Origin of the sequence: Sphingobacterium sp. SRCM116780, from assembly GCF_021442025.1 — a bacterium.
In the GTDB taxonomy this organism is placed as follows: Bacteria; Bacteroidota; Bacteroidia; order Sphingobacteriales; family Sphingobacteriaceae; genus Sphingobacterium.
This window is the reverse complement of sequence record NZ_CP090446.1, coordinates 3,978,675-4,094,017: the sequence shown is the minus strand read 5'-3', so window position 1 is coordinate 4,094,017 and position 115,343 is coordinate 3,978,675. Positions and strand designations below refer to the sequence as shown.

Below are 115,343 nucleotides of genomic sequence, written 5' to 3'. Positions count from 1 at the left end.
CCCAACCTTTGTTTAACCATAATTTTGCATCAGCATACAATTCATCATATTGGCTTGATCCCTGGATACTTGCCGGATAACCAGGTTTCCATATACCAAAGGGGCTGATTCCAAACTTGACAAAGTTCTTTTCTGCTTTAATTTCTTTATAAATACGTTCAATAAAGGTATTTACACTATTTCTTCTCCAATCTGCGCGACCGAGCGTACCTCCATTTCTTTTATATTCGTTCCAACTATCACTATCCGGAAAATCTTGTCCTGCGTTATATTCTGCATAAGGATAGAAATAATCATCAAAATGAACGCCATCAATATTATAACGTTTTACAATATCCATCACGACACGGGCAGCATGATCTTGAGTAGCTTGTTTCGAGGGGTCAAACCAATAGTACCCTTGCTTCAATTTAACGACAGCATTCGGCATCTTTTTCACTATAGATGCATCTGTCACTTTTCCTCCTCCTGTATGGTGGGCACGATATGGATTCAACCAAACATGTAACTCAATACCTCTTTTATGCGCTTCTTCAACCCAAAACTCCAAAGGATCATAATATGGGTTGGGAGCCTTTCCTTCTTCCCCTGTCAAAAAATAAGACCAAGGTTCCAAATCACTTTTATATAATGCATCTCCCGAAGGACGAACTTGAAGAATAGCGGCATTAAAATTATTTGATTTCAGAAAATCTAAAATCTGAATCGCTTCTTGCTTCTGTTCATCAGTAGTCAAGAAATTTTTACTTGGCCAATTGATATTGACAACAGAAGAAATCCACGCAGCACGAAATTCCCGTTGTACTTCAGGTAAATTGACAACAACTTCTTTCTTCTCTTCTACTTTCTTTTCCTCTACTTTTTTCTCTTGAATAGTTGGTTTTACTTTCTCCCGCTGAGGCTTATCTTTTGGGGATGACTTTTCAGCCTCAATAGCAGTTGTGACAGTTACTTGATCTTGTTTCTTATTCTTTTTGGAAGAACATGAAAATAAGAATAAAGCAATTGTTAATAGTAATAAGTGATATCTCATCTCAAATGTTAGTGTGTTGTTTCAAAATAAGCTACAAATGTACGTATTAAGATTTTGTAAGTACAATTTTTTACGTTGACATTAACTTACCTTTAACAACCACGTGTTGCAGTTCAAAGTCATCCGAAAATACCAGGATATTCGCGATACTATTTTTATTCAGATTTCCAATATCTTTTCGTTTCAATAAACGTGCAGGGTATGTAGTCGCCATACGTATGGCCTCCGCCAAAGGAATATCAACATGTTGCACGGCGTTCTTGACTGCTTCTAGCAAAGAAATAGCAGCTCCTGAAATCGTACCATCTGGCAACGAATAGTAACCATTGTTAAGCACATGCTGATAGATCCCCTCTGAACAAGCAGCAACCGCATCGGTAATGAGAAACAAACGTTCTCCCATTTGTTTTTTCGCTATTTTAACAGCTTCAAAATCGACATGATGGCCATCTGCAATAATACTCGCACAAGCAGTAGGATGATTAAAAATTGCTCCTACCATCCCTACTCCACGATGATGTAAGGGAGACATGGCATTAAACAAATGCGTGCTTGTCGGAATACCTTGATCAAAGCCTTTTGTTCCTTGTTCAAATGTTGCATCGCTATGCCCCGCACTCAATAATAATTGATAAGACTGAAGATATTTCAATACATCATCATCGATGCATTCTGGAGCGATGGTCATCATTTTCACTACGGTATTCTTTTCTCCCAACAATTCTGTAATGTTTTCTTTCGTTGGTTTTACAATCAAATCAGCTGGATGTGCTCCACGTTTCTTTGGGTTTAGAAAGGGGCCTTCTAAATGCAAACCTAAAAAAGCGTCATGTTTAAAATCAGTCGCAACTTGAATAGCTTCTTTAAAAACGTCAAACGTATTGGTTGCCAAAGTCATCATATATGAGGTGGTACCTTTTCGTACTAATTGATCAGAAATTCGTTGCAGTGATGCTTTCGTCAATTGTGCTGAAAACAAATCAGAACCATCTCCATACAATTGTAAATCAATTAAACCAGGGCAAATATTTGCTCCTTTGACATCTATTTGTTCATAATCAGATGGAATATTCTCCCGATTTACAGTATCTACTATTATTCCATCTTGTAAAAGCAGCGCACTATTTTCAGTGACAGCATAATCTGAAAAAATTTTCCCACCGATCAAAGCGATTTTATTCATTGTTTTCAATTTTTTGATTGTTTAAAGATAATCATTGCGATTATCAATTTACTAATGTAACTTAGTTCCATGTACTTTTTTAGAAAAAGCGATCCCAATCGGCCAATCAACGGCAATCTAAAAGCTATGCATATTATCAATGCTATAGCCATCATCGTTTTTATTTTAGCGCTGATCTACAAAATTTTCTTAGCATCCTAAACATTATATTATGTCTCAAAAAACAATCTTAAATACAGAAAAAGCTCCTGCAGCAATTGGTCCTTACAACCAAGCGATCAAAGCCGATAAAACATTATATGTATCTGGACAAATTCCTTTAGTTCCAGAAACTATGGAACTTATTACAACAGGTGTTGTGGATGAAGCGCATCAGGTTTTGAAAAATGTGGAGGCAATTCTAAAAAATGCGGGGTATGCTTTCGAAGATGTTGTTAAAGCTTCTATATTCTTAAGCAGCATGGATGATTTTGCTGCTGTTAACGAAGTATATGCCCAATATTTTACAACTGTTCAACCTGCGCGTGAATGTGTAGCTGTAAAAACACTTCCTAAAAATGTCAACGTTGAAATATCTGTAATTGCTTGGAAAGCATAATGGAAAAAGAAAAACAAGATACTGAAAGCCGCGGAAAGTATTTCTTAGCGGCTTTTTTAGCACCCTTTATTTGGGGATTTATGTCTATTTCCGTCCGATGGATACAAAACTATCCATCGGAAGATATCTTGTACTTTAGAATCTTAACAGCATTACTTGTATTGTGGATCTATATTTTTCTATTTCGCAGAAAAGTTTTACACCAAGATATCTTACATTATAAAAGCTCCTCAAAGAAAGAACAATCAAAACAGTTGACATGGATCCTTTTAGCTTCTGCACTGATCTTTGTCAATTGGTTTACCTATATCTATGCGATCAATCATGTGAGTATCCAGTCGGCAGCGCTCGCCTATTTAACGTGTCCGTTGATTACAGCTGTTGCTGCATTTTTCTTGCTTCATGAAAAACTAAACAGAACACAAATTATAGCCCTATTAATGGCTTTAGTAAGTGTGCTTATACTAGCAAAAGGTTCCTTAAACGATGTACTTTGGGCGATTGGTATTGCCACGTCTTATGCTTTTTACCTAATCGTACAACGAGTATCAACAGGATTTGACAAATTAAATCAATTAGCCATCCAACTGAGTATCTGCTCTGTTTTTGTTATTTCAAAATTGATTTATAATCATCATGCCATCCCCACAGCTCCACAGTTTTGGTATACGATACTTTTGATTGCTGTTTTATTTACCATCATCCCCTTATTTTTAAGCATGTATGCTCTGACAGAAATTTCTTCAACGACAGCAGGAGTATTGCTATATACCAATCCAATCATTGCATTCACATTAGCCGTCACCTACTTTGGAGAAACGGTCCCTACTTACAAATACATGGGCTACCTGCTTATTCTAGTTGCGATTATTATTTTTAATATTCACAACGTAAAAATATTTTCCAAAAACTTAAAGACTTTGTAGCATTCAGCTTTAAAGACACGTCTAATTATTCGACAATCAATCAACTAAACCGAATAATGATGAAAATTTGGAAAACTTTAAGCCTACTGATCCTTTTCTTAACAGTTTTTTCCTGTAATAAAGAGCACTTGACGTCCACGGAGTTGGGTGAATTGGCCAGCAAAAAAAGACAAGAAATTCAAAACCTAATTGCAAAAAAAACGGCTACAAATGTAGACGAATGGTATGTAAAAAAAGCTCCGAACTATTGGTGTGGAAACAGTTATTTTCCAATGCATAAATCTTTGGAGAAAGATTTCGATAAACTTTGGAAGGAGTACCACAATCTTGTTTCACAGGAAGTTGATGCTGGCATCAAGGAAGGAATTATTTATGAACCTTGCGAATATTTTTTTTGGTATCAAGAAGAACCTATTCGCTTGATTATTGAAAATAACGTTGCAAAACTGATTTTGGCATCCGATTTAAGTGTTGAAGAAAGCCAAAGCATGTTACCTGAATTAGAAAAAAAGATACAGACCTACAACAATAATCTCCAATGCACAGGAACAGAAAAGTGGGAGACAACAGGATTAATAGACGGCTGTAACAGAACATTTCTATTATACCAACCTGATAAAGATTATTCTGAAATAAAGAAAATAGTAGGTCTTTATAATGCTTTGAATATGAATATCTTCAACAAACTACAAACGTCCTGTGGTAACCAAGCAAATATGCAAATAGAAACTATTACCTGTGAAAATAATAAACCTGTCATCCATTATAAAAAATAGTAACTCTTGTTGACAGATCTCGGATCATTGATGTAACAGATCATGAAACAAGAACCAAAAAGCCTGGTCAAATAAAATGATCAGGCTTTTTTTACTCAAGAAGATCAAGGGATATAAATATCAAAGTAAAAGTCTTTACGAGTAAGAGCGATCAAGTGGGAAAGAATCTTTTCTAAATAAACTGTTCGTTGAAAAAATAGATTAATTTAAGTCCCAAATCGTACAAATTGATTGAACAATACGACTATTTTGCTAAAATTTTCAGCAAATTCCTTAAATTAGCAAAGTAGAAGAATGGCTGATTTAAGTTTAATAACTCCAATAGAATATCTGAAGGGTGTAGGTCCTCAGAAAGCTGATGTAATCAAAAAAGAATTGCAGATTTTTACTATTGGAGATCTGTTAACTTATTACCCTTTTCGATATATCGATCGTACTGTGTTTCACAAGATAAGACAGTTGCATGCAGATATGCATTCCGCTCAAATACTGGGGCGATTGATCAGTATTAAAGAAGTTGGTGAGAAAAGAGCAAAACGTTTAGTAGGACAGTTTAAAGACGAAACTGGCAGTATAGAACTGGTGTGGTTTCAATCGGTCACTTGGTTGCAGAAATCTTTGAAAGTTGGATCGGCTTATATCATATATGGAAAGCCGTCTGAGTTCAATGGTCAAATATCGATCACCCATCCTGAAATGGAATTGTATAATTCTCAGGTAAAAAACCTTGGGAATATGACTTTGCAACCAGTGTATTCTTCAACAGAAAAGCTCAAGAAGTTCAATTTAGATTCAAAAGGTATACAAAAACTCCAGCAAGCAGCTTTAGAAACGGTCTCTCGTCAGATTTCGGAACAGATGCCTGCTTATTTGTTGGAAAAATATAGCTTAATTGGGCTCTCAAAAGCAACTGTTGCCATTCATTTTCCTCAACATCAAGATGAATTGGCACAAGCGATTAAACGAATTAAATTTGATGAATTATTTTACATTCAGCTCAAATTACTTCGTAACAAGCAATTAAATACACAAAAATTTAAGGGACAGATCTTTTCTAAAGTTGGAGACAAATTCAATACATTCTTCAACGAACGAATTCCTTTCCCACTGACCAATGCACAAAAACGTGTGGTGAAAGAAATCCGACAAGATACGGTAACAGGTGCACAGATGAATCGTTTGGTACAAGGTGATGTTGGTTCTGGAAAAACTGTAGTCGCCTTATTGAGTATGCTCTTAGCGATAGATAATGGTTTCCAGGCTTGTATGATGGCTCCCACAGAAATTTTAGCTAACCAACATTTTACCGGGCTAAAAGAGTTATTGGGAGAAGATATCTGTACGATTAAATTATTGACGGGGTCAACTTCGACCAAACAACGCCGTATCATCCATGAGGAATTGGAAAATGGCACACTAGACATTTTAATTGGTACACATGCTTTAATCGAGGATAAAGTACAATTTAAAAATCTAGGATTTGTTGTTATTGATGAACAACATCGATTTGGCGTAGAGCAGCGTGCAAAGTTATGGCGGAAAAACAGTATTCCTCCACACATGCTGGTCATGACTGCCACACCAATACCTCGTACGTTGGCGATGACGATGTATGGTGATTTGGATATTTCGGTTATTGATGAACTTCCTGCAGGTAGGAAACCTATCAAAACGGTACATTTCTTTGAAAGTTCTCGTTTACGTATGTTTGGTTTAATGCGAGAAGAAATCGCCAAAGGAAGACAGGTTTATGTGGTATTCCCCCTGATTAAAGAAAGTGAAAAGCTGGATTTATTATATTTAGAAGCAGGACTGGAGAACCTTCAACGTGAATTTCCTCTTCCAGAATATAAAATCAGTATCGTGCATGGAAAAATGCCTGTTAAAGATAAAGATTTTGAGATGCAACGATTTGTGAAGCATGAAACACAGATTATGGTCGCGACAACTGTTATTGAGGTGGGTGTCAATGTTCCCAATGCTTCTGTGATGATCATTGAAAATTCAGAGCGATTTGGCTTATCTCAGCTTCATCAGTTACGAGGTCGTGTAGGAAGAGGTGCAGAACAATCCTTCTGTATCTTGATGTCTGGAAATAAATTGAGCAAAGAAGGACGATTAAGATTGAATACCATGGTAAGAACGAATGATGGATTCGAAATTGCGGAAGTAGATTTACAACTTCGCGGTCCTGGAGATATCTCAGGTACACAGCAATCGGGCGTACTTGATTTAAAGCTTGTCAATCTGGCTACAGATCAACAGTTATTGACGGAAGCACGCAATGCTGTGATCCAAATCTTTAAAGAAGATCCTCAAATGTCGGATGAACACCATATTTTACTCCGTCAATATCTTGCCCGTAGATCTGATGGCATCGCTTGGGATAAAATTTCTTAATTATTTGATGTAAATAATCAATATGCTACATTTTGGCGATACTTTTTGACCAGACGTTTATCCCAGTAGAAAATAAGGGGATCAGCTTTACAAGTAAAACAATTAAACTAAAAACGATTATCTTTGTATTATTGTTATTGAGTCATATACGAACGAAATGATATCGTTTTACTGACGATTGCCAAAACATTCGGTTGGCATAAGCTAAATTTAATACTCAATACTCATCTTTAATAGTAAACAATGGCAAAAATCAAAATATACGATACTGCAATAAAACCAGAAACAGCAATTCTTGTGAGTGTTATTCCGCAAGGGCTTGCTGAAACAAAAGCACATGAGTATTTAGAAGAACTAGAATTTCTAGTCCAAACAGCAGGGGGAATAACAAAAGGAATCTTTACACAAAAACTAGCTTATCCAGATCGCGCAACTTTTGTTGGAAGCGGTAAATTGGAAGAGATTCAGGCATTTGTCATCGCGGAAGAAATTGACATGGTGGTTTTTGATGACGAGTTGTCTCCTTCTCAACTGCGGAATATCGAACGTGAATTAAAGGTTAAAATATTAGACCGCTCTAATTTGATATTGGATATTTTCGCTAGTCATGCAAAAACGGCACAAGCGAAAACTCAGGTTGAATTAGCACAATTACAATATCTTTTACCTCGACTGACCAGAATGTGGACTCACTTGGAACGTCAACGAGGTGGTATCGGTATGCGTGGTCCTGGTGAAAGTCAAATTGAAACAGATAGACGAATTATTTTAAATAAAATCAGTGTTTTCAAAGATCGTCTGGAGTCGATAGATAAACAAAATGAAACGCAACGTAAAAATCGTGGTGACATGATTCGGGTAGCCTTGGTCGGTTATACCAACGTGGGTAAATCAACCATCATGAATATGATTTCCAAATCGGATGTGTTGATTGAAAACAAGCTTTTCGCCACCTTGGATACAACCGTACGTAAAGTTGTCATCGACAATTTACCGTTCTTGCTATCGGATACCGTTGGATTTATCCGTAAGCTACCGCATCATTTAGTAGAATGTTTTAAATCGACATTGGATGAAGTACGTGAAGCAGATGTGCTGATTCATGTTGTTGATATTTCACATCCTAATTTTGAAGATCACATCCAAGCGGTAAACGAAACTTTAAAAGATATAGATGCATTGGATAAGCCAGTCATCACTGTTTTTAATAAAATTGATTCTTTTGTACCGACGATGGAAGAGGGAGAAGAAGGTGAAAAAATAATTACTTTAGAAGATTTTGAAAATAGTTGGATGGCGAAAAATGCTGATCCTGCGATCTTTATTTCCGCAACAAACAAAACGAATTTGGAAGAATTCAAGCAAAAATTATATGAAATCATTGTAGAGATGCACAATGTCCGCTATCCTTATAATAATTTATTATACTAAATAAAATCTATCGGATTCCAAAAAGAGATTTTGAACGATATCCGATTCAACATCGACTGTTGTTCAGTAGTTAAAAACAACTATTTTTAAGCAGAACGCGCTATTAACATGCAAAATAAAAAAGTAACATTTATTGATTGGGGATTAATTGATTATCAGGAAGCTTGGGATAAACAAGAGGAGGTTTTCAATAAAACTTTAAGCGTAAAGCATGAAAATCGTGTGAACGATACAAGCTTACCAACAGAAAATTTTTTAATTTTCAATGAACATCCGCATGTCTATACCTTAGGGAAATCTGGAAAACCCGAGCATCTTTTGTTAGATGAACAGGCATTGAAAGAAAAAGAGGCTACCTATTACAAAATTAATCGTGGTGGTGACATCACGTATCATGGACCTGGTCAGATCGTTGGTTATCCTATATTGGATTTGGATAATTTCTTTACAGATATCCACCTCTATTTGCGTACACTAGAAGAGGCTGTTATCCTTACCCTACAGGATTATGGAATCGAAGCGGGTCGCTATCCTGGTTATACAGGCGTATGGTTAGACGCTGATAACGATAAAGCAAGAAAGATATGTGCTATGGGTGTACGCGCTAGCCGCTGGGTGACCATGCATGGTTTTGCCTTCAATGTGAACACGGATTTAAGTTATTTTAACCATATTGTTCCATGTGGAATAGATGATAAGGATGTGGCTTCTATGGAAAAAGAGCTTGGATACAAGCTTGATATAGAGGAAGTAAAAAACAAACTCAAGACACATATTGCAGATTTGTTTGGAATGGAATTGGTTTAAAAAGTAAAAGGACTTATGTGATAAGTCCTTTTACTTTTTAAACTAATCTATTTACTATAGACATTTCTCCTATTTTATATTTTATCGCCTTACTTTACAATAATCTCATCAGTACTTCAGCTAACAAAAATACATGGTCTGAAATCGTGCTGGTTTTCCATTCTCAAATGTGATGATGAACAGACCTGCATCTCCATTTTGAAAGTGATAAACATGAGGATCAGCAGTCCAATCTACGGACAACAAAGTTCCAAAATGATTTACAAAATCAACTTCATTATAATCCGCATCGATTCGTTCTTCTCCAATAGCGAATACTTCTCCATTGGCGAACGACATCTTGTGAACTTCTCCCAACACTTTTCCTTGTTGGTTTTCTTCAAAGGCAACAATCATATTTGGAGATTGATAAAAGTACTGAGGTGCCCATCCGCATTCTTGTAAACCAGAAATATCTTTTACTTTTTGCAACCCCAGTTGCTGCACCTGAGCCTCCGAAATCTTCCCATCAAAGAGCTGAATTCCTTTCCATTCGAAATGTAAATTTAAGGCGACCAACTGCTCCATATACACGCTATCATCGGGTCTGTTTGAGAATTTATTCGCTAAGCGCATTTCAAGTTCGATATCAACTTTCGGATCCTTTACTCCCGCATTTGCGTAAGATTCTTTCCAGAAAGCCAATCCTTGTTTCAAGTATTTAGTTTCATTCCACGCCATTTCTCGCAAGCGTCCCGCAAGTATCAGTTCTTGTTGTTGATCCTTACCTTTGATCTTCAGATAATCTTTCCTTAACCCCTCATAAGTCAGCTCTTGCCCTAAAAATTTAGCCTGTATGAATGCTGGATCTTCATGAAAATGATCTCCTATATATACCCACCCATCTTGATATAAAGGAATATAATCCACACAGATTATTTCATTGAGACGAAGCTTACGAATAGCTTTTCCGGAAGTACTTGGAGCACAGCGTACACGCAACTCAGCAACCTGCACAAATAAATGCGGACATTGTGCACCCTGAGAACCTCGATAGAAATATTGGGCGGGCTCACCAGGACTACGTTTTCCAAACATGGCTCGTTGTAATGGTTGTTTTTCGATATACCCGATATCTCCATTGCTGACTTGAACCCTGTAATGTGTTTTCGTAGAATCTAATACATAGACAGGAGCTTCAGTGGCATATATGCCCAACTGATCCATTTTATCGTTTGCTGTTCGATACAGATATCCCCATTGAGAGGTGTAACTCGGCCTTGCTCCTGCTGGCTGAGCCATACTCTGATGCGTAAAGCAGATGGACACCACGTAAATGAGATAATATAATTTTCGCAGCATATCGATTATAATTTGGTGTTTATCAAAAATTTATCTATACCGTTCAACTATCAAATCAAACACAATTCATATCAATTTGCATGAGATCTTAGCATGATCATTATTTATACCTCATTCTCGATTTAAGTATCCATTATTTGTTTTCCATCAATATAATTTGTTTTTCCAAGGCACGTATGGTTTTCTCTTGTGACCGAACGGTCTGTTCTAAGGCAGAAACTACTTTATACAAAGCATCAATAGCTGTTACTTCTCCTCTATCTGAAAAAGCTATTTCTGTATAAGGGTCCAATAACGGGTCTTTAACAGTTCCAATAGCATCTTTATACATTTCTCCCTCTCCTATTAATAGCCAAATGGGATTTATGTCTTTATATTTAGATAAAATAATAACCACCGTATCTGAGCTGAGTGCTGAGTTTTTTTGTATTCCTTTAAAATTGGCATAAGAAAGTCCTAATTCCTCAAAAAAAGTCATTCTATTTATCCCTTTACTTTCTGCTATTAATAATACCCGCTCTTTAATGTTAGACATTTTATTATCTTTTTATTTGTATAAGATAAAAATATATCTTATATTTGATTAACAATTATAAAAAACTAGCCTTTACCAGAGGCTTATAAACTTAATGATTATGAAAAATACACAAAAGAAACTAAAAGCGAAACAATTTCGCCACTTAAGTAAGGATATCATCAAAAATCCGATGATTTACATTGACGAATATTTTCGGCATCAAAACTCAATTATTACCTGGCAGAATGATATTAATCTCTTTGTCAACGCAGGGGCCTATCCGGCCATGAGCTGTTCGAACCTGGTCGGAAATGGTTATCACTGTAAAGAAATGATTCGTCAAATCGAAGTTGCCTATGTTATTTTTAAACAGTGTCGAATAGCGAAACAGGTAAATCCATTACAGCTGTTTGAGACGCAAGCTGATTACTGCAATTATATCGAAAATCTCGAGTTCACTTGCAACGGGAAAAGAGACCCACAGTATTTAATCAGTAAATTCTTTTCTTTTCAATCTCTTCGGGAATGGTATGAAACCATGGATGATCTGATGTCTTACCTGACCGTCAACACATCAAATGAAGAAGACAAATTTGGGGATAGCATAGTTGTTATTCGAGAGCTGTTAATTCGTCTAGGCTTTGCATTATCCTACATCTATGAAGATGATGGTCTCTTCACGAAGATGCCTTCTTATTTAAAAGCAGAACCTGATGAAGTTCCTGATGAAGAAATGTCATGCAGCCAATTGAGCGAGATGTAAGGCAATTAGACCGATGAATATCAACCAAAGATGAACAAAAGGATTGCACAGGCAAATCATGCTCCATGTGTTCTTCAAAAGAAACATACCATAAATGAAGTGAATTTGAACAATCAATTATCCTATATCCCTATCGTTATGAAAAAGAACAATAAAAAACTGAAAGTAAAGTCTTTTAGATATTTGAACAAAGAGGATCTCAAAAATCCTAAACTATATTTAGACCTTTTTTATCAAAAAATAACGCTAAATCATTGGCAAGAAAAAATATATGTTTTTCTTACCAATGGTTCGGTTCAAAACCGTTATCCGATACATGATCCATTCTTCATCCACAAGAATCTCATTAAACATATTGAAATTGCATATGTTCTTTATGAGAAAAATATATTGCCAAAAGAAGCGACTCGACTTATTGAGTATATTTTTGAGGTGCAATGTATAGCGTACTGGATTGAGCAATTTGATGAATTGCTCAAGAATGAGACCGACAGATATTATCTGCACGATGTCGATAATTATAATCCTTATTTGATCAACTATATTGAGTTATTGCATCATCTAGCATTATATTTATACTTATTCCTTCAAGATAAAGAAGATGAATTCCAATTCCCTTATTATATTCTTCCTGTTGATAAGTTAACCGAAGAAGAATTGAATCTTGGCAATTACCATCAAAGGGTGTATGCTTTAAAAGAATCTATTGTTCAAGCTCCTATACCTTTCTATAATAAAGAGAAAGTTGAACTTCCTGAGTGGCTTGCCCCTCAACCTTACGATATCAGTGCTGTAAGGGATTTCTTTCAAATTGATGATTTTGAAGGCTGGAGAAATGGTCTTTGGCAATGGTATCAAAGTGTCATAAACGCAGATGTCTTTTGGTCAGCCCATCATCCGGATAAAGCTTTTTCTGCGGCAAGCCTACTTCATGACTATGCGTGCATCTACGCTCTTTTGGAGATGTATCGATCACAATCCATTACTCGTCACTCTTCTACCTATACGTTTGAAGATTTGCACCCGCGATCAATTTTAAAAGAACAGCCTTCATTGATGATTATGCATGAAGATAGCATCATAATTATGCACTATGTAGATGAGGGAGATATGGAGGATCCTTTATCAGAAATTATTACCTGTGTCAATGAATACAGTAAGGTTGAATGGGATGAAATCCTGTATGAATGGCTTTCTTATGGATTATCATCCAACGGTGTTACAGATGAGCGCTATGCTAAACATGGAACACGGATTTATCAGCTATTGGTAAAAATAATAGAACTCAGTTACATTCTTGCCTACAAAGACGAAATAGCACGTACACATACAGCAGCAAAACTTGAATCAACTATTCTGGAAATGTAAATAAAAGTTAATCTGTATACCCATAAATGATAATAGCCAACAGTATAAACATGAAATATGTGATGAGATGGATTGGATTTCAGGCACTCTAAATCCAATCCACCTCGTCATTAGTAACTGGAAGTATGGGTGGTTTTAAATCATCCAGTCGCTCTTCTGCAAAAGAACAAAGTTGACCATCACGAATCAATAAAGCATCCATTATTTCAGCAGTCATCAATGAACTATTGTAAGATAGAAATTCTTCTTGACCATCGGCTGATAACAACCATGTTTGTAATGTTCCTACACATAACAACAGCACGTCTGCTTTATTTTTTGTTGAAAAAACAACCGAACGGGATGGCATATTATCCCCTTGTTGTAAGAGTAAATCTTTGCTGGAATTAAATTCGATCGTATTTTCACTATCAATCGCTACTTGAAAACAGTGCATTTTCATGATGATCTTACTTATACGTGAAGGGAATTTATTAAAGTCATGAATCAAAATAGGCGGTATAGCAATCCTCACCTCGCCTTTTTGGGCATCAAAATATATCGTAGGATAATTTAAAAAGAAGCTCTGCCAATTACTTTTTTTTGAAAAACGAAACCCTTTTAATGGTGAAACACTCCCATATCCCAATCGCAACTGTCCTAACATATGCTCTTGGTCATTTCGAATAGTCTGGTAAACCACCTTTTTGAAGCGAGAAAAAGTATCTGATTTACAAGACTCCCTTTGTAGAGACTTGAACACTTTATAAATACTGCTAGCCAATTTAGCGCTATAGGCAAAATCATTAGCGGTCAATTTACTGTTTTCACTCAGATTATAATCCTTTCCTTTTTTTCTATAGGGGTTTTTAGGTTTTGCGAAGTTGAACATAGGTTTTTATTATTGGCTTTCAATAAAAATACTGTATTTATTAGATAAAAACAACCTTGAAAATTTATCTAACAAGTTCTTGAACGCAGTACGCGAGGTATACCAAAGTCCTTTCAACTCCATAAAAGTCCTTGAAAGTCCATAGAAGTCCCAACATTGTTCGATCGACATCCGATATATAGGGCATACAATTGGGTAACACCTTCGAGTCTGGTTCGACTACGCTTCGACAATAGGTCGAACAGTAATTATCCTATGCTTCTATCCCCCATCTCTTATAAATACTTATTTTGCTGTCGTGCTATATAGGTGATATTCTTGATTCATGTTCTATCCATCGTCAGATTGTCCAATATGGGTTCTTCTCGAAGAAACGCTTTTACAACGCCTTTACCCTGCTTAGTCCCTACTTGATCCCTACATATATTCAAGATTCACTCTACTTTAATGTGAATTTGATGGAGATCCATTAGAAATGGATTTATCAGATAGATCAACATTCTATCTAAGAAAGATTTTAAAGGGCAACAGCATGTACACGATTACCTCTATACATGAAAAAATAATCAAAGATTATTAATCAAAAATTCTGTTTAAACAAAATGAGCCTGATATTTTATCAGGCTCATTTTGTTTAAACTTTTAACTGCATTCAACATTTGGGATAATCCCAAAGCTGTTGCTCTATTTAATTCACTCTCGTAACTTGTGGTACAATCACATCGATTTGATATGTTCCTCCAACAAATGCTTGAAAAGAAAATCTCGCATTACAAGAATAGGTATTATAAGGCAATCCTAAACTATCATCAAATTTTACATACTTCGCTGGTATGCGGTAGTAGTAATTAAATCCATTTCCTAAAGAAACCAATGGAAATGGTACTACCCCATATGTAAACTCCATACGATCATCAAAAAGTGTAGTTGTTAATGAATAATCCTGCATAGTTTGTAAAAAACCTCCCGCTGTTCCAGCATTTGGTCTCCTACCTACTTCACCAGCTTTGGGATTAAAGGGCACACCATTTTTATCTACAATTCTTACAATTATTTTATTCTCTTTCGAGTCCAAAGCCGTCACTTTGATATGACTCGCATTGCTAGGAATTGATTTTGTGGTTGTTTCTGCTCCAACTTTCATGGCTGTTGTAGATCGAACAGCTGGAATATCGAAAAATGGTGCGTCAACTAGTTTGAATTCACCAATTTTAGGATAAATTTTTGTACCAGCACTATTTTTGATTTCCAAATCAAATAAATAACTTCCTGATGGCAATTGTAACGTATTTTGATTTGACTCTACAGCACCTGATAATTTATTAATCGCCAATGGTACCATTACTGTATCTTTTCTTTTGGCATCGATTTGTTCAATTGTTTTATCCACTTTTGAATCGTACAGTTGTGTCCATATTTTTATTGGATATGTTTTTTGAAAAATATCAGTTACATCTTTTCCCGTCTCTTTTTCGTAAATTTTCAATAATTTATATTCCGTTGGCTTAGAAGATCCTGCAGGATTAATCGCAGTAGAAACTTCAGCTCTACCCTTTTTAATCTCCATAGGTAATACTTCATAACGAATGATATCACTTAGATTTCCTTCAGGCAGCTTTTTACATGCCGTCACTGCTAATATTCCAATAGCTAGTGTATATAGTAAACTCTTTTTCATTTTGATTATCTATAAAAGAATAAAACATGACTGTTACTTAAAACATGTACCACTCCTGTTGTTGTCTGTGCGTTAGAAGTTTGAACCAAAGTGCGACTACCCACTGGTGGAACAATAGTAGTAACATCAAAGTCATTGTCAATAGGTTTAAATAAATAAGTGAACATGACTACTCTTGGAATAACATTTGAATTTGGGTTATATCCCAAATTTGGATCTCTTGTCTCTTCATAAGAAGCAATAAATTCGCCACCCTTGGCATTTTTATATTTTTTTCCTTTTTCTGTCAAACTACTATTGAGAATACCTTCTTTCGCGATATAAATATCCAATGAATCTGCGAACTTATTGAGTTCGTATTTCATGATCGAATCCACTGTCCACATTTTGTTCGGGTCTATTTTTTGGATGGCAGCTGTTCTTCTTTGCACATAATTATACACATCGTAATCTGTTGGTGCGAAAAAAGTAATACCTGGCGCATTGATCTTTTCCTTAACTCCAGCTTTATCAATCAGCATTAACACGGTATCAAACACCCCATATTTATTACTTTTCATCCAATCGTAGGTGGTCATATTGATTTTTGGATTATGCAGTTCTCCACCAACAAAGTATCCATCCTTTTTACAAGAGCTAATGGCGATAACTATTCCCACTAGGAGAAATATATTTAAAACTATCTTTTTCATAATTATCATGTATTAATGATTCATCCAATACGGATTTTGCGTTAACGATTCATTCTGAGGCAATAAAGTACGCATATTCAATGGCCAGTAATATCCTTGTTTAGATAATCTTTCATCATCATAATAGCTAGAATATTCATCCAATTGTTTAAATAAATTCATACGAATCAAATCAAATTGAATCGTCCCCTCTCCAATCAGCTCTCTTCTTCTTTCTTTAAAAATCTCTATAAAGAGATCATTTCCAGAAAGTACAGTATCAGTTAAACCTGCTCTATTTCTAATCATATTGAGATCATCCAATGCGAGAACCTCTTTTCCATTTTTAAACTCAGCCTCGGCACGTAATAAAATAAGATCTGCTAATCGCATCAACACCAAATTATTACTCACAGCATATAAGCTTTTATCATTTGGATTGTATTTCTCCACTCGATCATATTTCCGTATAACTCTCTGTAGATCATTATCTGGAAATGGTGCTGTTATGGAATCAAAACGTACAGATCCATCTTTAAAGTCTGATTCTAAAAATTCAGGATCTATTTCCCAAATAGAGCCAATTCCTTTGCCTTCAACATTTGTACTAGTCAAAAAGACATTAAAAAAATCCGTTGTCCACTCTCTACCAGTTTCGCTATACAACATATTCAATTCGAAAATAGATTCTTTTGAATCTCCTTGCCAGATTTTTCTATAATCTTTGATATCTTCGAGTGCATATCCTCCTTTTAATGCTTCTGCTATGTATTTCTCTGTATTGATATAATCATGTTCCCATGCATAAATTTCGGCTAATAAGGCATTCGCAGCTCCTTTAGATGCAAAACTCTTCACAGATCCTTGACCCAAATTTGTAGCAGCAAAGGCTAAATCTGCCTTACAGAATGCCAATGTTTCCGTTTGAGGACTTCTTGCCATATCTGGGATATTTTGAGGATCCTTGAAGGTTTCTTTTACTAATAATACATCACCCCAGACGCGTTGCATATAAAAGTAAGTATAGGCGCGTAGAAATTTTGCATTAGCGATATATTGATTTTTTTCGTCTTCTCCATTATCAAATAAGCTGACATCCATCGCAGTCGTATGCTCAATAATTAAATTACATTGATTGATAATTTTGTAAAACCGTGTCCAATCCCATAAACTAGGCTCCAAATAAGGTGCATAACTAAACTTAAAACCACCAGACTTTGATAGCGAAGCATAATTCCAATAATCACCACCGGCTTTTAATACGCCTGATGCAATATCACCAAAAATAAAATAAGACCGTTCATTACGAACTGCATCACGCAACAAGGCGTATGCTCCTAAAGTTGCTTTTTCTACATTCGCTCCATCTGTCCAAAAGACCTCATCATAAGTACTGTTTTCTGGAGACAGATTTAGATATTTTGTACAGGAAGACCCGAGCAATAGTACTCCAGAGATTCCTATAACAGATAATATATGTTTAATTTTCATTTTTCAAAATTTTAAAAGTTAACTTCTAGACCAATGGTATATTTCTTAGGAAGTGGGTATGCTCCACCACTATACTCACCTTGTGGTGATACCAATTCTGCATCTGGAACAGAGGCTTTCTGAAATGTATGAACATTGTCTAACATGGCATAAAAACGGATAACACGAGCGCCAATTTTCATACGATCAACAATCTTCTTTGGAACAATGTAGCCCATCGAAATTGTTTTGATCTTAAAATATGATCCATTTTCATTAAACATTGTACTGAATGGCAAAAATTGATAAAAATATCCTCCATATGGCGCTATTGATGGAAAACCTGCTTGATAATTAGGATCTTTTGCTTTTTCAGGTGTCCAATAATCCACACCTTCCAAATCAGGTAAGCGATTATTAGTAAAACTGTAAATATTACCTCCAATCGTGTTAAATTGATTACTTTTCAAGTTGTTGATGATATCTCTTCCCAAAGTGAACGTATTCAATATACTGATTGAAAAGTTTTTATAAATAAATTCATTGTATAATCCGCCTGTAAATTTTGGATTTGGATTACCCGTTAATACTAAATCTCCATCTGCTGCTCCTTTATCTTCATCACTCCAAACATCCCAATCTTGATTCACATCATTCCAAATTGGATAACCTGGTTTTACAATATTATTCCCTTTAAAATAAGTGAGTGGCTTACCTGTCACTGGATTAACTGGAATTTGACCTTGATTTGAATATACCCCTTGATACTGCATTTGCGCCCACTGATAAATCGGACTTCCTACAGTATACATGAGTTGTTGATTATAATCTCTTGAATCTGCATAAAAACTACGATCACCAAAAGGTAATGAGCCTATACGATTTCTATTATATGTCAAGTTGAAATTTGTATTCCATTGCAATTTACTTTCTTTTGAAAGGTTGTGTGTAGCAATTGTCAAATCAAATCCTTCATTATAGATCGTCATTGGAACATTGAAAGATAGTTTGGTATATCCGGTGTAATACGGAAATGGAAATGCCATTATCGGATCTTTGGTTATTTTTCGATAGGCATCAAATGTAATATTTAATCGGTTATCAAAAGTAAATAAATCGAAACCAATATTGGTTTGTTCTGATTTATTCCAAGTCAATGTATTTAATGTCAACGGCTTTCTAAACGATGGATAAGAAAATGTTCCACCATTATACGTATCTGAAGATAAATTCCAAATATTAAAAGGTGCATAAAAATCTGTTGGCAAAGTTCCTGATAATCCCCAGCTACCTCTTAGTTTGAGTAGATTAATCCAAGAAGTATTTTTTAGAAAATTTTCATCAGAAACTATCCAAGCTGCAGATACTGCGGGAAAATAGCCCCATTTGGTATCCTTACCAAAACGAGACGAAGCATCGGCTCTCCAAGATGCATTAATAATATATTTTGATTTATAATCATAAGAAACCTGTCCCATATAAGACAATAGACCTGACTCAAGTAAATTAGAGTTTGCATATAAATCTTTTTGTGCAACCCCTTGTATCACATGGATATCATCTGTAGGCAGATTATAACCTGTTATAGAATCTGATTGTTGTTTATCATACTGAAACGATTGAATTGCCGTTAATATAAGATTATGCTTTTCATTAAAGGTCTTCGTATAATTTAAAATATTTGCCACATTATAGGTATACGCATTTCGACCATAAGAACCAGCGAAACTTTGTCCATTATTTAACTCTTTGGGTTGAAATTGCGTACGCTTATCTAGATTCACCTGAGCAGAAGCTTCAAGAGAATACTGTAAACCTTTGATAATATCTACATATGTTTTTGAAAAAATATTGATATTATCCGTTTGATTATCATCTTTTAATTTATCGTATTGACCATAATAAAAATCATAATCAGATTTACCCAAACCAACAAATGATGATGGCATTGCCCCTTGATTTATCGGTACAATTTGATTAATTCCTCTTCCCAAACCACGTTTTCTATTGATTCGAGCAGTAGAGATCATAAAATCTGATTTTATGATTGGTGATAAAGTAAAACCAAAGTTTCCTCTTAACGAATAACGTTTAAAACCCGTATTTCTAACGACACCATCTTCATTATAGTAACCTGCCGAAACACGATAATTTACCGATTCATTCCCTCCAGAGATGCTTGCATCAGCATTATCAATACTTCCTGAAGTATAAAACAAATCTTGCCAGTCGGTTGCATTATTATAGCTACCATTTAAACTATCGGTCAGAGGCTGTGTAATAGTCCCCATCTGAGACCATGAAGCATATTGAGATAGAATATCCATTTTAGTCCGACGCTCTGTAGCACCCCCTAAAGTACGTTGCAATTGAGGGCGTTCTGTGATACCTTTATAGTAAGAAGCACGAATTTGTGGCTTACCAGATCTACCTTGCTTTGTTTTGATCACAATAACCCCATTGGCACCACGAGATCCCCAAACTGCCGTCCCTGCAGCATCTTTTTGGATAACAATGCTCTCAATATCATTTACATTAATACCTGCAACATAGTTTGTTCCAGTTGCCCCGGAATTGGCTAAATCGGTAACAGATAGAGGCATACCATCAATAATATACAAAGGTGAACTCATCGTATTGGCTAAATCAATTTCTGAATTCAAATCAGGAGAAATGGTCGAGTTACCTCTGACTGTAAACGTATTACGTGCTCCAGGTTCACCTGTAAAATTTTGAATGTTAACACCTGCCACACGCCCTTGTAGCAAACTTTCAAAACTTGGAGCAGGTAAATCTTCAATGGTCTTTCCTGAAATAACCTGCACTGCACCTGTTGATTTTTTAGCTGACTGCTTTTGATAACCAACAACAACAACTTCATTTAATGAAGAGTTATCGGTCACAAGAACAACCGAAATGCCTTTCTCTGATTGAACTTGTTGTTCTTTCGTTTTAAATCCAATACCACGAATCACGAGAGTGGTTGGTATTTTTTGCACTTTCAGTGAAAAGCTTCCCTCACTATTAGTAGCTGCCTGGTTATTAGTTCCCTTTTCAGAAACCGTAATTCCAGGTAATGTTCCCCCTTTATCATCTTTAACTGTTCCAGTAATGGTCGTTACTTGTGCGAACAATAAATTGCATGACGTTAAAAAGAGGAGAATAATTGGTAAAATTCTCTTCATAATGATTAATTTAGTTTGTGAAATCCGATGTTAAGTTACAGATCCTGAATTGGTAACACAAATTTAACTTACACTAAAATTACCTTTTAGGTAAATTATTTAACGATAAAAAAGCGCAAACGTTTGTCTTAATTTAATGCAAACGTTTGTCAATCGAATAAAATATAATCTAAAATAATAGTGAGAAAATTATAAATAAGGTGAGTTTGTTTTAAATCAATATTAAAAGTTCATGATCAGGTAATTCGAAAATAATATGATGAAGATTAGGTATAAATCTATTTCTACCCTATAGTTTCTATTCATTATTTGCACATATTCCTTAATTTTTTGAATAGCAAACTCTTTAAACTATCCTTTTCGTGTTGAATAGTGCTTTTCTAGATATTCTTGTAATACAAGTGCATGGGTATGTTGTTCATCTTTAGCCGCATAGACTAAGGTGATTACTGGATATTCTTCCCATTTATCTACATAACTGGCTAAATGATCATTTTGAATAAGTTCCTTTTCATATTGTGCCTTAAACACTTCCCAATGTTCTGGGATATGGCAATATGCTACTCTTATTGGGGTGGATGGTGTAATTTCTTTGGCCCATTCATCAATATTTGCTCTTTCTTTGGTTATACCTCTTGGCCATAATCTGTCTACAAGTACGCGATAACCATCCTGCTCACTAGCACTTTCGTATATTCGTTTAATTTTTATCTGTGGTTGCATACTTTAAATTAAGAAAAAATGATGCAAAATAATAATGACCATCTGATTAAAATTAGTTTCCCTTGATTTTTCCTTATTCGGAACACACATTCTTCAGCACTGATCATAATTTCTTATCATAACACATTTACCTTTGATTTAGACAGGGGCTCTTTAGTAACGATATGATTAGATCTTGAAGATGTATAAGGTAGATTGAATTCATGATCCACAGAAGTGAATTCATATCCGTAAAGAATAGCATTGATCAATAATACAGAAAGATCGATCGTCTGGCTAAAAAGAATTTATTCTTGCAGCAATATCTTGTTCTGGAATACATTTACTTTCTTGCGAAAGTAAGTCGGCCATGCTGAACAGTTCCGTTTCTTTATACCGTGTCGCTACAGAGAGTATAATCTGCTGACAATGTGGCTCAAAAGCTGCGTGAACAAGTTCTACGGTATTATTTTCACCAGAAAGATGGGTTAATACTAAGTGTTTTAATCGTGATGAACGATGTGTATTGAATAATTCTAATGCAATTGTATTGGAAAGATGCCCCCAACCACTACTGATTCTATTTTTTAAAAAATAAGAGTATCGTCCATTTCGCAACATTTCTTCATCGTAATTCGATTCTAAAAGCAGTACATCTGCATGCTTAATAACATGTTGTACATTTTTACAAGGACGACCAATATCTGTTAATACGGCAATGTTATGGGAACCGTCTGAAACTAGAAAACTACAGGGTTCTTTTGCATCATGGTATTTCGGAATTCCATAAATTCGTAATGTTCCTATTTCCGTTACCGCATCAGGAGCAATGATATGAACCAGATGAGGGGGTAAATGCAATCGTGTTCCTTCATAGCTTCCTTTGGTGATATAAACAGGGATATTATACTTTTTGACAAAAACAGATAGTCCTCGGATGTGATCAGTATGTTCGTGTGTGATGAAAACAGCTTTTATCTGTGTGGGTAATATGCCTACATTATCCATGCGGAGATGAATATGTTTACTATTTATCCCTGCATCTATTAAAATAGCCGAATCTCCTTTGGAGATGTAATAACAATTTCCATTACTGCCTGAGGCAATGGCACAATATTTCATCACTATATTATGTAACTAAACTAACATTCTGGTAAACTTAATGGGATATTCACGGCTAATCCGCCATCCGCAGTTTCCTTATATTTCACATTCATATCCAGGGCTGTCTCCCACATGGTTTTAACGACAGTATCTAGACTTACTTTGGCTTTATCTGGATTTGACTGTAAGGCTAATTGAGCGGCTGTGATTGCTTTAATAGCGCCCATTGTGTTCCGTTCAATACAAGGGATTTGAACTAATCCTCCAATTGGGTCACAAGTCAGTCCAAGATGATGTTCCATTGCGATTTCTGCGGCCATTAATACCTGACGCTGTGATCCTCCTAAGCATTCTGTTAAAGCACCAGCGGCCATTGCAGAGGAAACACCAATCTCCGCTTGACAGCCACCCATTGCTGCGGAAATGGTTGCTCCTTTCTTAAATATTGAACCTATTTCGGATGCGGTTAGGATAAATTGGATAATCTTGTCCTCGGAATATCCTTTATGAAATGTAATAAAATATTGTAATACGGCTGGAATCACTCCAGAAGCTCCGTTTGTAGGGGCAGTGACAACTCTTCCAAATGAGGCATTCTCTTCGTTTACCGCTAATGCAAAACAACTTACCCAATCTAAAATATATGGAAAGCTTTCTCCTCCAGTTTGTATTGCGGCTATCCAACTTTCATAATCCTGATAGGGACGATCTTTAAGCAATTTTTTATTCAGTTTAGCGGCTCTTCTTTCGACATTTAATCCTCCAGGAAGCGTTCCCGCAGTATGACATCCTCGATAAATACATTCATAGATTGTTTTATAAATATTCAAGATTCCTGCCCGTGTCTCTTCTTCTTCACGCCATGCGTGCTCATTCTCCAGTACAAGCTCTGATATTTTTAATCCAGTTTTTCGACACCAATGCAATAGATCTTGTGCTGTTTCCACAGGAAATGGCAAATCAACCTCTGTAGAGATATTTCCTTCATCGTTTTCCTGAACAACAAACCCCCCACCTATGGAGTAATAGGTTTCACTCACGGCTTTGCCATCGTTCAAAAATGCCTGAAAAGTAACTGCATTAGGATGGAATGGTAAGCTTTGACTATACAGAAATAACAAGTCTTCTTGGTATGAAAAAGGAATCTTATTTGTTCCTGCTAATCGCAATGTACCTACTGTTTTGATATGTTCCACTTTTGGTGTCACTAAATTGACGTCAAACGTAACAGGATCATCACCACTTAGGCCCAATAGAATGGCAATATCTGTTCCGTGCCCTGTACCTGTCTTCGCTAAGGAACCATATAGTAAAATTTTGACTGATTCTACCTTATCTAGTACCGCTTTATCTTGCAATACTTTTGTAAATTGCTGTGCAGCGCGCCAAGGTCCTAAGGTATGTGAACTCGATGGTCCAATACCAATTTTAAACATATCAAAAACGGAAATTTGCTCTTTGCTCATTTTATAGAAACCTGTATTGAAAAATAATGTTTTGGCATAGTCCAAAAACAACGCAATTTACAGAATATTAAACAACAACAAAGTTCTTACAAAGATTTAATACTTTATCAATAAAGCTTATTTATCTTTGTCAACTTATCATTAAACAAATGAGATTTAAATACGTTCTGCACTTACTTCAACTATTTTTTTTAATAGCGTTAATACCCCTACTTTCGTATGCTCAGTCTAGTCCAAAAAGAGAAATCAGAGGTGTTTGGATTACGACAATTGGTAATATTGATTGGCCTACTTCTGCTTCTGGAACAAATGTTGCAAAACAAAAGCAAGAACTTATCCATATCTTAGATGAACATAAAAGATCTGGAATCAATACGATTCTTTTTCAGATCCGACCTGCCGCAGACGCGTTTTATGCCAAAGGAAGAGAGTCTTGGAGTCGATATTTAACAGGGAAACAAGGAAAAGCACCAGAGCCATTTTATGATCCTTTGGATTTTATTATAGAAGAATGCCACAAGAGAGGAATGGAACTCCATGCCTGGATAAATCCTTATCGGGCGTCAACGACGTTAAATCCAAATCATTTTGCGGAAGATCACATTACTAAAAAAAAGCCAGAATGGTTTTTCACCTATGCGGGTAAAAAATTATTCAATCCTGGGATTCCTGAAGTACGTCAGTATATCATCGATGTCGTCATGGATGTGGTGAACAATTATGATATTGATGGGGTTCATTTTGATGATTATTTCTATCCTTATCCGGACAGTAGAAACACAGCTATTCCAGATCGCATTACTTTTGGTCAGTATGCTAATAATTTTTCCAATATCGATGATTGGCGAAGAAATAATGTTGATGTGTTGATCCGTGATTTAGGTGTTGCTATAAAAGCAAAGAAACCTTACATCAAATATGGTGTTAGTCCATGTGGTATTTGGGACAATAAAGATGAGAATATAGAGGGTTCAAATACGCATGGATTAAGTGGTTATCGTACGCTATTTGCTGATGGTGTTAAATGGGTTAAGGAAGGATGGATTGATTATATCAATCCTCAGATATATTTTCCTTTTCAAAACCGTGCCGCAGCATATGAAGTTTTAGTGGATTGGTGGCAGCACCATACCTATGGTAGACATTTTTATATTGGTCATGGTGCTTACCGTGTCAATGAAAAGAAATCTGGTTGGACAGATCGCAGTCAGATACCTCGTCAAATTCGCTTTTTACGTGAACAAAAAAATGTGCAGGGAAGTATTTTCTTTAGTTCAAACTCTTTAACGGACAACCTTGCAGGTCTACAGGATTCTTTAAAATACAATTTATATCGTTATCCATCTTTACCTCCCACCATGTCTTGGATTGATAGCATTCCTCCTCATGCTCCATTTGGCTTACAATTAAAAGTTTCGGATAATAAAAAAATAAATTTCTTAGTCTGGCAAAAACCAGATCGGGCAGCGGATGGTCAATCGGCTTATGGTTATCTTATCTATCGCTTTAAAGAGGGAGAGAAAGTGGACTTGAATAATACAAGTAAGATTATTTATATCACGTACAACGAAGATGATTTACAATATTCAGATAATGATTTAACACCACATGAAGAATACTATTATTTTGTCACGGCATTGGATCGGATGAAAAATGAAAGTGAACCTTCTAATATCCGTAGTACAACAAATCAATCATAACTCTTTGCAAGTTGTTTCTGATTAAAAAAGATCATTTACGGTAATAAAAAAGATCCGATGGAGAAATCTCTATCGGATCTTTTTTATTATTTCAATAAAGCATTTCGATACGTATCTGTGATTGGAGGTAATTGAATTTCTTGTCCTTCTTTTTTCAACGAATCTGCAAATGCATTGGTGCTTGCTATTGCTTTCAAATAGGAAAAAACAACTGCATCTGAAACATGAATTTCTTTTCCATCTTTGACATTCACGCTATATTGGTTATCAATCAAGTTGACTTGACCAAAAAAACGATAGGCCGCCGCTTTTAACAGTCCTAGGTCATGCTGAGACAGTTCTTCTATTCGGGCACCTGCTGGCAATTGGACATCAATAAATTCATTGCTCTTCGCTAAACTATCGATCGGTTTTTCTAATGGAATAGCAGCTAAAGCGGATAGATTAAGAACAGGGACTCCTGCTTCTTGTTTATTTTGGCAACTGATCAAAAGAATCACTGCCATTATCATAGATAAGAAAGTACGCATCTCGCAATATTAAAAATAAAATGGGCTTGCAACGAATTGAAAAGCCCATTTTATAATATCCTTACATTGTTATTACTTTAATAACTCGGCTAATTTTGCTTCCAATGCTTCACCACGAAGATTAGAACCTATAATTTTTCCTGTTGGGTCAATCAAAAAGTTTTGAGGAATACCACGTACTTCATACAAAGCTACTGGAGCTGATTTCCATCCTTGTAAATCTGACACATGTGGCCATTGACCTAATTGATCATCAGCAATCGCTTTCATCCAAGCATCTTTCTTACCTGGATTATCCAAAGACACACCTAATACGGTAAAGTTTTTGTCTTTATACTTGTTAAACGCAGCAACTACATTTGGGTTTTCATGACGACATGGTCCACACCAGCTCGCCCAAAAATCTAATAGTACATACTTTCCTTTTAAAGAGGATAACGCTAGTTGGTTTCCAGCTGTATCAGGTAATGAAAAATCAGGAGCCATAGAACCAGTTGCTACTGCTTTCAATTTCTCAATTCTACTTGCTAGATCCTTTCCTTTTTTACTGTTTTTTATTTCGGCAGATAAAGCTTGGTAGCCAGGAATTACTACTGTATTTACATTATCAGCATCTAGCTTATCCGATAACAAGTCCAATGTAATAAAACTTGACTTATTATCTTTAATAAACTGATCATCTGCCTGATTCTGTTTTACAGAAATTTCTTCTGCTTCCTTCTGTAATCTGCCGATAAACGCTTGATCTTTTCTTTGTTCTTCACTTGCCTCTGCATAACGCTTATTTAGACCTGCATACGCCGTTGAAAACGGTTTCACTGCAGTTTGATATTTTGCAAAATCATTATTGAGCGCATTTCCAGAAATAACAGCATTTTTCATTTCATCATTCGATTCCACCTTAATAACACCGTTAGACAAATATACTTGGGTCAAATCTGGATTTTGAATTTCTTTAATAGATGTACCATCTGCAGAAAGAATTAAATAACCTTTTACGGGTTCTGAAACTGTACCATTAAATTTAAATTTTCCGCCAGCTACTGTAGTCGAATCAATTTTACGAGCATTATTCTCTACATACTGCATAAAAACTTTTGCTTTATCAGGTGCTCCTTTGATATTTCCTGTTATCGTGAAACTTTCTTGTGCAAAAATTACCGCGGGGATAAAGCTTAACCCAAATAATATTCCTTTTTTCATTTTCATTGTTTTATATTTTTATTTTTCAAGATAGATCAAAAATTTTACCAACGTCCGCTTGCTCCTCCTCCTCCGAAGCCGCCTCCACCAAAACCGCCGAACCCACCTCCGCTATCACCACCGAAGCCTCCTCCAGAACCTCCTCGGCCTAAGCCATTGAGTAATGTCCACCACAATAGATCAGAACTTCCTCTACCATTCATCACTTTTCCACCTCCATTTCCACCTCCACCTCTCCGCGAGAGGATAATAACAACAATTACAATAATAATGATCAGAAAGATTTTAGAACTTCCTCCTTGACCACTTGGTTGTTCAGGATCGGCTTTATATTCTCCTTTTGTGTAAGAAATCAACGCATTCGTTGCGGCATCAACACCCGTATAATAATCGCTCGCTCGAAAAGCTGGTTTTATTTCATTTTCAATAATACGGTGCGCGATCGCATCAGGAATAGCACCTTCTATACCATAACCTGTCTGAATGGTCACAGCACGATCTCCAATTGCTGCAAGAAGCAGAATACCACTATTGTATTTTTTATTTCCTACACCCCATTTTTGAGCAAGTCGAACAGCATAATCGCTGATGTCATATGATCCTGTTGAATTCATTAAAACAACAGCAATTTGTATTGAGGTAGAATCTTCAAAAGCCAATAATTTCTGTTCCAATTGACTCACCTGACTTGCTGACAATGTATTTGTATAATCATTGACTAAGCGATTAGGAGTCGTAGGGAAATCCTGTGCAAACAAACTAGCCATACTAAAAAGTATCGCTATCATTGTCATTGCAGCTATACGAATGGCTGAAAATCTAATTTTGGTCAAAGACCTGTATTCTCTTTGTTTATTCATTTTTAATTATCGCCAAAAACAATATCATTCGGTAACTCATTAATATCATCATGCTGTCTTGGATAAAACTTGGCTAGTTGTTCTGCCGCATGCTCAATGCCTTTGGTTAAGCCTGTTACAAACTGTCCATTTCTAAACTCCTGAACCATGATTTCTTTGGTTGACTCCCAAAAGTCATCCGCTACACGTTTATTTATACCCGCATCACCAATGATGGAGAATTTATGATCTTCAGAGGCTAAGTAAATCAATACACCATTTCGTAAAGCTGTTTGATGCATTCCTAGTTTTTCAAAATAATGGGTTGCTCGTTCAAAGACTTCCCCAGGACAATGTTTTTCAATCACAACTCGGATCTCTCCTGATGTTCTATTTTCGGCAACACTAATGGCATGAACGACCTTTTCCTGTTCTTCCGATGAAAATGCTTCCATAAATTATAGATGTTTTAAATAAAAAAAGATGAATGTGTGCACAAGATAAGCCCATCATTCATCTTCTCTAGTAAGCTAATATTTTTAGAAAGATACCGTTGGCGCTTTATCTGCACCAGCTTGTGCAGTAAAAGTTCCCTTTGCTTTAAAGCCAAACATACCTGCCATCAAGTTATTTGGGAAGCTACGTACTGTTGTATTAAACTCTTGTACGGCTTCATTATAAGCTCTACGTTCTGTGGTAATTCTATTTTCTGTACCTTCCAATTGCGCTTGCAATTCCAAAAAGTTTTGATTTGCTTTCAAATCAGGGTAAGCCTCTACAGTTGCCATCAATTTACTTAATGAACCTGAAAACTGATCTTGTACTTTTTGATACTGAGCAATTGTTTCATCTGTCAAATTGGTTGGATCTACGGTAATTGAGGTTGCTTTCGCTCGTGCTTCTACTACTGCAGTCAATGTACTTTCTTCGTGTTTTGCTGCACCTTTAACAGTATTCACCAAGTTTGGTACTAAATCAGCACGTCTTTGATAAGCATTTTCGACTTGAGCCCATTTACCTTTTACATTTTCATCTTGTGATACCATATTGTTGTATCCACATGAGCTAAAAGAAAGTGCAACCATTAAACCAAATAATGCGACTAATAATCTTTTCATTTTTTTGTTGAATTAATATTTTTCCAAATAAACTTTAATGGGTATCTTACTACAAAGCACATACCATATTCATACGAATATAAGAATAATTTTGAGGCTCTAAACCTATATAACTAAAATATTATCATAGATATCTGTAACTTTGCAACGTTTTGGGATAAAAACCCAGCACAGTTATTATGCAGAAAGAAATTGAAATCGCTATCTCTCCAGAAAGAATTGAAGATAGTTCCTATATTCTCCATCTAGGTTCCAAAGGTCTCCAGATTAAGCTCGATCGTATCAAAGGATTCAAAATTCGTAAACGATCTATTGACGCCCGTAGTAAACATGTTGTTTTTCGTGCACGTGTAATTTTTTATATTGACGAGGAACCACTTACTGAAATCTTCAATACAAATTTTCAGTATGTCCACAACAGTCGACCTGTAATCATTATTGGTGCTGGTCCTGCGGGATTATTTGCAGCCATCCAGTGTATTGAAAAAGGATTAAAACCAATCATCATCGAACGGGGAAAGCGTGTACAAGATCGTCGTCGTGATTTAGCAAAATTAAACCGTGAAGGTATTGTTGATGAAGATTCAAATTATTGTTTTGGAGAAGGCGGTGCTGGAACTTATTCTGATGGCAAATTGTTTACGCGTTCTAATAAACGAGGTGACGTAGACAAGGTCTTGAAATTATTTGTCGCGCATGGTGCCAATGAAGATATCCTTGTCAATGCTCGCCCTCATATTGGTACCAATAAATTACCTCATATTATTGAAGCTATTCGTGAAAATATCATTAAATATGGCGGTGAAGTTCTTTTTGATGAGCGTGTTGTTGATATTACAACAGACAAAAATCAAGTATCAGGTGTTTTACTTGCTAGTGGTGAGCAAGTAAAATCAAATCACGTTATTGTCGCTACAGGTCACTCTGCGCGTGATATCTTTACATTATTTCATAAAAATAAGTGGCTTATTGAGGCCAAGGCTTTTGCATTAGGTGTACGCATTGAACATCCACAATCAATTATTGATCAAGCGCAATATCATTGTGAAATCTGCAGCGAGCATTTACCACCTGCCTATTATAGTTTAGTGGAGCAGGTAAATGGTCGAGGTGTATTTTCTTTCTGTATGTGTCCAGGAGGTGTCATTGCTCCTTGTGCAACAGCTAAGAACGAAATCGTTGTCAATGGTTGGTCGCCTTCAAAACGGAATAATCCACATGCCAATTCGGGTACCGTTATTCAAATTAATTTGGAAGATGTTCCTGGTTCAGATAGCAATCCCTTTGCGATGTTAAACTTCCAACAGGAAATAGAAAAACGAGCATTTGAAGCTGGTGGTGGTCATCTTGTAGCTCCAGCGCAACGGATGATTGACTTCGTGGAGGGACGCATCTCCAAAGACCTTCCAGAGAATTCGTATAAACCTGGTACAATATCAGCTGATCTAACACAAATACTCCCTAAATTCGTATACGAAGCCCTTCGCGGCGCTTTACCTGTTTTTGGAAAAAAGATGAAAGGTTATTATACCAATGATGCTATTTTAGTGGCTGTAGAATCACGGACTTCTTCCCCTATTCGTATACCCCGAGATAAGGACACTTTACAACATCCTGAAATCAAAGGCCTTTATCCTTGTGGGGAGGGCGCTGGATATGCTGGCGGAATTATTTCTGCAGCTATCGATGGGATGAATTGTGCTGATGCAATCAATTAAATTGATAAAAATATAAATTTGGTCTTGCAATAATTCAAAGAAAGCGCTATTTTTGTAAGACCAATGCGAAAGTAGCTCAGTTGGTAGAGCACAACCTTGCCAAGGTTGGGGTCGCGAGTTCGAATCTCGTCTTTCGCTCTAAATAAAGCTTCCAAATTTGGAAGCTTTATTTATTTTCGCTCACCCCTTCTTGCCCAATTTCATAACAGCAGGTGTTAGGAAGGATAGGATTCCGACTACTACCATCAATAGACCTGCTATCACAAACGCATTGGCAACTCCTATTACATCTGCAATAAAACCAGTAAAAAGAAGACCAATCACACTAGGCAAAATGGCTAGACTAAAATAAAGCGAAAAAACTCGTCCTAACATTTGTGGGGGAACTTCTTCTTGTATTGTTGTCATAAAACACGCGGAAAATAAAGACATCGATATCCCTCCAATGGCAGTAACAATAACGAAAGGTATAAACCAGGTTGCCGGAAACCATCCTGATAATGCAAATGTCAATCCTAACATGATGTGCATCGCATTGATCAGAATTACTTTGGAAAATTGTACTTTAAATGCACTTAGCAAACCTCCCCCAACTAACATACCTACTCCCCAAATGATCTCGATGATGCTCATTTCCCATTTCCCTCCATTAAAATGACCGATGGTCAATAAGGGAAACATAATGGCAATTGGCATAACACAAAAGGTCGCAACCATGGCATAAAAAAACAATATGCTCAACCCTCGATTATCATAGATTGCTTTCATCCCCTGTTTCAGATCTTCCCATACCTGTGCAAAAGATAATTCTGAAGTGATGGTTAAATGAGGGATATGCACAAATAGCAGGGTAGTAATAGCCACTATTGCACCTATTACATCTAAATAAAGAACTTGAGAGATCGAGAAATAAGTAATCGCTAAGGTTCCTAATGCTGGTCCTGCAATACTACTGACTGATTGAAGCATTTGATTGATTCCTGATACGCGTAAAAGTTTATCTTCGGGTACCATAAGAGGAGCTATGGCCTGCATTGCAGGTGAGTGAAATGCCGATCCGATGGAGCGACAGGTCAACAATAAATAAATCAAGAACAGATTACCGCCCTCTTGTTTAAAGATAAAAGTCATCAACAAGGTACATAATGCAATAAATGCATCTGCAAAAATCATCACCTTTTTTCGATCCCATCGATCAATAAAGACACCAACAAAGGGTCCAATAAGTGCTTGTGGCAATAATCCTGCTATGCCAGCTAATGCCAGTACTTCCGCTGATTTGTGCGTTAAACTCAACCAGATGATCACAGCAAAGTTAACCGCAGAACTTGTTAATAGGGACACAAATTGCCCTATCCAAATGTATATATAGGTTTGAAACCAATTTTTATTCTCCATAAAATTAAACTATAAAAATACAACAGTAAACGAGCTTGTCGTTCACAAAAAAATAACTACCTTAATAGATGAAAGGATTCAAGGCCTAAAATTGTATCGATAAGGAAATGCATAGTGGCACAAAAGTAGAAAAAATCATTCAATTTTAACTTGTAAACTAACGCTATTATCAATCTCTTAACAATGAAAATTTTCAAAAGCAAACGAGATCTCTTGATGGATCTGCTCACAATTGTACCCATAATTCTTGTTGTCGTTATGATTCTTGTCTTTCTTGTACAAGATAGCGCAATATCCTCTCAGGATTTATTAGTATTGGGACTATCCATCATCCTCATTGCTTTATTATTATTCCCAAGACCGAAATATATCATTGAAGGTGACTATTTTCGGTATCGAGCAGGAATCTTTAGAGGGAAAATTGCTATTGCTAACATGCATAAAATTGAAGTTGGTAAGACGTTATGGGTGGGTTTTAAACCTGCAACGGCACGAAAGGGACTAATCATTCACTATAAAAAATATAAAGAAATTTACATTAGCCCCAGCAGCAATGAAGAATTTGTTAAGGAACTTTTAAAGCTAAATCCAGCGATTGTATTGATTACAACTTAAGGTTTACTCATCTAATCAAGCTTGAAAATCAGCAGTTTTTTCTTTCTTCACTTTGATTTCAATCGTCATACGCAAAGCGATTTCTAGCTATAGGTGGATTCGATTACAATTAAAAATAAATAAGAAATTTTGCATACATGGAAACCACGGATCAAGACCAAAAGTTGTGGATCTGTTTAAATTTTAGGCATACAAGCGAGTCAATCTAAATAGGAAAAAATCGATATTTCTTACCCCACGCAACTTTGCTCTAAAGGCTTTAATTTTAGCATTGAAAGACTCTGCTGAGGCATTGGTCGATCGATTGTCAAAGTAGTTTAAGATGGTTCTGTAATGATTTTGGATTGTTCTGGAGATCGTATTGAATGAACGGAACCCACTTACACGGACCTTTTCATGCCACTTGGCCAGTCGGGTCATACCATATAATTTATCTGTAGTGTTTTGGTAGATATTACTCAGTTCAATACTCAGATTATAGGCTCTTTTTAGATCTGGATAATATTCAAAAAGCAGCTCTGCCCGTTGTTTTTGTCGTTCCGTCCATAAGGTTGCCCTTTTATATAATACGTAGCGACTCCTGGCCAGCAATTGTTTTAGCGTATCCCCATTTTCTAATAACAGTGGTTCATAGGTTTTCTTTAGCCGTTTACATTTCTCTATCGCCTGGTTCTCTTGATCAAGTGCCTGCCAACGGTATTTAATACGCATCTCCTGAAGGGCTTCAACCGCTAATCGCTGTACATGGAACCTATCGGTTACACGGGTGGCATAAGGGAATGACCTACGTACGATCTGCTCCATACTCCCTGACATATCAAGAGTGGCTTCAGCTACCTTATTACGCTTGGTTTGAGGAATTCTGGCCAATACCGCAATTACATCGTCGGCTTTTGTACCCGCTACGATAGCCACAATAGCTTTCTTTTTCCCCTTTGCGGCTTTATTGGTAACTAGGGTATAGAGTTCCCCATGAGATAAACTGGTCTCATCAATGGAGAGCTTAGAACCTAGATTCTCTGGAAACAAAAGATACTTTTTAGCATGTATTTTTTGATCCCAGTTTGTGAAACCACTTAGAAAATCTTTGTAACTGCGCCGTAATTTACGCCCATTGACACCATAGAATTCCGCAATGGTTTCAATGCTATTGGGGCTCGTATCGATTGACCTCTTTTAAAAAATCCGCGAATTCCTGTGTCATTCGTGTTCCCCTGGCAACTAAAGCCCAGTCCCGATAAACCACTTTTCCAGTAGTTTCATTAAACCACCTGCGCCGTTTTATATTCAGCATCACCCGCTGTCCCCGAAGTGGAAAATCCTGAACGTGAGCATCCTTAAAAAAACCTTTAGAAATTAGTTTCTCTCCCTGGTATTCTTCAGGAATAATATTTATTTCTTCTAGAGAGGTGTAGGACATCTTCTATTTCATGGATCGCAATCATAGTAAAATGGTCAACGATGAAATTAGGTAAGATGTATTTTACTAAATCGGAAAAGGGCAACGACATAACGGATTCTATTATTCCCCAAAAGTAACATTTTAATCACCGCCCCACAACTTTTGGTCTTGATCCGAAACCACCTTTTGGAAAGGGATCAAAATAAAAGCGTTTGAATTGGAGTTCAAACGCTTTCTTATTTATTATTGAACAATTTTAAACTATTTGCTCTTTAAGCTTTCGGAAGCTAACTCTTCAACATAAGTACGAACAGTCTCATTGGAGAAACGATTTGTCACATCAAATGCAAATGCGTGTACCAATAAAATACGAGCAGATTCTTCGCCAATACCCCTTGCTCTTAAATAGAACAAAGCATCATTATCGAATTGTCCAATGGTACAACCGTGAGAACATTTAACATCATCGGCAAAGATTTCCAGCTGTGGTTTTGTATATACAGCTGATTTATCTGAAATCAACATGTTATTGTTCTGTTGGAAAGCATTTGTTTTTTGTGCATCCTCTCGAACAAATATCTTACCGTTGAAAACAGCTATAGATTCATCTTGGGTAATATTTTTATACCATTCGTAAGACTCACAATGTGGCTTTAGATGATCTACTACGGTGTGATTATCAACCAACTGCTTTCCACCAGTCAAATTAATACCATAAAGATGACTTTCCACATTTTCAGCATCAAGACGTACATTGATATTATTTCTGATGAAAGACGCTCCTGGAAAATTACAGTTATAATTATTATATAAACTGTATTTTTCTTGATAAACCTCTGTATGATTAAAATAGTTGCTTGCTGGTTCTGCTATTTGCAAATAGTAATGTTGAACTTTTGCATTTTCTTTTACGACGATCTCCGATACTTTATTTTGAATATTTTTGGCAGAACCTTCAACAGTCATATAAGTTTCGATAATTTCGACCTCTGCATTTGCTTCAACAACAATCAAATTACGTGTTTGCGAAAAGAAATCTTCCTGACCTGTCGCTACGTGAATAATTTGAATAGGTTTTGATAGGATCGTGTTTTTCGCTAAAGCAATAAAAACACCATTTGTATAACCTGAGGTATTTAGAGCAACGAAAGGGTTATCTGTTTTATCTGCATATTGTGCAAAATGAGCTTGAAAAGCAGGCTCTTCAACAGCATCTTCCATTGTTTTCACAATAAGGCCTTTTTCATCATCTAATGACGCAAATGAAAGCATGTACTGTCCGTTCACTAATACAATACGATGTGCATCCAAATTTGGAATCTCACCAGCACTAAAATCTAACCCATCAATATCCACATCCGAATTCAACACATAGGATTGATCGATAAGTTTATAGATATTGGTATATTTCCATTCTTCATCTTTCACTGTTGGAAAGCCAACTGCTGAAAAGCGATCAAAAGCTTGTTGACGGATAGCCGACAAAAAAGCAGGCCCTGCTACTTTCTCTTGAAAACTGCTCAACACTTGTTGAAGTAATGATTCTGAAACTAATGTATTCATTTTATTTTTTATTCAAATCGCTTTAAAAACCTTGATCTTTAGCAAGAAAAGGTAAATTATGCGTTTTGTGCGTCTAACTCTTTTAACCAATCGTAACCTTTTTCTTCCAATTCTAAAGCTAATTCTTTAGGTCCAGATTTTACAATACGTCCATTGTATAATACGTGAACTACGTCAGGTATGATATAGTCTAAAAGACGTTGATAGTGGGTGATTACGACAAATGCATTATTTTGAGAACGCAATTGATTCACACCATTCGCCACAATACGTAATGCATCAATATCTAATCCAGAATCTGTTTCATCCAAAATAGATAATTTAGGATTTAACATCGCTAATTGAAATATTTCATTACGTTTTTTCTCTCCTCCAGAGAATCCTTCATTGAGTGAGCGATTGGCCAAATTAGCAGAAAACTCGACTAATTTTTGTTTCTCTTTCACCATTTTCAAAAATTCCTTCGCTTCCATTGGAGGTAAGCCTTTATATTCACGAATATCGTTCACTGCTGTTTTCAAGAAGTTAATATTCGATACTCCAGGAATTTCAATCGGATACTGAAAAGCTAAAAATAAACCTTCACGAGCACGATCTTCTGGAGATAATTCCAATAGATCAACATTGTCCAATAAAGCTTCTCCTTCTGTCACTTCGTATGCATCACGTCCTGCTAAAACATTTCCTAATGTACTTTTTCCAGCACCATTTGGTCCCATGATTGCATGTACTTCTCCTGCTTTGACTTCAAGATTTAAACCTTTTAAAATTTGTTTACCGTCTACAGACGCGTGTAAATTTTTTATACTTAACATTTCTTTATTCGTATTGTGTATTGAGTGCGGAGATATAAACTATCGAATACTCCTCAACTATTTTTTATATCTATCCTACTGAGCCTTCTAATGAAATCGCTAACAATTTCTGTGCTTCTACCGCAAACTCCATTGGCAATTGATTTAATACTTCTTTCGCATATCCATTGACAATAAGTCCCACTGCTTTTTCTGAATCGATACCTCGTTGATTCAAATAGAAGACTTGGTCTTCCCCAATTTTCGAAGTCGTTGCTTCATGCTCTAACTTAGAGGTCTTGTTCCGATTTTCGATATAAGGGAATGTATGTGCTCCACAACGATCTCCAATTAATAGGGAATCACATTGTGTAAAGTTTCTTGCATTGTCAGCATTAGGACCAATTTTCACCAACCCTCTATAACTGTTATGACTCTTACCTGCTGATATACCTTTTGAAATGATTTTTGATTTGGTGTTTTTGCCAAGGTGAATCATTTTCGTTCCAGTATCGGCAACTTGCATATTACGTGTCATCGCGACTGAATAAAATTCACCGACAGAATTATCACCTTTCAAGATTACACCTGGATATTTCCAAGTAATGGCAGATCCTGTTTCTACTTGTGTCCACGAAATCTTGCTATTATCTCCTTTGCAAATACCACGTTTTGTAACGAAATTGTAAATACCACCTTTACCGTCTTTATCCCCTGGATACCAGTTTTGAACAGTAGAATATTTTATTTCAGCATCTTTTTGAGCGATCAATTCAACCACTGCAGCATGTAACTGATTTTCATCACGCATTGGGGCTGTACAACCTTCTAAATAGGAAACGTAGGCACCTTCGTCTGCAATAATTAGCGTCCGTTCAAACTGACCTGTATTTTGAGCATTGATCCGAAAATAAGTAGACAATTCCATTGGGCAACGAACACCTTTAGGAATGTAGACAAAAGATCCATCAGAGAATACTGCTGAATTTAAAGCAGCATAGATATTGTCGGTTTGAGGAACTACTGTTCCTAAATATTCTTTTATTAATTCTGGATGTTCTTGAACAGCTTCACCAAAAGAACAGAAAATAACGCCTTGTTCTTTTAGTTTCTCCCGGAAAGTAGTTTTTACAGATACAGAATCAAATACAGCATCTACAGCAACGACACCTGCCAAAATCTTTTGCTCATCAAGTGGGATACCTAATTTTGCAAAAGTAGAAAGTAGTTCAGGATCTACCTCATCCAAGCTATTTAATTGTGGCTTTGCCTTTGGGGCTGCATAATAGGAAATGCTTTGAAAATCAATTTCAGGGTTTTTGAAGTTTTGCCATTTCGGCATCTTTAACGTCAAAAAATGACGGAATGCTTTTAATCTCCACTCTAATAACCATTCTGGTTCATTCTTTTTTGCCGAAATAAATCGCACAGTATCTTCAGTAAGACCTATTGGTGCAAATTCCATTTCAATGTCTGTCGTGAACCCGTATTTATATTCTTCGAGCTCCAGCTCTTTTAGTAAATCGTCGTCTTTAGTACTCATAGTTCGCTCTCACGGTTTAAAAAATTGCTCTTGGTTAAAACCACAATCTTCTGAATGACAAAGTTACGATTTACAAGCCAATAAAACATTATTTTTGGGACGATCAACGCTCATTTTAATAAAAAAAGTGACTAAAGTCACTTTATGTGCATCCTAGGCTTTATGAACAACTCTTTTTTTACAAACAAATGATTTTCAATAATAAAAATCTATAATTAATCAATCAACATATAAACAACAACTATATAAAGAATAAAAAATCAAAAACATATATAATTACCAAATTTAATTTGGAACAAATATGTATATTTACAGAATGTCACTAAAAAAAATAGTTGAATATGCCTTTTTTGCCAGATAAAACAGATCTAAAAATCTTAAAGTTATTACAAGAAAACGGACGGATTACTAATCTTCAATTAGCGTCGAGTATTGGTCTATCGCCCGCGCCAACTTTGGAACGGGTAAGGAAACTCGAAAATTCGGGGTTTATTAAAAGTTATCATGCTTTTGTCGATGAAGAGAAATTGGGCCTTGGTATCAAATCCTTCATTCAAATATCGTTAGATTTTCATACGCATAATGCTATTCCTGAATTTGTAGCTGCTGTCAAGATGATTCCTGAAGTTACGGAATGTCATCACGTAACAGGTAATTGTGATTTTATGCTTAAGGTATATGTTAAAGATATCAAAGCATACGAAGGTGTTATCATGGAGAAGATTTCCAAGATCCCTTTTGTCAAGACTTTTCAAACCATGATGATTATGTCTACTAGTAAAAAAGAACCTATTATTCCGTTGGAATATTAATAATCAAAAGAGCTGTACAAATTAAATTGTACAGCTCTTTTATCATCTTTTCGACTTTTGTATATAATATACATTCCATTGATTGATCATCGCATCAAGTTAATTTCCACTCTAATAAACCTTTATTTTTCCATCCTTTGGTTTCCTACCAATAGTTCACATACAGCTTTCCAAAGCTATCCTTTCACGTTCCTAAAAGTGCCTTGAACAAAATATATTTATTATCTTTGGGTCTCAACTTATGATAAATAATGCTCAACCATATAACGATTTCGCATTCATCCTTTCTTGGCCAGATGCCACAATAAGAGGAGATGAAAAATGGATGATGTTCTTTAAAAAAATAGGCATTGTTAAAAATTTGAACTTTAAAGTTGGACATACAGGGATTGTTATCGTATCAGCAACGTCAGGTGAGTTATTGTATTATGATTTTGGGCGATATATTTCTCCAAGAGGATATGGGCGAGCGCGATCAAAAGATTCTGACCCTTTATTGGAAATCAAGTTCAAAGCGACATTCAAAGATAACAATGTTTCAAATATTGAAGCGATAGTGGCTCATTTCGAGACCATGAAACCAGCTATGCAAGGGAATGGTGAGCTCTACTTCTCTATCGTAAAAAGGATAAATTTTGGTCAAGCAAAATCATTTGCAGACAAATGGGTATATAAAGGTTCATATCCTTATGGGGCAGTTGCAAAAGGGAACAATAATTGCTCTCGATTTATCACTAGACTTCTTTTTGCTTCTTCTGCCCATTTTCGGTGGACACATCCGATTAATTTCCCTGAAACAATTAAAGTGAGCCCCATCAGCAACGTCATCAACTCTGCTGAAAATAAAATGATTTACAGTTATTCTCCTCAACATGGATTACAAAATTTCAAAATGTCGAGGATGCAATCCCTTTTATTTTTAATCAAAAAATTAAGTGAAAATGTCTATCATAAACAAGCTGCATTATTACCTGAAGATATTAGCATTGGTGGCATGGTACAGAAACACAAACCTTCTCATATTCCCGAAAGCTCCCAGTATCTCGGAGGTGTTGGGGAGGGTGCCTGGTTTGACTTATCTCTACTAAAAAATAATCAGCTGCTCATACAGCGATTTACGATAACTGGATTTTTTGAATATGCCGTTATTGGTGAACCTGAAGAAACACTTCACCCTACTGCGGGTATAAACATTACCTATGATAGCCATCTTTTGGTGACTCATATTATCCAGAATAACAAAAAGATAAAAGTCTGTCATCTTCAACATATTTCTGTTGAAGATTTGAAATCTTTACTCACATCGGAAATGATTGCTTAAATCAATTTCCATTCAATTGGTTTTTTACCATGCTTCTCTAAAAACGCATTTGCTTTAGAGAAATGCTGACATCCAAAAAAACCTCGATAAACAGACAATGGTGATGGATGCACAGCAGTCAGAATTAAATGTTTTTTACTATCAATTAAAGCTGCCTTTCTCTGTGCATATGCACCCCATAACATAAAAACTACCGCCTCCTTCTTCTTTGAAATAGCTTGGATTATCTGATCAGTAAATTGCTCCCAACCTCTTTTTTGATGGGAGCCTGCCTGATAAGCGCTGACCGTTAGCGTCGCATTTAGCAACAGAACTCCTTGGTTAGCCCAAGATGTTAAATCTCCAGAAGTAGGGGTCTGAAAATGAGGAATATCCGTTTCTAGTTCTTTAAATATATTTTTTAATGATGGTGGTTGAGCAATACCTTGTGGCACCGAAAATGATAATCCATGTGCCTGTCCATCGCCATGATAAGGGTCTTGTCCCAAAATAACCACTTTCAACGACTCTAAACTCGTCTGTTTAAAAGCATTAAATACTAGATCTCTTGGAGGAAACACTTTTCCTCGAGCTCTTTCTTGCTGTACAAAATTAGATAAATCAACCATGTAAGATTGATGTAAGAGTGGAGCCAAAATTGGTTCCCAAGATTTGTCAAATTGCTTTCCCATATTTCTAATATACAATTTTACAAAATAACCACTAAAACAAGTTGCTTAACCGCACAATTTAACAGATATTTGCAAAATTAAACTCGATATACATTTACATTAAATATAGACTTATGTCAAATCTTGTAAGAATTATTATTAGCAGTGCGCTATTAATTGGAACGGTCGCTTTGTTTTGGTTCGGCCAATGGGGATGGGGTATTTTAGGAATATTCTTGACAATAATTGGTTTTTTGACTGTATTTTTTCATGAGTACATGCTTTTAGCCCAATGGTTTTTACGCAAACAAGACATGCCAAAGGCTGAGAAATGGTTAAATAAGATCACGAATTACGAAAAGCAATTAATTCCTGCTCAATATGGATATTACAACATGTTGATTGGATTGATTGAATCGCAACGTGCTCCTATGCAAGCCGAAAAGTACTTCAAAAAAGCATTGACATTAGGCCTTCATATGGATCATAATATTGCTTTGGCAAAATTAAGTTTAGCAGGTATTGCTATGGCAAAACGAAACAAACGCGAAGCAGAGAAATATTTACAGGAAGCTAAAAAGGCCGATAAGAACAAATTATTAGCTGATCAGATTAAAATGATGAAAGATCAGATGGGTATGATGGATCGTCAACAGATTCGTTATAGCCGATAAGCTAAAGAAAAAAGATATAGAAACGGCTGTTCAATTATAATTGAACAGCCGTTTCTATATAATGTCCTTCTTCCTCGCTATCTTCAAAGACAAGTATCAATTCCTTTGGTTTTCCTTTTTCTTTCACCCAATCTGAAACGGTCATTTTCAGAATAACAGGTTCATCCATTTTCATCAGATAATTGATATAGTTTTGTTTATCTTGTGATTTCACCAAGACTTTATCCAAGCCAATAGTGGAAAAAAAATACTGACTCCCTTTACTATCGACAATCTTCGTTCCATAGGTGTTCAGTTTTAGTTCTCGCCCATTTCTGGTATAAGAAATCAAAAACAATTCAACTAACGCAGTTTTTGTTTTGGGGTCAACTTGTACAGTTTTTACATCGATCTGAACATCGTCAACAACCAACAGTTCTTTTTCACTCTTATCCGATTGTGCATACACGTGATTTCCAGCAACCATGCCAGCACAAATGATAAGGATGGTATTGATAATTTTTCTCATTTTTAAAACTAAAAAAAGCTATGTAATTTTTACATAGCCAGTATTGTTAAATTCTATTTTTGATTAGCGTAATCGATCGGCAGATTTAATCAATTTCTCGTCTTTACGTATTGCACCTAATGCTAAGGATAAAAAAATAATGGAAATAGGCAATAAAAAGAAACCTACACCAATCGTTCCTGCGCCTAAAAACTGATTAACCGTGGCTAAGTGACCACTTGCGCTTGTATATAACCAAACTGCAAGTAAAATAATTAAAACAATACTTAGAAAAATCAACTTAATTTGTGTCTTCCGATTTTTAAATTTAAAAATCGTGTAAAGTGGTAATAATCCAATAACAACAGTTGCAATTATTTGTAAGATATATGAAATACCGCTTTCATGAGTTGGCAGACCTGCAGATGTTCCATAAACACCTGTGACTTTTACATCTTTGCCAAGACCTACCAAATCATTATAATGAACATATGGGAACAGAAATAAACCAAACAATAATAGTCCAGCTACGAGTAGATAAATAGTTTGAATACGTTGAATCATTTTTTAATAAATTGATTGGTTACAAACTTATATAAATTTGCTTGTAAACACAATATAATTGCTTTGGAATCTATTTAGATATTATACATGTATAATCATTAAATATGAAATAATCGCCCTATGATATATTATTCTTTTTGAACAGACAAATTGATAATCAAGCAAAAGTCTCGTGTAAATAACAATTTATGCTCACTTTTGTTTCCCTAATTTTTACTTTTGCTGTATGTTATATATTTGTGGCGCTACCGCACATGCAAAAATTGCTATTGAAACTGCTGAGGAACTCCAAATCGAAATCGCAGGACTTATTGATAAATCATTATTGATTGAAGACGTATTTAATTACCAAGTGAACTTACAACATGAAGTAAAAAATGAACTTGAACGTTTCTTCATTGCTATTCATGATACAGGATTACGGGAAAGAATTGTTTTAGAGAACCAAAATTGGACTTATCTTTCCTTAATACATCCTAAAGCTATTGTTTCTAAAAGGGCAGAAATTGGTCATGGAACCATCATCTTGCCTGGTGCATACATAGCACCGGATGTACAAATAGGGAATCATTGTATCATCGCTAGTAATGCTGTGATTACCAGTAATAGCGTCATTGAAGATTTTGTCAATATAGGTCCCAATAGTAGTATTGGAAGCAACGTGTTAATTGGAAAAGGCTCAGAAATTAGTGGAAATATTAACATTCCAGCTGAGGAAACGATCATGCGAGATAGCTCTATAGAAACTGCTTATTGTTAAATTGCATACTTCATAATTTCAATAGTTATCTCCAAAGGATTGAGATAACTATTGAAATCATATTCCTACAGAGTGAAATTGGAGATCGTATAGTTTCTTATAATATCCGTCAATATTTAACAATTCATGATGGGTACCCATTTCCATAATCTCTCCTTTTTCCAACACAATGATCTTATCAGCTTTTTGAATTGTAGATAATCGATGTGCAATGACAATGGCTGTTCTACCTACCATCAGGTTATCTATGGCATGTTGAATCAGTTCCTCTGTTTCAGTATCCACAGAAGATGTTGCTTCGTCTAATATCAAGATTCGAGGATCGTGTACCAGGGCGCGTATGAAAGAAATTAATTGTGCTTGACCTGAAGACAAAGTGGCTCCACGCTCTTGCACTTGATAGTCATAACCTCCAGGTAATCGCATAATAAAATCATGTGCTCCAACCTGTTTTGCTGCTGCAATAATCGATTCGCGTGTAATACTGTCATCGTGCAAATCTATATTATGTAAGATAGAATCTGAAAACAGGAAAACATCTTGAAGTACGGTTGCTATTGTATTTCGAAGAAAATTCAATTCATATTCCCGAATATCGACACCATCCAATAAGATTTGACCTTTGTTAATTTCATAAAAGCGACTCAGAATATTAATTGTGGAAGATTTCCCAGCACCTGTAGCTCCCACTAGCGCTAATGTTTCTCCAGGAGCGACTTTAAAATTAACATCTTTCAATACCCAGTTTTCATCATTGTAAGCGAACCAAACATTTTTAAACTCGATTTCTCCTCGAATATGATTTGACTTCAACGTTCCCGAATTTGGCGTATGCTCATCTGTATCCAGCACTTCAAATATTCGCTCTGCACTAACCATTCCCATTTGAAGTGTATTAAATTTATCGATCAGCTCTCGAATTGGGCGAAAGATCATATTGATATACATAATAAATGCTACCACAACACCTGGAGAGATGACATCGCTTAAAATTTGTTTGGAACCAAACCACACCAACAATCCCAAAGCAATCGCCATGATAATTTCCAATACGGGGAAGAATATAGAGAAGTACCAGTTGGCACGAATATTCGCATTTCGATGATGTGCATTAATTTCTTTAAATTTATTCATCTCCTGCTCCTCGCGGGCAAAGTATTTGATAATTCCCATTCCAGAGATATGTTCCTGAAGGAAAGTATTCAAATTAGAAACCCATTTTCGAACATCTTGAAAAGCAGATTTCATTGCTTCCTTGAAGATGTAGGTCGCAGCAATCATGAGGGGCATTGGAATCAACACAATTAACGTCAATTTCCAATCGGTATAAAACATCACACCTAGAATTACCACCAGTTGCAATAAATCGCCAATAATTTGGATCAAACCTTCAGAAAAAATATTGGATATTGTCTCCAAATCCGAAATCGTACGGGTGATCAATTTGCCCAAAGCTGTCTTATCAAAATACTTCAATCGCAAACTGGTTATATGATTGAAAATTTCGATTCGAATATCGCGGATCACCGACTGCCCTAATGTATTTGTCATCAAGGTGTGATAATAGCGTACGGATGTCTGTATCATCACCAATACAACCATCAGGATAAACATATAATTTAATCCTTTCGTGTTGAATTGTAAAATATATTTATCTAATGTATATTGAATCAACATCGGTAATGCTGGTGCAACTGCGGCCAATAAAATGGTCAATATAACCGACATCCAAAAGATGGCTCCATACGGTTTCATGTACTTCATCATTCGACGCAATAGATTTACGTCATATGTTTTTCCTACTATTTTCTCTTGACTCACTTTTTCTAATTTACAAGGTAAGGATAAGCCACTTCTGTTAAATACAATCCTTGTGCAGGAACAGATGTTCCAGCCATTGACCGATTTTGACTTGCGATGACTTCTTCCATAAATGAAATTGGTTTTCCTTTTATTCCGATTTCTAACAAGGTTCCAACTACTGCTCGTACCATATTACGCAAAAAACGATCAGCTGTAATATGAAAAACAAGTTTACCTTTTTCCTCCCACACCCACTCCGCTCTTGTTATCGTACAGATATTCGTAAACACTTGTGTATTCGATTTACTAAAGCAGCTAAAATCTTGTTTTCCCAGCAAAAACTCAGCTGCCTTATTCATCTTTTCTACATCAGGAATGTCCCTTAAATAGGATGAATAAGCGTAAATAAACGGATCTTTTTCGAAATGAAGATGATATTCATAAGAACGACGTACCGCGTCAAAACGGGCATGTGCATCAGCATGAACAGGAAAAATAGATTTAACAGCAATATCATGGGGTAACAAACCATTTAAAGCATGTAAAAAACGATCTGGCTTCTCCAATATGCCAGAAAAATCACTATCAAAATGAACGAATAACTGTTTAGCATGTACACCTGCATCGGTTCTTCCGGCTCCAATTGTTTCAATTGGTACTCGCAACAAAATTTCTAATGCTTGATTTAACTTCTCTTGTACAGAAACTGCATTATTTTGAATTTGCCATCCATGATAGTTCTTTCCAAAATAAGCTATTTCTATAAAAAATCTAATTTTCTCCATTTTCAAAAACAAAGGTATGAATTAGCGAGAAGATACAAGAATATTTGGGTTGTAGAACTGCTAAATGAAAGTCAAAAAAATAAACGTACAACGGATGAAAGCGAAATCATTCGATGATATACTCGATCATTAAAATGAAATAAATTCTGTAACGTTCTACCGTTTGTTATACTCACTCAGCAATAAATTAAACAGAAACAATTTAAAACTAAAAGATATAAATATGTTAAAGAGCATCCAATTGACAAAATCACTCTTACAAGCATAATCTGATACAGATATAACGGAAATGCCTCTATGAAATCCATAGAGGCATTCTTGTTATGCAAGCCAATACTAAAAAGAGAAAGAAACGTGTGTCATTACACGGTTTCCTGCTTCTACACGATGATTGCCTAAATTTTGATTTATTGGAGCTTGCCAATTGGCTCCAAATGAAACTTTACCTACATTAACTTCTGCTCCTAAAATAGCAGATGTCATATATCCTCCAGATTGTGCTACATCAAACTGACCACTTGCCAAATCTTTTGCAGCATTTTCATAACGAACACCTGCATTTGGTGCTATTCTTAACTTTTCGTTCAACAGAAATTTGTAATAAAACAACATATTTCCTGTAAATTTATTACCATACAAATAATCATCTGAATTTGTTGTATTTATTTTGTAGGAAGCATTCACATTCATACCCAAATCCATCAAACGCGCATCATAAGCTAAGTTTGCTGTAAAATCTGTACTTCCAGTTCCTAGCTGAAAGTTATTCGGTTGATCTGTATTGGAAATATCTCGTTCCGTGACATCATATTTTCCTGTTGGAAGTTTGACACCAGCTCCAGCCCATAAGGAATGCGCGAACAAGCGATTGTTGGAAGTCTGATGAGTTGATTCAAAAACTTTGTAATAACCCATTACAGCGATATCTCCTAATCCACTTTTACTTGTTTTTTCATCCATCCCAACGGCTTCCCTGCTATTAAAATTATACGGTAAAAATGCCATCACACGAAAACGAGTGCCGATCTGAAAAGCTCCCCATAATTCGGCTATATGAAACTTTTCATCTTCGGTTAATGCAGTTCGTTCACCTTGAGGTCCCAAATGACTTTGAAGACTATTGTACTGATAACGCAATCCTATAAATCGTTTATTAAATTCAGGTAGTATACCCATATAGTAGCTCCCAACACCACATCCACAGATATCGCAAGCTTGACTAGAAAATCCCATTAGCAGTATGCTAAAGAGTATCATTATTTTTAATTTCATGGTATTTTTTTATTAATTCAAATTGAACCCAACAGCTGTGGGTCCTGATAACAGCTCATTCTTAACAAAAGAAGCATCATTTAATGTCGCTAAAAAAGCAAGTAGATCTACTTTATTCTGTTCCGTCATTGTGATACCTCTCGTTCCGTCGGACTGTTTCAATATTGGATCTAAATTTTCCGTTGGTAGAACTTGGAAACGATAATGATCTAAAACTGCACTTAATGTATAGATACTACCATCGTGCATATAAGGAGCAGAATAAGCAAGATTGCGCAGACTTGGTACTTTAAATTTATATTTATCCTTTGGATTCAAGGTAATCGCATACCTTCCCACATCCCCAGCTAAATTAGGACCTAATCCGTTATCGTGCATTTGCCGATCTGTAAACAACGGTTCAGTATGACAGGCACTGCACTTATCTTTAAAAAATATATAACCTCGCTTCTCCTCCTCGGTAAAGGTCACTCCTTGTTCACCACGCATCACCTGATCATATTTACTATTGTCACTGACAGCCATCAACATAAATTGAGATAAAGCTTGGGACAGACGAGCTGATGTAATATCAGCTGTCCCAAATGCCTTTTTAAAGAGTTCAGCATAATGGCTCGTTGCTTGCAATTTTTTAATAACATTCGGCATCTTTTCATCCATTTCTACTGGATTTTCGATGGGAACAACTGAGACAAGATCTAAGTTAAATACACCACCATCCCAGAAAAACTCTTTAGACCAAGCTAAATTCATAATGGGAATAGAATTGCGAATACCTACTAAATCATCTATTCCATGACTCACATCGTGTCCATGATGTGTAAAACTAGCTGTCTGAATATGACAACTTGCACAAGCAATTGTATTATTACGTGACAATAGGGGATCGTGAAACAATCGCTTTCCTAATTCAAATCCTGCTTCTGTAATTGGATTACTCTCAAAAGCATATATCGGTTCAGGAAAATGAATTGGTTTTTCAAATCCTAAAAACTTTAAAACCTCAGGTTTCACCTCTCCTGATTTCTGACAGGCATAGACAAGTGTAAGAAGTAATCCGAAAACAACTAATTTTTTCATCCTCTGCAGTTATTCTTCAGAACCACTTTTCTCTCCATTTTCTGTATGGTCATGTTTAAACATACCCGCATAGTTTTGAGCAATGGTAGCTGTAAATGGATCAAACATCAGATTAGGATGTTCTTTTATTTTAACAGTAGTTTTTCCATCAAACACTTTCATTAAATCCACAAACAAGTGGATATTACTTCGATATCCCGAACGTACCTGCGCAATACCTGCTGTCTTTAAGTCGAGCGTTACAGTCTTCAAATTATTGATTGTAGGTGTATTCATTCCTCCAAAACCACCAATATGGTATTTAAACTGTTGTTTGCCTGTTGGATCTTCTGTCGTCGTCAATACCGAGGAATTTCCTTCCAGTTTAAAGAAAATATAACCACTATTCCAACCCCAGTACATACCAGCACCTTCACTATCACCAACTGTAGGATCCAAAACACCTGTACGTTTTTCAAGTCCCATTGTATTACGTAAACTATCTACTCCCAAAACAAAAGAAACCTGTGTATAATCTCCTTCTGGAACACTAATATTTGCGTGTTTAGAAGCTGCTACATCTGCTCGAATAAGGAAATAACTACTATCAACAGGATCTTGAGGCACACGATATATGGATCCATCTGCTTTTGTTAACTGAATATTACTAATATAATATTGTACTCTAGAAATGGTAAAGGATTCTCCAGAGGCATTTTTATAGGGTTTTGTCGTATTGTTGAGTACCAACTTATTTCCTCCTACAAGGTTGTCAAATTCGATAGAAAAATCTCCTTTTTTCGTTGCATCTGGAACTAATGCATCCGATTTACTACAAGACGTGAAAATAAATAGTACAGAAAGAATAAAAAAGAGGTATTTTATAATGTTAAATTTCATGTTTTTAATTTTTTTATTGAATAAAAGTTATGAATCAATGAGCATAATGGTACTCATGTCCCACCTTTTAGAGGTAAAACCAGTCTTTATGCTGAAAAAAGGGGTATTAAGAAACAGGAAATTTAGGGGGTATTTTTAATTTTCGTAAGAATAAGAAAGAATAATCATTCAAGTAAGGATAGTCTTCCCTATCCCACTCTGTCTCTTCATCAAACCAATCTGTAAGCAGTAAATTTGGCAATAAAATCTGAGGCAATTGAACTAATCTCTCTGTAGTTTTATCCGGTTCTTGTTTATCTTCCAGCATTTTCATCTTCTTCATCAATATACATTGTCCATTACAGTGCATAGCGGGTTGAAACCTATTTTCACAAAGATTTTGGGCAATGTAGGATTGATTCGCTTCAAACCAAGCCAACATACCTAAACTAGCCATACATTGAAAGGTAAGGCTGAGCAGCATAAAAAAAATAATGGTGCGCTGAAATCTAATCAAATACATAACAACAGAATTGGGGCTATCTCGCTCGATAAACCATCCAATGATGAATGAAACAAATGGTATTAAAAGCGTCTTTGACGCTGAGAAGAGATATTAAGAGAGTGGGGGTCTCAGCAGATTATTGGAAAAAGAAAATTGATAGAGGTTCGTCCATTCAAGAATAGACTCTTTTCTTAACAGCAAACTTGGTGTCAAAAAATCAAGTTTTAAAATTTCTTGCCAATAAGAAACCATAGCAAATCCTTGAAATTTTGTATCTGAGGTTTTAGATTCATGTTCCATGATCTTCTTCATTTTTTTCATCAGCACACACTGTCCATGACAAGAAGAAGCCATTGCATTGAAACGATTTTCACATTGTGTTTTGGCAATATAATCTCGATTTGCCTGAAAAGCAGTCCATACAAACAAACCTGTCATCGATTGCAGCAGCAAAACGGGTACGATAAGTAGTATAAACAGTTTCTGTTTCATCAATTATTGAAAATCTATTGACAAATATACACATAATCGTGTAAGGGCAACATGATAAATAAAAAAATTGATCTATAGCCATTGGAAAATATATAGCAATAAAAAGCCTTTACTCGTGTTCGAGTAAAGGCTTTTCTCTTTTGATCTAACAAATTATAGCTTAGTAACCGTTAGGATTGCCTTACTATTTCCTTGACTTAGATCTACTGTCAAGATATAGGTACTACCTGTAGTGAGCATTTTACCAGAGACTATTCCTAGATTGCCTCCATCTCGCCCATTGGTTCCATCACCAATAAAAATTAAATCACTATTAGTACTGATACTTGTTCCTCCGAACTCTCCACCCCAACCTTTTTGATGGAAAAACTTAAAGTTGATATTATCAGCATTGATCGATTCACCTGCTTTTACTGTTATTTGATATTTTTTATTACCAATCGGCATCATACATAATGCTTTATCTGTATTCCATCCGACTTGATTCGTGGCTACACTTGGCTTACCAATACCTTCTCCGATTATCCAAACAGCACCCGTTCCATCGGCGTTTAAGGTTGCTAGATCTGAACCATTCATCGCTTCCATAACGAAATACTTTAATTTAAGATCTGTGGTAATCCGATACTTTCCACTTATACCATTGAAACTGAGACTTCCATCAGATTTTCTTGTGAAATAGTCTGGATCGATCCACCAATCTTTCAGATTTTCGATACCATCAACAGTTACAGTAGCATCCTTTGTCATGTCTAACTCTGCGTTGAAATGATCATCATCGATACGAGTCGACAAAGTTCCATTAACATAGATGTTAATAAATGGCGATGCTTCATAAGTCAGCGTATTAAATTGTATGCTATAGATCCCTGAAGTTAAATTAGAAAACGGTATTTCTGTAGTAGAACCCACATTAATCACATTATTTACCCATCCAAAGTTCATCTCATTACCCAGTGCACCTACTTTAGGTGCTTGGATATAACCTTTTATAGAAGATGGAAAATTTTCTGTTGCAGCATATTTATTTGGTCCAATCTTCTCCATTTTATAAGACTTAGATGCTGTTACTAAGTTCAAATATGGAAAATCAGGTCTACTCAAATCAATTTCATGGGCTTGCTCTGTCGTCTTTTGACTAATATTCTGTAAGATAAATTTAATTGTAGCTTTACCATCTGGAATATTTTTATAAAAAGGAACGAATATTTTGCCGCTATAATCTCCATTTTCTTTTGTTCGGATTACTGTTTCTGCAACTTGATCATCTGTGAAAAACAATTGTACTTTTACAGTAGATAACGCAATTTCCGAATCCGAAACATGAACTTGAAAAGCCAGACTATCGCCAAAGTGAGCAGATGAAACATTTGACTTTAATTCTATTTGGGGATCACCGACTTGATATACATATTTTTCATCCTTTTTGCACGAATACAATGCTGTGATTGCAGCAGTTCCAAGAAGGAGATTTAAAATAAGTCTTTTCATAATTTTAAATATTAATTAGTCCAACGATAAGAAACAACCGATTTTGCTGGCACTTCGTAGCTAAAATGATTCTTTTTATCACTTAATGTGATCTTTCTGTTCTCATTGGCATCATTTAATAAGACAACTGCATATGAACCATCTGTATTCTGAAATGCTGTGTAAACCAATCCTTCTGCTGTATAACCACTTGCTCCAATACGAAGGGCTCCAGGTTTGACTACGGATGAAAGATGTCCTATAATGTAGTAATGAGAGTTCCGTGTAATACTTTTAAAATTAGCTTTATTAATATCTACGGCTCCATAGCAGGTTTGACAACCTCCCTCCCGATTCGGACCTTTATCTGTATCTAACATTAAATTCCAAACAATAACGGCTTTACTCCAATTATTGACTGTTCCTAAGGCCACTTCGCGCATATCTTCCATTAATCTTGTTTCCAAATTACGACCGTCGTTCCATTCACCAATGGATGTTTCTGTAAATACAAGGTCTTTATCTGGACGTTGATTATGAATATCCAATAGTTCTGATCTATTCCCGCCGTAATTATGGAATGCGGCTCCTGTAATAAAAGATGCTGCTCCTGCATCATTATAGATTTTTACAGGATAATCATTTTGGTCGGCAACATCATCATAATTATAATTATGATCGAATGCGTAAATTTTTGTTTCTAAAGACGCTGATCTCAATTGTGGGCCTAATGCTTGTTTGATAAAAGCTTGTTGTTCCTGCCAAGTCATATACATCGACGCGGAATTTCCTCGGTTTAACGGTTCATTTTGAATGGTAATCGCTGATACATTGATTCCCTCTTTTTTCATTGCTTGTAACCATTGTACGAAGTACCATCCGTATTCTTGGTAATATTTAGGATTCAATTGACCGCTTGTCCAGGAATCAAATGGTTTTAAATCTGTCAGATTATTCACTTTCATCCATTTTGGAGCCGTCCATGGTGATCCCAAGATCTTGATCGATGGATTGATAGCTAATATCTCTTTCAATACTGGAAGGATATATTGTTTTTCTTCCGATTGCAATCCAAAGTTTTCTTTACCCTCTTTATCCCAACATGTATACTCACTTAATGAAAAGTCAGAACAGCCAATAGCGATTCGAATATAGCTCATGCCCATACCATTTTGATCAGAAAAGGTCTCTGTCAAAAATTTTGTACGATCTTCTTGACTCATTTTCATCAGATTATAACAGGTAGAACCAGTGATTGCTGCCCCAAAACCGTCCATGGTTTGAAATTTCTGTGTAGGATCTAGGGTTATCGTATTGGGTGACATATTAAATTTCGTACTGAAATCCACAAATCCTTTGCTGAAATCTTGTGAACGATTATTCGTTGTTGTATAAATCGTCACGTCCCCTTTATCTTTTGTTGAATTTGTTGATGAGGGCGTATAGCTATCGCGGTTACAAGATGTTGCTGTTACCAAACAAGACAACAAAAGTGCATATATCATAGTTTTATTATTATTGCGTTTCATAAAATTCAAATTAATTAGTAGCCTGGATTTTGAACCAAGTTTGGATTCTGATCGATTTTAGCTTGTGGTACTGGTAGTCGATATGAATATTGATTGAACGGATATACTTGAGTCTTTCTACCCGAATCTTTCGCATAAACAGCATTCATAACGGACTCCACTTTATCCAAACGAACTAAATCAAACCAGCGCTGTCCTTCAAAAGCTAACTCCAGACGGCGTTCTTTTAAATAGGCCTCAAAGAGTGCGTCTTTATTTCCACGTATCGCTACGTTTAGTTTCGGTAGATTTACCCTTGTTCGAATCTTATCGATGATATCCGCTGCAGCTGAAAGATTAGATCCTTGTTGAATCAACGCTTCTGCTTTCAATAACAGAATATCTGCATAACGTAATTTGATGATGCTGCTCATACCTGAACGAAGCTTGAACATAAACGGATAATGATTTGCAGGATAATAATTGCTCCATGTCGTCGTATAATAGACAATGGATTGATCCATCCGAATCTGATCTCCTTCATTGGTATAGGTTTGAATCAAATCTCTAGAAGGTGTCACCCACTTCGCCCAAGTAAAGTTGTTGTCGTAGTTGGACAAATCGCGACCGAACATCCAAGTTGCCCAGTTACCTGAACCAGGCATAAACTGTGCTTCCAAAATAGATTCTTTTGTATTACGTTGCGCCAAATCTGTATTTGCCGCATTAAGCGCATATAAGTCTGCATAATTTGTGTTCAAATCAAATCCATCAGCAGCTAATGCATCTGCATATTGAATTACTTTGTTATAGTCTCTAATCGGTTTTTCTGCATACACTTTTGCCAACATAGCACGTGCGACTGATTTAGTGAACAAGGTTTTATTTGCCACATTGTTATTTGGTGCATCCGCTAAAGCATCCAATAGATCCTTTTCGATTTGTTTATATGCCTCCTCTTCCGTGGCTTGTTTTGGAAAATATTGTGGATAAACCTCTTCCACATTTTCTGCTGTAATATCTCCTGCAGCAGTTGTAATCACAGGAATAGAACCAAAAATCCGCACCATATCAAACATAGCCAATGCTCTAAAGATTTTTCCTTGTGCTTTATATAGCTTAATATCTGCATCACTGACGGATTTATCCGCTACACTATCAACATTAATAATTAAGCGGTTCGCACGTGCTATATCTTCCAAGTAACGACCCCAATCACGATCGACAACAGAGTTAGAACCTTCAATCGAGTTATTTTCAAAAGGAAGAACCTCTGCACCCGTTGTTCCTGCATAGGAATTATCCGCATGTGAGTCACCAATCAACAATAAATCTAAGTGCCAATGTTCTTGACGGTCGCGCATTTGTTGATAAATACCTGTCAAGAAATTATCAACTTCACTTTTATTCTTAAAGACAATTTGAGAACCAGTCTCCGTTATACCTTGCGATTCATCTGAATAACCGTCAAGTGGATCTCTATTTAGTGAGCAAGAAGAAACTAACAAAGCAATTCCCAGAAAGCGGAAAAATGAATTTTTATATATTCTTTTCATGATTATTCAATTAAAATTCTACATTAACACCAACCACAAACGATCTACTCTGTGGATAAGTTCCCCAATCTATTCCTTGTACACGTCCCGAATTTCCATATTGATTCACTTCAGGATCCATACCTGAATATTTCGTCCAAGTCAAGAGATTACTAGCGGAGAAATAAGGTTGTATTTTTTGGATTCCAATATGCTTCAACCGTTCAGGAGCTATAGAATAACCGAGTGAAATATTTTTTACTCGCAGATAACTTCCATCTTCCACAAAGTAGGTCGAGTTTTTCATATCGAATCCTGCTTTCGGTACATTTGTAATCTGTCCTGGTACTTTCCAACGATCAAGAACGACAGTTGTTTGATTTCGGCCATCGTACATGCCTTCTGTTTCCATACGGCTTGCATTAAAGATGTCATTACCATAGGTACCTTGGATAAATATGCTTAAATCAAAATTTTTCCAAGAGAAATTATTAGTCATCCCATAAGTAAATTTTGGATTCGGATCACCGATATATGTTCTATCAGAAGATGAAATTTTATCATCTCCATTTAAATCTCGGTACATCAATTGCCCTGTTTCTGGATTAACACCATCGCTGATATATCCAAAGAATCCCCCTAGCGCACGCCCTGGTTCATTTCTAACAGCATAATCATGCACATTATCATTGGTCATTGCATCATTATAAAGTTGACTTAATACCAATTTATCTAAACGATTTTTATTAAATGAGATATTAAAATCCGTGTTCCAAGTCAAGTTTCCTCTTAAATTTTTCGAACCAAGGGTAATTTCAAATCCCTTATTCGTCATTTCCCCTTCGTTACGTTTAATTACACTCGCTGCCGCTGATCCTGCAGGAAGAGTAACTTCCATTAACATATTAGTTGTTTTTTTATGGTAGTAATCCAATGTTAATGTCAATCTATTTTGAAAAGCAGCTATATCTACCCCGACGTTTGCTTGTGTCGTTGTTTCCCAAGTCAAATCTGTCGCTCTTAATGTGGTTGGTTGTGTAATATTTGGAATAGCATTCTCTTGTCCAACTTTAAACCATTCGATGCGTTCGATACCATTAAAAGCCAAATAAGAATAATCCCCTAATCCTGATTGATTACCTGTTTGTCCCCAACCCCCTCTTATTTTCAAATCATTAATCCAGTCCAGATCTTTCATAAAATCTTCTGAGGAAAGTCTCCATGCTGCTGAAACAGAAGGGAAATAGCCCCAACGATCGTTTGGATTTAATTTAGAAGAACCATCAGCACGCATATTGGCCGTTATTAAATATTTACCATCATAATTATACATGGCACGTGCGAAGTAAGACATAATTCCCCAATTTGAACCACCAGATCCCGTGCCATCCCATGCAATCCTATTGGCCGCATTCAATGTCTGAATAATACCATTCGCATAATGAGACCCGTTTATATAACTATTTGTATATTTTGAATCTGTCCAAGACGAACCTGCCATTGCTTCTATATTATGCTTACCAAAGTTCTTATTGTAAGTCAAGACATTATCCCAAGTCAATACAGTATTCATATTACGAATATCGGATGCCTCACCATATTGATTTCTACCCCAAGCCGTTGTCAAAGGATCTAAGAAAGTCGTTAATAGGCCATTCCTTCTATCCAAACTAAAAGAAGACTTTAAATTCAAATTGGGCATAAAAGTGATCAATGCACTTCCTGATGCCAATAGTCTATTTTCACGGTTGTTGTTATATTTTGTTCTAGCCAAATTCTCTATTGGACTTGTAATATTATTGATCCCATAGAAATTATTATAATAACGATCTGGATTAGTTTGATCCCAAATAGGAGCATAGGTTGGCGTGGTGATAACCGAAGTAACAACGCCCCCTCTATTAGAACCTAAGCCAGAAGTGATACCGTTGTCGTTGTAATCCGAATACGTAATATTTGCATTTACTTTTAACCATTTACGGAGTTGATTATCAATATTTGCTTTAAAATTATACTTCTTGAAAAATGCACCTTTTAACGTCCCTTTATCATAGGTATATCCCCCTGATAAATAATACCTTAATTTTTCAGTACCATCAGAAATCGTCAATTGATAGTTTTGTTGAACCCCTGTTTTATATGTTTCTTTAAACCAATCTGTTTGATCGGTCAATCCAACAGGCAAGTTGATCATACCAATCTCGTTTTGAAGATCTCGATATTGATCCGTATTCAGCACTTCTACTGTATTATTAACAATATTCGACGTTACTTGAGCTCCAAATGTAATTTTTCCCTCGCCAACTTTTCCCGTTTTAGTCGTAATCAAAACAACTCCATTAGCACCTCTTGAACCATAAATAGCAGCAGAAGAAGCATCCTTGAGAATTTGAATATCTGTTATATCATTGGGTGTCAAAAACTTAATATTATCGACAGGTATTCCATCTACTACATATAAAGGATCATTACTACCATTAAATGAAGTTGTTCCACGGACACGAATTGCCATTTCTGCGCCAGGAGCACCATTAGGTTGTATGACCGCAACACCCGCAGCTTTCCCTTGGATCGCCTGACCAACATTGACAATGGGTCTTTTCTCCAAGTCTTTCGTCGATACGGAAGATATAGCCGTTGTCACATCTTTTCGTTTGACAGAACCATAACCGATTACAACCACATCTTCCAAGACATTAGTTGAAGCACTTAACTGCACTGTTAAATTCGATTGACTGGCCTGCACCTCTTTTGTTTCATAACCTACGTAGGTCAATAACAAAATACTTCCCGATGGAACGGAGATCTGAAAGTGTCCATCTTCCTTAGAAGACACACCGTTTGTTGTTCCTTTTTGAACAATCGTAACTCCTCCCAAGGGTTTCTGATCTTGCGCATCTAATACGCGTCCATTGATCTGTACTTGACCTTGAGCGAAGGATGAACTAATCATCGCCAAGAAACAAGTTACCCAAATAAAAAGAGTTGCTTTCTTAGTAAAGAAAATCATATGAATTTATAAAAATTGGTTATTATAATTTAGTTTGAGAGTTACTCAAAATAGCAATAGAGTTCCCTGCTCCATTACTATACCAAAGCTACTAGAACCCTGAGCAGTATGAAAGTGGTTAAGTTTAAAAAGTACTGGATTATTTTTTTAAAACAATGACTATCAGCAAATTGAAAAACAATTAAGTGTCTAAAAAGTACTAGTTTTACGCTTAAGAACGGTCAATTACAGCAATTTGGCGAACACGATCCTCAAAATCATCTCGATTTCCGATTGCTTTATTACGTACTTTGGTGCGATAATTATAAACTGTGCGAAGTGAATAACGTAAGAAACTAGCGATCTTCACACTGTCTATAATCCCCAGTCGAATCAATGCAAAGATGCGTAGTTCGGTATTTAAGAATTCTCCTTTTTTGGGTAAAATTTGTTCATCACTTAATAAGAGTTCATTAAAATCAGAAACAAATGAAGGGTATAGATTTAAAAAAATACGATCAAAATTAATATACAGTTGTTGCACTTCTCTTTCCACCATTTGTGTGGATTTTAATTGTTCCTTAATAGCATCCCATTGTTGATTACTTGCTTTCTTTAAAAGTGCTTTTCGAATATCTTCCATTTTGTCAATATAATTAGAGCAGAGATCAAAAAACTGAGCGATATACTCTTCCTTAATATGGTTGGACTCCGAAAGTTGGGTGTTTTTATAATTGATTTCTTCATTCAATTTCCTCAAATTGCTATTGGTTATTGAAAGTTCCTCGCGAATCTTTCTCAATCTTTGCACTTGTCTGAAGATAATGACCAATCCCATGATTAATACGAGGGATAAAAAGCTGATGACGACAAGCATTACTTGTAGTTGCTTATTTTGGGTATTAATTTTTTTCTGATAGGCAGCATTGATAATTGGATAAAAAGAAGTCCCTTCTACAATACGATAGCGAACATTGCAGCCCATGGCATCATCAATTGCTTTTTCAATAAACTTAAATGCATGATCAAAATCACGTAGCTCATAATACGTTAAGGCTAAATCTTGCAAAGAAGCATTATCGCGATTAGCGATTTCGATATCGGCGATGCCCGAACGCGCAAAATAATATCGTTGCGCAAGGATATTTTTTTCTTGTTTGTATATCAAACCAATAAAATAAGCAATCAACGCTGTTTGTTCCTTATCTTCTCTATTTTCAGCCCACATCGCTTCGAATAATTTTTTAGCTTCTTCCCGTTGTCCTTTAAATAGCGTTTTGATGGCAAAAGTATTTTTATATTCCGCTGATGTAGGATCGAGTACCAACAGCAATGAATCGCGATAACGTTCACTCGCCTGATAATATTCCTGATGGTTATTACTTTGTCCATAATGACTATAGAAAGCACTATAGGTATCGTAATATTTAGGCAATAATGTTCGAGGTAAAGCAGTTGGTTTCAGTTGTTTCAATAAATCTGATGCTTCAATATATCGTCCTATAGTCGAATAAATCCAAGCTAAATCTAAATGAATAACGATACGAACAGAATCAGGTTCGGACAATGCCAACTGTTTACAAAAGGTAATATAACGCAGGGCTGAATCGGATTGAAATTTCTTATAGTTTTTAAATATTTCGTAATTCTTTTGAAGATACAAACGTGCATCTTTCTGTACCAAATTTGCCTCTTGCTTGAGTTGCACAATTCTATCTTCTCTTTTTTTTATGTAGAGATCCTGATTTTCCATTACATAATCAAGCTTTCTATATACGTCGGAGCTATCGCCCAAGTCTTGAGCAAATCCATCCAAAACAAGAAAAAATAGAGATAATATAGCAATTAAACGTTTTACCATTGTCCAAAATATTCACACAGTGCAAGGATAAATATATAGATATTTTACTTAAAACGCATAAAAAAGCGAGTGGACAAGATCTTGTCCACTCGCTTTTTTATGCCTGTAGAAAGTTAAACCGTAATGAAACTGTGTTTCAATCGAAAAATAAACCAAAGGTTACCAACCCACATTTTGAATTAAATTTTCATTTTTTAATACTTCATTATTTGGAATTGGAAATAAATAATCCCTCTTTTTGAATATTCGTGTTTCAATAAGTGTCCGTTTAAAGAAATCATTACCGTCTGCATTGAGATTCATTCCATAGATAGGCCCATTGTCTGTACCTTCTGCAATTTTCCAACGACGCGTATCAAAATAACGAACATTTTCAAAGGCTAGTTCCACGCGACGTTCTTTTCGGATGGCTTCACGCATAGCAACTTGTCCTGCAGGAAGAGGCACATTTCCTTCACCGTAACCTGGTATTCCAGCTCGTTTACGAATCAGGTTAACATATTTCAAAATATCTGCATTGTCTGGGGATGATTCATTTAGTGCCTCAGCATAATCCAAATAGATATTTGCCAATCGCAATAATAGTGCTCCTCTTGCATTATCATTAGATGAAACATTCTTTCTAACAGTATATCCAGTTGGTGTCACATCTGAAGCACTCTGCGAGCGTCCAGAATTTCCGCTGTAATTAAACAAAGAAATTATGGGTGAGCTGCTGTTGGCTTGATTCAACCAATAGCTACCACTATAGGTGATCCCAACATAAAAGCGAGGTTCTCGATTGACATACATCTTGAATGTTGTTCTTTCTGTAACATCATAAGGAGCTTTATAGTTGGCAAATCCAACTTCCGAATATTCGGAGTTAGCATCTGTAGTTGGTAAACCATTCTGCATAAAATAAGCATCTACAATACCCTGTGTTGCTCCTAGTGCACCACCACCTTGGGCAGCAGAAGGAAAACCTACGTGTTTAGGTGTACGATCATACTGTGTATTATTATCACTATTCGAACGGGCAAAAATCCACTCCTGATTCCAATCTACTGTCATCACGTTCCGACAGGATAGATAAGCTGCTACAAATGGATCCGCATTCGTCACCTGATACAGGTTATAATAAGTAGGTACAAATTCATCTATAAAAGCTTTTGCAGCTGCAGCTGCAGCTGTCCACTTTTGTTTATCTGCGGTAGCACTAAATAAAGCTGTACCATCGGGGTTTTTAATCGCCGAAAACTCCGAGTTCCCATTAAACAATGGACTTGCTTTCAACAATAAGGCTTCGGCTTTATAGGCTTTGACAACTCCTTTTGTAATTCGTCCATATTCACTATTACTTGGGGTATAAGGCAATTCTTTGTAGGCTTCATCCAACTCTGACACAATATAATCTATACAGGCATCAAAAGGAGTTCTTGCAAGTTTAAGATCAGCAATAGGGGCATTGATATCCAATACCTGTTCTCCTATAAGTGGTACAGCACCGTATGTTCTTACTAGATAATAATAGTATAGGGCTCGAAGCGCTCTTGCCTCCGCTTTGTAAGTTGATTTCATAACCGAAGTCACTTCAACAGGATTCGCGTTATCGATATTTTGAATAAAGTATGATGCATTGCGAATACCCTCATAATAATTATTCCAAAATCCAGCAACGACTCCATCAGTATTACTCCATACACTTGAAGTCATGTTATTTGCATAATTAAAATCCCAAGTATATTTTGCTTCATCAGAAGCGGCTGTCCAAGGACCTCCATTCGCGTAATTTGTGAATCGTTGTACCAGCTCATTGGGAATGGTGCTATAGATATTGGCTAGAAATTTATCCGTATTTGCTTTGGATTTAAATATATCTTCTACTGTAATCACATCGTCTGGAACTTGATCCAAATAATTTTTGCAGCCATTTAAAGATGTTAGCGACAATGTAGCCATTAACATCCAACTGAATTTATTTATTTTCATTTTCGTAAGATTAAAAGTTAAAATGTTGCTTGTACTCCCATTGAAATTGTTCTCACATTTGGATAACGGGTTCCATTACCTGTATTCAATTCAGGATCCCAAAGCTTAAATTTGCTCCAATATAATAGGTTGACACCTTGTACGTATATGCGTGCACTCTTAACACTTAATTTCTGCAAGAAATCCTTTTTAAAATTATAACCAACGTCCAAGGTCTTTAAACGTAGGAAATCCACATCTTTCACCCACCATGTAGAACTAACTGCATTATTTTTATTTGCAGCATTTCCGTAAGCCAAACGAGGATAAAATGGATTTTGAAGTGGGTTTTCTTCTGTCCAACGATCTTCAGCGATAGTAAAAAGATTACTTCTCTCTGCCCCAGTACTATTATTAAAAGGGATAATACCATCGCCACCAATTAGACGTTCTGCCCCAGATGTTCCCTGGAAAAATCCGCCAAAGTAAAACTGCTTATAGGAAACATTGATACCAAAGCCAAAGACAGAATTTGGTACATCCCCATTACCAATCCAGCTGACATCATTTGCATCAACCAAGCCATCCGCATTTAAATCTTTATAACGAATATCTCCTACGCGTTGTGCCCCCAAAGCACTTTGATCAGCATGATTTTTGATATCATCAGCCGATTGAAACAAACCATCCGCTTGATATCCATAGATGCCAAGTACATTCTTACCACGTCTCTCCATATATGGATAAGGTTGTTTTGGCTGATCATTCTCCAAAATTTGATCTTTATTGTAGGTATAAGTAGCTCTAACGTCCAAGAAAACATTCCCTATTGGAAAAGGACTTAACTCTAATGTACCATCCACACCTTTGTTTTGTATAATACCTAAGTTGGCCCAAGGATTATTTGTCAATCCCACGTAATCAGGAAGCGATGCTCTTTGAAGAAACACACCAGATCTTTTTTCTTTAAAAAAATCTACTGTTAAAGACAATTTATTTTTTAAGGTTTTGATTTCAATACCTAAATTCTGTTTGTGAGATTCTGCCCATTGTACATTGGTCCCATAATCGGTGATTGCAGTACCTCCATAGCCTGTATTGTTAGAACCATTTCCAAAAGTATAACCGCCTGCTCCTGTATTCACCAAGGTTAGATAACCAAAGCGACGCGTACCACCATTACTACCATCCCCTACTTTACCATCTGAATAGCGTAATTTTAAAAAGTTAATGCTATTTTTCATCGGTTCAAAAAATTTCTCATTGGAAACTAACCAACCGACTCCAAAAGAAGGAAAGAATCCGAATTTCATTCCAGGAGCAAAGTTCTCAGAACCATTGTAACCAAAATTACTCTCTACAAAGTATCGATCATCATAGGAATAAGTAACACGTCCAGCCATTCCCATATTACGGAAAGAAAGTGAGGAAGTGACATCATTTGCAAAGGCTTCTACAATCTCACGCTGGTTGTACAATAACATCGCTGATAATTGATGCTTTTCTCCTATTAGCGTATTATAATTCAGAGCTGCTTCTGTATAAAATTGTCTATTGGAATTATTCGATTTAGAGAAGGCAAGGTCATCAGCTCCCTGCGAAATAATATTAAGAATAGGATTTCCTTGATCATCATATGGAAACAGTCGATTTATTAGATAGGTACTTCTATTTCGTGTACGATTAATAGTATGCTCATTCCAAATATCAAAAGAATATAAGGCCGAAAAATTCAAGCCTTTTGCCCAAAAACCAAGATCTTGTGTCAATCGAGCGTTTGACATCACTTGATTATTAAAAATATTTTGATAACCTGTTTGTGTTATTTGTCCGTATGGATTTGGTTGAGCTCCTGCAGAACTAACTCCTGGCACAAAATTACCTGGATACATTGCTGGATATAAAACTGGATTGGTTTGCATAACATTTCCAAAAGCTTCTTCAGGTTTTACTCCAGGGTAGTTGATATTTCCAATATTACCTTGAATTCCTAATTCAAACTTCGTTGTTGTCGTCCAATTCATCGAAATATTAGAAGTAAAGTTATAGCGTTTATATCGAGTAGTAGCATCGTATTTTTGTAAATCGTCTGTCCGCAACAAACTAGATTCGTCATAATAGGCTCCAGACACATAGTAACTGGCAAAATCCGATCCTCCTCTGGCACTAAAATTTGCACGACGATTACTTGCCGAATTTTTAAAGAGCTGATCCATCCAGTTCACATTCGGATACAAATAGGGATCTTCTCCCAATATAGTATTGTTGATATAATTATTTGAATATTCCTTTTGCATTCCAGTTGCCAGTCGTGCTTCATTCCGTAACAACATATAGGTCACCCCATCAGTCAATTCTGGTTTTTTTGTGAACGACGTATAACCTTGGTTATAGTTAAACATCAATGTCGGTTTGCCAGATATCCCTTTTTTAGTGCTAATTAAAATTACGCCGTTTGCTCCCGCAACTCCATAAACGGCTGTAGCAGCTGCATCTTTCAAAATAGTCAATGAAGAAATATCTTCCGGATCAAGACCATTTATATCCCTTCCTTGTACCCCATCAACCACGATCAATGGTCCTGTATTGCCTGACATACTTGAAATCCCGCGAATCCACAGATCGGCACCATCAGCCCCAGGAAGTCCAGAACGTTGAACCCCTACAAGTCCTGATATACGTCCCGCTAACATGGTGCTTAGATTAGCTACCGGAAGTTTCAGATCTTCAACATTCACACTGGATTGGGCTCCTACTACCGAAATTTTCTTTTGCTGACCATAACCTACCACAACTACCTCATTAATTCCATTACTCGTTGCTTTTAAAACAACATTTAAGGTAATTGCATTGTTAATCACAACGCGATAGGCTTCGTATCCCACGTTTGTAACTGCTATAGAATCTCCTCGACTTGCTAATATTTCAAATTGACCCTTGTCATTCGAAACTGTAGATCCTTGTGTAGTTAAATTAGTCACAGTTACAGCTGTGAGATTCACATTCATCTCGTCTTTCACAATGCCCTTTACTAACACTTGACCTGTTTGCGCATGGAGTTCATGTACCATAAAACAGGTACAAAAAACTAGAAAGGCAATCATGCTTCCAATTATCTTTTTCATTATCATAATCGTTTTAAAGGTTAGCACTTTTTTGAGGATCAGAGATCAATCGCCATTCGGCTAATTGAAACAAACCAGATCCTCCAGCAATTGCTTTAATATTCAGTTTGTAAAATTTGTATTTTGCTGTATTGGAGAGATCAAAACGAATCTTGTAATCTCTATCTGGAAAGGTATATCCCGTTCTACTGTCCAATGTTGTCCAATTTTCCCCATCGTTGGAACCAACAAGATCCCAATCTTTAGGATCCCGCCCTGGTGCATCATTTGCAGAGGCTAATACATAAGAAGTCACAGCAATCCCGCCAGGGAAAGTTAATTGCAGAAAAAGATCATTGTAAAAGGGATTGATTAGAAATTTTGTAGCATAGTCATCATCGACAACTTTAGGAGAGCCTTCACCAGCAGAAACACCTCCACCGTTTTCATGATTAACAGATAGTTTACCATAGATGGTAATATCCATTTCAGCTTCTTTTTCTGGAGGTAAGAGTTCATAGTGCTTGACCTCCGTTTTCTTGCATGCACTAAAAGACAACATAATGCCAACAAAGAGCAAAAATTGTCTAGATTTGGTTAGTTTATTCATAACTGGCTATTTAGTTTACTAAAACGAATTAGTATTCTAATATAGAGAAGCCAGTGTCAAAAACTTGTTAACCAATTGTTAACGTATATTTTTTTCCAATTAAGATTTGATCAATCGGATAATAAAACCAACCTTATAAACTGTTTCAATCTTCAATTGGGAGGAGCCCAACAAGATTTTCCTTATTTTAGAAATAAAGACATCTAAACTTCTTCCCATAAAATAATCACTTTCTCCCCACAATTTAGTCAGTATCTCCTCACGCATCAGTACACGATCCAAGTTCTGCATTAAATATTTCCAAAGTTCAAATTCGCGATTAGTTAGGCGAATCGTCTTTCCTTCACCTATCATCAGTTCCATCGTATTACAATACAACGTTACATCTGCGACATGCAATTGTTCGATTTTCTTTTCACGTCCACGAGCCAGAATGTTATTCATCCGCCACAAGAGTTCCTCGGTATCAAAAGGTTTGGTTATATAATCTTCAGCTCCCAATTTAAGTCCTGCAATACAACTGTCTTTTGTATTACGTGCTGTAAGAAATAAAAAACGAAAATCAGGCTTGATTAGCTTTAGTTGCTTGATCAACTCAAAACCATCTAAAGAAGGTAATTGCACATCAACAAGTAACAGGTCGAAGATTTGGGTCTTACATAGATCTAAGGCTTTGATACCATCATCAACTAGATTAACTTTAAAACCGTTCCGCTCTAGACACCATTGGACTTCAGGTCCTAGATCTTGGTCATCTTCAATTAACAAAATTTTTCCTTCCATTTTACTTTAGAATAGGTATGGTAATCTTAAAAATTGTTCCCTTATCTATTTCACTTTCCAAATTTAACTTCCACTTATGTACTTCAATAATTTTATGTACAAAGTATAAGCCAAGTCCCAGTCCAGTTGTTGAGGTCATCTGTTCTCCTCTTTGAAATTTTTTATAGATTCGTTTGCGATCACTCTTTTTTATACCATGCCCATTATCATGAATCTCAATTTCCAAAAACTTATCGGAATTTTGCATAACCAATACAGCCACTTTCTTTTGTTCCTGTACATTATGTTTCAATCCATTTTCTACTAAATTTGTGATTAGCGTAGTCAACATAAAATGGTCGTAATACGCACAGTGTGTTGTGATATTATCATCAAAACGAAATGAAATAACAGCTTGATTTTTCCACTTCACTTGCAGATCCAATAAGATATTATAGAGGTCAGTAATTAAAAAATGTTTAGCAAACTGTGCTGCTTGAGGATCAAAAGAAGAAACTTCCAAAGCTTGATTGATCAATTTGTCCAATCTTTGTACTTGCCTATTTATGACATCAAAACTACGATAACCACCAGTCCACTGGTTATCTTCAAGATCAGTTCTCAGATTTTTAGTCGATACTTTTATGGTTGTCAAAGGTGTTTTAAATTCATGGGTCACATGATTAAAAAAATCTGATGAAATTTCATTCAATTTCTTTTGTCTCATCCAATTGCGCATCGTGACAAAAAATAGAAAAACAATCACAAGAATACTGCTAATTGCTAAAAGCAAAAAGGGGGCAATAGACATCAATATATTTTTCGCCTGATTATGTTTATTTACATAAAGTTTAAAACCAACCAAATTAGAATTTGGAGATGACAAAGAAACGGTAATAGCGGACACACTATGCTGCGGATGTACAACATCAAAATTTCCTTCTATTAACCCTTCTCGATTTTTGGGACTGATTGTAAATAATGAATAATAGGTTTTACCATCAAATGTCAAAGCCAATTTGTCCATAAATAGTGCATAATCATATTCTGCCAAGTCCAGTTTTTGCTTACGGATCAGTTGTTGAAATTGAACTTTAAAGTTTGCTTTATTTTTTAGCTCCAACAAAACTTTTACTCCCAACTGTTTCAACCTTTGGTCAAAAAGCTTCCGATCTTTTTTATATAGTTGCTCCAGTTCGGTATAGTGTGGAACTAAAATAGAATCAATGATTTTTTGTCCACCAGGATACACTTTGTCATTAACGATCGATTCTTCATAGTTTAATTTGATACCCTCTTTTTCATTTTTCAAAAACTCAAGCTGTTCAATTTGATAAACACTGGATATTAATCTCACTTGAAGTAAAATTAAGATAATAAAACTGGTAATTGCTACCACTTGAATCATCTTAATTTTGCTCATTTTCCTATTGATCAACTTTCCTATTGACATTTCTAAAACGTTCTATTTCGTCTTTATGATCCATTACAACAGTCAACTTCTTCAAACAACAAACGGGAGGAAAATTACTGTACAAACCCGTTATTTAGTTGGTTTATTTGTCATCTCAAATTGAAGTTCTCCGCCATTTTTAATGGCCTCATAAGGAAGTTTTAAGTCTGATAAAGATTGACCATTTAGGCTTACTTTTTTTACATAAACATTCTTTTCTGACTGATTCTTCACTTGTATTGAGATCGTTTTCCCATTTTCTAAGTTAATCTTAGCTGATTTGACCAATGGGCTTCCAATCCAATACGCATCATCTCCTGATGCAACAGGGTAAAAACCTAATGCCGTAAATAAGTACCAAGCGGACATCTGTCCACAGTCATCATTACCTCCTAAACCTGCATGTCCATTATGATATTGATTACGGATAATCTGCCGAACACGAGCCTGTGCTTTCCAAGGACTTTGGGTCAGATTGTAGAGGTAAGCAACATGATGAGATGGTTCATTACCGTGCACATAATTACCGATGATACCGTCTCTCGTAATATCTTCCGTATTTTCAAAATACTTATCGGGTAATTCCATTGTAAACAACGAATCCAGATAACCTTCTAATTTTTTCATCCCTCCCATCATCTCCATCATCGCTGCTGGTTGATGCGGTACATAGAGGCTATAGTTCCAAGTATTTCCTTCGATAAATCCTTGTCCATGGGTTTCCAAAACATCAAATTTTGCTCTAAACGTACCGTTGCTATCTTTAGGACGCATAAAACCGATCGATGTATCATAGACGTTTTTCCAATTCGAAGCTCTTTTTATGAATGTTTGATAAATATCTTCTTTTCCTAGTTTTTTAGCGAGTTGTGCAATACACCAATCATCATAGGCGTATTCAAGTGTATTCGAAACAGAAGTTCCAGAAACCTCATCCGGTACATAGCCCTTATCTATATAAGATCCGATTCCTTCATATTTACGTGCATTAGCCGTTTGAACACAAGCATTCAAAGCCGCCTCTGCATCACCTTTATAGACCCCTTTCAAAATAGCATCTACGATAACTGATACCGAATGATATCCACTCATACACCAATTATCATTGGCATAATGCGACCATATAGGCAACATTTTCAATACGCTTTGATCATAATGCGCCATCATCGAAGCCACTATATCCGCATTGCGCGAGGGGTTAATTAAATTCATCAATGGATGGAAGGCTCGAAAAGTATCCCACAAAGAGAAGGACGTGTAGTTCGTAAATCCTTTTGCCTGATGTATTTCCTGATCCAATCCTTTGTATTCTCCATTGGTATCCATATAAACTGTTGGCATCAAGCTGGCATGGTACATCGCTGTGTAGAAATTGACCAAATCTTCTTTATTCAGCATATCTACTTGAATCTTATTCAATTCTTGTTCCCAAGCCTGTTGACCTTGCTGTACATAGCGTTCAAAATTCCAATCCGGAGTTTCCTGCTCCATATTACTTAACGCATTTTTCATACTTACCGGACTTAATGCAACCTTCATCAATATCTCTTCACCGTCCTTTGTATCAAAATCCAGATTCATCTTGATTTGATGGGCGGCTAGATCTGGGAAATTATTTTTTTGGTCAAACTTACGCCAGAAACCACTGTAAACCTGCTTTCTATCTTCATATTTAGCCCCATAATTTTTAAATGCTTTTGAAGTTTTGATAGCAAAATAAACTGTCCGTGTTCGAGACCAACCATTCGTTTGACGATAACCAACTAAGGTTGAGTCATTTAAAACCCGTACGACAGTCCATACATTTTTATCTTCGTAGTTATAAATGCCTGCTGTCAAATCCAAGATTAAATGGGAAGCATCGGATTTTTGAAACGTATAACGATGTATCCCCACTCGTGTTGTCGTTGTCATTTCTGCTTTGATGTGATGTTTATCCAACAACACACGATAATAGTTAGCTTCTGCAACTTCATTACTATGCGCGTAAGTTGAGCGATAACCATCTTGTGGCCGATCGGCTGTACCAGGATTCAATTGCACCTTACCTTGTGTAGGCATCACTAGTATATCACCTAAATCTGAATGTCCTGTGCCACTAAAATGGGTATGGCTAAACCCAACAATTGTTGGATCATCGTATTGATAACCAGCACAATACTTATAAACGTCACCGTTATATTGACCATTCATGGCATACGGAATTGTATCCGTATCTGGGCTCAATTGTACTGCACCAAAAGGCACTGTTGCACCTGGAAACGTATGTCCCATTCGTGCAGTACCAATCAAAGGTTTTACATATTGAATTAATTTGGACTCTTGGGCCTGTAGTAGACCAGGAAAAAGTAACAGTCCAAAATATAGGAATCGCTTGCTTATCATGTATTCATATGTTAAAGAGATGGATCTTGACCATAAGCCAACCATAACTGATCGAGTGTCTTTCCTGTTTGTTTTTTCCAAAATTCTTCGGTGTAGGTTTTATCTCGCATTGCTAAGTCTAAATTTTTAACAAATCCTTTCTTAAACTTTTTCTCTATCCAAAAAAAGAAACGTGCTGTGATGCGATATGAATCGGTATATTTTTGTTTTGCACTCCATTCTGGCAATTTCCAATTTGCTCCTGCATTATCTATACCATCTACAAAACGTACATAATCTGCAATTCCTTCAGTGATCCACCAAGGGCCAGAACCGTTTGGATAACCTTGCACAATATGCATCACTTCATGTGTCACTACATCAATATCACCTGGGTTTTTGGCAAACCAAGCTGGATTATAGCGCACAATTCCTCCTGCAGTTGCAGCGACACCTTTATAGTCTGGATCGATCACAAAAAACACCTTTTTCATGGTCTTTTTATTATACTTTTTAGCCAATTTAGGATAATTCATAAAAAAAGTACTGATTAATCTCTCTTTCAATGCAGGGTTAAAATCCTTGTCCTTATTGATCCAGATCAAAGTATATCCTTTCTTTGTGAGGCTGTCGGTATCTACTGCCTCTTTCCGATCATACTCCGTATGTTGCCAATTGTCTTGAGCAAGGGCTGATTGTACAACAATCAACCCTAAAATACAACCAATTATTTGAATAAAAACTTGTTTCATTTTCTCTTATTTTTTAAGACTGGTCTTTAACTCCGTACTCATTGAATAAGGTGCCGCAGCCTTATTTGATCCACGATTATAATTTGGTTTAGCGACCATATCAAAAGTAAGTGTCCCTCCTTTCAATAGTTCCTGATGACTCAACCAGTTTTTGTTATATGACATACCATTCACTTTCAAGTCATTAACGTAAAGATTTTGTGCACTAGCTTGATTTCCTACAATCGCTAAGGATTTACCATTTTCTAATTTTAATGTTGCTTTAGAGAAAAGAGGTGCTCCCAAAACATATTGATCTGTAGCTGGACACACTGGATAAAAACCTAATGAAGAAAACACATACCAAGCTGACGTTTGTCCATTATCCTCATCTCCACAATAACCATCTGGTGTCGCTTTATATAGACGATCCAAGACCTGACGAATCCAATATTGTGCTTTCCACGGTTGTGCACTATAATTGTACAAGTAAATCATATGTTGAATGGGTTGATTTCCATGCGCATATTGTCCCATATTAGCAATCTGCATTTCTCGGATCTCATGAATAGTACCACCATAGTAACTATCATCAAAAGCAGGCGATTGATTGAACACGCTATCCAACATGAGATTAAATTGTTGATCACCTCCCATTAAATCGATCAAACCTTCAACGTCATGAAACACGCTCCATGAATAATGCCAGCTATTACCTTCAGTGAATGCATCTCCCCATTTTAATGGATTGAAAGGACTTTGAAATTGACCATCCTTATTTTTTCCTCGCATTAGTTTAGTTGAAGGATCGAAAAGGTTACGATAATTTTGTGCTCTTTTTGCATATAACTCAATATCTGCTTTCGGTTTGTTCAAGGCTTTAGCCAATTGATAAATTGTAAAATCATCATAGGCATATTCAAGTGTACGAGCAGCGTTCTCATTGATACCCACATCATATGGCACATAACCTAATTTATTATAATATTCTACACCTTTACGACCTACTGCTGTCATTGGCCCTTCATTGTTTGCACCATGTTTTAATGCTTCATATAACGTATTGATATCATATCCTCTTAATCCTTTGATGTAAGCATCCGATACAATAGAAGCCGAGTTGTTACCCACCATGATGTCTGCAAAACCAGGGCTACTCCATTCTGGTAAGAATCCACCTTCCATGTAAGCATTCTTCAAACCTTCTTGCATTTCCACGTTAATCGATGGGTACATCAAGTTCAAGAAAGGATATAAGGCTCGGAATGTATCCCAGAATCCCGTACCTCCATACAGATACCCTGGTAATACTTTTCCAGTATAAGGACTATAGTGGACTTTTTCTCCAGCGGCATTTATTTCATATAATTTGTTCGGAAAGAACAAGGTACGGTACAATGTAGAATAGAAGGTACGCATTTGATCAACGTTGTCACCTTCTACTGCTAAACGTCCTAATTTTTCATTCCAAATTGCTCTTCCCTCTGTCTTCACTTGATCAAAACTGCGGTTACCCAGTTCTTTCAAATTGAGCATAGCTTGTTCAGCACTGATAAAGGAAGAAGCCACCCGAACCTGAACAGGTTTTGATTTATCTTTAACTTTAAATCCTAAAATTGCACCTGTTCGGTCAGCAGTAGACTTTAATTTACCTTTGAAACGGTTCTTACCCTCCCAGGTGGAGAAGTTATCAAAAGGTTGATCAAAAATCAAAACAAAATAGTTCTTAAAGTTTTCTAATTTACCTCTTGAATAACGAGTAGAATAACCAATAACCATATTTTTTTCTGGAATAATCTGTACTTCAGAACCTTTATCAAAAGCATCTAAAACAACAAAAGCAGAGTCTGTTTTGTTGAAGGTGAATTTGAACATAGCTGCACGCTCAGTAGGTGTCAATTCTGCTGTCACATCATGATCCGCTAAATACACGGAATAGTAATATGGAGTGGCTATCTCTGCTTTATGGGAGAACCAGCTTGCTCGCTCTTCTTGATCAAAAAGAGCTTTTCCTGTGACAGGCATCAAAGAGAACTGTCCATAGTCATTCATCCACGGAGATGGTTGATGCGTTTGCTTCAATCCTCTTATTTTATCCGCGGCATAAGTGTATTGCCATCCATCACCGTTTTTCCCGGTTTGTGGTGTCCACATATTCATACCCCACGGCAATCCAATTGCTGGGTATGTATTTCCATTAGAAAGATCAGGTTTGGAATCTGTTCCCATTAAAGGATTCACCAAATCAACAGGGTCAACCGATTTTCCATTTAATTTTTGGGCTGAAACAGGATTTGTACAAAATAAGGATAGACTTAAACTCCATGCTATCCCCCACTTTAGGGTTTTAAAAAACATATGTGATTAGATTTATTGACATAAATTGGCTATTTCAGCTAGTTATGCTGGAAATAATTGATTTAACGAAAATAAAGATAAAACCTTTTAGCAATAAATAAAAATAAAACCACAGTAAATTATACTTCCTATCTTCTTTATTACAAAGGAATTATTACGCAATACAATTGTCATATTAAAGTCTTTTTTACTTCGGTTCAGAAAATTATTGACTTATTTAGCCTATTCTTGCATCAATATAATTTTTAAATAAAATGAATAAAGGAACTGTAAAGTTTTTCAATGAAACTAAAGGATTTGGTTTTATTACCCCTGAAAATGGCGGAGACGATGTATTTGTACACATTTCAGGTTTAAAAGACCAAGTTAGAGAAGGTGATAGCGTTAGCTATGAAATTGAAAACGGGAAAAAAGGCTTAAATGCCGTTAATGTAAGAATAAACTAATTACTATTATATTTTCTTGCAAAGCAGCTTCTTTATCAGAAGCTGCTTTTTTTTGTTACAAAAGCCCACAACAATAAATTAATATTCTTTCCGAGGGTAGTTCTCATATAAAATTACCATTACCTCATTTTTTTGAAACAGGACTATTTACACGTGTGTCAGCATATAATACTACTTTGCCATTTCGGGATAGGTATAAACATTATAAGGAGTTATTTTTTTAGCAATTGCGTAAGCAATCCATACAGCCATTGCAATTGGAAAGATTAACATATAACCATTTGGTACTAGGCTGCACATTAAAAAAACAGCTGTAAATCGCCCGTGAATTGCTGCTGCTAATGTTGAGGCTGCACCGATCAAAGCAAAATTCAAAATTAACAGATCTAAACCAAAGATAAAATTGCAAACAAGGGCAAATGCTATTCCTAAAAATGCACCTGCAACAATACTAGGTGCAAATACACCACCATCTCCACCAGCCCCTAAGGTCAATGCAGCAGTCAAAGGTTTTAATAAAATTAAAAAGAACAAGGAGACCGGAATTGTTGTAGAAACATCAGGTTGTAAAAGTAGTTTTATCATCTGATTAAGGCCATGATAACTATCACCATATAAAGCCGGAAATACAAAAATGAGACTTCCTATGGTAATAGCTCCAATATTTACACGTAAGAAATTACTGTTAATTTTTGCAAAAAAGTGCTTACAAGTGAGTACCAATTTCATAAAATAGATCGCTAATAAAGCACCCAATATCGCTAATACAGCCATAAATGGCAACCCATACCAATGCCAATTATCTACAGGGAATGATATTAAAGGTTTCTTTTCAAAATAATGTATACCGACAAAGGCAACTGCTGCAGCTACCGTGCAACTCAACAATACCGTTTTCTTCATTCCACGAGCAATCACTTCTATAGCAAAAAACCATCCTCCTAAGACAGTGCCAAATAATACCGCTACCCCAGCTGTAACAGCAGCGCAAACCAACTCTTTTTTAAATTTCATGGGACTCCAACCTCTTTTACAAAACTGATTACCGATGGTAGCTGTGGAAACCACAGTGGAGACTTCTATACCCGTAGAGCCACCAAAAATAACCGTTAAAAAGCCATTAATATAATGCGATGGAATTTTATAAAATGGAAGATGATCTTGGCGCGTATCCAAGGATCTATAGATTTCCCGGATACCTTTATTCTTTCTATTTTGAAACAAATACTTACGAAGAAAATAGATGACAGTAATACCTATTGATGGAAAAATAAGGTATAAATAGCGATTGAGCTCTTCCACATGTTCAAACAGAAAATCTTGACAATACGTCGTCAAATGCTTTAGTGAATAAGCTAATACTCCCGATAGTACAGCAACAATAATACTGCTCATCATGAGTTTAAAATAACTATATAGCTGTATGTTATCTTTCATGATCGATTTGATATTTCCCGGCAAAGCTACTATAAAAAATAGCGGTTCTACAAGTTAATGGAAGAAAACAGAAAAAGTATCAATAAAATCTCGATTTTTATCATTTCATATGTTAATAACATTAGAAATTATTTTAATTGCTGAAGAAAGAGAATTGAATTATCGTCACAACAATCCGAATAATATTTTTAGCTATAACACAAAAATAACAATTGCCATTTCCTAACAAGATCACCTCATTATATATAAAAATGCAAATCAATCGAATAATTACTTAAAAAAAACTATATGTATGAAATAAAATTATGTAAATTTGTGACTACAATTTTATTAAAATTTGTTATCAATCATAAACAGTTGCGATAACGAAATAGCAATTTTTGAAAAGACAATTATCCTGTATCCGACAAGATATAATCACATAACTATCAGCATGTTAAAAATATTTAATATGACATACGAGAAATGTTCCATCAATCGAAAACCAGCAGTTAGATTGGTTTTGGCATAATTTTTAAGATACACATGCAGAATGGTCGTGTGAATATCTGATAAATAACATAAGATCCAAATAATATATTAAGAATTACGCATTCATTACTGTAAATTTAGCATCTATTCCTTTTTGAAACTATATCCATGATTAGTCTGACTGAAGTAAAAAAAAGATTACGAAAAGACAACCCAAGATGGGTTATTCTTTTTATCGACCTCGCCATTGTCTTTTTTTGTTATGCTATTTCAAATTTTATACATAATAGTATACTAGAACAGTTTTCAACCTCCATGATGCTCAAAAAGAGCATATTTGTTGTTTCCATTTATTGTATTTCGTTTGGTATTATGCGGACGTATAAAGGCATAATTCGTCAAACAGGTATTCATGATGCCATTAAAATATTTAAAACAGTGTGGCTTGCGTTTATGTTACTCGCATTATTTACTATAGCCATTCGTCATTATATCCCCAAAGGAACCATAGCAGGTGATTTTTTACGTCTTTCCTATGTTGTGCTGTTTATGCATAGTTTTTTCACCATGGTGATGCTCGTTGCTGCACGTGTGATGTATAGGAGTATTTATGAAATGTTGTTTCTCCCCAATCGGAAGAATCGTAATGTCTTGATTTTTGGAGCCTCGCGACCAGGTTTAGTCGCCTATTCTTTATTACGTGAAGATCGTCGAATTAAAAATAACGTAGCTGCATTTGTAGAAGATAAAATTTCTCGAGTAGGCAAACGTATTGGAGGCCACCGCATTCTTTATTTAGAGCGGATCGATCAGGCATATATTGATCAGCACAATATTTCCGAGGCAATTATTGCTGTTGAGAACGATGATCCAGAGCGATTGGTTAAAATAACGGATCATTTTCAGCAGTTGGATCTCGAACTTAAGATTATGCCCCCTTCGCGAATCATGTTGAACTCGGGTGTAAAACGAGAAATTCGCCCTTTGAAAATCGAAGATTTATTAGGAAGAAAAGCGATTAAAATTGAAAACCCTGCGATTGATGCAGAATTGGACAATAAGGTTATCTTAATTACAGGTGCTGCTGGTTCAATAGGTGGAGAATTGGCAAGACAGATCGCTCTACGCAATTATAGTCGTTTGATTTTATTAGATCAATCCGAATCACCTCTTTATGATTTGCAACAATCCTTAATAGCGACGCACCCCAGTCATGTTCAATGTATTGTAGGCGACGTTCGTGATAAGTTATTTTTAGAACAAGTCTTTCAACGCTATCAACCCCAAATGATCTTCCATGCCGCTGCTTACAAGCATGTTCCTTTGATGGAGCAAAATCCATATGAAGCCATTTGGACCAATTTAGTAGGGAGCAAAAATATGGCGGATTTAGCAGTTGCTTATAGGGTTCACAAATTTGTGATGGTCTCGACTGATAAGGCTGTCAATCCAACAAATGTGATGGGAGCAACAAAGCGAGCAGCTGAAATATATGTCAATAGTTGCAGTCGCCTTGGTAAAACTAATTTTATTGTTACACGTTTTGGTAACGTATTAGGTTCAAATGGATCAGTGATTCCTTTATTCGAAAAACAAATGGCACAAGGTGGGCCTTTAACACTTACACATGAAGATATCACACGTTACTTTATGACAATTCCAGAAGCCTGTCTTTTGGTTCAAGAGGCTGGTGTCATGGGGCGTGGCGGCGAAATATTTGTCTTCGATATGGGCAAGTCTGTAAAAATTATAGACTTAGCTAAGCGAATGATTAAACTAAAAGGTTATCGGTACCCAGAAGACATCGACATCAAGATTGTTGGCTTAAGGCCAGGTGAGAAAATATTTGAAGAACTATTAGCTAATGATGAGAATACTCAAAAGACCCATCATCCAAAAATCATGATTGCACAGGTTAATCGGGAAGATATAACTGAAAAATGTCATCAAATTGAGCAGCTATGTCAATACATCTATTCAATTGGTGGTGGCGAAATCAATGATATGGAATTAGTTTTACAACTTAAAAAAATCGTACCTGAGTTTAAATCAAAAAATTCAATCTTTGAAGATCTGGATCATCAATTGGTTGTCAAGAACATTTAGGAAGTTTAATTTTAATAGGATTTCCCTGATCAAAAGTCTGTTCAGTTTGTGTTAATCAAGTTTCTTTAGTGTCTGGTTTTGATAAGGATAGGCTTTGTAGTTTTGCATAGCTACATCTTACTTATTGACATCAAACAAAGAAAAATCTATTCGTCTTTTTATTCTAGTTTATTGTTCCAAGGGGTCACTTCAATCTTCTGTTGAAAAGCGGGGCCTCCTGACTAAACGACAACGCCACATGTACTTCAATTCCTATTCTGCTATATAGAAATTTCAAACTCTCAATCATTATCTCTCTGCTATATTTCCCACACTGGTTTATTGTTCCGAAGGGTCACTTAAATCCTCTTTTGAAATCAAAGTCTCCAGACCGGAATATATTGCTACATATAATAAAAAAAGCCTCATTTTGAAAAATTCAAAATGAGGCTTTTGGATAAGATTTTGATAAATCAAAACCTGAATTTATTTCTTATTGCAATAAATCAGAGATCGTGATTACTGATCTACTTAAACGTGGGTCATTGTAATACATGTTTTCAACTCCACCTTTGTGATCTACTTGTAATTGAGAAGTAGGAACATTGAATTCTTTTACCAAGACATCATAGATTGCTTGCGCACGTGCTTTACTTAAGCGTTCGTTGATTTCTGGAGTACCAGTACCTTTATCTGCATATCCTGTAATTTTGTAAACAATATCTTCTCTAGCTTCTTTGATTACTTTAGCGAAGAAACCTAGGTTAACACGTGCTTCAGTGCTAACAGTACTTTTGTTGATTGGGAAAGTTACCAAAATTGGTGCCGCCAACATTTGTTTCTTGATCTCTACATTTGTGATGGTTTGAGTTTTCGCATTTGCCAATTGATTTCTCAACGCATCGTTATCATTAGCCAATTGGTTAATACGGTCACGTAAAGCATTCAGTTCAGTATCGTCATATTTCGATGTTATTGTTGTTGTAGAAGGACGATCCCAAGTCTGTCTTGGAAGTTTGAATGTTAATCCTAACAAAGCAGATAAATTACCATCTTGTTTACGTTCACCAACATCTCCATCTATACGATCATTCGCCATTGTTCCACGAATATCAAGCGTTAAGTCTAAACCTTTTGTAATTCGGAATGCATTATACAAACCAATACCTGCAGTTACCTCTTTTTGTTTTGGTTCTTCGTTAACAACCGCCCATCCTAAACTTAAGTAAGGACTAACTGAATAGAAACGCTCTGGTTTATATCCACCAATTGCATTTACGATATTGAACATAACGTCAGCATGTATATTGTAGAATTTGAATTCTTGTTTTTCTAACCAATAGCCATCCCAATCAATTTTGTCATAACGTTCACCCGTTGAGTGTGCAGGTTTCACATCACCGTGATTCTGTGTCAAGCCATTTACCTTGTAGCTCGATACACCAGCTCTAACACTTAAAGATGGTGTGAATGCTTTACCAATATTGACATCGAAATTTGGAGCCAAACGATCTTTAAATTCCATTTGCTTATCGTGGTCTCCAAAAAAGATACCATAACCAGCGCCAGCACCAATAAACCAATTATCCCAAAAACCATTGGTAATCACTTTATGTGGATTTTGATCAAAAACAACCGTGGTGTCCTGTTTAACAGAAACTGATTGTCCAAATGCATTCACAGTCAAAAATAAGGCAGAGCCTAGAGTTAATAAATTTTTCATATTAAATAATGATGGTTTACACCTAAAAAAATTATTGTTTTAAATATAGTACACTACTTATAGCAAAGGCGATCAATAAAGTTGTTCTTTTCCGCTTATAAGAAGCTTATTTCGCTGACAAAGGTAGAGTATTATTTGTCTAAAATAAAGACAATTATCATGCCTTTATTAAAACTGTAGCGTCTATCCTACAAAAAATTGTCGCAATAGTAGGTCTAAGGTATTAAAAAAGTGATTCATATTTGGTTCAAGAAAAAAAAAATGTAAAAAATTAAATAAACTCCCCTTACTTAAATATATTATACCATTCATTAATTAAAACAATAATTTCATTACATTTGTATATCATTAATATCAGATCATTCATGAAAAGGTTCGTTCTTCTTCATTCAGTTTTCATCATCATGTTACTGTCTTCTGTTTTTTTACTTTCATGTAAAAAAGATCAAAGTTTTTTCACAAGTGAAAAGCCAATAAATACAACAAGTATACGTACTGACGAACAATTGGTTAGAGACAGCATTTATTACTATTACAATCTCTATTCATTATGGACGGATGAATCTATTCCTGATTATAATCACTTATTCAGGTTTACAGATTCTTTCCAAACGAACGATGAAGTGTTAGGTGCCTTAAAAGCGCTCACTCCAACGTACAACGGATACCCAGAACATGTTTATGATCGTTTTTCATATCTTCAAAATATTAGCAATAGTAGCGGTTCAACAGGTAAATTATTAATGGACATTAACAATGGTTATGGCATTTTTTTTACCATTGGAGCTGCAACTGATCAGGAAGCTTATCCTATTGTTTATTTTGTCGAAGGGGGATCTCCTGCTGCAAAAAGTGGCATGAGAAGGTCAGATGTTGTCAAAAAACTTAACAATTCGACTAATCTAGCGATCCCTATTGACTGCAGCACAGGAACTTGCAAAATAAGTGATGAAACCCAATACAGAAATGTCTTGGATTTGCTGTTCAAATCCCTCAATGAACCGGCTATGCAGATCACACTGGAACATCAAGATGCGTCTACTGAAACAATGAATTTGCAGTATAGCAGCTACGAGATTAATCCGATTACAAAAGACAGTATTTATCAATCGGCAAATAAAAATGTAGGTTATTTGGCCCTCAGTTCTTTTGAACAAATTGAAAATGGTAATCAAAATCAACAACATATTGATCAGGTGTTTCAGGATTTTCAAAGCCATCAAATAAAAGATTTAATCGTTGATTTACGGTATAATACGGGAGGATATGTAGATGCTGCAATCTATATTGCCAACAAAATCATCAATACCAATGGCAATCAAAAATTAATGCTTAAATACCAGGTAAATAAATATTTAAGCCAAGATAAAGAAAATGGAGATTTTCGAGATGTTTATTTTCAACGTAGTAGTCAGCTGGAATTAGGCACTGTTTATTTCTTAGTTACTAATATTACCGCATCGGCATCAGAGATGCTGATCAATGTACTCAGACCCTATATGAATGTTCAGATTATTGCGGAAAATAATGGAACATATGGAAAACCTGTTGGATTTTTTCAGCAAATAATCATGAATAAGATTGCCTTATGGCCAGTATCGTTCTTGTTAGAAAATGCCAATCAATATTCTGATTATTGGAACGGTCTTGAAGCTAATCAAAAAAATGTAACGGATTATGTCTTTCGTGATTTTGGAGATACCAAAGAACCCATGATCGCTGCTGCTATTAATCAAGCGATGCCAGGCTATAATAATAACCTTAGAAGCAGGTCACTTCGTTCTTCTAATTCTTTTGAAAAGGTTAAATTCAACAACATCAATAACGTAAGTGAAAAAGGATTATTGAAGACACATCATTAAAAAGGTATATACAGCACAAATGTAGTTTCCACAATTTTTAATTGACATAAAACCTGTTCGATGCCGAATTGATTCAAAATATATCAAGTCAAGACTATAATAGTTATATCAAAGATGAGATTCACTCGCTTTTTATTGAACGACAAAATCTTATCTTTGTTTAACTAAGTAATCCAATTTATATGATTTTTTCGAAAGAGCATAAGCTTTATTATCGTATTTTTTTGTTTATAGGCGCTACGGTATTTCTATTGGGATGCCAAAATAGCACTAAAACAAAAAATCAATCTATTGATTCTAACCAACAACAGAGCGCAACAGATCACCACATGGGAACAGATTCCTTATCTCAATATTGGGTTCAATACAACTTTAATGATACGCTGTTGATCAAAGATCCGAATCAAGGAGAGCAACGATTTGTTGATTTTATTGCCGCTTTTCCACAATACTCGATTACAACCGTTTCGAATGCAATTACGGAAATGCTGAAAAAAGCTGAAGTCAACGCAACGGTATTTCAATTTTTTAAAGAAAAATATGCACACTATTTATATGACCCTAATTCACCAATGCGAAATGAGTGGTATTACGAACCTGTATTAACCTATTTGGTGCAATCTCCTAGCAGTACAGATACCGATAAAATCAGATACAAGATGCAGTTGGACATGGTTCGCAAAAATCAACCAGGCACAACAATTACAGACTTCCAATACTTAACAAGCACAGGAAAAAAAGAAAAATTGCACGATAGCCAAGGTTTAATGCGCCTTATCGTTTTTTACGACCCTACCTGCTCCCATTGCAAGGAAATCATTGGCACATTGAAAACATCTGAACTGTTAAATAGTTTCATTGCAAAAAAACAAATAAAGGTAATTGCGATTGATCCTCTTGGTGATCAAAACTTATGGAAGGACTACCAGCCAGGTATTCCTAGCAATTGGACAAATGGTTTTGACGATCGAGATGTTTTGATAAAAAAACAACTATACAGCTTATCTGCATATCCAACATTATATGTTATAGACGCTAACAACAACGTCATTTCAAAAGATCCCGACTATCAGATTGCCTTAAATATTTTAGATCGTCATTTAAATGTTGTGAAATAATTGCAGTTATTCATCTAGACAAAGAATCGTCATAAAACCATCCAAGTAAAAAAATGCTAAAAAAAAACAATTGTGCTGTTTTTTTCTCATAAGTAACTCATTATCCTCTCAAAAATCTATAAATCTAAGTTCGTTTTTAAAATAGAGGTGCTGGAGTTGAAAAATTCGTTTCAAACATAATAGTAGTTTTCTTGAAAAGAAAGAGTATGCAATCAGGCCACTGATTAAGTTAGTTTAACTATCCGAATGCTGTAAGGATAATATTCTGTACGGGATTCCGGTAAGGATCACCAAATAATTCGTCAAGTATCTAAACATTAAGATTAGATCTATGCATCCGAACCAGATTTCAGCAAGGACTCAATTTAGTACCAATTAAATTTCCGATTTCTTCAAAGTTTCAATACCAATTGAAGAACTACTTTTTTAAGTTGCCTCTGCTATTCGATTGCGAAAGCGAAATATGGTGATTTCAGTATGTCTATTCCTAAATTACCCTTACACAAATCGGAGTAATTATTAATTTTATATAATATGGAAACACCGAGAAAAGGGAAACATACAGGAGCCCCTGTTACCTACGAATCATCTTTTAAGATTGCAGTTGCCAGAGAATACCTTGAGGGCAATCTGAGCCAGTCACAGCTTGGGCGTAAACATGGACTTAAGAGTGGCGAGGTGGTTCGCTATTTTGTCAACTGGTACAAAAAGAACATCGCCCAAATCCATTCAGGCCTTATTTCACCTGACAGCGAGCTGCCGCCTTTAGCATCCAGCAGTCCTGATGAGCAGCTTCAGGAGGAACTCCGGCTTGCCAGGCTGAAGATTACCGCCCTTGAGATGATGATCCATATTGCAGAGCAGGAGCTGGATATCGATATCCGAAAAAAGTCTGGTACCAAACCGCCAGTAAAATGAAGGAGATATTTATCAATATTCCCCTGAGTACCATTTGCTCGCTGTTTGGCAGAACAAGACAGTCCTGGTATGAAATGAACGCCAGAAGGGACGTTTCGGTGATTCAGGATGGAATGATACTAGAATGGGTCCGGGAAATCAGATCAGTGCTTCCGCGTACAGGATGCGTAAAGCTTCTTCATATGCTGCAGCAGAACCTCAAAGCGCATCATATTACCATCGGAAGGGATGCTTTTTCCAGGCTGATCAGGGACAATGGCATGCTGATCTATCCCAAAAGGAGATATGTGACCACCACGATGTCCTACCATCATTACAGGAAATGGCCGGATATGATCAGCCGGGCAAAGCCCCTGATGGCCGAGCAGGTCTGGGTAAGCGATATTACCTATCTGCGGACAGGCACGGGATTTATCTACCTTTTTCTGATCACAGATGCCTATTCCAGAAAGATCGTAGGCTACCATCTCAGCCAGTCACTAAAAGCTTCCGGATGCCTATCGGCACTCCAAAAGGCTATAAACGGCAGGGAATATAAGCAAAGGCCGCTGATCCACCACTCGGACAGGGGGATACAGTACTGCTGTGATGCCTATGTGGAACTATTGCAGAGAAACCATATCCAGATCAGTATGACTCAATCCGGATCACCCTATGATAATGCAATTGCCGAAAGGGTAAACGGTATACTGAAAACAGAATTTGAGCTCTATAACACCTTTGAGTCCTATTCAATGGCTATTGAACCGGTGTGCAGAGCGATAGAAAGATACAATAATGTCAGACCGCACATGAGCTGTAAAATGATGACACCGGCGCAAAGACATAGTCAGGAAATCACTAAAACAAGAAACAGTACAACCCGATTGTAAGGGTATACACGGACAAAGAAAAAACAATGTAAGGATATATCCGTATAACTTTTTATAATTGTAAGGATTTAACCGTTTAACTATCCGAATGCTGTAAGGATAATTCAGGATAAGACAGTATAAGACATAGTAGACTAGTAGGGAGCTGGTTCGTACCTCAATCGTACCTTGTTCGTACCTTGTTCGAACAAACACGAATCAGGTACGGTTGAAGTACCTATGAGCTACGTTTTATATATGAATTATTTTACTAGACAACCCTAATCGAAAAAGAAAGACTTAGACTATGAAAGTGAGGAAGTTTTTTACTGATAATTTATGAGTTAGAACATATTATGTAAGCTATTGTCCTCATCAGTTTCTATCTACTGAAGGTTGTCTTAATGCGTTGAATACGGTATTGCAGGCAAGAAACAAGATCAACAACAAGTTAATATACCATACCAGCCTGTATCATGTTATCTCTAAACATAAAACAAAAGAAATGTTAAAAGTAGTGGAAGCCACTCCCATGAAACAGCTGGCAGATAGATATAGGATTAATTGCAATATAATTTAGTTTTTTGATGAAAATATCTGGCTGTGGAAATGAATTTTTAAATTTAATTACACAAAAGTATAACTTTAACATTGCCAATAGGACAGCTGTACTTTTTACTGCACAAAAAAAACAAATAAAATAACATTATTTTCATAAAAGGATAAAACAAAAAAGCCTTACAATTGTAAAACAATTGTAAGGCTTTCCCGTATGAAGACATTTTTTCATCTCTCGGTTTTTGTCCTTTGGATTGTTGTAGCAAGCACACTACAATTTAAAATTAATATTATAAACCTAGATGTCAAAAATATTTTAAATAAATACCTTTGTCATCAAGTATTACATCGAATCCTTAGCCTACGAGTTAAAAACATGATTTCACAACAAATTAACATTTAGATCAAACAATATCTACATATTTAATATTACTCAACTATACTTAACTAATGAAATTTTATCATATATTAATTATCAAATAAGCATGGACCATCAATATCTAATTAAATTATTAATAATTTTTATTCCGTTTGTTCTTGCTATATTTTTGGGTAATTTAATTATCCCATTTATCATTTTGATTACCCACAAAAAAAAGCTATTTGATCCTATCGATTCACGCAAATTGCATCAACGGGCTATCCCAAGATTGGGAGGAGTTTCCTTTGTTCCAGTACAATGTTTTTTGTTAGCATTAACAGTCGTTATTATTTATAAGATTACATCCGTTAATTTAAAAGTTCATGGGTGGGAAGTATTTCCAATGTTTTATGTTTTGATTTGTGGATTATTCATGTTATTTATTGTTGGTCTTGCAGATGATCTAATTGGCGTTAGCGCCAGAGCGAAACTACTGGTTCAAATATTTGTTGCCAGCTTATTCCCTTTATCGGGCTTGTGGATCAATGATCTATATGGCTTATTTTTTATACAACAACATTTATCTATTTGGATAGGTGCTCCCTTAACCATATTTGCTGTCGTCTTAATTATCAACGCTGTTAATCTTATCGATGGTTTGAATGGGCTCTGTTCAGGAATTGTTATGGTAGGATGCGTGGTGTTAGGCTGTCTTTTTATTTATTATCAAGCTTGGATTCATGCCCTTTTTGCCTTCATTACTGTTGGTGTTTTAATACCATTCTATTACTATAATGTTTTTGGTACAGGGAAACGTAGACGTCGTATTTTCATGGGAGACACGGGAAGTTTAACCTTAGGATATACCATTGCTTTTTTATCCATTAGTTTTGCCATGAACAATCAAAATATTAAACCTTTTTCAGAAGGTGCCATTGTTGTGGCATTTTCCACACTGATTGTCCCTGTATTTGACGTCGCTCGTGTTATTTTTATCCGTTGGCGAACGGGAAAACCGATGTTCCGACCAGACCGCAATCATTTACATCATAAATTTTTACGTGCAGGAATGCGTCACCATATTGCTATGCTATCTATTTTGGGATTGGTGCTATTCTTTTGTATCTTCAATGTCATTATGGTGGAGTATATCAGCAATAATGTTGTGCTCTTTTTAGATGGTGTGTTGTGGATTACCTTCCATTATTTTTTTAACATGATCGAACGCAGAAATTTAAACAAGAAAATACTAAGCCACGCGCTTTAATTACAATTTGTAAATTATGAAAATAGCACTTATAGGCGGATCTGGTTTTGTTGGCACGCAATTGATCGGATTATTGACACAGTCAACAGACCTGAACCTAACCAATATCGACAAGCAAAATAGTACAAGCTATCCCGCCATTACCCACATTGGCAATGTTTTGGACAAATCGTCACTGGAACGTCATTTGGTTGGTACAGATGTGGTCATCTTGTTAGCGGCTGAACATCGTGATGATGTAACGCCAACTTCGCTATATTATGATGTCAACGTACAGGGTATGCGCAATACTCTCGAGGTCATGGAAACCCTAGGCATTAAACGTCTAATTTTCACAAGTTCCGTAGCGGTATATGGTTTAGATAAGGACAATCCTGATGAAACCTTTCCGATTGATCCTTTCAACCATTATGGTAAGAGCAAATGGCAGGCTGAGCAAGTTTTACAAGAATGGTATAAAACACATTCTGATTGGAATATCAATATTGTTCGTCCTACTGTTATTTTTGGCGAAGGCAATCGCGGGAATGTTTTTAACTTACTGAGCCAAATTGCATCGGGTAAATTCATGATGATCGGCAAAGGCAACAATCAAAAATCGATGACCTATGTCGGTAATATCATTGCTTTTATGGAGTTTATGATTCGCAACATTACTTCTGGGTACAATATCTATAATTATGTCGATAAACCAGACTTTACCACCAATGACTTAGTCTACCATACCGGAGAGATTTTAAAGAAGAAAGTTCCAACGACTCATATTCCTTATTGGGTTGGAATGATGGGGGGGTATGGTTTTGATATATTAGCCTTTATCACCCGCAAAAAACTGAATATCAGCTCTGTTCGTGTAAAAAAATTCTGTGCGGTAACTAAATATGATTCAACAAAAGCCATGTCATCGGGGTTTGTTCCACCATATAGCCTAGAGGAGGGATTAAAAAGAATGTTGGACGCAGAGTTTGGAAAATAAATACACATGTCAACAAATAGAAATCATCTGATAGCTAAAAACACATTCTTTCTCTATTTTAGAATGCTTTTTACTCTGGGCGTAAGTTTATATTCGTCACGAGTGGTATTAAATACACTCGGTGTTCAAGACTTTGGAATATATAACGTAGTTGGCGGTATCGTGGCTATGTTTGCTTTTTTAAATTCATCTTTGGCTGCTGCTACTCAGCGCTTTTTAACCTATGAAAAAGGAAAAAAAGACACCGCTCAACTTTTTAAAGTTTTTAATATTAGCATATCGATTCATCTTTTAATTGCTGGTATTGTTTTAATTTTAGGCGAAACTGTTGGTTTATGGTTTGTTTGCAATAAGCTGGTCATCCCAGCAGAAAGAATGGATGCAGCACTTTGGGTTTACCATTTTTCCATACTTGCATCAAGTATTGGTGTCTTAAATGCACCTTATGTAGCAGTAGTCATTGCCAATGAGCGAATGAGTATTTTTGCGTATATTTCAATCGTTGAAGTTCTTTTGCGTCTCGCAATTGTATTTTTGCTATTGGTTTTTGCGATGGACAAACTTAAACTATATTCCATTCTAACATTTTCGGTAACCATTATTATCATATTTCTATACCAGTATACGTGTCGTATTAATTTTAAAGAGAGCCGGATTAAAAGACTACTTTGGGATAAAAAATTATTCAAAGAAATGGCCATTTTTGCAGGCTGGGTGATGAATGGAAATTTAGCGGTTGTAGGCTATACGCAGGGATTAAACATTCTACTGAACATATTTTTTGGTCCCGCGGCAAATGCTGCAAGAGGGGTTGCTGTACAGGTACAGAATGCAATAAATGGATTTTCTTCAAGCTTCCAGACTTCGCTCAATCCTCAAATCACAAAAAGTTATGCTATTGATGATCTGAACTATATGCATAAATTAATTTTTTTAAGTTCCAAGGTATCCTTATTTTTATTATTAGCGATATCTTTACCGATCATGCTCAATACTCACTTTGTATTATATTTATGGCTAAAACAAGTACCAGATCATACCATAGACTTTGTACAATTAACTATGATAACAAGTATCATCGGCACACTCGGTCAGCCACTAATCGTTGCTATACATGCAACGAACACATTAAAAAAATTCCAATTATGGGAAGGGACAGTTTTATTATTAATTGTTCCGATTTCGTATTTACTATTAAAATTGGGTTATCCTGCAGAAACAGTTTTTATAGTTCATTTAATCATTAGTGTGATTGCTCAAGTAGTTAGAATCACTATCGTTGCGCCAATTATTGGCATGAGTCAAAAAGATTATTATGTTAAAGTTGTCTTGAGAATATTATATGTACTACCCTTTTGCATAGCAATCCCCTACCTAATAAGTAAAAATTTTGAGCAAGGTTGGATAAATCTTATATTTTCTGGAGTTGCAACAGGACTGACGATTATTCTGTTTTTTTACATGTTCGGCCTAGACAATAGTGAGAAACAATACGCCAAAGTCTATTTCTCAAAATTATTATCAAAATTTAACAGCAATTGATGTAAACAACATCCAAATAGGCATATCAATTACTAGGAAAATTATCTTAAAAAAGATGGACTTTGATCAAGTGTTGGATTTATTTCAAGAAATTAAATATTAAAATAAAAATATCGGAATGTCTTTATCTTCATTAAATGTGACTTCTTCTACAACTTTTAAATATGAAATTAGCGTAATTATCCCTATTTACAACGCTGCTCATCATATCCTTAAAAGTGGGCGTAGTCTTTTTGAACAGTCATTTCCAAGTATTCAGTATATTTTCGTAAATGACTGTAGTAAAGATGATTCAATACAGATACTACAAAACCTGATTGAGCAATATCCAAATCGTAAATCAGCTGTTACCATAATAGATCATGCAATTAATAAAGGAGTGGCTGCAAGTAGAAATACAGGACTAAAAGCAGCCCAAGGAAAGTACATTGGTTGGTGCGATGCAGATGATTGTATAGCATTAGACATGTTTGAGAAACTTCACACATATGCTGTTGCTACCAGTGCCGAAATTACATGGTGTGATTTTTACAATTCATTCCCAGGTCATACCGATTATATATTGCAAACAAATGATGTTGCATCTTTTGCTTGTATCCAAGCATTGATACAAGGCAAAATGATGGGCGCTTTGTGGAATAAGCTAGTCTTAAAAGCACTTTTTGACACAAACAAAATTGAGTTCCCAGAAGGTTTAAATATGAGTGAAGACTTACGGGTTATGGTTCAATTATTCTATTATTCAAAAAAGAATAGCTATCTGAACAATGCATTCTATTATTACCAAAAAGATGCTCCGTCTTCTGTAAGCACATTAAGCTTTAACAGTCCAATAATCAACAACGATAGAATTGAGAATATTAAAGCGATCGAACGATTTATCATCGATAAAAATATTCCAAATATGGGAGACTCTCTTAAAAAATTAAAGTTTTCAGCAAAACTAAATTTATTAATTAAGGGAAGGGAAGTTCAAACCTTTAAAGAATGGAGAATATTATTTTCAGAGACGAATTCATTTTTATGGAAAAGTCATTTACCTTTATCTTATAAAATCTTAGCTTATTGTGCTAATCATCAATTTTGGTCAATTATAAAAATTTGGATATTCATAAAATACAAACTGATTCGTAAATAAATTAGACAGGGTGAAAAAAGTTATTACATATGGCACCTATGATTTACTGCATCATGGGCATTTAAATTTACTCAAAAATGCAAAAGCATTGGGAGATTATTTAATCGTAGGAGTTACTTCCGACTCTTTTGATATGGAGCGAGGTAAATTAAATGTTCATCATAATGTGTTAAAACGTGTTCAAGCAATCAAAGACACCGGATTAGCTGATGAAATCATTATCGAAGATTATATTGGCCAAAAAATACATGATATTCAACGTTTCCATGTCGATATTTTTGCGATTGGCTCCGATTGGGAAGGTCACTTTGATTATTTAAACGAGTTTTGTCAAGTTATTTATCTTCCGCGTACTGAAGGCGTCTCTTCTACCATGATTCGGGACGAATCTCAAATCATATTCAAAATGGGGATCATTGGCAGTGGTAGAATTGCACATCGTTTTGTTCCAGAAGCTGCATTTGTTAATGGTGTCGAAGTTATTTCTGTTTTTAATCCAGATGTCTTACAAGCAAAAGACTTTAAAGAGTGTTATCAATTAAAATCGTATCATCAAGATTTTGATGATTTTACCCAAGAGATTGATGCCGTTTATATTGCATCTCCTCATATTAGTCATTATGATTACATCAAAAGATCTCTTTTAGCAGGTAAACATGTCTTGTGCGAAATTCCTTTAACGCTAAAGAAGCAAGAAGCAGAAGAGGTCTACAAATTAGCTCAGGAAAAAGAACTTGTTTTACTAGAAGCAAGTAAGACGGCATTTTGTCCTGCATTTTTACATTTAATTAGCTTAGTTAAATCAGGTGTCATCGGAGAAATAGTCGATGTACAGGCCTCCCTATCCAAATTACAAGATAAAACTTTACGAGAATTTGATCCAAACCAAGCGGGAGGTTCTGTTACAGAACTAGCTCCTCTACCATTATTAGTTATTCTAAAAATTTTAGGAAAAGATATCAAGTCAATGCATTTCTATTCTGTAATAGCAAATGGTATAGATACCTTTACGAAAGGATTATTTGCCTTTGAACATTCCATCGCAACAATTACATTGGGTCTCGGTGTGAAGACTGAAGGTAATTTAGTGATATCAGGTACGAAAGGCTACGTTTATGTACCTGCGCCATGGTGGAAAACAGATTTTTTTGAATTGCGTTTTGAAGACCAAAATCTAAATCGAAAATTCTTCTACCCTTATGCAGGAGAAGGATTACGCTATGAGATTCAAGAATTTTTCTCTATGATTGTTGATAAAAGCACAATATCTTTCAAATTAAAACCTGATGAATCTATTTTAATCGCTGAAATTATCGAAAACTTTCGAGCAGGAGAACATGTAAACATTATAAGTCGATCATGAAAAAATACGCAGTAGTCACGGGAGGAACAAAAGGTATAGGTAGAGGTATTATGATTAACCTACTAGAACGCGGATACCATGTTATCGCTACATATGCAACTGATGATCAAGGAGCCGAAAAACTCTTAGAAGAATATACTCATTATCAAGAATATCTTACTTTTTTTAAATGCGATCAATCCAAAATTGAACAAACATATCTTTTAACCACCTTTATAAAGAACAAGTTTCCTTATATCAACTGTCTAGTTGGTAATGCAGGTGCAACCATACGAAAAAAAATGACGGATATTACAGATACAGACTGGAATACAGTTATGAATGTGACTGTAAATTCACATTTTATCCTTATTCGTGAATTGTTTTCACAGATACAACCTGACTCTCGCATTATATTTATTGGTTCATTAATGGGTGTTCACCCTCATGGTACAAGCTTAGTTTACGGTGTAAGCAAAGCTGCTTTACATGCCTTATCCTCAAATTTGGTTAAAGAATTCGAAGGAACAAACACTACGGTTAATGTCATTGTTCCAGGATTTGTTGAAACGGAATGGCAAAAATCAAAACCCGATGAAATACGTCAAAATATTTATGCTAAATCAGCTATTAAGCGTTTTGCAGCTGTTGATGAGATCGTAAAATCTTGTGGATTTATTTTAGACAACGGTTTTGTTAATGGAAGTCTATTAGAAGTAACTGGGGGTTATAGTTTTAAGTAATAAATTTTTATTGAACAAGACATGGTAAAAATCACTCCAGATATTCGGAAAGCATATAATGAAAAGCTTATAAAAGCATTTGCTGCATTTATAGCAATTTGTGAACAAAATAATTTACAGTATTTCTGTTGCGGAGGAACAGCGATAGGAGCTGTTAGGCATCAAGGGATGATTCCTTGGGATGATGACGTAGATGTCTTTATGCCTAGACCTGATTATAATAAATTTATAAAATTTTTCAAAGATAATTCGATTGAAAGCTACAGGCTGATTCTTCCCGAATCCGATGAAAACTATTATTTACCTTATGCTAAAATGAGTGATTGTAACACAACACTCATAGAGAAGGAAGAGATTCTGTGTAATGTGGGCATTTTCATTGACATCTTCCCTTTGGATGGTGCTCCAACTCATAGTGAAAATATTGAATCACAACTCACGAAATTTCGAAGAGAAGCTAATAAATTAATGATTCTTCCCAAATCTACTTTTAACAACTGGAAATCAGGATTTAAAATGATTCGTTCTTTTTATTTAAGGACAGCGTTAAATGAATTTCTTTTATCTCTTAATAAAACCAATAAGAGAAGAAAAGTGCTAGAACATATTCATGCCATTCTAGAAACATATGCTTACGAGAAATCAGAGATTATAGGTAATTATGGTGGAATGTGGGGTAAAAAGGAGTTTGCACCGAAGAAGTGGTTTGATGGTTATGTAGAATTCCCGTTTGAGGGGTTGACAGTAAGATTACCTAAAGAGTATCATTTGTTACTAACCCAAATTTATGGTAATTATATGGAACTCCCTCCAGTGGAGAAAAGAGTTACGCATCATCATTTAGCATATTTGAACTTAAATGAAAACACATCATCAGATGTAATTAGTAAAAAATAAGAAATGAAAATAATTCCTATTGTATTTTGTTTTGATGATAACTGGGAAATGCCAGCAGGTGTATGTATTACATCTCTATTGGAAAATGCAAATATAGATACTTTCTATGATATTTTTATTTTGTATTCTAGCCAGAGTACATTCGTTCAATATGATCGCTTGAGTGCTTTAATGAATCGATATAAAAATTGCAAAATCACTTATCGATCAGTTGGAAATCAGTTTGAAAAAGCCTTTCAAATCAGAGGAATAACAAATTCGACTTATTTTAGGTTATTGATACCTGAACTTATTCCAGAATATGATAAAATTATGTACCATGATGTGGACGTTATTTTTAGACAAGATTTAGCAGAGATTTTCGAAAGTACAGATTTAACAGATTTTTATGTCGCAGGAGTAACGTCTCCTGGTGGTTTAAATGAAGGTGTCAAAAAAGACCGTTTAAAATTAGGATTAGATTCTAAAGATTATATTTTAGCTGGAAATATAATCTTTAATAATGCCTTATTACGTCAAGATGGTATTGTTGAACTCTTTAAAAAAGAGGTTCAAACATCTCAATACCAATTTCAAGACATGGACATTATTAATATTGTCTGTAAAGGGAAAACCAAAAGAATGGCTCCTGTATTTTGTGCAACAATCCAGATTTTTAATTTGGCAGCCAATCAGGTAAAACAAGACTATTATTCATTAACTGAATTAAAAGAAGCAGAGAAAATGGGTATTGTTCATTATAATGGACCCAAGCCTTGGGTAAAATACTGTCCCAACTTTGATATTTGGTGGGAATATTACCGGAGATCAATATTCTTTGATTCTAAATATTATTTTGATTTCTTCAATGATAAAATAGACGAGTATGATCGACTAAGTTTAAAAAAAAGAATCAAGATCTTAGTTCGATATTTTACAAATAAAGGTGTAAAAAATTAATTTATGAAAAATATAGCTGTACTCATAACCGTATTCAATCGTATAGACAAAACTTTAATCTGTCTTAAAAGTCTTTTTGATGCAGATAAAACAGGCCTTGATCTTTCATTCAAAATCTTTCTAACGGATGATGGCAGTACAGATGGTACCCGAGAGCAATTGATGCAACATTTTCCACAAGAAAATATAGAGATCTTGCAAGGTAGCGGTCAACTGTTTTGGAATGGTGGTATGATTAACTCCTGGAAAGCCGCTATTCAGGAAGGAGGCTTTGATGGTTATCTTTGGTTGAATAACGACAGTATTATCTATCCTAACCTTTGGAAAGAGCTTACTGCTGCTGACGAATATTCCTATAAAACATTTGGTCAAGGTGGTATTTATGTCGGGTCTACGCATAATAAAGAAAAAACAGGACTAAGTTACGGTGGTTTTAACTTTATTAGCAAATGGACTTTAAAAGATAAATTTCTAATTCCCGATGGTACCTTTCAAAATTGTCAGGCAGCGCATGGCAATATCACTTACGTATCGCATAATGTCGTAACCAAAGAAGGAGTTTTTACCGATCAATATATTCACAGTGGTGGTGATCATGATTACAGTTATCTTGCTTACAAACATGGGTTTCCTGTATTTATCTTAAGAGCATACGTCGGAAGATGTGAAAACGATCATAAAGGAAGTGCCGTGGAATTTAAAAAGTTACCGCTGAAAGAACGTCTAAAGTACCTTAAATCACCTTTAGGCTTCAATCTTCATAATACACTACTTTTTCAAAAGCGTTGTTTTCCATATCGATATCCATTTGTTTGGATTGCTGGCTATGCCAAAGCCTTAGCTCCAAAGACTTTCTTTTTCATTTATCAAAAACTGCGTAAATCATAATATAATGAAAAAAATTATCAAAGGAACATATAATTTACTTTTTCTATTTATAAATAGATTATATGCATTTTGTGTAGCAAAAAATTCGACATTCTTTTTAGCTAAACTTTCTACACAAAATAACAAATGCTGTTTTAAGAATGCTCTCATACATCAAAGCCAGATTACAGCTAACGGAAGGGGCAATAAAATTTTCGTTAAAGGAGAACTATTTAACACCAAAATTGAGATGCATGGGAACAATAATGTAGTGTATTTACAAAATAATACAGAAATCCACGATGCAACAATAATTATTAGAGGAGATGGCTGTAAATTATATATCGGAGAGAAAAGTACATTTGGAGGAGGGAGAATGGTTATTATGGGTAGCAATAATGTAATCAATATAGGAAAGGGATGTATGATGTCCGATCAAATAGAATTATGGGCGACAGATTCACATCCAATTTACAATGAAGATAATATAGTTATTAATAAATCCAAACCTATTCATATCGAAGATTCTGTTTGGATTGGAGCTCGGTCAAGTATTCTGAAAGGGGTATTAATAAGAAAAGGTGCAATCATAGGAATGGGATCTACTGTTGTTAAAGATGTTCCAAGTTTTTGCATATGTGCAGGAAATCCATTAAAGGTTATCAAAGAGCATGTAACCTGGTCACGGGAGTATATACGCATTTAATATCTTAAAATATGTCCATTATTTTTATTTCTTTTGCCGATGATAAAATGGCCTTTTCACTAGAGCGCATAGGAAAACAAGCCAAGAAACTTCAGATCTTTGATCAGATTATATTGTATACGCCTGATCAGTTACCTGATTATATAAAAGATTCACCCTTAATGCAATACAAAAGAGGTGGTGGATACTGGTCATGGAAGCCTGCTATTATTTATGAAACATTACAGCAATATGAAGAAGGTACCATTGTTGTTTATACAGATGCTGGATGTTCTCTTTTTCAATCTTCAGACTGGAATGATTATTTCTCTTATTTAAAAAATGTAGATACCCTATGTTTTCAATATAAAGATGAAATGCCAGAATGGGAAAAATTTGGACAGACATCAACCAAAATAAAATATTGGACAAAGGAAAGCACAATTTCATATTTTGCACAATTATTAGCAGACGAGAGTTATGGAGACCGCTATAATAAAATATGGGGCGGAGCCATTATTTGTAAAGGTAGAAATAATGCCTTCATAAAAAAATGGTTGGATATAACGATAAAACAACCAAATTTAATCATAGACCCAACAGAAGAAGAACTGAAAGATAGTAAGAATAAGGAGCTGGCTTATCATAAGCACGATCAATCCATTATTACCCCTTTGGCTCATTATTTTAATACGAGTGTACTCATTTTACAAGAAAAAGCTGAAACATCAACTGAAGGCGCAATAATTGCAAGTCGAGTAAGGGCTCAAAATAAAAAAGAATACTTAAAGTTGGTCTTAAAAGACAAAATGAGATCCTTACTCGGGAAAGGACTTTACAATACTATTAAAGCAAGAATTAAAAAAGTAGTTCGATAACAAACCGTATCTGATGAAAGATAAAAAAATATATATAGCAGGCCATCGTGGTATGGTAGGCTCTGCGGTCAAACGAAAATTGGAAGAGCTTGGATACCATAATTTCGCATTACGCAATTCAAGCGAATTAGACTTACGCGATCAAGGACAAGTACAAGCTTTTTTCAAAAAAGAGAAACCTGAGATCGTAATCGATGCTGCCGCAAAAGTAGGTGGTATTCTTGCGAATGATACTTATCCTTATCAATTTTTAATGGATAATATGCAAATTCAGAATAACCTCATCAATGAATCGCTACAAAATGAGGTAGAAAAGTTTATCTTCTTAGGTTCTTCCTGTATTTATCCTAAATTTGCAGCACAACCTTTGCAGGAGTCGAGCTTACTAACCGATAGTCTAGAGCCTACCAACGAATGGTATGCCATAGCCAAAATAACAGGTGTAAAAGCATGTGAGGCAATTCGCAAACAATTTGGAAAAGATTATGTTAGCTTAATGCCGACGAATCTGTATGGCACACATGACAACTTTGATTTGACGAGCTCGCACGTGCTACCCGCTATGATACGCAAGTTTCATGATGCTAAACTTAAGGGAAATGCAGCCGTGACGCTTTGGGGATCTGGAAGTCCGATGCGCGAATTTTTATTTGTTGACGATCTCGCAAAAGCGGTTGTCTTTGCATTAGACCATAAACTTCCGGAGCATCTATACAATGTAGGCACGGGCACAGACTTGAGTATAAAAGAGTTGGCCAGTTTAATCCAGTATGCAGTAGGACATCAAGGTGAGATCATCTGGGACAGCAGCAAACCTGATGGTACACCACGCAAATTAATGGATGTATCCAAGATGCATGCATTAGGCTGGAAACATGAGGTGGATTTGGAAGCAGGTATTCAACGTACCTATCAATGGTTTTTGGAAAACCAAGACAACTATAAAGAAGTAAAAATATAAGTATATATATACGTATTAAGCATTTAATCAACATGAAAACTGCATTAATTACTGGTGTTACAGGACAAGATGGCTCTTATTTAGCAGAGTTACTATTAGAAAAAGGCTATATGGTTCATGGAATCAAACGTCGGGCCTCTTCTTTCAATACACAACGTATTGATCACCTCTACATGGATCAACATGAGAATCATGTTAATTTTAAATTGCATTATGGTGATTTAACAGATTCAACAAATATTATTCGTATTATTCAAGAAGTACAACCTGATGAAATTTATAATTTGGGAGCGATGTCTCATGTTAAGGTATCTTTTGACTCGCCAGAATATGTTGCAAATGTAGATGGAATAGGCACTTTACGTATTTTGGAAGCTGTCCGTATTTTGGGTTTAGAAAAAAAGACCCGGATTTATCAAGCATCCACTTCTGAGCTGTATGGATTAGTGCAGGAAGTTCCTCAAAAAGAAACCACGCCATTTTATCCACGTTCTCCTTATGGAGTTGCCAAGATTTATGGGTTTTGGATTACTAAAAACTACCGCGAAGCATATGACATTTATGCTTGTAACGGCATTCTCTTCAACCATGAGTCACCACGTCGGGGTGAAACCTTCGTCACACGTAAAATTACGATGGCTACTGCTGCGATTGCTTTAGGTCAACAAGAATGTTTGTATTTAGGAAATCTGAATGCACAACGCGATTGGGGGCATGCCAAAGATTATGTGGACGCGATGTGGCGGATTTTACAACAAGATGTTGCAGAAGATTATGTTATCGCAACTGGAGTAACAACTTATGTGCGTGAATTTGTTCGTATGGCCTTCGCTGAACTTGGTATCGAGTTGGCATTTGAAGGAAACGAAGCAGAAGAGGTGGCTAAAGTGAAAGCTTGTACCAACCCGGATTACCAATTGGAGATTGGAAAAATTGTTGTACAAGTAGATCCACAATACTATAGACCGACCGAAGTGGATTTATTGATTGGTGATCCAACTAAATCAAATACGCAATTGGGCTGGAAACCAAAATATGACTTAGCTGCTCTTGTCTCAGAAATGGTGCAATGTGATGTTGCGTTAGTTAAAAAGAATTCTTAAAACCACATAAAAAAATAGCTACATGAGCGCTACGGTTTCTGTCATAGTTCCTATCTTTAAAGTAGAACGTTTCATTGAGCGTAACGCTCGTGTATTATTTGAACAAAACCTCGAAGATATCGAATATATCTTCGTGGATGACTGTAGTCCAGATAAAAGCATTGCATTACTGGAAAAAGTGTTAGAAGCCTATCCAGCTAAAAAAGCAAATACAAAAATCATTCGTCATCCTGTTAATAAAGGCTTACCTTCTGCTCGAAACTCTGGACTCGAAGTTGCTACTGGTAACTTTATATTTCATTGCGATAGCGATGATTGGATTGAAAAAGATGCCTTATCAAAATTGTATCACCAAGCAGAAGCTGATCAATCAGATATTGTTTGGTGTGATTGGTATCTATCGTTTAAAGACAATGAACGTTATATGATACAACCTTCAGGAAAATCTGGGACCTTAACAGGCAAAGAAAGTCTTGAGCTGTTATTGGGTGGCCGTATCCGTTATAATGTATGGAATAAATTGGTTAAACGTCAACTATACATAAACAATAACATTCGCTTTCCTGATGGCTATGGCATGGGTGAAGATATGACCATGATCAAGCTATTTGCCTTAGCAACTAAAGTCAGCTACCTGCCCGAAGCATTGTATCATTATGTGCAACTGAACGAAGAGGCCTTTACGAAGAAGACTACGCCACAACATTTGGAACAAATCCGTTACAATGTGGATGGGGTGGTTCATTTTTTAGAAAATCGCTATGGTACAGCATTATCGAAAGAAATTCAATTTTTTAAATTAAACACGAAATTGCCTTTTTTGATCACAGACGATCCACAGTCCTATCAACGCTGGTTGGATTGGTATCCTGAAGCAAATAGCTATATTGACCAAAATCCCCTATTCAACAGTCGAACAAAATTTATCCAAAAAGCAGCATTAAAAAAACAATTTTGGGTTTTAAAGCTTTATTATCGATTGGTCATCCGCTTTATATATGGAATTATTTATAAATAAGTTATTTTAGTAAGATGAGAATCATATTAATCATATGCGCTGTATTAATAACAAGTTGTTTTTATTTCCCATTTGAGTTTACTTTTCTTAAAGGATTAAACACAAAATTAATGCTAGCAGCTGTCGGCGTTCCTATTATGGGGTATCATTTCATTAAAATGCGCGGTATCCTCCTGTCAAAAGAAGTCGGTATCGCTTCCATGATTGCCATATTATTCTCTTTGATAGGTTTTATATCGCTAGATTACAACAATGCTAATGATTACTCCTATGCTAGTTATATCGTTTCCATGTGGGTCTGGTTTTCTGCGTCTTATGCTGTTTGCACCATAATTGCTTTGTTGCATAACTACATCAATCCTCGGATTGTCATCAATTACCTCATCGCGGTCTGTGTTTTTCAATGTGTGATGGCACTCTCGATTGAATTCGTCCCCAGTGTAAAACGAATTGTAGATGCTTATTTTATGACTGGGGATATCGTATTTATGGAAAAAGTAAACCGGCTTTATGGTATCGGGGCTTTACTTGATGTGGCAGGAATACGTTTCTCCTCAGTGTTGGTTATGATCTCTGTTTTATTAAGCAATGATCATGAAGTAAAGAAAGATCGGGTACTTATTTATTTTTATGCGATTTCTTTCCTCATTATTGCTGTGGTTGGTAACATGATTTCTCGGACCACTTCCATTGGCATGGCCATAGCCCTATTCTACTTGTTCTACAGCACTGGTATCATCAGCTTTTCCATCAGAGCCAAGAACTTCAGACTTTGGAGGGTTCTCCTAAGTGCAACGGCAATCGGACTGGTGCTTGTTAGCTATTTCTATCAAACCAATCGAAATGTTTATAAACTTTTTCGATTTGCATTTGAAGGTTTCTTCAAATGGGTCGAAACAGGAAAATGGGAAACTGACTCCACAAACACCTTACAATCCATGTGGGTTTATCCCGATAATCTAAAAACTTGGATCATTGGTGACGGGTATTTTAATGACCCCATCACCCATGGTTTCTATATGCAGACCGATGTGGGCTATCTGCGCTTTATATTTTATTGTGGTCTTATCGGTTTAACGGTATTCATGCTCTACTTTGTATACCTTTCCACTACTCTCTGGTTTCGCTTTAATTACATCAAACAACTATTTTTCATGCTCTTTATCCTTGTTGTTTTAAATTGGATCAAAGTATCGACAGATATTTTTTTGGTATATGCTGTTTTCTTGAGTATCAGCAGTCCTTATTTTGTAAAGCACTATTATCAAGAACCTAGACCCACAACATGAAAGTAGTATACAGTATCTTAGGCACATTTAATTCTGGAGGGATGGAACGCGTATTGGCAAACAAAGCCAATTACCTCGTTCAACTCGGGTACGATATCAGCATCATTACCACCGATCAGCAAGGCCGCAAACCTTATTTTGAATTAGACAGTCGGATTAAACAATATGATCTGAATATCAACTATACGGAAAACAATGCGCAAGGTTTGTTCAAAAAGATGTTTTCCTATCCCAGGAAACAAAAAAAACATCAGCAAAACTTAACAAAATTATTGGAAACTATCAAAGCCGATATCACCATATCGCTATTCGATAATGATGCAAGTTTTCTTTATCAAATACAAGATGGCAGTAAAAAAATAATCGAAATTCATTTTTCCAGATATAAACGTATTCAATATGCACGCAAAGGATTATGGAAATGGATCGATGCCTATCGTAACAAGAAAGACTTAGAGGATGTGCAGCGATATGACAAATTTGTTGTACTCACACAGGAAGATCAAGGGTATTGGGGTAGCTTACCCAATATCACGGTTATTCCCAATGCCAATAGTTTCGTACCCACGGCTTTTTCAACCACAGAAAATAAACGGGTCATCGCTGTGGGTCGTTATGATTATCAAAAAGGTTTTGATGATTTGATCCAAGCTTGGAAACTGGTCAAACAACAAGCTCCGGATTGGACTTTGGATATTTTTGGACATGGCCCTTTAGAGCAGCAATTGAACGGACTTATCAACGAATTGAAGCTTTCGGATGTCGTTCATTTATGCCCTCCTACAAAAGCCATTGAACAAGAATATATACAAAGTTCCATCGTTGCCATGACCTCTCGTTATGAGGGTCTACCGATGGTGCTGTTAGAAGCACAAGCATGCGGACTACCCATGGTGTCTTATACCTGTAAGTGCGGTCCAAGGGATATCATTCAAGAAGGCAAAAATGGTTTTCTTATTCCCGAAGGAGATCAAAAGTTATTTGCAACACAAGTGTTGCAACTGATACAGCAACCTGATTTACGAAAGAAAATGGGACAATATGCACAAAAAAATGCGGTGAACTATTCAGAGGCTAAAATCATGCAGCAATGGATTCGTCTTTTTAAAGAAGTATTAAATAAATAATATGAAAACGATTGTTATTTCTGCAGTCAACCTCATCGAAGCAGGGACCTTAGCAATCTTGAAAGATTGTCTAAAATTCTTATCTCAGTTTAATGTACAACATGAATATCGTATTGTCGCTATTGTCTATAAAAAAGAATTAGTTGACTTTCCAAATATCGAATATATCGAAACACAATGGCCTAAAAAACGCTGGATTAATCGTCTTTGGTATGAATATGTCTCAATGAAGAAAATATCCAAAGATTTGGGACACATTGACCTTTGGTTTTCGTTGCATGATACAACACCAACAGTAATTGCTGAAAAAAGAGCCGTATATTGTCATAATTCTTTTTCTTTCTATAAATGGTCCATTCGCGATCTTTTTTTTGCACCCAAAATTGCACTCTTTGCTATTTTTACAAAATATATTTATAAAACAAATATTCGAAAAAATGACTTCTTGGTCGTGCAACAAGAATGGTTCCGAAAAGGAATGAGCACGATGTTTAACATTCCCTCTTCTAAAATCATTGTTGCCCCACCGGCTAAAGCTAAGGTGGATGAAAACACCGCTACTCTACCATTGACAGCATCTTACTCATTTCTATTTGCAGGTTCTCCCAATAGCCACAAGAATTTTGAAATTATTTGTCAGGCCGTGGAGATCTTAACAACCAAATTTGATATGCATAACTTTGATGTTTATATCACAGTAAAAGGGAATGAAAATAAATACGCGAAATGGTTATACAAGCGTTGGGGAACACAATTTAAAAACATACATTTTATCGGTTTTATAAGCAAGCAAGAATTATATGGTTACTACGAAAAGTGTCATTGTTTAATCTTTCCTTCTAAGGTAGAAACTTGGGGACTTCCCATTTCAGAATTTGCGGCTTATCATAAACCCATGTTATTGGCAGACCTGCCTTATACCAAGGAAACTGCAGGAGACAGTGCACAAGTTGCCTTCTTTAATCCAAATGATGCCAATCAATTGGCGAATGATATGAAACAGCTAATTGAAGGAAACACAAAAATCCTGACACCAGTTCCTAAAACGAATATTGCAGCACCCATATCACATAGTTGGGATGCACTATTTCAAATTTTACTCGCATCTAACTCCTCCACAAAATGAAAATCTTACAATTAGGTAAATTTTACCCTATCCGAGGTGGTGTTGAAAAAGTCATGTACGACCTACTATTGGGGTTATCCGAGGCAGGCGTGCACTGTGATATGTTATGTGCTTCTACCGAAGATTATCCTGCTGATACCATACAGATTAATCCAAATGGAAAGCTCATCGTGGTTCCTACGCAAATTAAACTGGCAGCAACGATGCTGGCTCCTGCGATGATTACTACCCTACGTAAAATTGCCAAAGAATATGATATTATTCATATTCATCATCCTGACCCTATGGCCACATTAGCGCTTTTCCTGTCTGGATACAAAGGTAAAGTAGTCTTGCATTGGCATAGTGATATTCTTAAACAGAAAAATTTATTAAAAGTATACAAACCCTTACAAAGTTGGCTGATTAAACGCGCTCAGCTGATCGTTGGTACAACGCCTGTTTATGTACATGAGTCCGATTTTCTTCAACACGTCCAATATAAGATTGATCATATCCCGATCGGGGTACTTCCTATTCAGTCAAATACTGATCAAGTGCAGATCCTCAAAGAAAGATACAAAAATAAAAAAATGATTTTTTCTTTGGGTAGATTAGTGGAATATAAAGGTTATGAATATTTAATCAAAGCAGCGCAGGAGCTCAGTCCAGATTATCAGATTGTCATTGGCGGAAAAGGACCTTTAATGGAATCGCTTAACCAATTAATCATCGATTTAGGGGTACAAGATCGGGTAACATTATTGGGTTTTGTATCGGATGAAGATGTCGCCAACTACTTTGAAGCATCCGATGCTTTCTGCTTAAGTTCGATTATGAAGACCGAAGCTTTTGCCATTGTACAGATTGAGGCAATGTCTTGTGGAAAACCCATTATTTCTGCTCATATTCCAGGTTCTGGAGTTAGTTGGGTAAATCAAGATCAGCAATCTGGTTTAGTGGTCGATAGTTGTGATGCTCATGCTCTTGCTGTTGCCATAAAACAATTATTTACAGACAAATCGTTGTATCAAACCTTATCTGAGGGAAGTAGACAACGTTTTGAACAATATTTTACACGGAAGGCGATGGTGGAGAAAAGTTTACAATTATATAAGAAAATTTTAGAAATCAACTAATTGGTATTAAATTTGAATTAATTAATAATAAACAAGCTGTAATGGAATCGGATATAAAAAATACAGCTATGAACAGATTAAATAAAGCCGTTATTACAATACCTAATGCCATATTTTTTGAATCGATTATGGAAATACTAGCATTAGGGAAAACTGCAAAATTTAATCTTCGAGGTCATAGTATGCGTCCTTTTCTACATGAAAATGATCAAATTATACTAATATCTATTGATTTACAAAAGTTAAAAAGGGGGCAGATTGCGTTAGCAAGATACCAAAACAATTATGTGCTACATCGTGTTGTACATATAAGAGAAAATACCGTATGGCTGGCTGGAGATGGCAATGTTGCGCAATTGGAAAAGATCCCAGTTGAAGATTTAATTGCAGGGATTCAAAAAGTCTATCGAGGAAAACAAGAAATTCATGTAACCTCTCGTTTTCAAGAGCTAAAAGGGTTAGTCTGGTATTATCTCAGACCAATACGTTATGTTGTTAAGAAATTGTTTGGAACAAAGCTATAAAAAAAATGAAATTAAGAAATGATTTGACATTACGTCAACTTGGAGATGAATATATCATTGTGGATCCAAGTCAGGATATGATTGATATGTCAAAAGTATTTACGCTCAACCAATCGGCTGCTTTCCTATGGGAAGAATTGCAAGGAAAAGATTTTTTTCTGGGGGATGTTGTTGCATTAATTTTGGACAATTATGAAGTCAGTCAGGAAATAGCTGAGCATGATGCCAAGCAATTAATTACTAGTTTCCAAGAACAAGGTTTATTGAATGTTGTTTAAAAATTATGTTGACTGCACGAACAACGTCTGCTTTTTTTTATCTTCTACAAGCTGGCTTGTGGGAAGAAGAAAATACGTTGTCTCCTGTTTTCCCGCTCAATTTGCAAGAATGGGAATTTCTTTATAGACAGTCCATGGAACAAACCGTAGAAGGCATTATATATGATGGGCTTCAACGATTACCTATTCATCAACAACCTCCACGAGATTTGTTGCTGAAATGGTTGGTACGTATCGAACATATCGAACGTCGTAATACCTGGATGAATATGATTATCGGCCAACAGGTTCAATTCTTTGCTAATCATCAGATTGATATCGTTTTATTAAAAGGACAGGGTTTGGCACAATATTATCCAAAACCGTTGCACCGTATATGTGGTGATATTGATTGGTATTTTCCTATGGAAAAGATGTATGACAAAGCAAATCAATTGATTTTGGATCAAGGATTGAATTTGTCCTATACAGCTGGCTATAGCAGCAACTATATATGGAATACATGTGATGTGGAACATCATCAACGTTTATTTGATCTACACAATCCTTTTTGCAAAAATTTTCTAAAAAAGCTTGAGAAGAAAGAACAGAAAAATAAGACCTCTAAACAGATCAATGGAGTATCATTACCAATCCCAGCGCCTCTTATTAATGTGTTACAAGTAAACAGTCATATCTTGAAACATCTTTTGTCATTCGGCATTGGTATGCGTCAGTTATGTGATGCAGCTATCCTTTATTATGCTTTAAAAAAAGAGATTAATGGTATGGCTCTTCAAAGAATTTATCGTAAATTAGGTATTGAAAAGTGGGTTGATCAACTGCATCATGTATTGGTTCATTATATCGGACTGCCACAAGAAGATCTACCTTATGCGTTATCGCAACAATCCGCGGATTGGATGATGGAAGATATTCTGCTGTCTGGTAACTTTGGTTTTCATGATGAGCGATATCGTCAAGCAGAAGAGCAAAACAAAGGCAATCGGGTACAGGTAAAGAAAAGATTATGGAATCGTTTTACAACCTATTTTCCCTATGCACCTATAGAAGCAATAAGTTTTCCTATTGTTCAATTTTTATCCAGATTTAGCCGTTAAGAACCTTGCAAAACATCGTACAACATTGGAAATGGTCTTTAGCCATTAGTAAACCTTACCAAATAGAACTCCTGCTTTTTTTTGTGTTGGAGTTGATTGGTATTGTTCTTTCTTTGTTGTTTATTCTTTGGTCTAAAGAAGCCATTGATTTTGCTGTACATGGCACCTCTGATCAGATGAAAAGAACTATTGTATTGGCTATTGTCAGTATACTTGTTGGATTGCTTCTCCATCAATATGCAGAGTGGTTGAATGAACGAACACGAATCAACATGTTGATAGATTTACAAAACGGATTGATCAAACAACAGATGTTATCGACATGGCAATTTATTAAAAATTGGCATACAGGTGATATTCAAGTTCGAATCCATTCAGACTGTAATGAAATCGTGCAGATGCTCGGTTATTCCATTCCATCTTTTTTCCTGATTACCATTCGTTTATTTGCCTCATTTGGATTTCTGTGGTTAATGGATCCCATGTTAGCCTTATTAATTTTAGCAATATCTCCTTTATTTATCTTTACCAAGATTTATTTTAGAAAATTCAGAAAGCTTAATCAAGAACTGAAGAAAGCCGAAAGTAATTTTGGTCATGTGGTACAGGAGAACTTGCGATTTCGATCATCTATTCGCGCATTGAACCTACAATCCTTACGTTGGAAAAAATTAGAGAATAGTCAATCCATGCTCGTTTCTTTAAAAACAAAAGTCTTAAATTTTTCCACATTATCGCAAAGCATCATGCGATTCACAATGAATGCGGGATTTTTGATTACCTTGACTTGGGGTATCTACCGATTACATACAGGAGAAATATCTTTTGGAACAATGTCTGCTTTTTTACAGTTAGTAAGTCGTATCCAAAGTCCAATTATCTTATTGATGGGTTTTGTCCCAGCTTTTGTTCGCTACCGTACATCGGCAGATCGCTTACAAGAAATCATGGAAATTGACATTGAACCAGAAGTTGATGCTGAAATTATACCACAACCCATTCGCATCGATCTGGAACAGGTTCGTTTTCGTTACGATGATAAATTTGTGCTTGACAAATTAAATATCAGCTTTGAAGCAGGGAAACCTACAGCCATCATCGGATCAAGCGGTAAAGGAAAAACAACTTTGATCCGCTTATTATTAGCTTTATTGAAACCCGATGAAGGAGATATTTGGATTCATACAGCAACACACAAAATTGCTTTATCCAATGCGCATCGTGAAAATTTTGCATACGTGCCGCAAGGCGATAAATTGTTTACGGGAACAATACGTGAAAATTTACAGATTGGAAAGATTCATTTCACTGAAGATCAACTTCATGAAGCCTTATATACTGCTTGTGCGGAATTTGTATATTCTCTTCCTGATGGATTGGACACCGAGATTGGAGAATCGGGTTATGGTCTATCGGAGGGTCAAGCGCAGCGTATTGCTGTGGCAAGAGCTTTACTTCGGAATTCTTCTATCTGGTTATTTGATGAAGTAACGTCAGCATTAGATCCAGACACCAGTACACAAATGATTGCCAGACTGATGGAAGCTGGAAAAGATAAATTATTGGTATTTGTTACACATGATTTGAAATTGGCAAATCAATGTAAAAAAACCATTTATATTTCATAATTTAAAATAAGTGAATACGACCCATATACAAGAACAAAGAACGACCTACTCGATCTACTACCGAATAGCGGAGCATCTGGTATTCGTCCAGTTTCCCATAGTTATTCAACACGATCGGTGTTTGCCTAGTTTTGTTCCTTTTGAAGTTACTCCTGTGGAAAATGAACAAGCTACACTACAATTTCAATTAACATTTGATTCACTAAACGAATATTCTGGACAAACAAAATTGTTAAGTGATTTGTCTATCGTTTGGGGAGATCGTTTTCGATTTGAGGAAAGTGAAGAACATTATATTACCAGTGTAAGCAGTGATGGTGTAACAAAAGATTGGAATATGTTGAGTTCAAAAGATTTTAAAACATCAATCATTCATGCCTCAGAAAAAGAAATTTATGCAAACACTGTTTTAAGTTGGTTATTGATGGTATCCTTTGGACAAGCTGTTTTAGGAGATGACACCATCATGATCCATTCTTCAGTCGTGGAAAAGGATGGACAAGGATTTGCATTTTTAGGGAAAAGTGGTACAGGGAAAAGTACACATAGCCGTTTATGGATCAAATACAACAAAGGGTTTCAATTGTTAAATGATGACAATCCAGCTATTCGGATTCTAGCCAACAATAAGGTGATGATCTATGGAACACCATGGAGTGGAAAAACACCCTGCTACCGCAATTTGGCTGTAGAATTGAAAGGTATCATTCGACTGAATCAAGCTTCTGCGAACAGCTTTGAAAAGAAAATAGGTACAGCTGCCTTTATCACCCTATTACCGAGCTGCTCATCGATCCGATGGAATCGGAGCTTATTTGCCAGTATGAACAATACCGTACAACGCATCGTTCAGTTACTGCCTATCGGTTACTTGAATTGTCTTCCTGATGCTGCAGCAGCAGTATTGGCTTATCAAGAAATAACAAAAAAAGAAATAACAACGCTAAATAAAATTGAAAATGAATAAAATTATAGTAGGATTCTTTCTGATTAGCATAGTGCTAATCTCATCCTGTAAAACAACCAAGACTATCCTAGTCAAAGATATGGAGGCCGACGTGGCTTATCAAGTGAAAGACATCAAGCCTTTGGAAATCCAGAAAGGTGATCGCTTGAGCATCAGCATAAGCTCCAAAAACCCCGAATTGGCAATCCCTTTTAATGAAGGTATTGGCTCGTATCAAGTCAACAATCAAGGTGCGATCGAATCTGCGGGAACGAACGCAACCAGCACAATAGGAAGAGGTTATTTGGTCAGTCAGAGCGGCCGTATTGATTTTCCAATATTGGGTGAATTACAGGTGATGGGAATGACTTTAGAAGATATGAAAAGCTATATCCAAAATCAATTGATCGACAAAAAATACATCAGTGATCCCATTGTGAAAGTGGAGTTATTAAACTTAAAAATCAATGTGATGGGTGAGGTTGCTAGTGTGGGAACTCTTGATGTTCCCGATGGACAAATGAATCTGCTAGAAGCACTTTCTAAGGCTGGTGGTATCACAAGAAATGCAGCTGCGGATAAAGTGGTTGTGATCCGGGAAGAAAATGGGCAACGAAAGATGATCGTTAATAATATCGAATCCAAGGAAATCTTTGACTCTCCTGTTTATCATTTGAAACAAAATGATATTGTTTATGTCACGCCAAAAGCGGCACAACTAGACTCAAAACAAGACCTAACATTCCGCTATGTATCGTTAGGAATGGGTTTTGTATCAGTTCTATTATCTGTATTTACTTTAATAAAATAACATCATAATGAACAACCTCACTCAAAATGAAAAAATAAACAAAGTTGGTGACGATAAAATAGTCAATATCCTAGATGTATTCAAGTACCTGCTGTTTCATTGGAAATGGTTTGCACTTTCCATCCTTATATTCGGCGGTTACTATTGGTATCAATACAATAAAACTTCGTTTTCCTATAGTCGTACAGAAACGGTTATGATTAAGACACAATTGAATACACCTACATCTGCAACGATCACAAAATCTAGTTCTTTTTACAATATGGTCAATGTAGCCAGCGAAATTTTACAATTAAAATCGAAGGAATTGATGCGCCAGACAGTTGATAGCTTGGATGCAGATATGAGCTATATTGTTCATAAAGGATTACGTGATCATGAGCTGTACAAAGACAGTCCTATTCAGTTACATTTTCATAATCTTAAGGCAAATGACAATAAAGTAGTAGAGGCTACAATTATCAGTGCAAATCAAGTTAAATTAGAAGGAACAGATAGGTTGGGGGATGAAAAAGAAGTCACAATTAATTTCAACCAACAAGTGAATACCCCATTTGGTTTATTAACGGTAACGAAGAACCCAACGTTTGCGCCAAGTAATATTGGGGAAGAGTTGAAAATCTCAAAAGTTTCCAGAGAAGCAATGACAGGTTCTATTTTAAGTAGATTGACCATTACTCAAATGGAAGATGATGCTTCATTGCTTCAAATCAGCTTAGAAGATGCTAATCCGCAACGTGCGGCAGATATCATCACGGCCATGATTGTTGTTTACAACAAATATAGTGTTCAGGATAAAAATCAAATTGCCGTCAATACAGCAGAATTTATTAAATCGCGTATTAACATCATCAGCAATGAACTGGGTGATGTGGAAAGCAATATCGAACAGTTAAAATCATCGAATCAAGGGATCGATATCAGTACTGCTGGTGAGATGTATGTAGCTGATAGTCGTCAATTTGAGACTGACCGAAATACAATTGAGACCGAAGTCAAGTTGGCAGAGATGATGCGTAGTTACTTGACAAATGATAAAAAGGAAACATTAATTCCCAATAATACAGGATTAGTAGAATCAAGTATTGAAAGTCAAATCCAAGAATATAATACAACACTTCTTCGCAGAAATCGATTAGTAGAAGGAAGCAGTACAGAAAATCCTATTGTTAAGGACTTAGATCAGGCACTCGATGCCATGCGTATGAATATTCGTCGTGCTGTGGACAACACCATTGCTGGTTTAAAAATCAAGCGAAATAATGCACAGACAGCAGAAAACAAAGCTCGTAGCAAAACTATGGAGATTCCAGAGAAGCAACGGGTAATGTTATCGGTAGAACGTCAACAAAAGGTAAAAGAAGAACTCTACTTGTATCTGTTAAACAAACGCGAAGAAAATGCCATCAATCAAGCGATGACGGATGATAACATCAAGATTATTGACCCTGCTTCGGGATCCGATGCTCCCGTCGCTCCAGTCAAAATAAAAAAGATGATGATGGGGGTAGGTGTCGGTTTTGTAGTACCCGCAGTTATTCTCTTATTAATGTTGATCTTGGATACGGGTATTAAACATCGCAAAGATATTGAAGACGGACTCTCTGCTCCATTCTTAGGTGAAATACCTTTAGCACATTCTAAAAAATCAAAAGAAGAAATTACTGGAAATGTGTTGGTGAGTGAAAATGGTCGTGATCCTGTAACCGAAGCATTCCGCATCTTACGAACCAATATCTCCTTTATGGCGCGAGGCGGACAACCTCCACAAGTAATATCTTTTACTTCCGCACATATTGGTGCTGGTAAAACATTTAGCGTAACTAACCTCGCAACAACGCTCTCATTTTTAGGAAAGAAAGTATTGATGTTGGACTTGGATTTACGTAAAGGAACACTGAGTTCTAAATTCAATATTCCGACAAAAAAAGGAATGACGCATTACTTATCCGATGCCTCATTATCACTTGACGAGGTCATTTATAAAACGGGAATAGGAAAAGATGTAGATATTGTTCCAATTGGTGCGGTAGCTCCAAATCCTGTTGAATTATTATTGAGTAATCGCCTAGAGGAGATTATTAAAGAGTTGCGTACACGTTATGATTATATTGTGGTGGATAGCGTACCTGTTGAGATCATCGCAGATGCCTATATCTCTAATCGTATTTCTGATCTGACTATATTTGTACTACGTTCGGGTCGTATGGACAAACGTCAATTACCGGAAATAGAACGCATTTATCAAGATAAAAGATTAATCAATATGGCTGTTGTATTAAACGGTCTTCGATTAGACTCTAAAGGATATGGTTACGGATATGGCTACGGTTATGGTTATGGTTATGGTTATGAAATTAAAACTGAAACCAATCCGATCAAAAAATGGTTTAAAAAATTATTTTAATATTCCATTTAAATACAAAGGGACACTTTAATGGATTGTTCCGACAATTTAGACAAAATGAGTTATTAAATTTGCAATGAGCTCGATATTGATATTATATCGAGCTCATTCTATTTATATTAGAGTTTTATCTTTTCCCTATTGTAGTACAGAATGCAGTCTTATGTCTCTTTTGAGTTTTCCCAAGATTGATTTTAATAATTAGTCTGCTGATTTTAATGGTTCCGACAAATTCTTTATTTTCTTCTTTTCCAATATTTAAAAGCGACCTAATTTTTTGATATATGTTATATATTGATCCGCTCCAAATTCTGTTACATGATTCGTATCAAACATATACGGCATATGTTTTTTTGCATCATTCTTAATTATAGTCTTTAGTCCGTAGACATTAATGTATTTCTGTGAAGGAATGAAGGACATCAAAAATTTATTCATTTCTGCAGCATTATTATCTAAATATTTTTCAGGATAGATATCACTACTAACCAGCCCCCCTAAGACAATCTTATTATAACTTAAAGTATAAGTTTCAATTTGCCCAATAAAATTGTAATCCAATTTATAATGATCAAACAGATCCATCATCTTTATCAACTCTTCTTTGATCTCCTCATTACTATAATTCATTTTTTTATAATCTTTCATTAACCAATGAACAGAAATAAAAATTTTATCTATTTTATTATAATGCTGGGGTATAAACTTTTTATAAAAATAAGATAACAGTTTGACAGAAGGTTCATCTCCTCTAGCATTTATAAAAGGAAATGCAAATCCCGCAGAAAGTTCTAATAAATGTTGATTATGAGTCAGCTGTTTACGGAATGATCTGGAAAATTGTGCAGAATGACTATCACCTATTAGTAAGATATTACTTTTTGAATTGTCAATTGCTAAACATTTATCTTGATTATAAGTAGTATAATTTGATCCCTGTGTTAAAAAACAGTTGCAAGAATTGAACTGATTAAATTGATCATATTCAAAATAAGCTTTATATGAAGGATCAAATAATCTGATATTCTCAACTATATTATTATTTGGGAATTTAAATAGAAATACAGATAAGGCGAGTACAAATGAAGAAATAAAGACTACTCCCTTGATATTAACAGATTTATTTTTTTCAACAATATAATAAGTTAATGTTGCTAATAGAATAGACAATATCATAGGAACAATAACCCAAACGGTTTCTGTCAGAGCAAAATATTTAAAAATGACATACAAGGGCCAATGCCATAAGTATAACGAATACGAAATATTACCAAGAAATTGTAAAATTGGATTTTTAAACCAAGAAATCTTACCGTTAAGGGAAATAATCAAAAAAGTTGCTACAGTTGGAATTATGGAATAAACGGAAGGCCAAATATATGATTCATCTAACAAAATGATAGAAGCAAACAAAATTACAAGCGATAGATTAACAATTATATTTGAATACCTATTTAGTTTAGATTGTATGATGGGTGCATAAAGGAATGCTAACCCACCTAATAACATTTCCCAAGCACGTGTTGGAATCATATAAAAACTAAAAGAATTATAGGAATATGTCAATACACAACATAGAATACATGATAAAAATGTGAAGCCAATAAAAATCCAGCGGAAACAATCGAATTTATGTAGGTATAAAGGTTTTAATAAAAGTAAAAAAACAGGATATAACATATAGAATTGCCATTCTACAGATAAAGACCAACTATGTATGAAAATATTATTTTGTGCTCCTGCATCAAAATAATTCTGATATAACCAGTAAAAAATATTGGATAAAAAAGTTATACTTTGTGCGACATATTTTGCATTTTGGCTTAGAGTTTTTCCAAAAAATAAAAAAGATGATATAAGCAAGATAAATGTTCCTACTAACAATAACGGAGGTACAATTCTCACTATTCGTTTCTGGATAAACTTTAGATATGAAAAATTATCATTTTGAAAACCTTTCAGAATAATATTGGTCATTAAATAGCCTGAAATTACAAAGAAAATATCTACCCCAGCAAAGCCCCCATTGAAAAATGGAACTTTAAAGTGATATAAAAATACTGCAATCACGGCAAAAGCACGTAATGCGCCGATATCCCATCTGAAACTCATAATTTAGTCTTTATTTAAAACTCGCAATATTACAAAAAATAAATTATAGTTTAATGATTTGTTCTATGGGGAATTTAATTCTTTTTTTATATTTAAAGATTTATGAGCATTTATCTTTCTTAAAATAAAGAATGATCTAAAAAAAAATTAAAAATCATAATATCATTTTAACTGTTACTAAAAAGGCACTCCAAAACTAGAGTATCCTTTTTATATAGATTACTTTTTCTTTTTACCACATTTTGCACAATACCATACTGGGTAGATGCCATCCTCACTCCTAGCCTCCCATCGATGTTTACAAGTCAATAGACGATAAACTAAAAAAGCACCAACTCCAATTATTATAAAGACCAAAAGGCCCCATTCCATATTCGACATATTATTCGTTCTTTATAAATCTAATCTCACATAAACAACGATAAAATGCAATGTTTTATTTTCTTAATCAACTAAAAAAATAGCTACCTAATTGTGTAATAATAACTCTTTCTCTTGTCCTTAATCTATTTTAAAAAAGTGCTCTGCAAGCTAAGCACTTTTCTTTATTTTCGGTTCTTTACACTTTCTAAGACTTTACTCCCTCCAAAACTAACGCATAAGAAAAAAAGGATTTCTTTTTTCTTCTTTTTCAGTAATATCGACTATTGGACATTGAAAAACTCATATGAGTTTTCGTAAGCAAGATAGAAACTTATAAAAATTAGAATGATTTGATGCAAAAGACAAAGCAAACAATGCTACACTTACAGAAGTTATGCATCAAGAGGGATACATCGTATACTTTTTTTACAAACGAATAGTTATTTATTCCCCACATTGAATCATTTTTCAACTACTTCTAGCATTTGACCACAAAATGTTACTATTTGATTAATAATAGTAGGCATTCCCATTAACGTAAAGCAAATCTTTGGAAACTACTCCACGTCCAGCCTATATTACTACTCGTTCAGGACAAACTCATCATTATTTATAATCACATGAAGCCCTACAAGATGAGAAACATCAGCAAACGCTTTCTTGTATTATAAAAAGAGTGCATTAACTTTTTCCTTTATTTCGACCCACCTCCAAAGCTTTGACGTGATTTCTCAATTTATATATGATTTGTTAACTGCTGTAATCTGCCTTTTTTATTTAAACTACAGCAAAATCATTATTACCAATATTTCCAATACACTGAAAAAGAGAACAATATATTTTACACAATAAACGCA

At 35.6% G+C, this 115,343-nt stretch carries 96 protein-coding genes and 1 tRNA gene (1 of these 97 only partly in view); 48 read left to right on the top strand and 49 right to left on the bottom strand.

Annotation, left to right across the window (positions count from 1 at the left end):
* Positions 1-1,033, bottom strand: partial view of a glycoside hydrolase family 10 protein gene (locus LZQ00_RS17690; RefSeq protein ID WP_234510581.1) — the 5' portion only. 590 nt of this gene lie to the left of the window's left edge; only the first 1,033 of its 1,623 coding nucleotides appear in the window; it begins with the start codon at positions 1,031-1,033; the stop codon falls past the left edge of the window.
* A 70-nt stretch (positions 1,034-1,103) separates the two neighbouring features.
* Entirely contained in the window at positions 1,104-2,216 is a 1,113-nt protein-coding gene (gene nagA, locus LZQ00_RS17685) for an N-acetylglucosamine-6-phosphate deacetylase (RefSeq protein WP_234510580.1), read from the bottom strand.
* A 69-nt stretch (positions 2,217-2,285) separates the two neighbouring features.
* Here nagA and LZQ00_RS18485 point away from each other — a divergent pair, with 69 nt between their 5' ends.
* The 7 genes from LZQ00_RS18485 to lipB all read left to right on the top strand — a co-directional run bounded on the left by LZQ00_RS18485 (position 2,286) and on the right by lipB (position 9,154).
* The gene (locus tag LZQ00_RS18485; RefSeq protein WP_317259285.1) at positions 2,286-2,417 is read left to right on the top strand and encodes a DUF6728 family protein; all 132 of its coding nucleotides are present in this window, start codon (positions 2,286-2,288) and stop codon (positions 2,415-2,417) included.
* A 10-nt stretch (positions 2,418-2,427) separates the two neighbouring features.
* Positions 2,428-2,814 carry a RidA family protein gene (locus LZQ00_RS17680; protein WP_234510579.1) on the top strand — a complete coding sequence of 129 codons (387 nt, stop codon included), beginning with the start codon at positions 2,428-2,430 and terminating at the stop codon, positions 2,812-2,814.
* On the top strand, positions 2,814-3,740 hold the full coding sequence (locus LZQ00_RS17675; protein ID WP_234510578.1) for an EamA family transporter: 927 nt from the start codon (positions 2,814-2,816) through the stop codon (positions 3,738-3,740). The genes LZQ00_RS17680 and LZQ00_RS17675 overlap by 1 nt, the downstream gene beginning before the upstream one ends.
* 59 nt (positions 3,741-3,799) lie before the next feature.
* Positions 3,800-4,516 (top strand): hypothetical protein, encoded by a 717-nt coding sequence (locus LZQ00_RS17670; protein ID WP_234510577.1) that lies wholly within the window; start codon positions 3,800-3,802, stop codon positions 4,514-4,516.
* 294 nt (positions 4,517-4,810) lie between these two features.
* The gene (gene recG / locus LZQ00_RS17665; RefSeq protein ID WP_234510576.1) at positions 4,811-6,916 is read left to right on the top strand and encodes an ATP-dependent DNA helicase RecG; all 2,106 of its coding nucleotides are present in this window, start codon (positions 4,811-4,813) and stop codon (positions 6,914-6,916) included.
* A 243-nt stretch (positions 6,917-7,159) separates the two neighbouring features.
* Positions 7,160-8,347 (top strand): GTPase HflX, encoded by a 1,188-nt coding sequence (hflX, locus tag LZQ00_RS17660; RefSeq protein WP_234510575.1) that lies wholly within the window; start codon positions 7,160-7,162, stop codon positions 8,345-8,347.
* Positions 8,348-8,455: 108 nt separating this feature from the next.
* Complete coding sequence (gene lipB, locus LZQ00_RS17655; RefSeq protein WP_234510574.1) at positions 8,456-9,154, top strand: lipoyl(octanoyl) transferase LipB; 699 nt, start codon at positions 8,456-8,458, stop codon at positions 9,152-9,154.
* A 120-nt stretch (positions 9,155-9,274) separates the two neighbouring features.
* Here lipB and LZQ00_RS17650 read toward each other — a convergent pair whose 3' ends face one another.
* Both LZQ00_RS17650 and LZQ00_RS17645 read right to left on the bottom strand, forming a co-directional pair.
* Positions 9,275-10,495 (bottom strand): hypothetical protein, encoded by a 1,221-nt coding sequence (locus tag LZQ00_RS17650; RefSeq protein ID WP_234510573.1) that lies wholly within the window; start codon positions 10,493-10,495, stop codon positions 9,275-9,277.
* 133 nt (positions 10,496-10,628) lie between these two features.
* Positions 10,629-11,030, bottom strand: coding sequence for a hypothetical protein (locus LZQ00_RS17645; RefSeq protein ID WP_234510572.1), 402 nt, complete (start codon positions 11,028-11,030; stop codon positions 10,629-10,631).
* Between the two features lie 100 nt (positions 11,031-11,130).
* Here LZQ00_RS17645 and LZQ00_RS17640 point away from each other — a divergent pair, with 100 nt between their 5' ends.
* Together LZQ00_RS17640 and LZQ00_RS17635 are read left to right on the top strand one after the other, a co-directional pair.
* Positions 11,131-11,775, top strand: coding sequence for a hypothetical protein (locus LZQ00_RS17640; protein WP_234510571.1), 645 nt, complete (start codon positions 11,131-11,133; stop codon positions 11,773-11,775).
* 30 nt (positions 11,776-11,805) lie between these two features.
* Entirely contained in the window at positions 11,806-13,143 is a 1,338-nt protein-coding gene (locus LZQ00_RS17635; protein ID WP_234510570.1) for a hypothetical protein, read from the top strand.
* 88 nt (positions 13,144-13,231) lie between these two features.
* On the opposite strand, the gene LZQ00_RS17630 is transcribed toward LZQ00_RS17635, so the two are convergent.
* From LZQ00_RS17630 to LZQ00_RS17595, 8 genes are all read right to left on the bottom strand, one after another.
* A complete protein-coding gene (locus tag LZQ00_RS17630; protein WP_234510569.1) occupies positions 13,232-14,014 on the bottom strand; it encodes a hypothetical protein in 783 nt (260 codons plus the stop codon).
* Positions 14,015-14,702: 688 nt separating this feature from the next.
* Positions 14,703-15,692 (bottom strand): DUF5007 domain-containing protein, encoded by a 990-nt coding sequence (locus LZQ00_RS17625; RefSeq protein ID WP_234510568.1) that lies wholly within the window; start codon positions 15,690-15,692, stop codon positions 14,703-14,705.
* 5 nt (positions 15,693-15,697) lie between these two features.
* Positions 15,698-16,384 carry a hypothetical protein gene (locus LZQ00_RS17620; RefSeq protein ID WP_234510567.1) on the bottom strand — a complete coding sequence of 229 codons (687 nt, stop codon included), beginning with the start codon at positions 16,382-16,384 and terminating at the stop codon, positions 15,698-15,700.
* A 12-nt stretch (positions 16,385-16,396) separates the two neighbouring features.
* The gene (locus tag LZQ00_RS17615) at positions 16,397-17,854 is read right to left on the bottom strand and encodes a RagB/SusD family nutrient uptake outer membrane protein (RefSeq protein WP_234510566.1); all 1,458 of its coding nucleotides are present in this window, start codon (positions 17,852-17,854) and stop codon (positions 16,397-16,399) included.
* An 11-nt stretch (positions 17,855-17,865) separates the two neighbouring features.
* On the bottom strand, positions 17,866-21,018 hold the full coding sequence (locus tag LZQ00_RS17610) for a SusC/RagA family TonB-linked outer membrane protein (protein ID WP_234510565.1): 3,153 nt from the start codon (positions 21,016-21,018) through the stop codon (positions 17,866-17,868).
* 351 nt (positions 21,019-21,369) lie between these two features.
* Positions 21,370-21,741 (bottom strand): DUF488 domain-containing protein, encoded by a 372-nt coding sequence (locus tag LZQ00_RS17605; RefSeq protein WP_234510564.1) that lies wholly within the window; start codon positions 21,739-21,741, stop codon positions 21,370-21,372.
* Between the two features lie 276 nt (positions 21,742-22,017).
* Entirely contained in the window at positions 22,018-22,842 is an 825-nt protein-coding gene (locus tag LZQ00_RS17600; RefSeq protein WP_234510563.1) for an MBL fold metallo-hydrolase, read from the bottom strand.
* 20 nt (positions 22,843-22,862) lie between these two features.
* Positions 22,863-24,290 carry an L-serine ammonia-lyase gene (locus LZQ00_RS17595; protein WP_234510562.1) on the bottom strand — a complete coding sequence of 476 codons (1,428 nt, stop codon included), beginning with the start codon at positions 24,288-24,290 and terminating at the stop codon, positions 22,863-22,865.
* A gap of 149 nt (positions 24,291-24,439) precedes the next feature.
* Between LZQ00_RS17595 and LZQ00_RS17590 the strand changes: the two genes are divergently transcribed.
* Complete coding sequence (locus LZQ00_RS17590) at positions 24,440-25,990, top strand: glycoside hydrolase family 10 protein (protein ID WP_234510561.1); 1,551 nt, start codon at positions 24,440-24,442, stop codon at positions 25,988-25,990.
* Positions 25,991-26,076: 86 nt separating this feature from the next.
* Here the strand turns inward: LZQ00_RS17590 and LZQ00_RS17585 are convergent, their stop codons facing one another.
* From LZQ00_RS17585 to LZQ00_RS17565, 5 genes are all read right to left on the bottom strand, one after another.
* The gene (locus LZQ00_RS17585; protein ID WP_234510560.1) at positions 26,077-26,520 is read right to left on the bottom strand and encodes a hypothetical protein; all 444 of its coding nucleotides are present in this window, start codon (positions 26,518-26,520) and stop codon (positions 26,077-26,079) included.
* A gap of 72 nt (positions 26,521-26,592) precedes the next feature.
* Positions 26,593-27,729, bottom strand: a complete 1,137-nt coding sequence (locus tag LZQ00_RS17580) for a TlpA disulfide reductase family protein (RefSeq protein WP_234510559.1) — start codon at positions 27,727-27,729, stop codon at positions 26,593-26,595.
* Positions 27,730-27,767: 38 nt separating this feature from the next.
* Positions 27,768-28,583 carry a TPM domain-containing protein gene (locus tag LZQ00_RS17575; RefSeq protein WP_411028057.1) on the bottom strand — a complete coding sequence of 272 codons (816 nt, stop codon included), beginning with the start codon at positions 28,581-28,583 and terminating at the stop codon, positions 27,768-27,770.
* Between the two features lie 2 nt (positions 28,584-28,585).
* On the bottom strand, positions 28,586-29,017 hold the full coding sequence (locus LZQ00_RS17570; protein WP_234510558.1) for a TPM domain-containing protein: 432 nt from the start codon (positions 29,015-29,017) through the stop codon (positions 28,586-28,588).
* Between the two features lie 84 nt (positions 29,018-29,101).
* Positions 29,102-29,680, bottom strand: coding sequence for a LemA family protein (locus LZQ00_RS17565; RefSeq protein ID WP_234510557.1), 579 nt, complete (start codon positions 29,678-29,680; stop codon positions 29,102-29,104).
* Between the two features lie 179 nt (positions 29,681-29,859).
* On the opposite strand from LZQ00_RS17565, the gene LZQ00_RS17560 reads away from it, so the two are divergent.
* Complete coding sequence (locus LZQ00_RS17560; protein ID WP_234510556.1) at positions 29,860-31,398, top strand: NAD(P)/FAD-dependent oxidoreductase; 1,539 nt, start codon at positions 29,860-29,862, stop codon at positions 31,396-31,398.
* A gap of 65 nt (positions 31,399-31,463) precedes the next feature.
* A tRNA-Gly gene (locus LZQ00_RS17555) sits at positions 31,464-31,536 on the top strand.
* 42 nt (positions 31,537-31,578) lie between these two features.
* On the opposite strand, the gene LZQ00_RS17550 is transcribed toward LZQ00_RS17555, so the two are convergent.
* Complete coding sequence (locus LZQ00_RS17550; RefSeq protein WP_234510555.1) at positions 31,579-32,796, bottom strand: MFS transporter; 1,218 nt, start codon at positions 32,794-32,796, stop codon at positions 31,579-31,581.
* Between the two features lie 183 nt (positions 32,797-32,979).
* Between LZQ00_RS17550 and LZQ00_RS17545 the strand changes: the two genes are divergently transcribed.
* Positions 32,980-33,411 carry a PH domain-containing protein gene (locus LZQ00_RS17545; RefSeq protein ID WP_234510554.1) on the top strand — a complete coding sequence of 144 codons (432 nt, stop codon included), beginning with the start codon at positions 32,980-32,982 and terminating at the stop codon, positions 33,409-33,411.
* A gap of 183 nt (positions 33,412-33,594) precedes the next feature.
* On the opposite strand, the gene LZQ00_RS17540 is transcribed toward LZQ00_RS17545, so the two are convergent.
* From LZQ00_RS17540 to sufB, 5 genes are all read right to left on the bottom strand, one after another.
* Entirely contained in the window at positions 33,595-34,440 is an 846-nt protein-coding gene (locus LZQ00_RS17540) for a transposase (RefSeq protein WP_234510553.1), read from the bottom strand.
* A 118-nt stretch (positions 34,441-34,558) separates the two neighbouring features.
* Positions 34,559-34,831: a hypothetical protein gene (locus LZQ00_RS17535; RefSeq protein ID WP_234510552.1), complete on the bottom strand. Its 273-nt coding sequence runs from the start codon at positions 34,829-34,831 to the stop codon at positions 34,559-34,561.
* Positions 34,832-35,074: 243 nt separating this feature from the next.
* Positions 35,075-36,376, bottom strand: coding sequence for a Fe-S cluster assembly protein SufD (gene sufD, locus LZQ00_RS17530; protein ID WP_234510551.1), 1,302 nt, complete (start codon positions 36,374-36,376; stop codon positions 35,075-35,077).
* A 56-nt stretch (positions 36,377-36,432) separates the two neighbouring features.
* Entirely contained in the window at positions 36,433-37,191 is a 759-nt protein-coding gene (sufC, locus tag LZQ00_RS17525) for a Fe-S cluster assembly ATPase SufC (protein ID WP_234510550.1), read from the bottom strand.
* Between the two features lie 70 nt (positions 37,192-37,261).
* Positions 37,262-38,713 (bottom strand): Fe-S cluster assembly protein SufB, encoded by a 1,452-nt coding sequence (gene sufB, locus LZQ00_RS17520; RefSeq protein WP_234510549.1) that lies wholly within the window; start codon positions 38,711-38,713, stop codon positions 37,262-37,264.
* Positions 38,714-39,054: 341 nt separating this feature from the next.
* Here sufB and LZQ00_RS17515 point away from each other — a divergent pair, with 341 nt between their 5' ends.
* Both LZQ00_RS17515 and LZQ00_RS17510 read left to right on the top strand, forming a co-directional pair.
* Positions 39,055-39,525: an Lrp/AsnC family transcriptional regulator gene (locus LZQ00_RS17515; protein WP_234510548.1), complete on the top strand. Its 471-nt coding sequence runs from the start codon at positions 39,055-39,057 to the stop codon at positions 39,523-39,525.
* 241 nt (positions 39,526-39,766) lie between these two features.
* Positions 39,767-40,846, top strand: a complete 1,080-nt coding sequence (locus tag LZQ00_RS17510; protein WP_234510547.1) for a DUF6695 family protein — start codon at positions 39,767-39,769, stop codon at positions 40,844-40,846.
* On the opposite strand, the gene ung is transcribed toward LZQ00_RS17510, so the two are convergent.
* Entirely contained in the window at positions 40,843-41,517 is a 675-nt protein-coding gene (gene ung / locus LZQ00_RS17505) for a uracil-DNA glycosylase (RefSeq protein WP_234510546.1), read from the bottom strand. The two genes, LZQ00_RS17510 and ung, sit on opposite strands and share 4 nt — an antisense overlap.
* Before the next feature lie 113 nt (positions 41,518-41,630).
* Here ung and LZQ00_RS17500 point away from each other — a divergent pair, with 113 nt between their 5' ends.
* Positions 41,631-42,170, top strand: a complete 540-nt coding sequence (locus LZQ00_RS17500) for a tetratricopeptide repeat protein (protein WP_234510545.1) — start codon at positions 41,631-41,633, stop codon at positions 42,168-42,170.
* Positions 42,171-42,204: 34 nt separating this feature from the next.
* On the opposite strand, the gene LZQ00_RS17495 is transcribed toward LZQ00_RS17500, so the two are convergent.
* Both LZQ00_RS17495 and LZQ00_RS17490 read right to left on the bottom strand, forming a co-directional pair.
* Positions 42,205-42,678: a hypothetical protein gene (locus LZQ00_RS17495; RefSeq protein ID WP_234510544.1), complete on the bottom strand. Its 474-nt coding sequence runs from the start codon at positions 42,676-42,678 to the stop codon at positions 42,205-42,207.
* Between the two features lie 63 nt (positions 42,679-42,741).
* Entirely contained in the window at positions 42,742-43,221 is a 480-nt protein-coding gene (locus tag LZQ00_RS17490) for a DUF4293 domain-containing protein (RefSeq protein WP_234510543.1), read from the bottom strand.
* A 226-nt stretch (positions 43,222-43,447) separates the two neighbouring features.
* On the opposite strand from LZQ00_RS17490, the gene LZQ00_RS17485 reads away from it, so the two are divergent.
* Positions 43,448-43,981: a hypothetical protein gene (locus LZQ00_RS17485; RefSeq protein WP_234510542.1), complete on the top strand. Its 534-nt coding sequence runs from the start codon at positions 43,448-43,450 to the stop codon at positions 43,979-43,981.
* 57 nt (positions 43,982-44,038) lie between these two features.
* On the opposite strand, the gene LZQ00_RS17480 is transcribed toward LZQ00_RS17485, so the two are convergent.
* From LZQ00_RS17480 to LZQ00_RS17385, 20 genes are all read right to left on the bottom strand, one after another.
* Complete coding sequence (locus tag LZQ00_RS17480; RefSeq protein ID WP_234510541.1) at positions 44,039-45,802, bottom strand: ABC transporter ATP-binding protein; 1,764 nt, start codon at positions 45,800-45,802, stop codon at positions 44,039-44,041.
* Positions 45,803-45,807: 5 nt separating this feature from the next.
* Entirely contained in the window at positions 45,808-46,569 is a 762-nt protein-coding gene (gene truA / locus LZQ00_RS17475; RefSeq protein ID WP_234510540.1) for a tRNA pseudouridine(38-40) synthase TruA, read from the bottom strand.
* A 336-nt stretch (positions 46,570-46,905) separates the two neighbouring features.
* Positions 46,906-47,841 (bottom strand): transporter, encoded by a 936-nt coding sequence (locus LZQ00_RS17470; RefSeq protein WP_234510539.1) that lies wholly within the window; start codon positions 47,839-47,841, stop codon positions 46,906-46,908.
* Positions 47,842-47,853: 12 nt separating this feature from the next.
* Positions 47,854-48,921, bottom strand: a complete 1,068-nt coding sequence (locus tag LZQ00_RS17465) for a cytochrome-c peroxidase (RefSeq protein WP_234510538.1) — start codon at positions 48,919-48,921, stop codon at positions 47,854-47,856.
* A gap of 9 nt (positions 48,922-48,930) precedes the next feature.
* Positions 48,931-49,800, bottom strand: a complete 870-nt coding sequence (locus LZQ00_RS17460; RefSeq protein ID WP_234510537.1) for an MbnP family protein — start codon at positions 49,798-49,800, stop codon at positions 48,931-48,933.
* 106 nt (positions 49,801-49,906) lie between these two features.
* Positions 49,907-50,236: a hypothetical protein gene (locus LZQ00_RS17455; RefSeq protein ID WP_234510536.1), complete on the bottom strand. Its 330-nt coding sequence runs from the start codon at positions 50,234-50,236 to the stop codon at positions 49,907-49,909.
* Between the two features lie 159 nt (positions 50,237-50,395).
* On the bottom strand, positions 50,396-50,776 hold the full coding sequence (locus LZQ00_RS17450) for a hypothetical protein (RefSeq protein WP_234510535.1): 381 nt from the start codon (positions 50,774-50,776) through the stop codon (positions 50,396-50,398).
* A gap of 153 nt (positions 50,777-50,929) precedes the next feature.
* Positions 50,930-52,267 carry a DUF5125 domain-containing protein gene (locus LZQ00_RS17445; RefSeq protein ID WP_234510534.1) on the bottom strand — a complete coding sequence of 446 codons (1,338 nt, stop codon included), beginning with the start codon at positions 52,265-52,267 and terminating at the stop codon, positions 50,930-50,932.
* Between the two features lie 11 nt (positions 52,268-52,278).
* On the bottom strand, positions 52,279-53,751 hold the full coding sequence (locus LZQ00_RS17440; protein WP_234510533.1) for a glycoside hydrolase family 30 protein: 1,473 nt from the start codon (positions 53,749-53,751) through the stop codon (positions 52,279-52,281).
* Positions 53,752-53,789: 38 nt separating this feature from the next.
* The gene (locus tag LZQ00_RS17435; protein ID WP_234510532.1) at positions 53,790-55,310 is read right to left on the bottom strand and encodes a RagB/SusD family nutrient uptake outer membrane protein; all 1,521 of its coding nucleotides are present in this window, start codon (positions 55,308-55,310) and stop codon (positions 53,790-53,792) included.
* 10 nt (positions 55,311-55,320) lie between these two features.
* Entirely contained in the window at positions 55,321-58,299 is a 2,979-nt protein-coding gene (locus tag LZQ00_RS17430; RefSeq protein ID WP_234510531.1) for a SusC/RagA family TonB-linked outer membrane protein, read from the bottom strand.
* Between the two features lie 211 nt (positions 58,300-58,510).
* Entirely contained in the window at positions 58,511-60,139 is a 1,629-nt protein-coding gene (locus LZQ00_RS17425; RefSeq protein ID WP_234510530.1) for a DUF6377 domain-containing protein, read from the bottom strand.
* Positions 60,140-60,298: 159 nt separating this feature from the next.
* Complete coding sequence (locus LZQ00_RS17420; protein ID WP_234510529.1) at positions 60,299-62,110, bottom strand: RagB/SusD family nutrient uptake outer membrane protein; 1,812 nt, start codon at positions 62,108-62,110, stop codon at positions 60,299-60,301.
* Between the two features lie 17 nt (positions 62,111-62,127).
* Positions 62,128-65,214 (bottom strand): SusC/RagA family TonB-linked outer membrane protein, encoded by a 3,087-nt coding sequence (locus LZQ00_RS17415; RefSeq protein WP_234510528.1) that lies wholly within the window; start codon positions 65,212-65,214, stop codon positions 62,128-62,130.
* Positions 65,215-65,227: 13 nt separating this feature from the next.
* A complete protein-coding gene (locus LZQ00_RS17410; RefSeq protein ID WP_234510527.1) occupies positions 65,228-65,803 on the bottom strand; it encodes a discoidin domain-containing protein in 576 nt (191 codons plus the stop codon).
* Positions 65,804-65,902: 99 nt separating this feature from the next.
* Positions 65,903-66,586, bottom strand: a complete 684-nt coding sequence (locus LZQ00_RS17405) for a response regulator transcription factor (RefSeq protein WP_234510526.1) — start codon at positions 66,584-66,586, stop codon at positions 65,903-65,905.
* Position 66,587: 1 nt separating this feature from the next.
* Complete coding sequence (locus LZQ00_RS17400; RefSeq protein WP_234510525.1) at positions 66,588-67,988, bottom strand: sensor histidine kinase; 1,401 nt, start codon at positions 67,986-67,988, stop codon at positions 66,588-66,590.
* A gap of 120 nt (positions 67,989-68,108) precedes the next feature.
* Positions 68,109-70,403 carry a GH92 family glycosyl hydrolase gene (locus LZQ00_RS17395; protein WP_234510524.1) on the bottom strand — a complete coding sequence of 765 codons (2,295 nt, stop codon included), beginning with the start codon at positions 70,401-70,403 and terminating at the stop codon, positions 68,109-68,111.
* A gap of 11 nt (positions 70,404-70,414) precedes the next feature.
* On the bottom strand, positions 70,415-71,134 hold the full coding sequence (locus LZQ00_RS17390; protein ID WP_234510523.1) for a basic secretory family protein: 720 nt from the start codon (positions 71,132-71,134) through the stop codon (positions 70,415-70,417).
* 6 nt (positions 71,135-71,140) lie between these two features.
* Positions 71,141-73,471, bottom strand: a complete 2,331-nt coding sequence (locus LZQ00_RS17385; RefSeq protein WP_234510522.1) for a GH92 family glycosyl hydrolase — start codon at positions 73,469-73,471, stop codon at positions 71,141-71,143.
* Between the two features lie 254 nt (positions 73,472-73,725).
* On the opposite strand from LZQ00_RS17385, the gene LZQ00_RS17380 reads away from it, so the two are divergent.
* The gene (locus LZQ00_RS17380; RefSeq protein ID WP_021190047.1) at positions 73,726-73,917 is read left to right on the top strand and encodes a cold-shock protein; all 192 of its coding nucleotides are present in this window, start codon (positions 73,726-73,728) and stop codon (positions 73,915-73,917) included.
* Positions 73,918-74,088: 171 nt separating this feature from the next.
* On the opposite strand, the gene LZQ00_RS17375 is transcribed toward LZQ00_RS17380, so the two are convergent.
* Positions 74,089-75,354: a chloride channel protein gene (locus tag LZQ00_RS17375; protein WP_234510521.1), complete on the bottom strand. Its 1,266-nt coding sequence runs from the start codon at positions 75,352-75,354 to the stop codon at positions 74,089-74,091.
* A 639-nt stretch (positions 75,355-75,993) separates the two neighbouring features.
* Here LZQ00_RS17375 and LZQ00_RS17370 point away from each other — a divergent pair.
* Positions 75,994-77,931 carry a polysaccharide biosynthesis protein gene (locus LZQ00_RS17370; RefSeq protein WP_234510520.1) on the top strand — a complete coding sequence of 646 codons (1,938 nt, stop codon included), beginning with the start codon at positions 75,994-75,996 and terminating at the stop codon, positions 77,929-77,931.
* A 472-nt stretch (positions 77,932-78,403) separates the two neighbouring features.
* On the opposite strand, the gene LZQ00_RS17365 is transcribed toward LZQ00_RS17370, so the two are convergent.
* On the bottom strand, positions 78,404-79,633 hold the full coding sequence (locus LZQ00_RS17365; RefSeq protein WP_234510519.1) for an OmpA family protein: 1,230 nt from the start codon (positions 79,631-79,633) through the stop codon (positions 78,404-78,406).
* Positions 79,634-79,998: 365 nt separating this feature from the next.
* Here LZQ00_RS17365 and LZQ00_RS17360 point away from each other — a divergent pair, with 365 nt between their 5' ends.
* The 29 genes from LZQ00_RS17360 (at position 79,999) to LZQ00_RS17220 (ending at position 112,011) form a co-directional block, all read left to right on the top strand.
* Positions 79,999-81,495 carry a S41 family peptidase gene (locus tag LZQ00_RS17360; RefSeq protein WP_234510518.1) on the top strand — a complete coding sequence of 499 codons (1,497 nt, stop codon included), beginning with the start codon at positions 79,999-80,001 and terminating at the stop codon, positions 81,493-81,495.
* 182 nt (positions 81,496-81,677) lie between these two features.
* A complete protein-coding gene (locus LZQ00_RS17355) occupies positions 81,678-82,613 on the top strand; it encodes a DUF5106 domain-containing protein (protein WP_234510517.1) in 936 nt (311 codons plus the stop codon).
* Positions 82,614-83,147: 534 nt separating this feature from the next.
* Positions 83,148-83,531, top strand: coding sequence for a transposase (locus tag LZQ00_RS17350; RefSeq protein ID WP_234509243.1), 384 nt, complete (start codon positions 83,148-83,150; stop codon positions 83,529-83,531).
* Positions 83,528-84,403: an IS3 family transposase gene (locus LZQ00_RS17345; protein WP_234509244.1), complete on the top strand. Its 876-nt coding sequence runs from the start codon at positions 83,528-83,530 to the stop codon at positions 84,401-84,403. The genes LZQ00_RS17350 and LZQ00_RS17345 overlap by 4 nt, the downstream gene beginning before the upstream one ends.
* A 1,022-nt stretch (positions 84,404-85,425) precedes the next feature.
* Positions 85,426-86,568: an MraY family glycosyltransferase gene (locus tag LZQ00_RS17340; protein WP_234510516.1), complete on the top strand. Its 1,143-nt coding sequence runs from the start codon at positions 85,426-85,428 to the stop codon at positions 86,566-86,568.
* A gap of 16 nt (positions 86,569-86,584) precedes the next feature.
* Positions 86,585-87,544 (top strand): NAD-dependent epimerase/dehydratase family protein, encoded by a 960-nt coding sequence (locus tag LZQ00_RS17335; RefSeq protein ID WP_234510515.1) that lies wholly within the window; start codon positions 86,585-86,587, stop codon positions 87,542-87,544.
* A gap of 6 nt (positions 87,545-87,550) precedes the next feature.
* Positions 87,551-89,086: a hypothetical protein gene (locus tag LZQ00_RS17330; RefSeq protein WP_234510514.1), complete on the top strand. Its 1,536-nt coding sequence runs from the start codon at positions 87,551-87,553 to the stop codon at positions 89,084-89,086.
* A gap of 118 nt (positions 89,087-89,204) precedes the next feature.
* Positions 89,205-90,224: a glycosyltransferase family 2 protein gene (locus LZQ00_RS17325; RefSeq protein WP_234510513.1), complete on the top strand. Its 1,020-nt coding sequence runs from the start codon at positions 89,205-89,207 to the stop codon at positions 90,222-90,224.
* A gap of 10 nt (positions 90,225-90,234) precedes the next feature.
* A complete protein-coding gene (locus LZQ00_RS17320) occupies positions 90,235-91,587 on the top strand; it encodes a Gfo/Idh/MocA family oxidoreductase (protein WP_234510512.1) in 1,353 nt (450 codons plus the stop codon).
* A complete protein-coding gene (locus LZQ00_RS17315; protein ID WP_234510511.1) occupies positions 91,584-92,309 on the top strand; it encodes an SDR family NAD(P)-dependent oxidoreductase in 726 nt (241 codons plus the stop codon). Before LZQ00_RS17320 ends, LZQ00_RS17315 begins: the two co-directional genes overlap by 4 nt.
* Positions 92,310-92,330: 21 nt before the next feature.
* Positions 92,331-93,206: a phosphorylcholine transferase LicD gene (locus LZQ00_RS17310; RefSeq protein ID WP_234510510.1), complete on the top strand. Its 876-nt coding sequence runs from the start codon at positions 92,331-92,333 to the stop codon at positions 93,204-93,206.
* Between the two features lie 3 nt (positions 93,207-93,209).
* Positions 93,210-94,145 carry a glycosyltransferase family 8 protein gene (locus tag LZQ00_RS17305; RefSeq protein ID WP_234510509.1) on the top strand — a complete coding sequence of 312 codons (936 nt, stop codon included), beginning with the start codon at positions 93,210-93,212 and terminating at the stop codon, positions 94,143-94,145.
* A 3-nt stretch (positions 94,146-94,148) separates the two neighbouring features.
* Complete coding sequence (locus LZQ00_RS17300; RefSeq protein WP_234510508.1) at positions 94,149-95,033, top strand: glycosyltransferase family 2 protein; 885 nt, start codon at positions 94,149-94,151, stop codon at positions 95,031-95,033.
* A gap of 4 nt (positions 95,034-95,037) precedes the next feature.
* Entirely contained in the window at positions 95,038-95,718 is a 681-nt protein-coding gene (locus LZQ00_RS17295) for an acyltransferase (protein ID WP_234510507.1), read from the top strand.
* 11 nt (positions 95,719-95,729) lie between these two features.
* On the top strand, positions 95,730-96,575 hold the full coding sequence (locus tag LZQ00_RS17290; RefSeq protein WP_234510506.1) for a hypothetical protein: 846 nt from the start codon (positions 95,730-95,732) through the stop codon (positions 96,573-96,575).
* A gap of 10 nt (positions 96,576-96,585) precedes the next feature.
* The gene (locus tag LZQ00_RS17285) at positions 96,586-97,536 is read left to right on the top strand and encodes a GDP-L-fucose synthase (RefSeq protein WP_317259298.1); all 951 of its coding nucleotides are present in this window, start codon (positions 96,586-96,588) and stop codon (positions 97,534-97,536) included.
* A 32-nt stretch (positions 97,537-97,568) separates the two neighbouring features.
* The gene (gene gmd / locus LZQ00_RS17280) at positions 97,569-98,639 is read left to right on the top strand and encodes a GDP-mannose 4,6-dehydratase (protein WP_234510504.1); all 1,071 of its coding nucleotides are present in this window, start codon (positions 97,569-97,571) and stop codon (positions 98,637-98,639) included.
* A 22-nt stretch (positions 98,640-98,661) separates the two neighbouring features.
* A complete protein-coding gene (locus tag LZQ00_RS17275) occupies positions 98,662-99,657 on the top strand; it encodes a glycosyltransferase family 2 protein (RefSeq protein WP_234510503.1) in 996 nt (331 codons plus the stop codon).
* 14 nt (positions 99,658-99,671) lie between these two features.
* Positions 99,672-100,946: a hypothetical protein gene (locus LZQ00_RS17270; protein ID WP_234510502.1), complete on the top strand. Its 1,275-nt coding sequence runs from the start codon at positions 99,672-99,674 to the stop codon at positions 100,944-100,946.
* Entirely contained in the window at positions 100,943-102,073 is a 1,131-nt protein-coding gene (locus tag LZQ00_RS17265; protein WP_234510501.1) for a glycosyltransferase family 4 protein, read from the top strand. The genes LZQ00_RS17270 and LZQ00_RS17265 overlap by 4 nt, the downstream gene beginning before the upstream one ends.
* Before the next feature lies 1 nt (position 102,074).
* The gene (locus LZQ00_RS17260; protein WP_234510500.1) at positions 102,075-103,199 is read left to right on the top strand and encodes a glycosyltransferase family 4 protein; all 1,125 of its coding nucleotides are present in this window, start codon (positions 102,075-102,077) and stop codon (positions 103,197-103,199) included.
* Entirely contained in the window at positions 103,196-104,317 is a 1,122-nt protein-coding gene (locus LZQ00_RS17255) for a glycosyltransferase (protein ID WP_234510499.1), read from the top strand. Before LZQ00_RS17260 ends, LZQ00_RS17255 begins: the two co-directional genes overlap by 4 nt.
* A 68-nt stretch (positions 104,318-104,385) precedes the next feature.
* Positions 104,386-104,841 (top strand): S24/S26 family peptidase, encoded by a 456-nt coding sequence (locus tag LZQ00_RS17250; RefSeq protein ID WP_234510498.1) that lies wholly within the window; start codon positions 104,386-104,388, stop codon positions 104,839-104,841.
* Between the two features lie 5 nt (positions 104,842-104,846).
* Positions 104,847-105,119 carry a PqqD family protein gene (locus LZQ00_RS17245; protein WP_234510497.1) on the top strand — a complete coding sequence of 91 codons (273 nt, stop codon included), beginning with the start codon at positions 104,847-104,849 and terminating at the stop codon, positions 105,117-105,119.
* Positions 105,120-105,124: 5 nt separating this feature from the next.
* On the top strand, positions 105,125-106,219 hold the full coding sequence (locus tag LZQ00_RS17240; protein ID WP_234510496.1) for a nucleotidyltransferase family protein: 1,095 nt from the start codon (positions 105,125-105,127) through the stop codon (positions 106,217-106,219).
* A 5-nt stretch (positions 106,220-106,224) separates the two neighbouring features.
* Positions 106,225-107,847, top strand: a complete 1,623-nt coding sequence (locus LZQ00_RS17235) for an ABC transporter ATP-binding protein (RefSeq protein WP_234510495.1) — start codon at positions 106,225-106,227, stop codon at positions 107,845-107,847.
* Positions 107,848-107,857: 10 nt separating this feature from the next.
* Positions 107,858-108,814: a hypothetical protein gene (locus LZQ00_RS17230; protein WP_234510494.1), complete on the top strand. Its 957-nt coding sequence runs from the start codon at positions 107,858-107,860 to the stop codon at positions 108,812-108,814.
* Complete coding sequence (locus tag LZQ00_RS17225) at positions 108,807-109,604, top strand: polysaccharide biosynthesis/export family protein (RefSeq protein WP_234510493.1); 798 nt, start codon at positions 108,807-108,809, stop codon at positions 109,602-109,604. Before LZQ00_RS17230 ends, LZQ00_RS17225 begins: the two co-directional genes overlap by 8 nt.
* A 7-nt stretch (positions 109,605-109,611) precedes the next feature.
* Complete coding sequence (locus LZQ00_RS17220; RefSeq protein ID WP_234510492.1) at positions 109,612-112,011, top strand: GumC family protein; 2,400 nt, start codon at positions 109,612-109,614, stop codon at positions 112,009-112,011.
* A gap of 258 nt (positions 112,012-112,269) precedes the next feature.
* On the opposite strand, the gene LZQ00_RS17215 is transcribed toward LZQ00_RS17220, so the two are convergent.
* Positions 112,270-114,123 (bottom strand): acyltransferase family protein, encoded by a 1,854-nt coding sequence (locus tag LZQ00_RS17215; RefSeq protein WP_234510491.1) that lies wholly within the window; start codon positions 114,121-114,123, stop codon positions 112,270-112,272.
* Positions 114,124-115,343: the final 1,220 nt, after the last annotated feature.

Excerpts from the sequence above, each read along its gene's own strand:
- nagA (WP_234510580.1), bottom strand. The coding sequence starts at position 2,216 with ATGAATAAAATCGCTTTGATCGGTGGGAAAATTTTTTCAGATTATGCT.
- LZQ00_RS18485 (WP_317259285.1), top strand. The coding sequence starts at position 2,286 with ATGTACTTTTTTAGAAAAAGCGATCCCAATCGGCCAATCAACGGCAAT.
- LZQ00_RS17680 (WP_234510579.1), top strand. The coding sequence starts at position 2,428 with ATGTCTCAAAAAACAATCTTAAATACAGAAAAAGCTCCTGCAGCAATT.
- LZQ00_RS17675 (WP_234510578.1), top strand. The coding sequence starts at position 2,814 with ATGGAAAAAGAAAAACAAGATACTGAAAGCCGCGGAAAGTATTTCTTA.
- LZQ00_RS17670 (WP_234510577.1), top strand. The coding sequence starts at position 3,800 with ATGAAAATTTGGAAAACTTTAAGCCTACTGATCCTTTTCTTAACAGTT.
- recG (WP_234510576.1), top strand. The coding sequence starts at position 4,811 with ATGGCTGATTTAAGTTTAATAACTCCAATAGAATATCTGAAGGGTGTA.
- hflX (WP_234510575.1), top strand. The coding sequence starts at position 7,160 with ATGGCAAAAATCAAAATATACGATACTGCAATAAAACCAGAAACAGCA.
- lipB (WP_234510574.1), top strand. The coding sequence starts at position 8,456 with ATGCAAAATAAAAAAGTAACATTTATTGATTGGGGATTAATTGATTAT.
- LZQ00_RS17650 (WP_234510573.1), bottom strand. The coding sequence starts at position 10,495 with ATGCTGCGAAAATTATATTATCTCATTTACGTGGTGTCCATCTGCTTT.
- LZQ00_RS17645 (WP_234510572.1), bottom strand. The coding sequence starts at position 11,030 with ATGTCTAACATTAAAGAGCGGGTATTATTAATAGCAGAAAGTAAAGGG.
- LZQ00_RS17640 (WP_234510571.1), top strand. The coding sequence starts at position 11,131 with ATGAAAAATACACAAAAGAAACTAAAAGCGAAACAATTTCGCCACTTA.
- LZQ00_RS17635 (WP_234510570.1), top strand. The coding sequence starts at position 11,806 with ATGAACAAAAGGATTGCACAGGCAAATCATGCTCCATGTGTTCTTCAA.
- LZQ00_RS17630 (WP_234510569.1), bottom strand. The coding sequence starts at position 14,014 with ATGTTCAACTTCGCAAAACCTAAAAACCCCTATAGAAAAAAAGGAAAG.
- LZQ00_RS17625 (WP_234510568.1), bottom strand. The coding sequence starts at position 15,692 with ATGAAAAAGAGTTTACTATATACACTAGCTATTGGAATATTAGCAGTG.
- LZQ00_RS17620 (WP_234510567.1), bottom strand. The coding sequence starts at position 16,384 with ATGAAAAAGATAGTTTTAAATATATTTCTCCTAGTGGGAATAGTTATC.
- LZQ00_RS17615 (WP_234510566.1), bottom strand. The coding sequence starts at position 17,854 with ATGAAAATTAAACATATATTATCTGTTATAGGAATCTCTGGAGTACTA.
- LZQ00_RS17610 (WP_234510565.1), bottom strand. The coding sequence starts at position 21,018 with ATGAAGAGAATTTTACCAATTATTCTCCTCTTTTTAACGTCATGCAAT.
- LZQ00_RS17605 (WP_234510564.1), bottom strand. The coding sequence starts at position 21,741 with ATGCAACCACAGATAAAAATTAAACGAATATACGAAAGTGCTAGTGAG.
- LZQ00_RS17600 (WP_234510563.1), bottom strand. The coding sequence starts at position 22,842 with ATGAAATATTGTGCCATTGCCTCAGGCAGTAATGGAAATTGTTATTAC.
- LZQ00_RS17595 (WP_234510562.1), bottom strand. The coding sequence starts at position 24,290 with ATGAGCAAAGAGCAAATTTCCGTTTTTGATATGTTTAAAATTGGTATT.
- LZQ00_RS17590 (WP_234510561.1), top strand. The coding sequence starts at position 24,440 with ATGAGATTTAAATACGTTCTGCACTTACTTCAACTATTTTTTTTAATA.
- LZQ00_RS17585 (WP_234510560.1), bottom strand. The coding sequence starts at position 26,520 with ATGCGTACTTTCTTATCTATGATAATGGCAGTGATTCTTTTGATCAGT.
- LZQ00_RS17580 (WP_234510559.1), bottom strand. The coding sequence starts at position 27,729 with ATGAAAATGAAAAAAGGAATATTATTTGGGTTAAGCTTTATCCCCGCG.
- LZQ00_RS17575 (WP_411028057.1), bottom strand. The coding sequence starts at position 28,583 with ATGAATAAACAAAGAGAATACAGGTCTTTGACCAAAATTAGATTTTCA.
- LZQ00_RS17570 (WP_234510558.1), bottom strand. The coding sequence starts at position 29,017 with ATGGAAGCATTTTCATCGGAAGAACAGGAAAAGGTCGTTCATGCCATT.
- LZQ00_RS17565 (WP_234510557.1), bottom strand. The coding sequence starts at position 29,680 with ATGAAAAGATTATTAGTCGCATTATTTGGTTTAATGGTTGCACTTTCT.
- LZQ00_RS17560 (WP_234510556.1), top strand. The coding sequence starts at position 29,860 with ATGCAGAAAGAAATTGAAATCGCTATCTCTCCAGAAAGAATTGAAGAT.
- LZQ00_RS17550 (WP_234510555.1), bottom strand. The coding sequence starts at position 32,796 with ATGGAGAATAAAAATTGGTTTCAAACCTATATATACATTTGGATAGGG.
- LZQ00_RS17545 (WP_234510554.1), top strand. The coding sequence starts at position 32,980 with ATGAAAATTTTCAAAAGCAAACGAGATCTCTTGATGGATCTGCTCACA.
- LZQ00_RS17535 (WP_234510552.1), bottom strand. The coding sequence starts at position 34,831 with ATGTCCTACACCTCTCTAGAAGAAATAAATATTATTCCTGAAGAATAC.
- sufD (WP_234510551.1), bottom strand. The coding sequence starts at position 36,376 with ATGAATACATTAGTTTCAGAATCATTACTTCAACAAGTGTTGAGCAGT.
- sufC (WP_234510550.1), bottom strand. The coding sequence starts at position 37,191 with ATGTTAAGTATAAAAAATTTACACGCGTCTGTAGACGGTAAACAAATT.
- sufB (WP_234510549.1), bottom strand. The coding sequence starts at position 38,713 with ATGAGTACTAAAGACGACGATTTACTAAAAGAGCTGGAGCTCGAAGAA.
- LZQ00_RS17515 (WP_234510548.1), top strand. The coding sequence starts at position 39,055 with ATGCCTTTTTTGCCAGATAAAACAGATCTAAAAATCTTAAAGTTATTA.
- LZQ00_RS17510 (WP_234510547.1), top strand. The coding sequence starts at position 39,767 with ATGATAAATAATGCTCAACCATATAACGATTTCGCATTCATCCTTTCT.
- ung (WP_234510546.1), bottom strand. The coding sequence starts at position 41,517 with ATGGGAAAGCAATTTGACAAATCTTGGGAACCAATTTTGGCTCCACTC.
- LZQ00_RS17500 (WP_234510545.1), top strand. The coding sequence starts at position 41,631 with ATGTCAAATCTTGTAAGAATTATTATTAGCAGTGCGCTATTAATTGGA.
- LZQ00_RS17495 (WP_234510544.1), bottom strand. The coding sequence starts at position 42,678 with ATGAGAAAAATTATCAATACCATCCTTATCATTTGTGCTGGCATGGTT.
- LZQ00_RS17490 (WP_234510543.1), bottom strand. The coding sequence starts at position 43,221 with ATGATTCAACGTATTCAAACTATTTATCTACTCGTAGCTGGACTATTA.
- LZQ00_RS17485 (WP_234510542.1), top strand. The coding sequence starts at position 43,448 with ATGTTATATATTTGTGGCGCTACCGCACATGCAAAAATTGCTATTGAA.
- truA (WP_234510540.1), bottom strand. The coding sequence starts at position 46,569 with ATGGAGAAAATTAGATTTTTTATAGAAATAGCTTATTTTGGAAAGAAC.
- LZQ00_RS17470 (WP_234510539.1), bottom strand. The coding sequence starts at position 47,841 with ATGAAATTAAAAATAATGATACTCTTTAGCATACTGCTAATGGGATTT.
- LZQ00_RS17465 (WP_234510538.1), bottom strand. The coding sequence starts at position 48,921 with ATGAAAAAATTAGTTGTTTTCGGATTACTTCTTACACTTGTCTATGCC.
- LZQ00_RS17460 (WP_234510537.1), bottom strand. The coding sequence starts at position 49,800 with ATGAAATTTAACATTATAAAATACCTCTTTTTTATTCTTTCTGTACTA.
- LZQ00_RS17455 (WP_234510536.1), bottom strand. The coding sequence starts at position 50,236 with ATGGCTAGTTTAGGTATGTTGGCTTGGTTTGAAGCGAATCAATCCTAC.
- LZQ00_RS17450 (WP_234510535.1), bottom strand. The coding sequence starts at position 50,776 with ATGAAACAGAAACTGTTTATACTACTTATCGTACCCGTTTTGCTGCTG.
- LZQ00_RS17445 (WP_234510534.1), bottom strand. The coding sequence starts at position 52,267 with ATGAAAAGACTTATTTTAAATCTCCTTCTTGGAACTGCTGCAATCACA.
- LZQ00_RS17440 (WP_234510533.1), bottom strand. The coding sequence starts at position 53,751 with ATGATATATGCACTTTTGTTGTCTTGTTTGGTAACAGCAACATCTTGT.
- LZQ00_RS17435 (WP_234510532.1), bottom strand. The coding sequence starts at position 55,310 with ATGAAAAGAATATATAAAAATTCATTTTTCCGCTTTCTGGGAATTGCT.
- LZQ00_RS17430 (WP_234510531.1), bottom strand. The coding sequence starts at position 58,299 with ATGATTTTCTTTACTAAGAAAGCAACTCTTTTTATTTGGGTAACTTGT.
- LZQ00_RS17425 (WP_234510530.1), bottom strand. The coding sequence starts at position 60,139 with ATGGTAAAACGTTTAATTGCTATATTATCTCTATTTTTTCTTGTTTTG.
- LZQ00_RS17420 (WP_234510529.1), bottom strand. The coding sequence starts at position 62,110 with ATGAAAATAAATAAATTCAGTTGGATGTTAATGGCTACATTGTCGCTA.
- LZQ00_RS17415 (WP_234510528.1), bottom strand. The coding sequence starts at position 65,214 with ATGAAAAAGATAATTGGAAGCATGATTGCCTTTCTAGTTTTTTGTACC.
- LZQ00_RS17410 (WP_234510527.1), bottom strand. The coding sequence starts at position 65,803 with ATGAATAAACTAACCAAATCTAGACAATTTTTGCTCTTTGTTGGCATT.
- LZQ00_RS17405 (WP_234510526.1), bottom strand. The coding sequence starts at position 66,586 with ATGGAAGGAAAAATTTTGTTAATTGAAGATGACCAAGATCTAGGACCT.
- LZQ00_RS17400 (WP_234510525.1), bottom strand. The coding sequence starts at position 67,988 with ATGAGCAAAATTAAGATGATTCAAGTGGTAGCAATTACCAGTTTTATT.
- LZQ00_RS17395 (WP_234510524.1), bottom strand. The coding sequence starts at position 70,403 with ATGATAAGCAAGCGATTCCTATATTTTGGACTGTTACTTTTTCCTGGT.
- LZQ00_RS17390 (WP_234510523.1), bottom strand. The coding sequence starts at position 71,134 with ATGAAACAAGTTTTTATTCAAATAATTGGTTGTATTTTAGGGTTGATT.
- LZQ00_RS17385 (WP_234510522.1), bottom strand. The coding sequence starts at position 73,471 with ATGTTTTTTAAAACCCTAAAGTGGGGGATAGCATGGAGTTTAAGTCTA.
- LZQ00_RS17380 (WP_021190047.1), top strand. The coding sequence starts at position 73,726 with ATGAATAAAGGAACTGTAAAGTTTTTCAATGAAACTAAAGGATTTGGT.
- LZQ00_RS17375 (WP_234510521.1), bottom strand. The coding sequence starts at position 75,354 with ATGAAAGATAACATACAGCTATATAGTTATTTTAAACTCATGATGAGC.
- LZQ00_RS17370 (WP_234510520.1), top strand. The coding sequence starts at position 75,994 with ATGATTAGTCTGACTGAAGTAAAAAAAAGATTACGAAAAGACAACCCA.
- LZQ00_RS17365 (WP_234510519.1), bottom strand. The coding sequence starts at position 79,633 with ATGAAAAATTTATTAACTCTAGGCTCTGCCTTATTTTTGACTGTGAAT.
- LZQ00_RS17360 (WP_234510518.1), top strand. The coding sequence starts at position 79,999 with ATGAAAAGGTTCGTTCTTCTTCATTCAGTTTTCATCATCATGTTACTG.
- LZQ00_RS17355 (WP_234510517.1), top strand. The coding sequence starts at position 81,678 with ATGATTTTTTCGAAAGAGCATAAGCTTTATTATCGTATTTTTTTGTTT.
- LZQ00_RS17350 (WP_234509243.1), top strand. The coding sequence starts at position 83,148 with ATGGAAACACCGAGAAAAGGGAAACATACAGGAGCCCCTGTTACCTAC.
- LZQ00_RS17345 (WP_234509244.1), top strand. The coding sequence starts at position 83,528 with ATGAAGGAGATATTTATCAATATTCCCCTGAGTACCATTTGCTCGCTG.
- LZQ00_RS17340 (WP_234510516.1), top strand. The coding sequence starts at position 85,426 with ATGGACCATCAATATCTAATTAAATTATTAATAATTTTTATTCCGTTT.
- LZQ00_RS17335 (WP_234510515.1), top strand. The coding sequence starts at position 86,585 with ATGAAAATAGCACTTATAGGCGGATCTGGTTTTGTTGGCACGCAATTG.
- LZQ00_RS17330 (WP_234510514.1), top strand. The coding sequence starts at position 87,551 with ATGTCAACAAATAGAAATCATCTGATAGCTAAAAACACATTCTTTCTC.
- LZQ00_RS17325 (WP_234510513.1), top strand. The coding sequence starts at position 89,205 with ATGTCTTTATCTTCATTAAATGTGACTTCTTCTACAACTTTTAAATAT.
- LZQ00_RS17315 (WP_234510511.1), top strand. The coding sequence starts at position 91,584 with ATGAAAAAATACGCAGTAGTCACGGGAGGAACAAAAGGTATAGGTAGA.
- LZQ00_RS17310 (WP_234510510.1), top strand. The coding sequence starts at position 92,331 with ATGGTAAAAATCACTCCAGATATTCGGAAAGCATATAATGAAAAGCTT.
- LZQ00_RS17305 (WP_234510509.1), top strand. The coding sequence starts at position 93,210 with ATGAAAATAATTCCTATTGTATTTTGTTTTGATGATAACTGGGAAATG.
- LZQ00_RS17300 (WP_234510508.1), top strand. The coding sequence starts at position 94,149 with ATGAAAAATATAGCTGTACTCATAACCGTATTCAATCGTATAGACAAA.
- LZQ00_RS17295 (WP_234510507.1), top strand. The coding sequence starts at position 95,038 with ATGAAAAAAATTATCAAAGGAACATATAATTTACTTTTTCTATTTATA.
- LZQ00_RS17290 (WP_234510506.1), top strand. The coding sequence starts at position 95,730 with ATGTCCATTATTTTTATTTCTTTTGCCGATGATAAAATGGCCTTTTCA.
- gmd (WP_234510504.1), top strand. The coding sequence starts at position 97,569 with ATGAAAACTGCATTAATTACTGGTGTTACAGGACAAGATGGCTCTTAT.
- LZQ00_RS17275 (WP_234510503.1), top strand. The coding sequence starts at position 98,662 with ATGAGCGCTACGGTTTCTGTCATAGTTCCTATCTTTAAAGTAGAACGT.
- LZQ00_RS17270 (WP_234510502.1), top strand. The coding sequence starts at position 99,672 with ATGAGAATCATATTAATCATATGCGCTGTATTAATAACAAGTTGTTTT.
- LZQ00_RS17265 (WP_234510501.1), top strand. The coding sequence starts at position 100,943 with ATGAAAGTAGTATACAGTATCTTAGGCACATTTAATTCTGGAGGGATG.
- LZQ00_RS17260 (WP_234510500.1), top strand. The coding sequence starts at position 102,075 with ATGAAAACGATTGTTATTTCTGCAGTCAACCTCATCGAAGCAGGGACC.
- LZQ00_RS17255 (WP_234510499.1), top strand. The coding sequence starts at position 103,196 with ATGAAAATCTTACAATTAGGTAAATTTTACCCTATCCGAGGTGGTGTT.
- LZQ00_RS17250 (WP_234510498.1), top strand. The coding sequence starts at position 104,386 with ATGAACAGATTAAATAAAGCCGTTATTACAATACCTAATGCCATATTT.
- LZQ00_RS17245 (WP_234510497.1), top strand. The coding sequence starts at position 104,847 with ATGAAATTAAGAAATGATTTGACATTACGTCAACTTGGAGATGAATAT.
- LZQ00_RS17240 (WP_234510496.1), top strand. The coding sequence starts at position 105,125 with ATGTTGACTGCACGAACAACGTCTGCTTTTTTTTATCTTCTACAAGCT.
- LZQ00_RS17225 (WP_234510493.1), top strand. The coding sequence starts at position 108,807 with ATGAATAAAATTATAGTAGGATTCTTTCTGATTAGCATAGTGCTAATC.
- LZQ00_RS17220 (WP_234510492.1), top strand. The coding sequence starts at position 109,612 with ATGAACAACCTCACTCAAAATGAAAAAATAAACAAAGTTGGTGACGAT.
- LZQ00_RS17215 (WP_234510491.1), bottom strand. The coding sequence starts at position 114,123 with ATGAGTTTCAGATGGGATATCGGCGCATTACGTGCTTTTGCCGTGATT.